This window comes from Enterococcus sp. AZ067 (genome assembly GCF_051715005.1).
Lineage (GTDB): Bacteria > Bacillota > Bacilli > Lactobacillales > Enterococcaceae > Enterococcus_D > Enterococcus_D casseliflavus.
The window spans coordinates 2,235,344-2,350,686 of the sequence record NZ_JBIOSY010000001.1 but is presented as its reverse complement, the minus strand read 5'-3'; the positions used below and the strand labels follow the sequence as shown (position 1 = coordinate 2,350,686).

Genomic DNA, 115,343 nt, shown 5'->3' with positions numbered 1-115,343 from the left:
GAACACAGGGAATATTGCATTTATTTTAATTTGTAGCGGCATGGTTTTTCTTATGACTCCAGCATTGGCATTTTTTTACGGAGGATTGGAACGTCGCAAAAACATCCTCAATACCATGATGATGGTGATTTGTACGATGGGCTTGGCGTCTGTGCTATGGGTCGCTTTAGGGTATACCTTATCTTTTAGCGGCACAGGCTCATTTATTGGGAATTTAGATAAAGTCTTTTTCAATCATGTCTCGATGACAGAAGGAGAAGGGATTCCTGAAGGGTTATTTGCGGCCTTTCAAATGATGTTTGCCTTGATCACAACGGCGATCATTACTGGATCTGTCGTGGGCAGAATGCGTTTCTCAGCTATTTTCCTATTTATCGGCTTCTGGCTAGTTCTCGTGTATTTTCCAATGGCACATATGGTATGGGGCGGCGGTTTCTTAGATGCGATCGGCTCGATCGATTTTGCAGGAGGCAATGTCGTTCATATCAGTTCGGGTATCAGTGGGTTAGTCTTAGCGGTCGTTGTCGGTAAGCGGCGAGAATTTCATCAAACCGAATATCGTCCTCATAATATTCCCTTTGTTGTACTAGGTGCTGGCCTTTTATGGTTTGGCTGGTTTGGCTTTAATGCTGGCTCTGCGTTAGCAGCTGATGGTCTAGCGATCCACGCCCTAATGACCACGAATACGGCAGCAGCCAGTGCGATGCTTTCTTGGATGCTGATCGAAAAAATCGTGTTGGGCAAACCGACGATCGTTGGTGCGTGTACTGGAGCCGTCGTGGGCTTAGTTGCCATCACACCAGGTGCGGGATTTGTCTCGCTTTGGTCTTCCTTTATCATTGGCGCTTTAGTCAGTCCGTTTTGCTACTTCTTTATTTCTGTCATCAAACATCGTCTAGGATTAGATGATGCGCTGGATGCCTTTGGTTGCCATGGCGTAGGCGGGATCTTTGGCGGTTTGATGACGGGGATCTTTGCGGATCCAGCAGTGGGTGGACGGTCAGGATTGCTCTATGGCGGCGTTGATCTTTTTCTCGTACAAGCCGAAAGTATCGTATTTACGATTCTATTTGCAGGTATCTTATCCTTTGTCATTATCACTTTGATCAAATGGGTGATGCCGATTCGCGTATCGCAACAAGAAGAAGCAGTGGGGATGGATCGGATCGAACATGACGAAACGGCCTATCCTACCTTTATGGGGTTAGATTCTTAAGAGTGGAGGAGCAGTCATGAAAAAAGTTGAAGCGATTATTCGCCAAGAAAAATTAGAAGAACTAAAGGCCGCATTAGACCAGTCTGATTTGATCAGCGGCATGACAGTCAGTCAAGTGCTGGGCTGCGGCAATCAAAAAGGCCTCAAAGAGTTTATTCGTGGCCAAGAAGTGATCACAACTCTTTTACCAAAAGTAAATGTCCGTTTTGTTTTAGCAGATGAAAAAGTCGATGCGGTGATTGAACTGATTGTATCGATCTGTCGGACAGATGAAGTCGGTGACGGCAAAATATTCGTCTACCCGTTGGAAGAAGCGATTCGGATTCGCACTAATGAACGAGGGGAAGCTGCCTTATAGTAGAACTTCTTGGACCATGAAGAGGGCCGCAAAAGCAGTGAATGTAGAAGGAAGGACCAATGAAGATTGGTCCTTTTTGCGTGCTTCCCACGATTCCTTGCTTGATAGGGAACTTCTGTTCGTTTATAATAAGAAGTGAGGTGAACAACGATGTCGGAACTACAATTTCCCTTAAAAAATGATACGAGCCGCAAAATTATTCATATTGATATGGATGCTTTTTTTGCTTCGGTGGAAGAACGGGATGATCCAGAGCTTGCCAAGCATCCCCTCGTCATTGCCCGTCACCCAAGTGATACTGGCGGACGAGGAGTGGTCACGACCGCCAATTATCTGGCACGACAATATGGCATCCACTCGGCAATGAGTGCGCAAAAAGCCTATGAGCTTTGTCCGCAAGCGATTTTTAAACCGGGAAATCATCAAAAGTATCGTGAAGTGTCCCAGCAAGTCAGAGAAATTTTTCATCGGTACACCGACATCATCGAACCAGTTTCTATTGATGAAGCGTATCTAGATGTCACAGTCAACAAGATCAATTGTCCTTCAGCAATTAAGATCGCTCGTTTGATTCAACGAGACATCTGGCAAGAGACTCATCTGACCTGTTCGGCAGGAGTCAGTTACAACAAATTCTTAGCAAAACTGTCTTCGGATTATCATAAACCACGAGGATTGACGGTGGTGATGCCAGATGAGGCAGTGGCATTTTTGCAACAATTACCCATTGATAAATTTCACGGGATCGGGAAGAAAACTGTTCCGCGGATGCATGAGTTAGGTATTTTTACAGGAGCTGATCTGTATGGCTGGAGTGAGATGGCGCTGATTCGTGAATTTGGCAAAATGGGGTATTCCTTGTATCGGAAAGTTAGAGGGATCCATGATTCCCCAGTTAGTGTGACGAGAGAACGGAAATCAGTTGGAAAAGAGCATACATACGGCAATCCATTAACCAGTGAAGAACAAGTATTGAGCCAGTTACGGGCTATCGCAGAAGAAGTCGAAAGATCACTGAAGCGCACACAAAAACATGGCAAGACGGTCGTGTTGAAAGTTCGTTACAGTGATTACTCTACGATCACCAAGCGAGTGACCTTGCCAACCTATGTTCATAAAAAAGAACAGCTATTTTCCGAAGCAAGTCTGATTTGGGAAGAAATTTTAGGTCTGGAAAAAGGCATCCGTCTTTTGGGGATCACCGTCACAAATCTTGATCCACTGACCTATGAAAATATCGTACTGCCCTTATGGCAACTATCTGACGAGCAGTAGTCAGAAGAGGAGGAGCAAAATGACACTCTATCAAGTATATGACACGATGGTGGGGTTGGCTGATCAGGAGCGAAGTGAAAAAATGGCCGCCTACATGCGGCATCAGTTTGATTTTTTAGGCATTCCTACGCCGTTGCGCCGCCAGCAGGAGAAAGCGACCTTCAAAGCAGCAAAACAAACGAAAACGGTTGATTGGGACTTTATCGATCATTGTTGGCAAAGCAGCTATCGTGAACACCAATACCTTGCGATTGATTATTTAGTGGTGATGGAGCCGTTTCTAGCGGCCATCGATCTGGCAAAAATTGAACAGCTAGTCATAACAAAAGCTTGGTGGGATAGCGTGGATGCCCTAAGTGAGGTTGTCAGAAAACTAGTTCGCCGACTGCCAGCGTTAAAAGCTGAAATGCTTCGCTGGAGTCTTGAGGAAAATCTTTGGTTGCGGCGAGTGGCAATACTCCATCAACTGCTGCAAAAAGAACGGATGGATCAACCACTGCTTGAAGAGGTCCTCGTCAATAATTTGGGGAGTTCTGAATTCTTTATCAACAAAGCTATTGGTTGGAGCTTGCGAGATTATGCCAAGACGAATCCTCAGTGGGTCCAAGACTTTCTTCTTCGCTATCAAACAAGTCTGGCGCCTTTGACGATTCGTGAAGCAAGTAAGTACCTGTAAAAAGCTTGGTCACTGAGTTGAGATAACATAAAAAAACACCGTGCATCATCTTTGAAGAAAGAGGAGGTGACCGCCAAAAGTTCGATTTTTTGGTCTAACTTTTGGGGTCACCTCAAGATGCACGGTGTTTTTAGTTTTTAAATTTGTTTTTTGATTTGTTCGTAACTTGCTTCAGCATCTTTGCACTTTGCCCAGATAACCGCTTTTCCTTGTTCCCGAGATGCAGCAAGATCAATGATTCGTTGATTGCTGCTGCCGCGAAACTGCAAGTTTAAATTTCGTTTGCTCAGTTCAAAACGACCGTCGACTAAAATATCGATTTTGGATAAAAGTTCCAATTTATCGGGTGTTTCCAAAAGCAATTCTTCATAGGTGTAGCCTGACCAGCTCCAAATATCTTTGCTGTGCCCAAATTCAGCACGAACCCGATCAACGACTTTCAGACAGACTGTTGTGTTCAAGAAAGGTTCGCCGCCTAGGAGGGTCAGCCCTTGGACATAATCATGCCGCAGATCTTCGATGATTCGATCCTCTAGTTCTTGCGTAAAAGGTGTACCATAGCGAAAGTTTTGGACCGCTTTGTTGAAACAGCCTTCACAAGCAAAGAGACAGCCGCTCACGTATAAACTATTTCGAATGCCTTCACCATCAACAAAGTTGAAGGCTTTGTAATCAGCAATATAATTTTGGCTATATTCTTTGGCTTGCCATTCTTTAGGTTTCGGATTTCTCATAAGAAAACTTCTTTCTATCATGAATTACAGGGATTGGTCTTCAAGAAAAGGAGTGTAGAAGAATTCTAGCACTCCTTTTTCGTTTATTCTTGCAAATGTTTGACCCGGGCAGAAATTTCTTTGTGCCGTCCATTGACCATTGGACGAGCTTGAGGATTTCCAAGATACCCACAGGTTCTTTTGACGACGTCACAACTTTTTGGGTCATGATTGCCGCATTGCGGGCATTCGAAGCCCCGTTCGGTTGGATTGAAATCTCCTTCATACCCACACTCATAACAGTGATCGATAGGGGTATTTGTTCCAAGATAGGCGACCCGATCATAAGCGTAATCCCAAACCGCTTCTAACGCTTTTGGATTTTGCTGCAAGACTGGGTATTCACAGTAATGAATAAACCCGCCAGAACAGTATTTTGGATATTCTTTTTCAAAATCAAGTTTTTCAAATGGTGTCGGATTTTTCCGCACATCATAGTGGAAGCTGTTGGTGTAGTATTCTTTGTCGGTAATGTTTTCAACTTCACCGAATTTTTCGGTATCCAAGCGGCAGAAACGATCAGTCAGGCTTTCACTAGGCGTCGAGTATACGCTGAAATGATAGCCGTATTCATCGCCCCAAGCATCTGCATGAGCTTTCAATTCTTTCACGATCGCTAGGGTAAAGGCTTTTGCTTCTGGATCTTGTTCCCATGTTCCACCATAAAAAGCCGAAGCAGCTTCATACAAACCGATATATCCAAGAGAAACAGTAGCACGTTTGTTTTTGAATAGTTCATTCACATTGTCTTTGCGATCCAAACGTTCACCGAAAGCCCCATACATATAAAGGATCGGCGCATTCGCAGGGCTGGCTTCTTTACAGCGCTCCACCCGATAGACAAGAGCATCCTTGACGATTTGCAGACGATCTTCCAGCAGCGTCCAGAATTTTTCTTGATCACCATTTGCTTCTAAAGCGATCCGAGGAATATTCAATGTTACGACGCCTAGATTCATCCGACCGACATTGACTTCTTCGCCACGTTCGTTTTTCCAGCCTTGCAAGAAAGAACGACAGCCCATCGGCACTTTAAAGCTGCCGGTCAATTCAACCAATTTATCATAATTCAAAATATCAGGATACATCCGTTTGGTGGCACACTCTAAAGCCAGTTCTTTAATATCATAGTTCGGATCGGTAGGGGCCAAGTTGACGCCACGGCGAATACTAAAGATCAATTTTGGAAAAATAGCGGTACGCTTTTCACTGCCTAACCCGTTGATGCGAATTTGGAGAATCGCTCGTTGGATTTCCCGTTCGAACCAGTTGGTTCCTAAACCAAAGCCAAGGGAAGTAAACGGCGTTTGTCCGTTTGAGGTGAATAACGTATTGATTTCGTATTCTAGACTTTGCATTGCATCGTAGATATCTTTGCGCGTTTTGCTCTTCGCATAAGCTTCCCGACGTTCAGGCGACTCGATCCATTCTTCGGCATCTTTTAGATGCTTTTGATAATTCAACTCAGCAAAAGGAGCCAATAATTCATCTGTTCGATCAGCAGAACAGCCGCCATATTGACTCGATGCTACGTTTGCAATGATTTGTGAGATTTGAGCGGTGGCCGTTTGGATCGATTTTGGCGATTCCACTTCGGCGTTCCCAATTTTAAACCCATTATTCAGCATGCCTTTAAAATCGATCAAGCAGCAGTTGGTCATTGGGGTGTAAGGATGATAATCCAAGTCATGGTAATGAATGTCGCCTTTTTGGTGAGCATTTGCCACGTGAGGAGGGAGCATTTTCAAACCGATCGATTTTCCTACGATCCCAGCGGTCAAATCACGTTGTGTATTGAACACATTGCTATCTTTATTGGCATTCTCATTGACGACCGATTGATCTTTATTCATCAATTTGTTGATCGTGAAGTTGATGTCTGTGGCTTTGCTGCGCTCGAAATCACGATGGGTCCGATAGTTGATATATTCTTCAGCCAAGGCATACTCGTTTTTTGCTAATAAGATATGCTCGACGATATTTTGGATCTCATAGATTTTTACATTCGTACGAAAACGTTCCGCGATCTCGTGATCGACACTGTCAACGATCTCGGTGATTTTTTCGTGGTCGATGGGAGAAAGCTCGCCGTTGATTTTTCTTAGGGCTTTCACTAACGCATCGTAAATTTTTTGATCATCAAAATCGACAAGCCGTCCATCACGTTTTACGATTTTTAACTGACGCAAAGCGGACTGTCTTTCCAACCCTTGCTCAGGATTTCTCTTAATGTTCATCATTTCTACCACTCCTTATCTTCCTCAATATAATAAAACAAATTGTAGAAATGAGCAACTATATATAGTAGTCGAAAAGGGTTTGTGTTTTGGATATACACAATATATGGTGTATATTCATTGAGGTGTTTTCGAGAAAACTTGATAAGATTAAGGATTTGGTTGTTCCATGTTTCACATAATGAATAAAAACTTTTTTAAATTTATTTTTTCTCTGTTTTGAAGCAGAAGTATTCAATGAGAAAGTATGCTACCATAAGGAGAGAATTTTTTTAAAGGAGGGTTCTGTGTGAAAAATATGATCGATGTGAAGCATCTGACAAAAAGTTACGGCACCCGTTTCAATCAAACCAAAGTATTAGATAACCTTTCTTTTGCAGTGGATCAAGGAGAATTTGTTGGGGTCATGGGGCCCAGCGGTGCTGGGAAAACGACCTTGATGAATCTTTTGTCTTCAATCATGCGACCTAGCTTAGGCTCGATCTATATCGATGGCAAAGACATTACCCGAATGTCGGAAAAAGCCCTCAGCGATTTTCGCCGTCAGCAGATTGGCTTCATCTTTCAAGATTTTAATCTTTTAGAGACATTGACAGCCAGAGACAATATTTTGCTTCCTTTAGCGATTGATCGCTTGCCCGTGAAGGAAACTCAAGTACGTATCGAGGAGACGGCCAATTTGTTAGGGATCGAACACTTGTTGGATCGCTACCCAGAAGAATTGTCTGTAGGGCAAAAACAAAGGGTCGCTGCTGCTCGGGCGATCATCAGTCGTCCGGCGGTCCTTTTTGCTGATGAACCCACGGGAGCCCTTGATTCAAAAGCGGCAACAGAATTGTTACGGTATTTAGCGCAGATCAATCAACAAGAAAAAACGACGATCTTGATGGTCACCCACGATCCTTTTACCGCCAGCTACTGCAATCGGATTCTGTTCATTCGCGATGGTGTCTTCTTTGCGGAAGTTGTCAAAAAAGGCAGCCGTCAGGAATTTTTCGAAAAAATCATCGATATGCAGGCTACGATTGGAGGCGGTCCGCGCCATGTTGTTTAAAATCGGCTGGCGGAGTTTTTTGCGGCAGTTTCGCAATTATATGGTGTATTTTATTTGTATGATGACCGCTGTGATGATTTTTTATTCCTTTAACGCCTTGATGAATGATCGTCTGCTGAATCAACGGGTCCAGCAAGATATCCGCATTGAAGGGGTTTTAGGATTCGGCAGCAGTGTGGTTGCCTTTGTCGTCTTGTTTTTTATGCTGAGTGCCAATCATTTTTTTCTTAGTCAGCGGCAAAAAGAAATCAGTGTTTACCAGCTTTTGGGGCTGCGGCAAGGTCGTCTGGCTTGGCTGTTGTTGCGGGAAACGTTTCTACTGAATTTTTTCTCTTTAGTGACCGGCATCTTTATGGGGATTATTTTTTCGAAATTTTTTTCTATGATTTTGATTCGAGCGATGGGTTTGAATTTAACGAGTCATTTCTTTAATTCACCCCAATCGATTTTTTCAACGGTTTTTGTCTTTATCGCGGCGATGATTATTTTGAGTATTCAAGTGATCCTTTTTGTTTGGCGTACCCCAATGAGTGAGCTGATCAAGACTGAATACCGCTTACCGATCAAGAAAATGAAAATGACCCCGTTTCGTTCATTAATGGGGGTTCTAGGTCTGATTCTACTGGGGTTAGGCTACTATTTGTCTTTGACCCTGCGGGAAACTTGGACCAACTATATCACGTACACACAAGATTTTTCAGCAATTTTATGGATTCCTTTATTGATTCTGTTTTGTTGTGTGACGGCAACCTATCTTTTTTTTGATTGCTCGTTGCCGGCATTGTTATATTTTTTGAGTAAGCCGAAAAAACGTCTTATCAAAGGGGCGAAACTGATTGCTTACAATAACGTGCGTGCTTACTTGCAAAGAACGTGGAAAAGCTATGCGCTTTTGACGATCATCACAGCGATCGCAATCTCCCTGATCGGGGGAACGATGGGGGTCATCTCATTAAACTATCAAGCAACGAACCGCATTTATCCAACGTCCTTTCAAGTGTCAGAAGAGCAGGCAGATACCTTGCGGGACCTTTTAGAAAAAGCCGATACACCGATTATTGCCGAACAATCGATTCCCTATAAAATGACCAATATGACGGTTCAAACCCGTTACCTTGGAGAGTTGCAAGACGAAAATATTGAAAATATCATGGTGAATCTGGTCGCTTTTTCTGATTATCAGCGTCTGCGAAAACTGGTTCCCGATGCCCCGGAGATTCAACTGAGTACCGATAAACAAGCGGTGCTTTTTGACAGTCAATACGATGTGACTCGTTCGTTTATCACCTATCGCGACGAGGTCAAAATCGGCAGTCAACATACGTTCAAACTCATTCAAGCAGAACAGGATTATTTTGGGGATTCTGCCTTGCGCTATTCCTTGCCGAATGTCCTTGTCATCCAAGATGATGCGTACCAGCAAGTTGAGGGCTTCACCTATAGCGTTGCTTATTTACAAACAGACAAGATGCAAACGGAGAGCTTGACTCAGCTGCTAGATGAAGAGCTGCCGATTGAGTGGACGCATCCTTTGACCTATGAGTTTAGCGATGACCAAAAAAGCGTGCGTTTTTATCCAGAGACTGCCCGAGATTCCACTAGTGAGAATAACCAGATGACCGCATATCGACTGACCTTAGCGAATCGTTTTACAACGATGCGCGGCGTGCGGCGGCAAGCAGGAATCGTTTTGTTTGTGTCATTATTTGTAGGTGTGATCGTTTTGATCACGACATCCAGCAGTTTGATCGTTCGGCAATTTTCAAATACCGAACGGGAGAAACACAATTACCGATTATTGACCAAACTAGGTTACACCCGAAAAGAAGTACGCAAACTCGTTTACTGGCAAAACATCTGGATTTTTATGCCAGGTACGCTACTGGCGATCTTGCATGCCGTCTTTGCCATCAATACCTTCACCCAAATCATCGACAGTCCTGGGTATTGGGTCGCTCATTTGTTTGCGGCTGTTGCAGCAGTCGTCTATCTATTTGCCTATTTGATTACCGTCAAGCTGTGTCTGCGAATAATTGAAACTTGATTGAATTCTTGATAAAACGATCCTTAGAATTGAAGCGAACCTTACAAGTTAGACCAAAAAATCTAATCTTGAGGATCACTACAAAACGAGGATCGTTTTTTCATTTAACCAATCTTTTTGTATTTCCCTCTGGCACCAGATTAAGAGAATGGTATAATCATAATCAATGAGACAAAGGAGGAAGCAAGATGGAGAAAAAAGAAGAACAGCTTTTAATAGACCTAACGACTGCACGTGGGGTTCCTGGTAATGAGGAGGAAGTGCGTGAAGTCTTTAAAGAATATGCCAAAGACTTTGCTGAAGATATCTTTTTTGATGGTTTAGGAAGTGTCATTGCCAAACATGTTGGTGATGGCGGTGGACCGAAAATTTTTATATCGGGACATATGGATGAAGTCGGCTTTATGGTAACTAAAATCACAGAAAAAGGCTTTATTGAATTCCAGACTCTTGGTGGTTGGTGGGGGCAAGTGATGCTGGCACAGCAAGTCGAGATCAAAACCAATGAAGGCAAATTGATACACGGTGTCGTCGGTTCAAAACCACCCCATGTCTTGAGTCCAGAGACTCGAAATAAACCGTATGATATCAAAGATATGTTCATTGATATCGGCGCTTCAAGTGAAGAAGAAGCCAAAGGCTGGGGGATCCGTCCGGGAGATATGATCACCCCTTATATCCAATACAAACGGATGAACGACAGCAAATTTTTATTAGCCAAAGCATGGGACAATCGAATCGGTACGGCGGTATCACTGCGGGTATTAGAAACCTTGGCAGCAGAAGGACATCCCAACTGCTTGTTTGCTGGCAGTGACGTGATGGAAGAAGTTGGCCTAAGAGGGGCGCGAACAAGCACTCACTTAGTGAATCCCGATATCGCGATCGCACTAGATACTGGTACCGCTGGGGACACACCTGGAATGACACCAAAAGAAGCGGATTCTGTGTTAGGCAAAGGCCCACAAGTCCTGATTTTTGATGCTTCCATGATTCCTCACAAGAAATTATTGAATTTTGTGATCGATGTCGCAGAAGAGATGGAAATTCCTTTCCAATATACCGTGATCACTGGTGGAGGAACCGATGCTGGTCAAATGCATTTGACTCGTGATGGGGTCCCTTCGATCGCTATTACCGTGCCAGTTCGTTACCTGCATTCTCATACTTCTGTCATTCATGAGGATGACTACTTCAATACAGTCAAGCTTGTAACGGAAGTGGTTCGCCGCTTAGACGATAAGACCGTTAAAGCATTGCGCAGTTATTAAGGTGAGTCTATGAGATCAAATACAATGATTCGAGAGACCGCCAAAAACGCCTTGCGCGGATTCTGGGGAACGTTCGTCTTAAGTATTTTAGCGACGGTTGCGGTACAAGCGGTGGTCAGCTCGCTTTTTAGTAGTATTGGGACTTCTTTTGGTGCAAACAATGCAGGGAGCTGGATCGATCTGATCTTGGACAATTTTGTCTTCTTTGCGTTTTCGGTAGCGTTGAGTATCATGGCACTCTATCTGGTTCGTGGCAGAGGAATCAACGTGGGGGATATTTTTCTAGTCTTTGATAAGCGTCTGTATGTACCGTTTTTGCTACTAAATTTAGTGAGCGCGCTTTTAAATTATCTTTTGAGTTTTGCGATTTTCTTACCGCAGTTTGTCTTATCAGGGCTCAATCAATATTTGGACTTGGTATTCAATTTTAATCGGGGAATCTCTATTGATTTGGCGATGTTTAATGGCTCCCTGGCTTTTGTACTCGGGACTTTTCTCGCCATCATTTTGTTCTTCTTTTTGTCACAAGTCGTTACTGGTGTGATCCAATTAGCGATCTATCTGCGCTATGATCAACCGGAATTAGGGGTTCTTCAGTCAATTAAAGTGGCCTTTGCGCTCTTGCGTCCACATCTGGGTCAATACATTTGGCTACAGTTATCATTGATTGGTTGGTTTATTCTCGGCTTTTTGGCACTGATGATCGGGATGCTATGGGCAAACGCCTACGCTTATGCAGTTAATGCAGTATTTTATGAGGAATTGATCCATGAACAACGAGCGATGATCAGATAAACAAAAAAGACGATGGCCCATTGGTCTGGCTCCCTGCAGATAGAGTAAAAAACTCATTCATAGGGTTCTACCAATAGCCATCGTTTTTTTCTCGTTTTCTCGATCTTTTTTTGCAAAAAAATGGTCGGATTTTAGTCAAATCAGCTGAGATGTGATAGCATAAAAGAAGTAGAAAACCAGCTTGAGCCAAAGAGGAGGAAACACAAGTGAAAATAACTGTCTTAGGTTGTTTAGGTGCCTATCCGTATAATGGTGAAGGGACTACTGGCTATTTAATTGAGTCGGAAGGCTTTCATTTGCTGCTTGATGCGGGAAGCACCACCTTGGTCCAACTAGAAAAAATCCTTGATCCCTTAGACTTAGATGCAGTGATTTTGACGCATTACCATCACGATCATATTGCGGATCTAGGGGTATTGCAATACTATTGGCAATTATATCCAGGAAACGAAGAACGCCAGGTTTTGCCAATCTACGGACATGGGGAGGACACAGTTCATTTTGAAAGCCTGACGATGCCTGGAGTGACTCAAGGAATTGATTACCTCCAAACGGAGTCATTGGAATTGGGCCCGTTTACCATTACCTTTATGAAAACGATCCATCCAGTCACTTGCTATGCCATGCGATTTGTTGAGAAAAGTACAGGCAAGGTTTTTGTTTTTACAGGCGATTCTGGCTACTTAGAATCTTTTGTTGCGTTTGCACAAGGAGCTGACCTGTTTTTGGCAGATACCTATCTTTTTGCAGGCAATGAGCGTCACAAGGCTCATTTTACGTCAAAAGAAGCAGGGGAGATCGCCCATGCGGCGCAGGTAAAAAAATTAATGTTGACGCATTTGCCGCAACACGGTGATTTAGAACAGTTACGAGAAGAGGCTGCACTAGCTGCCAATGGGATCCCCGTTGAATTGGCGGCTGTTCAAAAAATAATTGAAATCATCTAATTAGGAGGAACGAATAGTATGCTTTTTGTACCGAACGAACTGAATGACCCACGCATCAATTTAGCCATCGAGATTTTTCTTCTTCAAGAAATGAAAGTGGATGAACCCATCTTACTTTTTTACATTAATGAACCATCGATTATCATTGGACGCAATCAAAATACGATCGAAGAGATCAATAAGGAATATGTGGATGAACATGGGATCCATGTCGTTCGTCGTTTCAGCGGCGGCGGTGCAGTCTATCATGATTTCGGAAACTTGAATTTCAGCTTTATTATGCCTGACGATGGGAATTCTTTCAGAGATTTTGAAAAACTGACCAAACCAATCGTCCAAGCTTTACATGAGATGGGGGTTGAAGGGGCGCAACTAAAAGGCCGCAACGACCTTGTGATCAATGACATGAAGTTTTCTGGGAATGCGATGTACGCAACAAATGGCCGGATGTTTGCTCATGGCACGATCATGTTTGACAGTGATATCAATGAAGTAGTTAACGCCTTGAAAGTCCGTAAAGACAAAATCGAATCAAAAGGCATCAAATCGATCCGTTCAAGAGTGACCAACATCAAACCATTCTTGCCAAAAGAGAAGCAAGACATGACGACTGAAGAGTTCCGTCAAGAAATCTTATTGAAGATTTTTGGTGTCGATTCCGTGGAAGACGTCAAAACCTATGAACTAACAGAAGAGGATTGGGTCAAGATCAATGAGATTTCCGATAAGTATTATCGTAACTGGGATTGGAATTACGGCAAATCACCAGCCTTTGATATAGAACGTCGTCATCGATTCCCGATCGGCTCCATCGAAGTTCGTTTAAATGTGGCAGAAGGAAAAATCACAGATGCCAAAATCTTTGGCGACTTTTTCGGCCTAGGGGACATTGCAGATGTAGAACAAGCACTGATCGGTACTCGTTATGCCAAAGAAGATTTGGCACAAGTCATTGCCAACATTGATGTCAAAAAATATTTTGGCAACATCACGCCTGAAGATTTTCTTTCATTGATTTATTAATCAAAAAACGAAGCAGCCTTTTCAATCTGGCTGCTTCGTTTTTTATTAGTATGCGCGGGCGATCCAAACGGTGTGTTTGGCAGGTTTCCCGCTGACGATATCGACCGTTTTTTCCATTGGCGCTTCAAACGGAATGTTCCGAGTAGTAAAGCCAGTTTCTTCTTTGATTTTGGCTTCGGTTTCTTCCGAGCCGTCCCAACCGATCAAAACAAAACCAGTCACTTTGTCTTCTTGTTTGCACGTTTCGATATGGGCTTTTAGTTCATCCAATGTATCGATGTTGGTGTACTCATTATCTTTGTTACGTTCCTTCGCAGCTGCTAATAAACGTGGAGTCATTGCTTGTAATTCTTGATCAACAAACGCTTCTAATTCCTCAAGCGCCACCGTTTGCTTGTCAGGTAGGTCACGGACTTTGACCATGACTTTGCCAGCTTCTAAATCTCTTGGGCCACATTCGATTCGCAAGCAAGCGCCTTTTAGTTCCCATTCATTGAATTTATAGCCAGGTGAGTTATCAGAATCATCCAAACGAACACGAATGCCCTTGGCTTTAAAGTTGGCATACAGTTCTTCTAATTTTTCTAAGATGGCTGGATTCTTTTTCCAAGGACCGACTGGTAACAACACAACTTGGGTTGGTGCAATGGTTGGTGGGAAAACTAAACCATTTTCATCGCCATGGGTCATGATCAAGGCACCTAACAAGCGGGTAGAGACACCCCAAGAGGTTGTGTGGGCATGGGTATGCTTGTTTTCTTTCGTTAAATACGTAATATCAAATGCTTCAGCAAATTTTGTCCCCATGTAGTGGCTGGTTCCTGCTTGGACTGCTTTGCCGTCTTTCATCATCGCTTCGATCGAATACGTATCTACTGCCCCCGCAAAGCGCTCAGATGGGGTTTTTTGTCCACGATAAACAGGGATCGCTAGGAATTCTTCGCAAAGGCGGGCATATTCATCTAAGACTTTCATGGTGCGTTGACGAGCATCTTCTTCATTTTCATGAGCGGTATGACCTTCTTGCCATAAAAACTCTGAGGTACGCAAGAAAGGCAATGTTTTCTTTTCCCAACGAAAGACGTTTGCCCATTGATTGATTTCATAAGGCAGGTCACGGTAGGAGTTGATCCAATCAGAAAAGGCAGAGCCGATCATGGTTTCTGAGGTTGGACGCAAGGCCAAAGGTTCTTCCAGTTTTTCGTTGCCGACTTCTGTGACCCAAGGTAATTCAGGGGCAAAGCCTTCGATATGATCCGCTTCCTTCATAAAGAAATTTTGCGGAATCAGCATTGGGAAGTATGCATTGCGAATGCCTTCTTTTTTCAAGAAACGATTGAACTCCTCTTGAATATGCTCCCAAAGTTCGAAGCCGTCAGGACGGAAAATAATGGAACCTTTCACTGGGGAGTAAGCCATCAATTCGGCTTTTTGGATCGTTTGGATATACCATTCTGTAAAATCATTTTTTTGTGTCATTGTTTTTCCTCCTTAAAAAAATAAAAAAGCATCTCGTCCTAAAAAGGACGAAATGCTTGGATTTCGCGGTACCACCTTTGTTGATTATCCATCGGGATAATCCAACTCGTAAAGGATAAGGCCTTTCCACCGACCGTTTTGCGGTCATTGCCATTGGGTAGGTTCATTTTATCAGCGGGTGTCGATTTTTCAGCTGCCATCGACTCTCTAAGACCATCATAAAATTACTATTCCAATGCTTGTTGCTGTTCTTTATCATGCTAAAGCGAAAAAGCGAAAAAAGCAAGAGTTTTTTCGCTTTTTCTTAAAATAGACCGTTTAACGTATCGGAGAAAAGGCAGTCAGTCAAAAGACAGCAGATCCGCTTTAGCGGCAAGTGTCAAACGCAAAAAATGAAAACCATCTGAATCCTCGATACGCATACTTCCTTGATAGACAAGACATATTTGTTCCAGCATTTGCACATCGGTATGGATCGCCTGTCGTTTTGCTTCGTCAGTTTGCAGTTTTTCTGCCTCATCCTCTGTCAAAATCGGCATTTGACAGTCGATATGTAGCTGTTCTTTTGTGTCAGTCACTTTCAACGAAAGCCTGCGATTTTGAGGATCTGTGACCGAACAGGTGTAGCGGATGGCGTACTCTAAGCAATGGGCGATCAAGGACAGACGATCATTTTCTTCCAATCGTTCCAGTGGTTCCGTGAGGTCATCGCAGGTAAGCGTGATCCTTTTTTGAGCGGCAGTGTGTTGATAATCAGCAAGCAGCATCGTCGTGATCGATTCTTTTTCAACCGCAGGGATCGTTAGCTGCTGTTTGATTTCTTCTTCAATCTCGCAAAGACCTTCATACGCAGCCGCTAGTTGTTCATCTTCTAACATGTCTTTAATGGTATGGGTTCTCTTTTTGATGGTTTGTAAAACTTGCTGCCATTGTGCCGTTTGATCTGGACCGATCGCCTGCTGATTTTCATATAATCGCACTTTGATGTCTGCTGTGTCGATCTGCTTATTTTTGCCTTCACTGGCAAAAAAGAGTTCGAGGAACCCATAACAAGTAAAAATAAGTATCAGTAAGAAAAAGATGATCGAGCGCCAATTGATGTCAGATTGCGGGAGGACTAAAATATCCTGGATATACAAGAACCCATGACCGATTGCCGCGACAACGATCCAAGGTGCACAAAGGACATAAAATTGATTCTTTTTTAACGCCTCATAAATCGCCGCAAACGAAGTCACAAAGGTGCTGGTGATATTTAATAAAAACAGATAGTTCATGACGACTGGCAAACTTTGTTTTTGAAAAAGTGCCAAAAACATGGCAAAGATCCCGAAGGAGTAGTGAACAAACAACCATTTCTGATAATACTTACGTACGAAGTGCATGTTTGTGTAGTAAAACCCAATCAAAAACATGGGCGTAATAATCGAAAGAAAATTTAACATAAATGAATTCACGATGGGAGAAAAAAGCAGTCCACCCAGCAGATCCCCGAAGCCTGCTTCTAAACCTGCACTTAAGGAAAAGCCACTGAATAAAATGGAAGATACTTTCAGCTTTCTTTGGTTCATAAAAGAAACGAAGAGATAAAATAAATTAAGGATACAAATAAATCCGGTAAATAGGAGGATATAGATATTCAAAATTGATAGACTAAAAACATAACCGATCAATGCATTGGCAGGACCAAAAAAGACTTCGGCTGGAAAGCCAGAATAGGTGTCGAAAGGACTAGTCACGTAGATCTTCAACGTCTTTCCAACGTAATCCTCTGGCAATGTGATAAAAGATAAGGTTTTGCCAGGATGGTTGAAGGTCAATGAATGTTCGGCAGCTTCATTGGTATAAATTTCTTGATCATCCAAATAGACGGTCATGTGTTGATGATCGCCAATCAGCAGCATCGTTGGATATTTGTATTCATTGGTCATTTTTCGCTGCATGACAAATCGCTCATTGGCTTTTACGCTAGGTAAATATTTCACATAACGGCTAATAAAAGTAGAATCAGGATTGTCTTCCGCATAAAAAATCCAATCTTCCTTCTTCTCCACGGTATGGTTATCAGAAGTAGGAGATAGGAAGAGTATAAGAAAAAAACCGATGCTTCCTAGCAAAAATAGAACGAGTAGGATAAAGGGAATCCAACGTTTAAAAAAGAACTTGTTATTTAAAAAAAGCATACTTTTTCTCCTATGTTTTTTAATCGCCTTTAGCATAATATAAATAGTAAAATAAAGTCAATTAATAATCAGAAAAAATACGCATAAAAATTCAATGAATCGTTTTTAAATATTTGAAAAAAATTTAAATATGTTATAGAATCGAAAAAGAAACTGAGCCTTAGAAGGAGAAAAGAAAATGAAACTTTTGCCAAAACAAAGTATCATGCTCTCACTTTTTGTATTGTTGTTTATGCTGATTTCTGTTTTAGCGGTCGTGATTCCTCATGCGTTTGGTTTCACAATGGCCATCGTTAACAGCGATGCAATGGAACCTACATATTCCGAAGGGACATTACTTTTTGTTAAAAAGGCTTCAGAAGACAATTTGGTCGTTGGTAATGAAGTGACCTATTATGTCGATCACGGCAGACAGATGCGCACACGGCGAATCGTTGCAGTGGGAGAAAACCAATCGGTGCTTTATACGATCGGTGATAACCAAAGCCAGATGGAACCAAAAGAAATCGAAAAAAGCCAATTGATTGGGCAACCCATTTTTTATATCCCTAAAGTAGGGGCTTGGCTCAATCAAACGACGATCCAGCTTTTTAAAAACATGTATTTCCTTTTCGCAATGTATATTTTAGTGACCACCTTGTTTGTAACGCTCTATCAAATCAAATCTGGATCCATAAAAAAATCAATCATCTCTTAGCCATAAGAAGGAAAAAGCCAAAGAAACGGCAGTGTTTCTTTGGCTTTTTCTCTTTTTCCCCTTTATAAGAGCAGTGTTCCAGCGAGGCCGATTATCAGACAAAAAGATAGAAAGAGCATATCGGCAAAAGTGATGCGAAATGACTTGGCGTAGGTTCGCTTTGCCTCGCTGTCAAATCCTCTTGAAAGCATCGCAGTCGCCAAGAGCTCAGACCAACGAATCGATTTGACCAGTAAAGGGATCAGCATCTTGAATGAAAATAGATTGACGGGGATTCCTCTAGAACGCATGCTATTACGGATATTCTGATACTCGGCTGGAATGATGGGCGCAATTTGAAACGCAGCGAGCAGACCATAGGCAAAAACGGCGGGGAGTCGCAGCTGTTGCTGCAGCGAATAAATCAGCTCATTGATCGTGGTCGATACACTGAAAGAACTGCCCAACATACCAAAGCAATAGATACGGCTTGCCATGTCAAGTCCATAGCGCATAGCTGCTGCTGAGGAGGAGCCACCTTGGTTGTCCTGGTAGTAAAGGAGTCCGGTGAAAAAGACCCCCACAGCTGCCAAGGTCAATGCAGAAACAAGCAAAAGGCTTTTTTTCAAAGAGCGTTCGTTTACAGAAACAGCAAAGAATAGGACACAGAGTAGCAGATTCAATCTGAAATTATTTTGAAAAGAAACCAGTAAGGCGAGTCCTAAAATGGCGAATAACTTGACTGTCGGGTTGAGGGTGCGCATCTATGTCCTCCTTTTCATAATGATTAAAATCAATGATTTGTGAACAAAATGCTTCCAATAATAAGACATCGTGACTAACGATTAAAACCAAGGTGCCGCTTGCGGCTTTTTCGGCTAACAACTGCATGACCTGCCAAGCTTGCTTGACATCTTGGCCATAGGTCGGTTCATCCACCAACAGTAATTTGACTGGTCGCTGCAATAAAGCTGCTACTGCCAAGCGTCTTTGCTGGCCTTGGCTGAGTAGAAAAGGGGACTGAGTGCTCTTGTTTTGTAGTCGCAATTTTTCCAGCAGTTTGTCACTCTCGGTCGCTGCACGTCCTTGGCTAAGCTCCTGTGCCACTGTAGCAGCCAAAAACTGGTCCTGCGGATTTTGCATGATCCAGCTGATGGACCGAAAAGGGGAGGGATGCTTCTTGATTGGATCCCCGCACAGGCGAATGGTTCCTGAGTACGCCTGCTGCTGCAAGATCGCTTTTAAAAACGAAGATTTGCCGCTGCCGCTACGTCCGGTGAGCCCAATCATTGTCCCACTATCAAAGGTAAGATTCGGAAAAACAATCGCTTGGTTACGGATCGGCAGGCGAAAATCTTGAAAAGATAGCCGCTCTTTTGCAAAAAGTTTCTTAATCTCAACAGGCGGTAGTGACCTGCGCAGCTCCTGATCGAGTGTGCGCATCTTATTTTGATCGACGGATCTGAATCCTTCTTCAATCAGCAGCCACTCAGCTACCCAGTCAGCAGTTTCTTTGATTTGATGGTCGATCAGTAAGATGCCAATGGCATGTTGCTTTTGGAGCTGTCGCAGTTTTCGAATGATTTTTTGACTTGTGTCAGCGTCCAAATTGGCAAATGGTTCATCCAAAAGCAAGTAGCGACTCTTTAAAATCAGACAACAAGCCAATGCTACTAACTGTTTCTCACCGCCAGACAAGGTCGTAAAGGGCTGATCGGCAAGATGGCTGATCTCGCAAAACGTCAAGGCTTCCGCTACTTTTTTTGGCATGTCGGCTTGGGGAATACATTGATTTTCAAGACAAAACAGTAGTTCTTCTCGAGGCGTGGCCATACAAAATTGCATATCTGGATTTTGAAACAGTAAGCTGATCGATGTGCTTCTTTCTCGAATGGAAAGCTGGTTTAGCGTTCGGTCATCGATCGTATAGGTTCCTTCTTCAAACCCTTTCTCGTTAAGCCCCGCTAAGAGGTGGAAAAGAGTGCTTTTTCCTGTTCCTGAAGCACCATAGATTCCTTTTGTTTCTCCGGGGGCTAAAGACAGTGTCAGATCAAGCCGTTTTTGATCCACGAAAAAGCAGCCGTTTTTCACGAGCAGGCTCATGCCGCTTCTCGTTTGGCGCTAATGGTTTGGTCTTCAGCAATCGGGTAACTGTTGAGAACGCCCATGCGTGTCAGATGGTCACAGACGATCTTGACCAAAAAGGCGGAAAAGAATAAAGAAGAAAGCAAGCGAATAATAAAAATCACCACCAACAACTGCCATTGCAAGTCAACGAAATTTGACCGAATGATCCCCCAAAGAAAACTCGTGATCGTGGCGCCAATGGCACCAGTGATCAAAGGGAACCAGCCATAGCGACGGTAGTCACCTAATGCAAAGCCAGCTTCTGTTCCAATCCCTTGTACAAATCCGCTGATAAAAATAATCGGTCCATAAAAATTCCCCATAAACACTTCTAAAAGTGCGGCGATCATCTCAGTGATCGTCGCTGCGCCCGGTTTGCGCAGCACATAGCCAGCAAAAGCCGCTGCCATGAACCAAACCCCGAAAATAAACTCATTCGCTAAAACAGACAAACCAAAGGGTGTTAAAAGCGTACCTAACAACAGCCCAAAATGAACAGCGCCCAAATAGATCACGCCAAAAATCAACGAAGCGATCCCCACCATAATGACATCTTTTAAGACCCATTTAGTCATGCGACACCGCCTTCTTTTTGGAAGGACTGTTGACTGAGACCGTTGCTTCTAACACATAATGGGGAAGATGGTCATGGGCATACGCTAATGCCGCTTCAAAATACCCAAAGAGTTGGTTGGCCGTTCCCGTCAGCATCGTGACATAATGGGCGGAGCGAGGCGCCAAACCATAGGTTTCTGCCAGTTGGACGATGGTGGCGATCTCTTCCATATAATTGTTTTCCCCAAATACATAAAACGAGTATTTACAATCCACGTCAAACGTACCATTCATAAGATTGCTTGCTTTATTGGGTTGTGCCTGTTCTCCATTCAAAAACGCGTCACCTGCAGAATCGCCAGGACAGCCCTTAGAAAAAGTAAACTCACCCACGAGGTGTGTCTTGGATTCGTAAGCGTTGATAAATAGCCCTGCTGCCGCATCGACAACACTTGGGGCTTCCCCTCGGAAAAGGGTGCTGAACAGATCGGTTTGCTGCCAAACAGCTGTTGTATCCGTCCGCTCAATGCTCGCTACGATTTGTTGCGCAAAGTGGTCTTTCATGGGGTACAAACTTACTCGGCACCCAGTGATATCGATCCCGCCTGCGGCACAGGCGATTGGTTCATTTGTCATTTTCTCTTCTCCTCTCGATGGTTTTTCTGTCTACAAAAAAAGCGTTCCTCCTTTTTCTATCCACACGTAGACAGAAAAAATGGGAACGCGAAAAATCATGCGCTGCCACTTCCCTACGTTGGTACTAACCAAATCAGGTTCTAAGGGACCAGACTTACGTCTATCTCAGCATAAAGCGCCCCTAGTGGATAATCTTCTATTCAATTACCCCTCGAGTGTAGCACAGGACCCAGCAAAGGACAATAAAAAGAGATGTTCGACGATTGAAAAAAAATCAGCAGAGCAAGTCTTTCAAGGAAATTTCTTCACTGATATTTGTGGTGGTACATATGAAAGTTTTTACATATAAAAAAACATCTTGAAAAGCTGTTGACAAGGGGTAAATAGTTGTGTAAAGTAGAAAACCGATGGTAAAACGTAAACGTTACGTTTTGTTTTTGTAAATCGTAATTGATTTATCAGTGTTTTGCCGAGGAAAAGGAAATATGGAAAAATAAAAAGGAGTGTATTTTGAAAATGAAGAAGTTTTTTAAAATAACGATGTTATCAACAGTAGCCCTAGCTTTGGCGGCCTGTGGACAAGGAGGCTCTGATGCAACTGAACAATCAGGCAACGCTGCTTCTGATAATGAACAAATCCAGGTCATGGCTACGTTTTATCCGATGTATGATTTTACTCGTCAAGTTGTAGGGGATGAAGGGGAGGTTGAATTATTGATGCCCGCGGGCACTGATTCCCACGATTATGAACCTTCTGCAAAAGATATGGCAAAGATCCAAGATGCGGATGTTTTCGTCTACAACAACGAGAACATGGAAATGTGGGTTCCTTCGATTGAAGCCACGTTAAATGACGGGGATGTGACAGTGGTTAAAGCCACAGAAGGAATGGTCCTGTTACCCGGTGACGATGACCACGACCACGATCACGATCACGATCATGACCACGACGATGATGGTCATTCTCATGAATTAGATCCCCATGTCTGGTTAGCCCCAAGCTTAGCCATGAAACAAGTAGAGGCGATCCGTGACCAGCTGAGTGAGGCTTATCCAGCGAAAGCGACAGCCTTTGCAGAAAATGCTGCGAATTATTTAGCGAAGTTACAAGAGCTTCATGCGTCTTATGAAGAAGCGTTTAGCAATCCAGCGCAAAATCACTTCGTGACCCAGCACGCAGCTTTTGGTTATTTGGCATTGGAATACGGGTTGACCCAAGTACCGATCTCTGGTCTTTCACCAAGCGAGGAACCTTCCGCTTCACGAATCGCAGAACTAAAAGAGTTCGTTCAAGAAACAGGTATCCAAACGATTTACTTTGAAGAAAATGCCAAAGACAGCATTGCCCGGACGTTAGCTTCAGAAGCAGGTGTCGAACTGGCTGTCTTGAATCCATTAGAAGGCTTGACCCAAGAGCAAATGGATAACGGGGAAGACTATATTTCGATCATGGAACAAAACCGTGATGCCTTGAGAAAAACGACCGATGTAGCAAATGACAAAGAAATAGCGGAAGCCGAAAAAGAAAAAACGGTTTATAACGGCTATTTCGAGGATGCAGATGTACAAGATCGTCCCTTATCTGATTGGGCAGGAGAATGGCAATCCGTGTATCCATTTTTACAAGACGGAACATTAGACCAAGTGTTTGATTATAAAGCAAAAATGGACAAGAAAATGACGGCTGACGAATACAAAGAGTATTATACGACCGGTTATCAAACAGATGTTGCTCAGATCAAGATCACAGACAATACAATGACGTTTATCTTCGATGATGGCACAGAGAAAGAAGCCAATTATGTGTATACTGGCAAAGAGATTTTGAACTATTCCGCTGGTAATCGTGGCGTACGTTTCTTGTTTGAAAGCACTGACGAAGATGCGGCATTCAAATACATTCAATTCAGCGACCATATGATCGCACCAAGTGCGTCCCATCATTTCCATATCTACTTCGGCAATGATAGTCATGAAGCCTTATTAGAAGAAATGGATCATTGGCCAACCTATTACCCAACTGGGATGAGTGGATTAGAAATTGCACAGGAAATGCTTTCCCATTAAAAAAAAGATTGACAATCCTCGCTCTTTTCGTCAAAGTAAACTTGATAGGAAGGAGCGAGAATTTTTTTGGAAAAAACATTGAAGAAATTAGCGAAAGTGATTGACCGCATGATGGATCACGTTGATTTGTATGGCGGACCAAGTGTGGTTAGTGACGACGATCTTGAACACTACTTAGATCCTGTTTTTTACTTGATCTTTTGCGCGGAAACAGATGGTGGCATGACTAAATTAAAAGACAAAGTCTTTGTCGAATCGGTGTACACCGAAATGCTGCCTCAAGAAGTACCGTACAGTTTAAATTTTCTTCCGTTTGCCAAAACAGCCATTGAAGACTTTTATTACTGCATGTATAAAGAAAAGCATATCACCAAATCACAGTACCAAGAAATCGCCTTTGTATTGGCTGAAAAACAACCTATCTTTTTCGCAAGGATGTCCAAACCCCAGTTTTGGTCAGCTGAAAAGAAAGAAGCGATGTTAGCGATGATTCAAGACACCGATCCTGAAGAACATGAACTATTGCCCGTTGATGACCCGCGTATTGCTGCAATCTCGCCAAAAATCGTCCCATTTCCAACGAAACATACGGCCTTTGATGAAGCGGCGAATACACCAGTCGCCTATCAGGTCCGAATTGATTTAGAAGGATACCGTCCGCCAATTTGGCGTCGTTTGATCATTCCTGCAGGGCTGACCTATGAGCAGTTGCATATGTTGATTCAGATTGCCTTTGAGTGGATGAATCAACATTTGTACTTGTTTATTGCCGGTTCGAAATCGATCGGCTTAGGCAATTCCGTACCAACGGATGCTTCCGGTATTGACCAAGATTTTCAGTATTGCAAGTCCATGACCTACATTTATGATATGGGGGCAGATTGGACGCATAAGATCAAAATTGAAAAAGTGTTGACCGCAGAAGATCACCCAGATCCCGTCGTTCCAGTTTGTATCAAAGCTGTTGGCGATGTTCCAATCGAAGATGCGTTTGATGATGATTTCCGAGAACCACTGGATCGCGAGATCATCAATGAAGTGTTACTCGATTATTGGGAAACAGGAGAATATGTTTAGCGATCAGCTAGAAGACTGTACCGTAATTTTGCAAGACTAACAGTGACAACCACCAGACCTTAGCGGTTCTGGTGGTTTTTTAGTCTTCTGTCAAAGACGCTTTTTGATATATTCTGTCATCGGTTTTGTGTAGCTTAAGAAGTTTTTGGGTTGAGATCGTCCATCATTGATCCGATTGGCTAGGAGATAACCGATATATGGACCGGTCGTTAACCCAGAAGAACCAAGTCCACTGGCGGCGAACAAATTCGTTTCATCAGGCACTTCTCCAAAGAACGGTGCAAAATCAGAAGTATAGGCACGCGTGCCAACGCGCATGGTCATAGGCGATGCAAAGAGTGCTTCGGGGTCTTCAAGAAAAGCACCGATTCCTGTCATTAATTGCTGCTTGGCAGCTTCCGTTGGTGTTAAATCCCAACCCGCATCGTTTTCATGGGTGGCTCCTAATAAAATTTGCTCATCAGAGAAGGGAATCAAGTCACCCTCACCCTCTAGCATGGCGACCGGCCAACTGTTTGTCGGCAGGCTGGTGGCAAAAGAGAGCAACTGGCCTTTTTGCGGACGGATATCAACCTGATACCCTAAAGGTGATAACAAGTCTAGCAATCCCGGTCCAGCTGTCAGACAAAGAACCTCCGCCTCAAGGAGTTGATCCTTTGCTTTGATTTGCCAATGGCTGTCCTTTCTTAAAATCTCGGCTTTTTCTTCGATAAAAGTGACTTGCTGCTGTAAGGCAACTCCTTTTACGTGCGCAAGATAAGCACGACCATCTAAACGACCACCCCCTGAGATCCGTAATGAGGGCATTTCCTTCAATAATGGCAGTGCCTCTTTGGTTTGTGATCCTGTCAGTAACTCGATCTCGCCGATTTCTGGCGCTTCTTTGCGGCGACTTACAGCCAGATCTGCTAGCTCCTGAAGCGCGTTTTCGGGACGCACCACCAACGTGCCACAGGGGGCATAGATGGATTCATCTAATGCAAAATCCCGCACCAATTGTGGGAAAAACGCGGCACCGTCTTGTGCTAGCTGGTACCATTTTTTATTGCGGCGTTTGGAGAGCCAAGGGGAGATGATGCCAGCGCTAGCAGACGTTGCTTGCCCGATAAGGGAATCAATGACAGTCACGTCAAATTTGGTTTTATCAAGATAATTGGCGAGGGTCAAACCGATGATCCCACCGCCGATAATCACAACTTTTTTCATAGTAGAAGACTCCTTTGGTTGATTTCAATGAAAAGCGAATAAAAAGCGAAAGTTCTCTTAATGCCGTTTTCTTTGCGTACTTAATTGCGTATAATAAGGAAATGGAAAAGAGGGTATTATGCAAACTATTCAAACAGTCTTAAAAGAACATTTTGGCTATTCACAGTTTCGTGAAGGTCAAGAGACGATTATTCAATCTATTTTAACACAACAAAATGTTTTGGGAATCATGCCTACTGGTGGCGGGAAATCGATTTGTTATCAGTTGCCAGCGCTCTTGCTGGATGGGGTCACCTTGGTCATTTCACCTTTGATTTCTTTAATGAAAGATCAAGTAGACAGCCTCGTTGATATGGGGATCCCTGCTGCTTACATCAATTCTTCCTTGACAGGAGCACAGATCAATCAACGCTTGCAAGAAGCTCGCCAAGGGCGAATCAAACTGCTGTATGTTTCGCCAGAACGCTTAGACTCAGAATCTTTCCGCTACTCATTGCGGCAGATGCCGATCGCTTTGTTAGCCGTTGATGAGGCCCACTGTATTTCCCAATGGGGGCACGATTTTCGCCCGAGCTATCTGCGGCTCGCCGAAACGATCGACAATTGGGAACAAAAGCCAACGATCGTAGCCCTTACCGCAACAGCTACGCCTAAAGTTGCCGAAGATATCGAAAATTTACTTTCGATTCCAGCTGAAAATCAAGTCAAGACCGGCTTTGCGCGGGAAAATTTGGCTTTTCAAGTCGTCAAGGATCAAAAAGATACCTACATAACGACGTATTTGAAAATGAACCAAGGACAATCAGGTATTATTTACGCCAGCACCCGCAAAGAAGTGGAACGAATCTATCACCTGTTGAAGCATGAACGCGTGTCCGTCGGGTATTACCATGGCGGACTTTCAGAAGAAGAGCGCTCATTTTTCCAAGAAGAATTTCTTTATGACCGCCTGCAAGTGATGGTAGCCACTAATGCATTCGGGATGGGAATCAACAAAAGCAATGTCCGCTTCGTGATCCATGCCCAGATACCAGGTAATTTGGAGTCTTATTATCAAGAAGCAGGACGTGCTGGACGAGATGGGGAACCTAGTGATGCGATCTTACTTTATGCTCCGCAAGACATGCAGATCCAGCAATTCTTTATCGATCAATCCGAATCAGACATTCTTTATCGTCAAAACGAATACTTGAAGTTGCGGGAGATGAGCCAATACGGACATACCCAACTGTGTTTGCAGCGCTATATTTTGCGTTATTTCGGAGAAGATGGTCCCGATTGCGGTCGTTGCAGCAATTGTCTTGATGAAAGAGAACAAGTGGATATCACAGTGGATACACAAAAAGTGTTGTCATGTGTGAAACGAATGGGCGAACGCTTTGGGAAAGCCTTGGTGGGGAAAGTGCTAACTGGCTCAGGCGATCAAAAAGTCAAACAGTGGGGCTTTGAAAAGTTACCAACTTATGGATTAATGAAAGATTGGTCCCAAAAGGAAGTCAATCAGCTGATCGATTATTTAACAGCATCAGGGTATCTTTTGCCGTCTGAAGGGCAATACCCATTGTTAAGTGTGACCAATGCGGGGATTGATGTGTTGCTTGGAAAAGCAAAAGTTTATAGAAAACAAACCAAAGTCAAACAGTTAGTGGTGGACGATGAGCTATTCGATCAACTGCGCACCTTACGATTGAATCTCGCACAAGAACAAAATTTGCCGCCGTATGTGGTTTTTTCTGATAAAACACTGCGAGAGCTGGCAGAAGTCCAGCCAAAAACACCGATCGAGTTTTTACAGATCAAAGGAGTTGGCCAAAACAAGTTGGATAAGTATGGCGACGCCTTTTTAGCATTGCTTTCTGAATACGAAAAGACGGAAAGTGACTAAAACAGATCATTTTTCTAAGATAAGACAAAAAAGACAGCAGGAAGGGACGAAACATCAGTGATTACGATTCGACCGGCAGTAGCTGCAGATCAAGCATTTTGGTTTTCTTTGGATACTCACTTACCAACGGAAGTCTTCGCCAAAAAGATAATGGAAAAAACTGCTTATGTTGTAGTTGCAGACGACCAGCCAGTAGGGTTGCTACGCTACAATTTTTTCTGGGACACGATTCCTTTTTGTACCATGTTAGTGATCGCAGAAGCGCATCAAGGCAAGGGACTCGGGAAACAGTTGGTTACTTATTGGGAACAACGGCAAAAAGCAGCTGGCCACGCTCTTTGCTTGACTTCCACACAAGTCGACGAGCAGGCACAGCATTTCTATCGCAAACTCGGTTACCAAGATGCCGGTGGGTTACTTTTGACAAGTCCTGGATTTGAACAGCCGATGGAATTGTTCCTTGTCAAACAGTTGTGATGTTTCTGCCAGCTTATGGTACATTGATAGGAGAACAAAAAAATAGGAGCGTTTAACATGTCTTTTTTTGGAAAAATCGATTTCAATGAGTTATCAGAGACCGATCGTGCAATCTATCATTACATGTCCAGCCAAAGTGATAAAATTCCTTACATGCGTGTCCGGGAGATCGCGCTTGAATCCCACACTTCAGCTTCTTCGGTCATGCGCTTTATCCGTAAATTAGGGTATGAGAGCTTTACAGAATTTCGTACCCAGTTCAAAGCACCTGAGTTAGATGCTGTCAGTTTTTTTAGCAGTATGACCGTTTTGGATCCGGAACGCTTCCCGCGAGACATCGAAGGAAAAATCCGACGAATCGCTGAACGAATGCTGGAATGTGAGAATATTATTTTTTATGGCATCGGTGCGTCAGGTTCAATGTGTGAATATGCTGCCCGCCGTTTTGCCACGATCGGATTTAATAGTTATGCTTTGGTGGATAATACCTATCCAATCTTTGCGAAGCTGAAACATACTTCAGACAATATGATCGTGGTCCTTTCAATCACCGGAACGACCACCGAGATCATTGAAGTGGTCAATGGCTTTCGTAATAATCCTGACTTCACCACTGTAGCAATCACCAGTGACGCCAACAGCACACTGGGGCGAATGTCCGATTATGTCTTAGACTATTCAGTTGATGTGAAACGCATCAACAAGTATGAAGATTTGACGACGCAAATCCCTTGCCTTTTCTTAGTCGAAGCGTTGTCGGAGACGGTTCGTCAGTTTTCTTTATCCGCAGGGGAATAAGCTACATTTTTCCTTTAATAAATGAAAAAAACAAACAGGTTTAATGGATCAAGAGACTTTTCTTTTGATGACTTTTGGACCAGTTTGTTTTTTTGCATTTTAGCAAGCTAATTTCGGTTCAGTCTTGTTGATAGAAAATGAGAGGGACGCCTGACATGAAGCGTCGATTCAAGGTGTCGAGGATTAAAGGAATAACGTAATCTAAGATCATTGAGCTTTTTGTTGTATAAAAGGGAGATGGCAAGTTTCTAAAATAGTTGCAACAATAACATATGAATGAAACGTATGTTTTTTTTAACTTCATGCAGGATATTCATCGATCGAGGAATATCGTGAATTTTATTCTAAGTAGAACATCGATATAATTAGTATGACATGTTTGAAAACCATGGTTTTTGAGATATCAAGTACGACTACGATCAAGATAGAATGAATTCCATATAAACAGTACTATTTAGGCTTTTGTAAAGAGATTGGCTTTAATAAAATAACACGTCTCAAAAACGATCGTTTTCGAAATGAACAACTCACAAGGAGGAGGGAGAATGGATATCAACGGTGCATCTATTAGAGGAAGGGCTTTGAAAGTATGTTTGGTCTTATTGTTCGCTTTCGGGTTTACAAGAACGAGTTTTGGCGAGGAGAGACGTTCAACGGAAACGGAGGGGACAGTGGGGTTTACCGGGATTTATGAGCCTTTGGATCAACCAGAACCATCTCCACCAACCGGTCCTGTTCCGCGTCCACCGCAAGACACGGGTAAACCCGGCGGGCAGCTGCCCCAGACAAACTTCATTCAACGGTTGGATTGGGTGATTCTTGGAAGTCTCTTGCTGATCACCGCACTTAACATATACGTAGTAAAACAACTTATCAAAAAAGGGAAATCAACATTCCCTAAGTGGGGCTAGATCCCATGGGGAAAATAAGAGAAATGACATTTAGGAGTGAATGCGATGAACTCATTTTTTCGCAAAAAAAATAAGTGGTTGCTGGTTCTACTTGCCTTACTCCCACTGATTACAACATTAACAATCATGAATGCCGAGACGATTTTTTCGTGGACACCAGAGGAAGAACACGAGGAGAAGGCCGACGATGAAGTGAGTGGAGAAATCTCCTTTGCGGAGGAACTGATCCAAGGCGAGGTCGAGCACGTAATAGATTTTATTTTCTACTCAGAAGTTGCCCTCGAAACGGTGGACATCGCGTTGCCTCAGGAAATAATCATTGATCAGGAAGCTTTGAACGATGAACTAACGGTGGTAGCAACAGACCACGAAGGTGTGTGGCAGCTGAACAGCGAGACCCCACAAACGACTTTTTTCTTACCGATTCTTGTGGATACGATCGGAGAATATGAGATCATCGTTGCCGAGACTGCTACACAGCGCCTGCTGATCTTAGATCATACGGAGGCCGAAGACACTGATTCGACTGAAGAAGAGAATGACTCTGCGGAAGCAGATCAAGCAGATCAAGCAGATGAGGCTGCGGATGAAGTAGGAAGAGAGGCAGAAGTAGATGATAGAAGTGATACTACAGCTAAAATTCGAATTGAGCGAGCAGATTTCTTAGATCATTTTGATTTGCAAGGACACCCTATCGATGCTACTTATAACGAGCAAACAGGAGAAGTGCTGTTAACGCCCAATCTATCAGATCACGTTGGTAATGTTACTTTAAAAGAAAGGCTCAGTTTGGATCGTCCATTTACGCTAAAAGGCAAAGCAAATATCGGAACGAGATTAGACGGAGCCGATGGCATTGCTTTTGGCTTTCACAATTCGGCTACAGATGAAGTCGGGTATCCAGGAAATGCGTTTGGTATTGGCGGTTTGATCGATGGCTTTGGGTTTAAATTGGACAATAATTATAACACTACACCTAGTGTTTTTGAAGAATTCACGAATCGATTTGAGGTGATTAGAGATCCAATGTCTGTTGGCGGTGCGCCATTCGCTGGATTCATCTATCATACAGGTCCGCGAACGATGGCGACCTATACCGGCAATGATGCATTACCGCAAAGAGCTGGAAATCGCTTGGGACATGATTTGGATGTACTTATTCAATATCAGCCGGATGAAAATGGGAGATGGTTTCAAGTCGATTATGACAATCGGACATGGCGTAGAGATATTAGTGATTGGCAACCTGAGGATGTTTCTGCGATGGCTTTTCTTATTACTGGAAGTACAGGTGCAAGGAGTGATCGCCATACCTTTACTTTTGATTGGATGGAATATCACATTGGTACCGGAACCGTCCATGTGGATTATCGAGATCGAGAGACAGGGGAGGATATTCTACCAACTGAAACATTAGAACTACCATTACGTTTCCTTCATACCCTTGACCCCAAGAACCGAGAGAGCGATGAACCCTATCAGTTAGGGTATGACTATTACGGGGTTGAGTTTAACACAGAACACTTTGACCCAAGTACATTTGATATTATGCCGCAGCCTTTCCATCAGAATGTTACTTTTTTATTTGATCGCGTGCCATCGAACATCAAGATCAATCACATAGATGAAGAAGGGGTAGCATTGAGGGAACCAACCTATCAAGGAGAATTCGTAAATGAATCGGTCGATATCCTTCCTGAGGAGATTCCTTATTACCAATATCTTTACGAGCGGGACGGTCAGCCGCTGGAAACAAGAGTCACCCGAGATGAACAAGAATACTGGCTGGTTTATGGTTTGGAAAGTACTCCGCAACCAGTAGACCCTCTTGATCCCGATACGCAAGTAAATCCTGAGAATCCGCCTGAGATTGATGAAGAACAAGGGTTTGTCAGCTTGGATTTTGTTTCCCAATTCCAGTTTGGGACAGTTGGCATTCGGTCAGAAACGACGACCTACGATGCCCTGCCGCAAAAACTCCTTCAGCCGGCTGATCCAAATGATAATCTACGCCCTAATTATGTGCAGGTTTCAGATCGGAGGCGGGAAAATTCCGGTTGGACCCTCCGTGCAACCTTACGAGAGCCTTTTGAAAGTGATGAAGGGCATCAACTGACTGGTGCTAGAATTTTATTAGACAATATCGATGTAGTAACGACTCGAGAAAACGTGTCTGAGCCACCTACTCATAAACAGCAAGCAGCACTGACTGTTGGAAATGCGGAGATAATCGCACAAGCAGGTGCCAACCAAGGCAGAGGCACTTGGGTCCAGCGCTTTGGCGATCGAGACACAATGGATCAAAGTGTCAAACTTGAGGTGCCAATTAGTGCGACTCCTCAAGCCACGAGATATTCAGCAACCATTCTTTGGGAACTTTCATTTGTTCCTTAACAATAAACAAAAAGAAGCTGCAGCGAATTGCAGCTTCTTTTTTGCTCAAATGACTAGTGGTACTATTAGCTATTGGTTTTTCATGTACAACTAAAAGATTATATTCTTCTTTGTCTTATATCGACTCTTAGCCAAAAGATAATCACGTCATTTTTTTCATGGAGAGCTTGATCAACAGTGATAATGCATTTTTTAATGTACTTTGTCATGGATGAAACACATTCCAATCTTTGAAACGCATTGAATTGAAAACGTTTGCTATTCTATTAGTAACAAATGTTTCCTATAATGAACCTACAAATCAACTACAAAGGAGTTTCCTCAATGAAAGAAAAAGTGATGGATGCGATGCAGAAATTCTCCAAGGCAATGTTTGTGCCCGTTTTGATTTTGCCGATCGCAGGGATATTGATTGCCGTTGGGAATGTGTTTACAAATGTCCGCTTGCTTGAGCAGTTTCCCTTTTTGGATAATCCGATAACCACCGGTTTTGGTAGTATCTTATCCGCTTCCTTACTACCGATCTTAACCAATTTAGGCATTATTTTTTGTGTCGGGATCGCTTTAGGGTTAGCCAATAAGAAAAAGGCTGAAGCGGGATTTACCGCGTTGTTAGGTTATTTCGTCTTCTTAAATGCCATGAACAAATTCATGGAGCTTCGGGGGATGTTGGTTCCAGCCGATGCCCTTCAAGGTTCAGGACAAGCGATCGTTTTAGGAATCCAAGTGTTGGATATGGGGGTCTTTCTGGGTATCATTTTAGGGATCGTCGTAGCATTGATCCATAATCGTTTTATCGATACGAGCTTTACCAATGCCTTTCAAGTTTATGGCGGCGCGCGCTTCGTCTTTATTGTCTTGATTCCGGTCGTCGTGTTATTAGCCATCATTTCCACGTTTATATGGCCAGTAATACAAACTGGCATCGACGGTTTAGGCGGCATCATTCAACAAACGGGCAACTTTGGCATCTTCTTGTACGGGATGTTGGAACGCTTATTGATTCCAACTGGCTTGCATCACTTGATCTATACGCCGTTTTTGTATACTTCATTAGGCGGTGTCGCAGAAGTTGGCGGTCAAGTCTTTGAAGGGGCACGGAATATTTATTTTGCGGAAATTGCTGACCCAGCAGTCCGCGTATTATCGCAAAGTGTCATTTGGGACGCTCGCGGGATCTCAAAAATGTTTGGACTGATCGGTGCCTGTTTGGCGATGTATCAAACGGCAAAACCAGAAAATAAAGTCAAAGTCAAAGCCATTTTGATTCCCGCAGTTGTGACTTCCTTTATTGCAGGTGTGACTGAACCGATCGAATTTTCTTTTATGTTCGTGGCACCTGTTTTGTTCGTCATTCATTCTGCACTTAGCGGCTTGAGCATGGTGGCGTTAAATCTCTTTGGTTCTCGCGCCATCGGACCGAATGGCTTCATCGACTTTCTTTTGTACAACTTGCCCTTAGGGATCGAGAAAACTCGCTGGCCAGTGTACTTGATCGTCGGAGTCGTCTTCTTCTTTCTTTATTACTTCTTGTTCCGCTTTTTGATCACGAAACTGAATTTGAAAACGGTCGGTCGTGAAGAAGATGGGACAGAGACCAAACTGTATTCGAAGAAAGAGTACAAAGAAAAACAACTTGCTGGAGCAGGTGTCGGGGTCATGGCGAGTGACCAAGCCGCCCCTAGTCCAACTAGTGAAACAAGTATCTCAGCAATCATCACCAAAGCGCTAGGTGGCGATGACAATATCAAAACCATCGACAACTGCTATACCCGCTTACGTTTAAAACTAAAGGATCCTGAACTCGTGGATGAAGCACTTCTAAAAGACGAAACACAAGCCAAAGGCGTGATCAAAAACGGTGAAAATGTCCATGTCGTTTACGGGTTGACTGTGCCGAAAGTGCGGGAAGAATTAGAAAATTATCTTGGAAGAGAAGGAGAGATTGAATGATGAAAAATTTTTCAGTAGTGATCGCAGGGGGCGGCAGTACCTTTACCCCGGGAATCGTTATGATGCTACTTGACAATCAAGAACGCTTTCCTTTAAGAAAGCTGAAACTATACGACAATGATGAAGCACGCCAAGCGATCCTCGGCGAAGCCCTGGCGATTTTATTAAAAGAACAAGCACCGCAAATCGAATTTTCATTTACGACGGATCCTGAAGAAGCCTTCAGCGATGTCGATTTCTGTATGGCGCATATCCGAGTAGGAAAGTATGATATGCGGGAAAAAGATGAAAAAGTCCCCTTGCGTCATGGCGTCTTTGGTCAAGAAACCTGTGGTCCAGGAGGGATCGCTTATGGGATGCGCAGCATCACTGGTATGCTGGAGATCATTGATTACATGGAACAGTATTCCCCCGATTGTTGGATGCTGAATTATTCCAATCCAGCTGCAATCGTAGCTGAAGCGTGTCGGGTCTTGCGTCCGAAATCAAAGGTTCTGAATATCTGTGACATGCCCGTGGGCACGTTGCGTCGCATGTCGCAAATCATTGGCAAGCAGCCAGAAGAACTAGAAGTTCGCTACTTTGGCTTGAATCATTTTGGCTGGTGGACCAGCGTCAAAGACAAAGAAGGCACGGAGTACATTCAAACCATTCGTGACTACGTTGCAGAACACGGCTATTTGACGCAGATCGAAGTGGATACCCAACATACTGACCCAAGTTGGCAAGACACCCACAAAAAAGCCAAAGACCTCTTGGCGCTCACACCAGAATATTTGCCAAATACGTACTTGAAGTATTATTTATATCCAGATTACGTCTACGAACACATGAAAGAACATCCAGAGTATACGCGTTCCAATGAAGTGATGGAAGGACGGGAAAAACGAGTGTTCGATCATGCCAAAAAGATCACTGCACAAGGCTCTGCTGAAGGGATCGCCTTTGAGATTGATGCCCATGCAACCTTTATCGTTGATTTGGCACGCGCCATCGCTTTTAATACGCATGAGCGAATGGTCATGATTGTGGAAAACAACGGCGCGATTGCGAACTTCCCGGATGATGCCATGGTGGAAGTGCCATGTATCGTCGGTTCTGATGGACCAGAAGCTCTTGCTCAAGGAAAAATTCCTGCCTTCCAACAAGCGCTCATGTTTCAGCAGGTGACTGTGGAAAAATTAGTGGTCGAAGCATATGTGGAAAAGAGCTATCAAAAAATGTGGCAAGCGTTAAGCCTTTCCAAAACGATTCCTAGCGCAAAAGTAGCCAAAGAGTTGCTCGATGATTTGGTTTCGGAAAATGGTGATTACTGGCCAGGATTGTCTTGATTTGTTTCACATTTGCGAAACATTTGCTGGTTAGATAACTGAAAGAGGAAGATTCTCCAAGAATCTTTCTCTTTTTTGATTTTTGTTGTGGAAGGATAATTCTCTGAAGAAAATCACCACGAAACGTCTTATCAACAAAACGATCAGACAGGTATACTAGAATATGCCACTAACTATGGTAGAATAAAGCTAATTGAATCAGATGAGAGGGAGCAATGCGATGTTTTTAGGGATTGATATCGGCACGACAGCCATAAAATTTGGGGTCATTGAAGATCGGAAAATCATTTACTCACAGTCATTACCAATCAAAACCCATAGCCACGGGTTAAAACAGACCCAATCAGCGACCCAGATCAGTAGCCAATTGATCAGTGGTGTCACAACGATTCCCGCTCAATTAAAAGCGGCAATCACAGTGATCGGGTTCAGTACCGCCATGCACAGTTTGATGCCAGTGGAGGGTGAGACCGCAGAAGAGATTTACATTTGGTCAGACAATCAAGCGAGTCAAACGATGACGGCCTTTCGTCAAACGGATCTGGCGGCAACGTTTTATGAAGAGACAGGGACACCGATCCATGCGATGTCTCCCTTTGCGAAACTGGCTTATTTTCAAACAAATGGTTCATATTCCAAAGAGACGAAATGGTTTGGCTTAAAAGAACTAGCAATGGCGTTGTTTACCGGACAAGCACGGATCGATTATAGTACCGCATCAGCGACCGGTCTTTTTTCTTTGAAAGAAAAGCAATGGAGTCAAAAGATTCTCAATTATTTATCCCTTTCAAAAGCCCAGTTAGCGCCTTTATGTGCACCGACTGATCGTTTTTTGATTACCGAGGAGATGGCGCAGCGGTGTGGCTTGAAGCCTGAGGTAGAAGTGATGTGTGGGGCTAGCGATGGGTGTTTAGCAGCATATGCTGGCTATATTTCTACAGGGATCCGCAACAGCTTGACGATCGGAACCAGTGCCGCGGTTCGTAAAGTAAGTGAGACCACCGTCTTTGATCGCCAAAAACAAAATTTTTGCTACTATCTGCAAGATGACCTCTATGTCGTAGGGGCACCTTCGAATAATGGTGGCTGTGTCCTTGCTTGGGCAAAAGAGACCTTATCAGAAGATCCTGATGCGTTTTATCATTATCTGCCTCAAGTCATGGAGGAGTCGCCGATCGGCAGTAACGGCTTACGTTTTTTTCCCTATTTAAACGGGGAGCGGGCACCTTTTTGGACAAATGAGATCACAGGCGGCTTTTCTGGCTTGACCCTGAAACACAATCGCTCAGACATGTTGCGGGCAGTCATCGAAGGCATGCTGATGAACATCGATTTATTAAAGCAAATGGCGCAGTTGGAAGGGGCAGTCACTGTAAGTGGTGGTTTCTTTCAAACAAAACTTTTAGGTCAAATGACCGCGGATGTGTTGGGGCTGACCTGTTATCTTTCCGATGAAAACGAACCGATATTCGGCTTGTATGATTTATACAAAAGCTCTGTTGTGCGGCAAGATCAGCCAGATGAAAAATTTGTTCCTGATCCGCAGAACCAAGCGCTCTATCAAGAATTGGCAAAAACCTATTTTCAAGCATAAGCAAAAACCAGCAATCCACTAGGGTTGCTGGTTTTCTTTTTCAACACGCGTAAAAGCGTCGACGATATATTCCATCAATAAGAGCAGTTTACCAAAGAAGCTAGTGTACTGGATGTTTTGGGTGTCGTAGGGACGTTCATCGGTCACTTCAAAGGAAAAGGTCGCTAGTTGATTGGCGCGATGATCACCGTTCCCGCAAAACAAAACAGTTGGTATGTGATGCTCATTGGCTAACGCCATCTTCTCCAGTACTTTTTGTGTTTCGCCAGATTTAGAGATGGTGATCAACATACTGATGTTCTCGATGTTGTTACTAATGATCCCACCTGAGTCAGAAGCACTGACTAATAAGGTTTTGATGCCGTTGACAAGCATTTTTTTGTGTAGGTATTCTGCCACGATCCCCGAAAAACCTGTTGCATAAATCGTAATAAACTTGTTCTTGTTTCGTCCATAGATTTCTTTGATCGCTTCGATCGTATCTGCAATACTGGCAGCGTCAATTTGGTAATCGATGGCGGCTTCAGTGATCGTCTGATTTTTCAAGCGATTCTTTAAGAAGTAAAGCAGCTCTAGATAGCCAGAAAAACCTAGTTTTTGCGCAAGCCGCACGATGGTTGCGGGGGAAGTGTAGATCGTTTTAGCGATTTCTCTTAAGGGCAGTCCATCGATCGCAGCGGTATTTGCAAGCAAATAATCAAGAATTTGCAGCTCATTGTCAGTCAATTTTTTTCCTTTGATCAATACATTTAAGTCCATTGTTCGGCACTCCTTTGTCTTGTCTTCATCATACAATGAACAACGATAGAAAGTAAAATAGGAATCGCGTCATCCTTATATAGAGGAAAAAGATTGTGCATTTCCTAAAAAGATATTATAATTTCTTATATAGAAAATAAAGGTGGAGAAATGATGACACAAAAACCATATGGAACCGTACTACTAAAAGCAGCAACCATTTTAGATTATCTCGCAGAAGCGCCAAGTAAACCATTGCAAGAAATTTCAGAAGCAACGAAACTGACCCCATCCACAGCTTTGAAAATATTGGAAACGCTACAAATGATCGGTTATGTCAAACGGGACAAAGAGAAGAATTATCGCTTAGGGTCTAAGCTGATCAAGTATGCCAATCAGAACATTCAAGAGCTTGATTTAGTGGAAATCAGCTTGCCATACTTGGAAGCATTGCAGAAAACGGCGGATGAAACGATCCACTTAGGCGTCTTGACCGCCAATGAGATTCTTTATGTCAATAAATTGGAGCCTCAGAATCAAACGATCCGCATGTCTTCAAAAGTAGGAATCACAAGACCGTTGTATAGCTCTGCCATGGGGAAAGCCGTTTTAGCGGAGTTTGATGCCCCTCAAGTAGAGGAGTACTTGGCAGCAACGCCTTTAACCGCTTATACGGAAAACACCATTACGAATCAGTTGAAGTTGAAGAAAGAATTGGAACAGGCAAAAGAAAACCAAGTAGCGTTTGATGATGAAGAAATGGAACAAGAAATCTATTGTATCGGCGCCTCACTGATAAAGGATCAAGAGATCGTTGGGGCGTTTTCTATCAGCCTACCGAAATACCGCTTGACCCCAGAATACAAAACGACATTGATCGATGCGATTATTGCGACAAAACAACAAATTGAACAAGCATTATAAACTTTTTAGTGGAAAGCCCTTGCAAATAAAAACGAGAACGGTATAATAAACGTGTAAGTTTCTTTATAATAAATACCATTTTCCAAATAGGAAATAAATGGAGGGTCTCAATGAAAAAAGTAGCGAATTTAATGAAACTAAAAGAAAGCGGCGTGATCGCTGTTGTGCGTGGCGCTTCTAAAGAAGAAGCACTACAAGCAAGTAAAGCGATCGTTGCGGGGGGGATCACTGGCATTGAGTTGACTTTTACAGTGCCTCAAGCGGCAGATGTAATCGCTGAATTAGTAGCAACCTTCAAAGATAATCCAGAGGTAGTCGTTGGTGCGGGGACCGTTCTTGATGCAGTGACCGCTCGCTTAGCGATCATGGCAGGAGCACAATATGTGGTAAGCCCAACCTTTGATCAAGAAACGGCTGAATTATGTAATTTATATCAAATCCCGTATCTGCCTGGTTGCATGACCATTTCAGAAATGAAGGACGCCTTAAAAGCAGGCGCAGATATCATTAAACTATTCCCAGGTAGTGCGTATGGACCAAGTATCATCTCGGCCTTCAAAGCGCCATTGCCACAATTAAACATTATGCCGACCGGTGGTGTCAGCTTAGACAACATGCAAGAATGGTTTGCGGCGGGTGTCGTAGCCGTTGGTGTAGGGGGGAATTTGTTAGCGCCAGCAGCAAGTGGGGATTTTGACAAAGTAACAGAAGTAGCGAAACAATATGCGGCAAAATTAAAAGAGATTCGAGGAAAGTAAGATGGCAAACATTCTGACACTAGGAGAAATCATGTTGCGTCTATCGACAACGTTAGGCGACCGAATCGCCCATAGTTCGATGTTTGCTGCCCATTATGGCGGTGGGGAAGCCAATGTTGCGATCTCCTTGGCGAATTTTGGTCATCGCGTTTCTTTTGCTAGTAAAGTGCCTGAGAATGCTTTAGGAGATGCCGTTTTTCATCATTTACGAAGCTATGGCGTCGATTGTCGCCACTTGCTTCGTGGCGGTTCCCGACTAGGTACTTACTATATTGAAACCGGTATCGGGGAACGAGCAGCGCGAGTGGTTTATGATCGCGCAGCCTCTAGCTTTGCTCAAATGAAAGAAAATGAGTGGCAATCTGACCTTTTTGATGGGGTTGACATTGTTCACCTTTCAGGGATCACGCCCGCTCTTTCAACGACTTGGCAGACACTTTTACTGACGTTGATCAAAGAAGCGAAAGCAGCTGGTTGTAAAATCAGTTTCGATATCAATTATCGTGGAAAACTGTGGACGACCGCTGAAGCACGCGTCTTTTTGCAAGAAGTGCTCCCCTATGTCGATTATTGCTCGGCAGGACAGTTAGATGCCCAAGTCTTTATGGATGTATCAGCTCCAACAGAGGAAGTCGAAGATGACTACTATTATCAAGAAATGCATCGGAAATACCCAAATATCCAGCTCTTTTATTCAACTAGTCGTCAGGTGCTCTCAGCAAGTCACAATCAATTGACAGGAAGCCTATGGCACAACGGCAATTATGTCGTTTCTGCTACCCATGAGATCAATCCAATCGTTGATCGCGTCGGCGGCGGCGATGCCTTTTCAGCTGGTATCCTACATGGTCTTGTCACGAAGAAACAAGACCAAGAAATCATTGATTTTGCCACTGCAGCATCTGCTTTGAAACATACGATCCATGGCGACTGTAATCAGTTTAGCGCCAATGAGATACAAGAATTTATTGCAACAGGTTCAGGAAAAATTATCCGATAGGAGGAATAAAACATGCAACACATGGAAACACGCTATACCCATAGTCCACTTGATATTCGTCACTATAGTACCGAGGAATTACGCAGAGAATTTTTGGTAGAGAAAATTTTCACACCAGGACAAATCATGCTGACCTATACCCACAATGATCGGATGATCTTTGGCGGAGTGACACCGACAGAAGAAGCGTTAGAAGTGCAATTAAGCAGCGAATTAGGGGTGGAATACTTCTTAGAACGTCGCGAATTAGGCGTCATCAATATTGGAGGACCTGGTGCGATCACGATCGATGGCCAAAAAGAACCAATGAAAAAACAAGACGGCTACTATATCGGCAAGGAAACCAAACAAGTCTTGTTCCACTCAGATGATCCAGCAAATCCAGCGAAATTCTATCTATCTTGCGTGCCAGCACATAAGAAATACCCAAATGTAAAAATCAGTATCGATCAAGTCACACCAATGGAGACAGGCGAGGGCTTGACATTAAATGAACGGAAAATTTATCAATACATTCACCCAAATGTTTGTGAAAGCTGTCAATTACAAATGGGGTACACGATCTTAGAACCAGGCAGTGCTTGGAATACGATGCCAAGTCATACCCATGAACGTCGGATGGAAGCATATGTGTATTTTGATTTTGCCAACGAAGACACAAAAGTGTTCCATATGATGGGCAAACCAGATGAAACGAAGCATTTAGTCGTTAGTGAAGAACAAGCCGTTATTTCTCCAAGCTGGTCGATCCATTCGGGGGTTGGAACCAGTAACTACTCCTTTATCTGGGCAATGTGTGGCGAAAATATCACCTATACCGACATGGATATGGTGGCAATGGACGACTTAAAATAAAAAGAAAGAGGGTTTATCAATTATGGATTTTTCAATGGATCAATTTCGTTTAGATGGTAAGATCGCATTAGTAACAGGCGCTGTCTATGGGATCGGTTTTACGATCGCTCGTTCATTAGCAGCAGCAGGAGCAACGATCGTTTTTAACAACTTGGATCAAGAATCAGTGGATAAAGGATTAGCAAACTATCGTGAAGCAGGGATCGAAGCCCACGGATATGTCTGTGATGTAACGGATGAAAAAGCAGTCAACGAAATGGTCAAGCAGATCGAAGAAGAAGTTGGCGTGATCGATATCTTAGTCAATAATGCTGGGATCATCAAACGAATCCCGATGTTGGAGATGTCTGCTGAAGACTTCCGCCAAGTCGTTGACGTGGACTTGAACGCTCCATTTATCGTTTCAAAAGCAGTCTTACCGTCAATGATCAAAAAAGGACATGGAAAAATCATTAACATTTGCTCAATGATGAGTGAATTGGGAAGAGAAACGGTGGCTGGTTACGCAGCGGCTAAAGGCGGCTTGAAAATGTTGACGAAAAACATTTGTGCTGAATTTGGTTCAGCTAACATTCAATGTAATGGGATCGGGCCTGGTTATATTGCAACACCGCAAACCGCACCATTACGAGAGATCCAACCAGACGGTTCTCGTCACCCATTTGATCAATTTATCGTAGCGAAAACACCTGCTGCCCGTTGGGGTGAGCCAGAAGATTTAGCAGGACCAACGGTTTTCTTAGCTTCTGAGGCATCAAACTTTGTCAATGGCCATGTCTTATATGTAGACGGCGGTATCTTGGCGTATATCGGGAAACAACCTGAATAAAACAATCAGTAGTAAGGATGGGGACGATTGCAATCGTTCCCATTTTTATGGTCCAACACCCAAGAAATGCAGGGCTTTAAAAATAAATGGGTTGAAGCAAAGGAATGGCAAACAAATCTTTTAAAAAGAATCAAAAGCAAAACGCTGTGAAGGAAAATGTTCTTCGCAGCGTTTTGCTTGAGTAGCTCTTTTTCAAATCAGGTAGCGTATTTATGTTAGGGGAAGATTCAACACGAACAATGAGTTTCAATCTAACAAAACTTGTTGTGCAAGCGGTAAGGGAGCATTTGACAAACATTTGGCAACTAATTTGGCGACGGCTGTAGCACCTTGGTCATTCAAATGCGTGTTATCCGTAATGCCGGCTGGATAATTGGGGTGCTGGTTTTTTTCTAAATGAAGAAAATAGTTTTTCGCCTGTTGTGGTTCCAGTGCTGAAAAGAACCGTTGTGTTGCGACAAAAAGATCCAGACAGACCACATCCAAGGAGGTAGCCAAAGCACGCATTGCTTCTGGGTAAGGACCGACTGCCAAAGGATCAAGTTGCTGTTGGTCCACGTAATGCAAACGAGTGATCGAGGTCAATAGGATCGGTGTCGCTTGCTGCTGGCGTGCCGTTTGCACGAAGGTTGCTAAATTATGCTGATATTCTACAGGTGTCGTACCACGACTATCTGTTTTTTGATCGTTGTGTCCAAATTGAATCAAGAGATAATCACCAGCATATAGTTCTTTTTTTGCCTGCAACAAGCGTCCTTCTTCAATGAAGCTTTTGGAGGAACGCCCATTTTTTGCCAAGTTGACGATTTGATGCTGGGGGAGATAGCGTGAGATCTTTTCACCCCAGCCCGTTTCTGGACGAGCGCTAGGCTCTTTGATCGATGCGGTGGAATCACCGACGATGACGATTTTTTCCATTGTCTTTCTCCTAAAATTTGAAGTAGTTGTTGGCGTTTTGATAACAGACATTTTCTACTAATGGTTTTAGCTGACGAAGATCGGCAGGTGCTTCACCACGTACAACGATCTCAGCAAGCCATTCACAAAAGACGCGTCGGAAATATTCATGACGGGTGTAAGACAAAAAGCTTCTTGAATCCGTCAGCATGCCGACAAAGTTAAAGATCACACTGCCGTCTGCGAATTTCGTCAATTGGTGACGCATGCCTGCGCGGGTGTCGTTATACCACCAGCCAGATCCTAACTGCAATTTATTATTGCCTTCTTGCTGGAAGCACCCCATCAAAGCGACGAGTGCATCATAGTCATTGGGATTTAAGGAGTAGAGAATCGTTTGAGGCAAATGGTCCTGCGCATCAGCAGCGTTCAATAATTTCTGCAAGCTTTGAGTCAGTGGTTGATCATTGATGCCATCGTAGCCCGTATCTGGTCCCAAGCGCTCAAACATTCGTTGATTGCAGTTACGGTACGCATGGACATGCAGTTGCATCGTCCAACCATGTTCGTGATACAGCTTCATCAGTTCAACTAGAACATTGGTTTTGAAGAACGAGACTTCGTTTTCCTCCAAAGATTCTCCAGCTAATGCTTTGGCAAAAATTGCTTCAAGGGATAACTGTTCGTCTGCAGCATACACTAAAGTATCCAGCGCATGGTCAGACAAGCGGCAGTGATGCTGGTGAAAGTAGGTTACACGGTCCCGCAAGGCTCTCAAGAAAGCATCGTAGGTAGTGATCGCGTTTTCGACACTCTTTTCGAGTTTGGTAACATAGGTAAGAAAATTCGGATGGTCGATTTGTAACGCTTTGTCAGATCGAAAGGTCGGCAAGACCCGAAAACGTTGTTCTGTTTGGCTTAATTGGTGATGATAGTGAAGATCATCGACTGGATCATCTGTGGTGCAAACGATCTCGACGTTACTGCGAGTAATCAAAGCTCTTCGGGTAAAGTCTTTTTGCTGCAATTTTTCGTTGCATAGCCTCCACAAAGTTTCGGCGTTTTCTTCAGTAACGGGAAGATCGATCTCAAAAAATCGCTTTAATTCTAAATGGGTCCAACTGTAAAGGGGATTTCCCACCAATTTTGGCACTGTTTGACACCATGCCAAAAATTTTTCATAATCACTGGCATTGCCCGTAATCGCTTCTTCTGGTACGCCACAAGCGCGCATCAACCGCCACTTGTAATGATCGCCACTTAGCCATGCCTCGGTGATAGTTTTAAAGGGCCGATCCTCATAGATTTCTTTCGGGTCTAAGTGGCAGTGGTAATCAATGATCGGCAGATCTTTGGCATATTCATGGTAAAGTGTTTGAGCAATTTCATTTGGCAGTAAATAGTTTTCATTTAAAAACATGTCGGACCTCTTTTCTTTGATTATAGTGTCACACCATTTTTAAAGATGGCGATCTCACGAACGTTATTGGCTTCATTACGAGTCGGTTTTCCACTGGCAGTATCGATGATCGCTTGAATAAAGTCTTCCAGCACGACCTCCATCGGCTCTTCCAACAAGCGACCGGCGTTGAAATCCATCCAGTGGGGTTTCTTATGATAAATTTCTTGATTCGTGGCAACTTTCATGGTCGGCACATAGGCACCAAATGGCGTGCCGCGACCAGTGGTAAATAAGACGAGTTGGCAATCGGCAGAAGCCAGTGCAGAAGCGGCAACAAGGTCGTTTCCTGGACCTTCCAGCAGGCTCAAGCCTGGCTTACGGAGTTTTTCCCCATATTTTAAGACATCGACGACAGCGGAAGTCCCAGATTTTTGGGTACAGCCTAATGACTTATCTTCTAGCGTAGTGATACCGCCTGCCTTATTGCCAGGAGAAGGATTTTCATAGACTGGTTCACCGTAAGCAAGAAAATAATCTTTAAAGTCGTTGATTAGATGGAGAATTTTTTCAAAGGTTGCTTCATCTTGTGCACGCGCCATCAAGACTTGTTCAGCGCCAAACATTTCGGGTACTTCCGTCAAGACCGTACTGCCACCTTGAGAAACTAAAAAGTCAGAAAATGCCCCCAACAAAGGGTTGGCGGTGATCCCAGAAAACCCGTCGGAACCCCCACATTTTAACCCGATCTTTAGCTCACTCAAGGGAACGGCTTCTCGTTGATCCTCTTTTGCTGCTTCCAGTAATTCTTCTAATAAGCTTTCGCCGACCGCAATTTCATCGTCGCTTTCCTGTGCCACCATAAATTTGACGCGCTTTGGATCGTAGTCACCCAGGTTTTTCTTAAACTCGGGAACGGTGTTGTTCTCACAACCTAAGCCAAAGACCAAGACGCCACCGGCATTTGGATGATGCACCGCATCAATTAAAATTTGACGGGTGTTTTGATGATCTTGGCCTAACTGAGAGCAGCCGTAGGGATGTTTAAGGATCGTAATATGATCAAAAGTGCCAAGATCCGGATGATTCTTCTTGAAGTTTTCAACAATGATCTCTGCGATGCCATTGATACAACCAACTGTTGGCACGATCAGTAAATCATTACGAATCCCAACTTTGCCATTTGCCCGTCGATACCCTTGGAACGTCGCAGCCCTTTTTGGATAACGGACGGGATGCAAATCGGGGGCATAGGTGTATGCTAAGGTACCAGAAAGGTTGGTTTTGACATTGTGGGTATGCAACCATTGGCCAGTTTTCACGTCAGCTAAGAGATGTCCAATGGGATAGCCATATTTGATCACGTCTTGTGATTGTGCGAGGTCTTTGAGGGCGATTTTGTGTCCTCGTGGAATATCCTCAAAAAGGGTGATCGTTTGACCTTCAAATGCAAGGGTCGTTTTAGCAGCTAGTGGTTTTAATGCGACTGCGACATTGTCTTTAGGGTGCAATTTCAATAGTTGCGCGGGTGTTTCTGTTAATGTGCTGGACATAAAGATTCTCCTTTATTTCAAACTTGGCTCAGGGGTGTCAATCGACGCAAGTAACTGGCGGGGTCCGTCTTGTTTTAGACATGCGCACATTTCATTGATTGTCTCTGTCATAAAGCTCAGGTCTGCATGCCAAAGTTGCTCATTTTTTAATAGAGCTGCGATCTGTTCTTCTGCTGGTAATTGTTTCACTTGCTGAAATATGGTTGTCACTAGGTCATCATCTTGAAAAGGTCGAGTGAGATAGAAAGTCAGCAACCCTGCCAGTGCGGCAGTGATTCGTTTTGGTAACTGCTGGTTTTGTTGGACATAACGAGTTAAGACTGGTTGAAGACGCGCACGGAATTTTGAGACGCTGTTTAAAGCGATCGATTGCAGCTGATGCTTCACATAAGGATTTCTGAAGCGCTCTTTGATTTGGTCCGCATAAGCTGCAAGCTGCGCTTTAGGCAAATCAAGCATTGGAATCAACTCTTCCTGAAAAAGACCATCCAAAAAGGCTGCAAATTCACGGTCGTTCATTACTTCTTCAACGGTTTCTAAACCCGCTAAAAGACCGAGGGGAACCATCGCCGTATGAGGACCATTTAATAAATGTACTTTTTGTTCACGGTAAGGAGTCATATCTTCTGTCACGATCACATTCAACCCAGCTTCTTGCAAAGGGAGCTTTTCGGCTACGCCGTTTCCTTCGATTACCCATAGCATAAAGGGTTCCGCAGTAACCATTACGGCATCCTCATAGCCAAGAACCTCTTGGTATTGTGCCACTTTGTCGCGAGGATATCCTGGAACGATCCGATCGACTAAGCTGCAGCAGAAGGTGTTTTCTTTTTCTAACCAGTTGACGAAGTCTGATTCCAAAGACCATAATGCGGCATATTGTAAGACGATCTCTTTTAGTTTTTCCCCATTCCGATCGATCAATTCACAAGGAATGATCAAAAATCCCTTTTTTCGTAGTTGAAAACGACGATACAAAAGAGCGGTCAGTTTTGCGGGAAAACTTTGGGGAGGGGTATCGTGTAAGGTACCCTCTGGGTGAAACGCAATACCTGCTTCCGTCGTATTAGAAACGATGATCTCAAGTTGCTCGTCTTCGGCTAAAGCAAGATAGTCTTCCCATTGCTGATAAGGATTCAGCACTTGATCAATGGTGGAGACGACTTCAAATGTTTGAGATAAAGCGCCATCGACAAGTCCTTCTAAGATAACGGTGTAGAGATTTTCTTGTTGTGCCAACAGCTCTTTCAAGCCGTGATCAATCGGCTGTACCACAACGGCACTGCCGTTAAAAAGACCGTGCTTGTTCATTTGCTGCAGCTGCCAGTTAAAAAAGCCCCGCATAAAATTGCCTTCCCCGAATTGAATCACTCGGGCTGGATAGGTTTGATGGGGTTGTTCGGTAATTTTTTTCATAGAATCCTCCTTAAAAAATAGTTATGCACACGTTAACATTTTTTTGCGTAAGCGCTCTTGAAAACAAGAGGCTTACAACGATTGACGAATGATTAACGAGGTATCAAAGAAATGTTGTTTCTCAACTACTTGATTGGCAAATGCTTGCAACAGCAGGGTTGCTGCCAATTGACTCATTTCATAGACTGGTTTGCGGATCGTTGTTAATGGGGGATACGTATAGGGAGAAAAAGAACTATCATCAAAACCGATGATACCGATCTCCTCAGGGATCTTTCGTCCTGCTTGATGACAGGCATTGATCGCACCGATCGCCATGTCATCATTGGCGCAAAAAATCACTTCAGGTGGTTCAGGTAAAGCGAGTAGTTGCTGGGCACCCAGCTGACCGCTTTCCAACGAGTAGTCGCCAGCTACGAAGTATTCTTTCGGGCAGACAAGCTGCTTTTCTTGAATCGCTTTCATAAATCCTTTGCGGCGCTCTCTAGAGGAACCAAAGGAAGCGATCCCTTCGATCATGGCGATCTTTCGAAAGCCTTGTTCAAGCACATAGGTGATCATTTGATAGACCCCTTGGGCATCATTACTAGTGACATTCATCAAGGTTGCATCCTGCAATTGACGATTCAAAACGACGATGGGAATGTTTTTCTTTGAAAGAGCAGCGATAAAACCGTCATCACGATCGCTTTGACTCATCACGATCGCTCCATCGAGGCGATTCGGCTCTTCATCAAATGTATCGGATTGCAATAATTCATGAACCGCCAAAGTATATTCGGATGGTAGGGTATCACTGATTCCTTTGATCACTTCGACTAAAAAGCTATCGGAAGTACCAATGGATAGATGAGAAAAATAAAGACCAATGATATAGGATTTTTGATTCACCAGACTTTTGGCATTGACATTGGGCACATAGTGTAAAGATTCAGCTATGGCTGCGATCTTCTTTTTTGTTTCTGGCTTAATTAATGGGCTATCGTTTAGCGCACGAGAAACAGTTGTATGTGAAACACCAGCGACTTTGGCGATATCTTTGATCGTGACCATAGAAAACCTTCTTCCTTTTTGCTTGATTCAAGCATAGCTTGTTCCCACGAGAATGTCAATACACCAAGGATGCACACGTGAAACATTTTTCAAAATAACATAGGAACTTTTTCTGGGATGTGCTAGTATAAAAGAAGATAGTTAGGTAATGGGAGGGAGTCTATGAAATTCTTTTTAAGCTATCATCAAACGTCCAACTTGTTTTATAAAATATTTATTTTGATTTTTCTAATTGGTAGCGCTTTAATCATTGGGTTTAGTGGGGTCATTTATCATCGAACGTATCAAAACATTCAAGAAACATTTTTGCAAAGTCAACATAATTTGGTCAACCAAGTCAAAGAAAATCTGGATCAAAAAATTCAGATGGTGGAGTATGCCTTTTCTACATACAGTAGCACACAAAGCTTTTCCGATACGATGGAACAGCCGTTTTCCGTGACGAATTATCGACAAGTGCGAGAGATCAATTCACAACTGGCTTACATTGGTGTGATGGGGATTGAAAACGCCAGCTACCAATTGGTGAATTTGAATCAGCAGTGGAAAATCGAAGAAGGCTCCTTAAAACAGATCGATGATACTGAATTTGCTGCTTTTCAAGCGTTGATCGACAACCAACGCTACTTGTATTGGTTGCCAGAAGATGGCTATTTAAAAATGGTGATGACGCTGCCTGTGTTTCGACAGGAAACCACTGCTTTGGGGATTGCTGAAATCCAAGACCATACTATTGCGCAGTTGGTGGCAGATCATGACGATTCCTTTTTGAATATTTTTCATGCAGACGGACAACTGCTTTTCGATAATGGTGAAGTGATCGATTCTGCCTTACAAGAAACAATGATTGCAGCAGCCCACGGCGATGGCATCTTCACTGACAAAGAAAACAATAAGTATGTGGTCACACAATCGGATTACAATCAGTGGTATCATGTGATCCGCCTGGCGCCTGCTAGCGTTTCACAAGCAATCCGTGAATTAAGAAGCGGTTTGATCGTGATTGGCAGTCTTTTGATCATCCTCTTTTTATTAGTATCCTATCGCATTGCGATCGTGGCTACCTCACCCATCAATCGGATCGGTGAGCTTTTAAAGCCCAAAAAACAAGGTCAGAAATTAGAAGTAAATCAATTGATTTCCGATATCGACCAGGTCTTACATCAAAACCACGATCTCGCCGTCAAAGTCGAGCATCAAAAGCCCGAATTAGAATCCTTGTTTCTATTAAACTTGTTTCGCGGCTGTATCTCAGAAGAAGATATTCACTTAAAACTGTCACAATTTGGGTATGAAGTATCCAAAACAGAACACTTTGCCGTATTACTGATTCAAATCGATGATTTGTGTGGACGAGAAACAGCGACTATTGATATTTTCTTGCTTGCCATCGAGAATCTCGTTTCTGAGATCATTCCAGCAAATTTGCGTTTTCAACCAATCATCTCCAGTCAAGAAACCCAAGGAACGATTTTAAAGCTTCCTGAATCAGTTGACCAAAAACAAGTATTGACCTATTGTCAAAAGATCCATCAAGCGGCAAAAGATTACTTGAAAATCAAAATAAGTTGTGGGGTCTCACAATCCTGTGACCGCCTCGTAGAAACCAAATTAGCGGTTGATAACGCCAAAGAAGCCTTGCACTATCGAATGAATTTAGGGGAAGAAGTCATCATCTTTTTTGACGACATTGCGGCACAATTAGACAATAATGCGATCGTTCAATACCCTAGAGAAGCAGAAAGCACCTTTTTGGATGCGATGCGTAGTGGGGAACTAGCGACCATCAAAGCGAGTTACACGGAAGTCGTACGGGAAATCATTCATGAAAACAAAAATCCGTTGACGATTGAAAGTGCCTTGTTTAAGTTGATCAACAGTATCGTTCAGCTAGGGCAACTCTTAGGAGCGGATCATACCAGCTTGCAGAATAGTCGTAAAGTTTATCAATCCGTGCTCAACCAAACTAGTTTGTTCAAAGTTGAGCAAATCATCTATCATGAGTTAGTTTTACCTATCGTTGAAACGACACAAGCCAAAACAGATCGAGAAATTCGCTCCTTGTCTGAAAAGATGGTCTTGATCGTACACCAACAATACGATCAAGATCTCTCCTTAGATAGCATTGCTGAACAGCTGCATTATAATGCCAATTACTTAAGTAATGTGTTTAAAAAGGAATTATCCATCAATTTTGCCGATTACTTACAAAACTATCGGTTACAAATCGCCAAAAAATGGTTGCGGGAAACGGATATGACGATCAAGGAAATCGCAGCCAACCTTCAATATACCAACTCTCAAAACTTCATCCGCTTTTTCAAAAAGAAAGAACAGATGACCCCTGGAGAGTATCGCAAACGATCCAAAGACTAAAAGAAAAAAAGCGCTTTTTGATCGTTGATCAAAAGCGCTTTTTTCTTTGCTGCCTGTTGGTTACCCTTTGACGGAACCAACCATTGCACCTTTCACGAAATACTTCTGGACAAATGGATAGGCGATCAACATTGGCAGAGTCGCAACGACGATCACGGCCATTTTTACGGATTGTGCTGGGGGGACAACATCGACACTAGCGGCATCAGCGTTCATCCCGCTGGAGACGATCACGATTTGTCGAAGGAGCACTTGGATCGGCCATTTCGCTGAATCATTGATGTACAAGATCGCTGATTGATAAGTATTCCAATAACTAACAGCGTAAAACAAAGAGATCGTCGCAATCGATGGTAAGGAAAGGGGTAAGATGATACGGAAAAAGACGCCCCAATCAGAGCAACCATCCATTTTTGCGGATTCCTCTAAACTATCAGGAATCCCTTGGAAAAAGTTTCTCATAATGATCATATTATATGCACTGATGGCGCTCGGTAAGATCAATGCCCAGAGAGAATCGATCAAGCCGAGGCTTTGTACCAAAATAAAACTTGGGATCATCCCACCGCTAAACAACATGGTAAATACGACAATAAAGTTGAAGATGCCGCGTCCATGCAAATATTTTCTCGAAAGAGCATAGGCCATAAAAGAGGTCAAGATCATTGAAAGAACCGTTCCGACGATGGTCACGAAAAGGGAAACACCAATACTCGTAAAAATCGTGGGTGTCGAGAGAATATACCGGTAAGCATTTAAGCTAAATTCACGTGGGATAATGATAAATGTTCGTGTCGCGATCTCAGAAGAAGAAGCAAAGGAGCTTCCGAGAATGTTTAGAAAAGGTAAGAGACACGTTAAGGTGAAGAGTAGTAGAAAGCCAATAATAAATCCTTGAACGACCCGTTCACTTTTCGGGCGGTTCGTTTTTTTCAGGGTTTGTTGCATAGAAAAAACCTCCATCTTTTTTTACTTAAATAGGTACTTCCAACGTATCATGAGGCGGGGACAACGTATATAATCACTTTTACATGTTAAAAAATTCACAAAAGTGATAAACGTTGATAAATCAAGGGTTTTCCAATTCGATTGAGAAATAATCCTAAAAAATGTATGCCTTTTCAAAGCTGAGAAAATGATTATATACGTTATCTTTTTTTCACGCTACCATGGGACTATCAAATCAAAAAAATTTGGAGGAACAAGTATGGAAACAAAAGTTGATAATTACTTCTCACCACTTAATGAAGAAGAACAGCGGCTGCGGCTGAAAAAGAAAAAATGGGCGCAAATCAGAAAAAATCGTGCCCTCTATATTATGGTATTGCCGGGGATTTTATATTTTCTTATTTTCCGTTACATACCGATGGGCGGTTTGGTCATCGCTTTTCAAGACTACCAACCATTCTTGGGGATCCTAGGAAGCCCCTTTGTTGGCTTCACTCATTTTATTCGGCTCTTTACTGAAGATACCTTCGTGATGTTGATGCGCAATACACTGATCATGTTTTTCTTAAATATCACGATTTCTTTCCCTTTTCCTATATTATTGGCACTTATGCTAAATGAAGTAAACAATCGCCGTTTGAAAAAAGGGATTCAAACCATCATTTATTTGCCTCATTTTATGTCGTGGGTCATCGTTGTTTCCATCTTCTATGTTTTATTAACGACAGAAGGTGGTGTAATCAATAACATGATCGAAAGTCTTGGTGGCGAACGTATCCCGTTTCTAACAAGCCGCACGTGGTTGCGTCCAATGTACATTTTCCAAGATCTTTGGAAAGGTGCCGGTTGGGGGACGATCGTCTATCTAGCCGCTATTACCAATGTTGATGAACAGCTTTATGAAGCTGCGGATATGGATGGGGCTGGCAAGCTACGAAAAATGTGGCATATCACATTGCCTTGTATTCGTCCAACGATCGTAACCTTATTGATTTTAAAGATCGGTTCGATCTTAGATATGGGCTTTGAGCATATGTTCTTGTTGATGAACTCAATGAACCGTGAAGTTGCCCAAATCTTTGATACCTTTGTCTATACCGCCGGGATTCAAAATGGTCAATTGAGTTACTCGACAGCTGTTGGGCTGTTTAAAGGACTTGTTGGCTTGATCCTCGTTATCTTTGCGAATCGTTTGGCGAAAAAAATTGGCGAAGACGGGATTTATTAAGAAAGAAGGGATCACATGACGATCGAAAAGATCACGAAAATCAACGAAGGATTACTCGCATTTTTGACGCTGATCGCACTTCACTTTCTTTGGCTCAGTGTGACTCTCCTGGGAGGGGTCCTCTTTGGCATTGGTCCTGCGTCGTATGCCATGATGAAATATTATGATCGCTGGCTTCGTCTTCATGAACGACCACCTTTGATCAAAAGTTTTTTCTACTATAGTAAAGAACGGTTCCGACAATCGGTGCTGATCAGTTGGTTGTTTCTGATCATTGCAGCGATCGTGATCACCAACATATTTGCGCCATTTCCATGGTTTATCCAAGTAGCGAATGTCCTCTTTTTGATTGCGTTTCTCTTTTTATTCATGCACGTGTATACCGTCATGGCAGCCACCAACTTTGTGACCGTGTTTGAGATCCTGCGGGGGAGTGCGTTGTTAGGTTTAGGCTATCTGCATTATTCGATCATAAGTTGGACGATTTTGATCGTTGGCTATTTAGTCCTGGGCAGTTATTTCTTGATCGGCCTCTTTTTGATGGGTAGCAGCTTAGTTGGTGGTGTTTTTGCCCTTGCTGGTAAAAAAATTCTTCAAGATATCCACCCAATTGATACAGATCAGGTGGTTTCAAAAACGGCATCGACTACGGAGCAAACCGTTGCCAGTAAAGGAGATGAGGTCATTATCTAAAGAAAACGGCTCAAAGACTTTTACTAGTCCGTGAACAAAACGGTCACTAGAGAACACCTGGAAATAGCAAAACAAGCTGAACCCTCAAGAAATATAGCCAGTAAAACGAATTCATTGAAACAGCTCTATGAATTGAGGAGACTACAATAAAAGGAAGTATCGTACATGAAGAACTATTCGGAAATTGCTTTGAACACGTTATTTGAGCGCTATGACTACTTATGCAAAGAAAAAATTTATCATGGAAAATGGTCCTATGACATCGGGGTCGTTTTACAAGGCGTAAAAGAAGCCTATGAGCAAACTGGTGACAGACGCTATTTCGACTATATCCAAAATACGATGGATTTTTATATTGACGAAGACGGTTGTATCAAAAACTATCAGATGGATGCGATGAATATCGATTACATCAATAATGGCAAATGTTTATTCTTACTATACAAAGAAACAGGTGCTTCAAAATACAAGATCGCCTTGGACACGCTGTATCAACAATTACAGCAGATGCCAAGAACAAGCGAAGGCGGGTTCTGGCATAAAAAAATCTATCCTTATCAAATGTGGTTAGATGGCTTATATATGGGGGCCCCATTTCTAACAGAATACGCACTGACATTTGAGAAAGAAGAAGCATTGGAAGATGTAATCAAGCAATTCACCTTATGCTTTACTCATACCCTAGATCCAAAAACGGGTCTTTTGTATCACGCGTGGGATGAACAAAAAGTCCAGCCGTGGGCAGATCCTGAGACCGGTTGTTCAAAAAATTTCTGGGGACGATCAATGGGATGGTTCATGATGGCTCTCGCAGATACGATGGTGCTATTAGGGGAATCAGAGCAGAAGAATCCATTAGAAAAAATGTTTGTCTCTTGTCTAGAAGCTCTTGCTAAAGTAAGAGATCCCCAGAAAAAAGTGTGGTATCAAGTCTTAGATAAAGGCAGGGAGCGTGGGAATTATTTAGAAGCATCCGCTTCTTCAATGATTTGTTACGCAACAGCGAAAGCAGTCAAAGCAGGGATCATCGATCAAAAATGGCAAGTGTTTGCCCAAGAGACCTATCAAGGATTGCTTGATGAGTTTGTCTTTTTAACAAAAGAAGGCTGGTTGAATCTGATCAGAAACTGTGAAGTTGCTGGTCTTGGTGGACCAGATGATCGGGATGGTACGTTTGTTTACTATATCAGTGAACCCGTTATCACAAATGATTTCAAAGGATACGGTGCCTTTTTACAAGCGAGTTTACTGCTGCAACCACTAATGGAGGAAGGAAGCAAGAAATGAATATCCAATTGACTACAGCTGATTTACAAGAAAAAGAAGGTCTGTTGACAGAAGCGATTCAAGAAAAAATTGATGAATTGCATCAACAAGGAGGAGGCAGAATCACTTTTTCCGCAGGACGCTATCCGACAGGAGCGCTCTTTTTAAAAAGTAATATTGAACTGCACCTACTATTGGGGGCGACCCTAGTATTTTCTGATGATCCCAAAGACTATCCCGTCGTTGTGTCTCGCTGGGAAGGGGTCAAACGGGAAGTTTATGCCTCTTGTTTATATGCCGAGAATGCGGAAAATATCGCTGTCACAGGACTAGGAATGCTTGATGGACAAGGGCAAAGATGGTGGAACACCTTTCGGGAAAACCGTGAACAGCTTGCTTATCCACGACCAAAATTAATCAGTTTTGACTCTTGCCAGCAAATTACGTTGAAAGATATCCGTCTTGTCGATTCACCAAGTTGGACCGTCAATCCGATTCTTTGCCAAGATCTAACGATCGATAATCTTCGCATCAAAAATCCAGCGGATTCGCCAAATACGGATGGGATCGATCCTGAATCTTGTAAAAATGTCCGCATCAGTAACTGTCATATCGATGTTGGTGATGATTGTATCGCCATCAAATCAGGAACGGAGGACACCAAAGAACGGGTCGCTTGTGAGAATATCACGATCGTAAATTGCCATATGCTTCATGGGCATGGGGCAGTCGTTCTAGGTAGTGAGATGAGCGGCGATATTCGTAATGTCACCATCAGTAACTGTATTTTTCAAGATACCGATCGTGGGATTCGGTTGAAATCCCGTCGGGGACGTGGCGGAACGATCGAAGATATTCGAGTGAATAACATTTTGATGGATAATGTTATCTGTCCATTCACTTTAAATCTTTACTATTTCTGTGGACCGAAAGGCAAAGAAAAGTATGTTTGGGATAAAAATCCGTACCCGATCACCGAGGAAACCCCTCATTTTCGGAGAATCCATTTTGCAAATATCTCGGCTCGGAATGTTCATGCGGCCGCTGGGTTTGTTTATGGCTTGGCTGAACAATTTATTTCAGATATCACTTTCCAAGATATTGCTGTCTCTATGGCTGAACACCCAATTCCAGGAAAGCCTGCAATGATGACAGGTATTGAAGAGATGACAAAACAAGGCTTTTATATTGGCTGTGGAAGGAATATTCAGTTTGATCGTATCAATTTGGAAGGCGTAACTGAAGCGTTCCATATCGAGAATAGTCGGGAAATCACCGTCACACAATCATTTGAGAATCGTCAGCCTCTGGCATTTCAAGGAGATTTTTTGTGAGGGATCCTCAGTTACTACAGCTGCTAGGTCCTGATATGAAAGTTGCACCACAAGTGGTTCAGCAAACAAAAGAGCAAGTGCAAAATTATACCTTGGAACATTTACTTCTACGATTAAATCAAGAAGAGGATGTCCCTGCATACTTTGCTTATCCTAGCTCTCAGCAACCTGTTCCACTCGTTTTGTTCAATCATTCTCATGGCGGCGACTTCACGATGGGGAAAGAAGAACTACGACAAAGTCCGTGTTATATGCAAAAAGAAAGCCTATTCGCGACATTTATGAAGTTGGGCGTCGCCGTTGGGGTGATCGACATGTGGGGCTTTGGCGAACGAAAAAACGGTGAGAATGATAGCTACAAGCGGTTTCTGTTGCATGGCAAAACATTATGGGGACAACGAATCTATGACAACCAACAGTTTTTGACCTATCTTGCTTCCCGCAAAGAAGTGAAACATTCCGCTATCGCCACATTGGGACTTTCTATGGGCGGCTTGATGAGCTGGTGGTTGGCAGCGCTTGATGAACGGATATCAGTGGTGGTGGACATGGCAGCACAAGTGGACTATCAAGCATTGATCGAAGAGGACTGTATAAGCAAACATGGGTTTTACTATTATGTTCCTAATGTGTTGAAAGACTTTACGACTGTGGCGATCCAAAAACAGATCGCACCACGCCCGCGTTTGAGTTTGGTTGGCAAAGAGGATCGTGGCTGCCCCTCAAGCGGCGTCGCTCGTTTGGATCAGCAGATTGGGCAGCATTATGAAGCAATAGGCTACAAGGATAATTGGCAGGCGTGTTGCTTGCCAGGCGGTCATGAAGAAACCAAGGAGATGAGAGCGCAGTGGATCGAATTTCTAAAACAGCACCTCCTATCAAGCTAAAGGTTAGTAAAGAGCCGCAAAAGGGTGATTTTACGAGTATCCAAGCAGCCGTGCTGGCTGCTGAAGCCATAAACGTACCTTGTGAAATCACGATCGCCACTGGCGTGTATCAAGAACAGGTGAAAATCTATAAGAACCAGCTTACGTTGATTGCGGAACCTAACACGTTCTTATGCTACCACTTGGCTGCCGAGCAAACCGATGAAAATGGGCAAAAAAGAGGAACGTTTCAAACAGCGACGCTCTTTATCAATAGCCGAGAAGTCTTTGTAAAAAACCTGACCATCATCAATGACGCAGGGTATGGGCAAGCAGTCGGGCAAGCAGTTGCCGTCTATATCGAAGGGGATGACATTCGCTTCGAACGCTGTCATCTCGATGCTTTTCAAGATACCTTGTGCCTGGGTCCATTGCCAAAATATACCAAAGAAGGCGAACCAATGATCAGTCCTTGGCGAAAGACAATCTTTGACCAACAACAGAGTTTGTTTTTGCATTGCAGGATCAGTGGAACAGTCGATTTTATTTTTGGCGGTGGTTCCGCCACCTTTGAAGAGTGTCGCTTGCATTGTAAAAATACACCACAAACGAACTATGTTACTGCTGCCTCAACCAGCAAACAAGCAAGCGGGTTAACCTTCGATCGGTGCCGAGTGACAGGGGACAAAGCCTATTACTTAGGCCGTCCTTGGCGTAATGACGCCAAAGTCACCTTTTTATCCTGCTGCTTTGATCAACAGCTCGCCCCTTGCGGATGGTCTGATTGGGGAAAAACAGCAAGCCACCAAACGGTCACATTCACGGAGCGAATGTGTTGTTACCAAAGAAGTCCCCAACGTCCTGAATGGGTGACTCTTGAAGGAGTGATAGAAAAATGAGCAAGGCAAAATGGTCTGGCTGGATCGGGATGGTTCTCGCTCTGGTGTTTATGGGCGGCTTTTCCTTGGCGATCAATCAAATGACTGTCCAGCAGTTCGAAGAGATCTTTCAACGTGCGTTTCCCACTATACTGAATCAAATGACGGAAGAAGCAGCATTGGCGCAATTTCAAACACTCGGCGCTTGGTTTGGCTTCACGCTGTTGGCACTCCTGATATTGGTTTCAGTGGCGACGATGCTTGTTCGCTATCGTAATTATCGAAAGCAATCTTGTGCTATTTATTTTTTGACTGGTGTCGTGACATTGATTGGTAGTCAAATGATCGCTTTTCCGATTGCCTTTTGTTTCTTTTTAGCGGCGGGTTTTTGTTTTCTCCATCGCGATGACGGACACAAGAAAAAAACAACGGACGCAGTCAGCAAACAAGGAGGGGTTGCATGAAGGCAATAATCAATAATCCGATTTTAAGAGGGTTTCATCCTGATCCGAGTATTTTAAAAGTCGAGGATACTTATTATTTAGCGGTTTCTTCCTTTGAGTGGTTGCCAGGAATTAGGGTCTACTGTTCTCAAGATCTAGTCAATTGGTCCCATGAAACAGATATTCTGACCAATCAAGTGGATTTATTAGGCAACGCAGCAAATTGCAGCATTTGGGCACCGCAAATCAGTTACGCAAACGGACAATACTATTGTGTCTATACAAATGTTCGCAACACGACACGCCCCTTCAAAGACTGTCGAAACTATCTCATCACGGCTCCTACCATTCATGGGCCATGGAGTGAGCCCATTTACTTAAATGGTAGTGGCTTTGATCCGTCCTTGTTTCATGATCAAGAGGGGCGTATCTGGTTATTGAATGCGCTTTGGGATTATCGTAAGGATACACCAAATAAATCGGTGGGGATCGTGCTCCAAGAATACTCTGAAGCACAAGGGTGCTTGATCGGTGACAGAGTGCCAATTTTTTCTGGAACCCAGCTGGCGAAGACTGAAGCACCGCATCTTTATTACCACAATGAGTGTTATTACTTACTGACGGCAGAAGGAGGAACGGGTGCAGGTCATGCGGTAACAGTTTGTCGTAGTAAAACCATCACTGGACCTTATGAAGTAGATCCGCATTTTCCCATGATGCGTGCCTATCAGCGCGAAGATTCCCCTTTTCAATGTACAGGTCATGGCAGTTTGACGATTGCGCCATCAGGAGAATGGGTCATGAGCTATTTGATGACTCGGCCAGTAGAAGGGGCAGCGATCCTTGGACGAGAGACAGCACTCCAAACTGTCTATTGGGATCACGAAGGATGGCTGCGTCTTAGCAATAACGATACGATCCCAGATCAAACCATCAGGCTCGCTAGCGATGCTCAGAAGCAAAGGGCATCACCTGCTGTTTTTATTGATGACTTTAAAGGATCGTTGCAAAAAGCATGGAACGGTAGACGATTGCTGCCCAATGAAGAGTGGTGCAATCTGAGTGAGCGACCAGGGTATTTGCGATTGATCGGCGGAGAATCGATGCAATCGAACTTTCATAAGCACTTATTGGCGATTCGTCAACAAGACGTTTGTTTTGAAGCTGAAACAGTGATGGAATACCACCCCCAATCGTTCAATCAGATGGCTGGATTGTCGCTTTTCTTAAATGAAGAAAACTATTTGTTTTTCTACGTAACCTATGATGAAAAAGAAGACAAGGTCCTTCGGTTGCTGCGGTGTTGTGAAGGAGAATTTCACTTGTTCCCAGATAAATTGCCCCTCGCTGCTGCAAGTGAGCCGATTGGATTGAAAGTAGTCGGTTCTTATCTAGAAGCCCAATGGTTCTATCGGCAATCACAAACGTGGCATCCCTTTAAAAAGCAAAACATCCAGTTCTTGTCTGGTGGTTTTACGGGGAATTTCATTGGAATCAGTGCCCATGATTTAGATCACTTTGGCAAAAGCTATGCCGATTTTGAATATTTTACGTATCAAGGGAAAGATCCGCTCGATGATGGCTCCCTAAAAATAGAGAAAGAAGGTTAACAAATGAAAAAGTTGAAAGTTGCAAGTTTATTATTATGTGCTGGACTGTTTTTAGCAGGCTGCGGCGATGGTGGAGGTTCACCTGAAGGACCAGAAAGCGAAGGGAAATCAAGTATTTCTTGGATGGCGATGCTACATACTGCTTCCCCACCATCTGGAGATGTCACGCAAAAGCTAGAAGAATACACAGGGGTCGAGATCGACTTTACGTGGGTGCCAGATGCTTCAAAAACAGAACGCTTGAATGCAGCATTGGCGTCGAATTCTTTAGCAGATATCGTTAGCCTGACAGAAATCAATAACACAACCGTCCGCAGCTCACTCGCATCTGGAATGTTCTGGGATGTGGAACCCTATTTAGAAGAGTTCCCGAATTTGGCAGAAATTTCCGAAGATCGGTTAGAGTCTTCTCGAATTGATGGTCGAATCTACGGCGTTCCGTTTTTAAAACCGATCGCGCGTTATGGCGTCCTTGTCAGAAAAGATTGGTTGGATAATTTAGGCTTGGACGTGCCGTCGACATTAGAAGAATTAGCAGCTGTCGCCCAAGCCTTTACGGAAGATGATCCAGATGGAAACGGTGCGGATGATACGGTTGGTTTCGTAGAGCGTGATGAGTCCTTTAACGTTGGGTTCCGTTCACTTTCAGGTTACTTTGGTGCAGACAATTGGTTTACGATCACGGATGATGATGAAGTGATGCCATCCTTTATGCAACCAGAATACAAAGAAGCAATGGAATGGTTCCGTAATATCTATGATAACGGTTGGATGAATTCTGATTTTGCGGTAATGGCGAAAAATGATCAGAAGAATTATATCGTTCAAGGTCGTGGTGGGATCGTATTGAGTGGTTTGCAAGAAGTACGTAACTACATTGATGATGCAGCTGGTACTGATGAAGAGCATATGGAATGGGTCTTGATCAATGATATCGTCCATGAAAATGTGGAACGTCGCATCCTTTCTGATACCAATGGTGGAATGGGCGGCTGGTTAGCCATTCCGAAAAACAATGTTGAAACCGAAGAAGACTTACGTGTTGTTTTGAAATTTATCAATGATTTGATGGACGAAGAGCCGTTTACGTTGATGACGCAAGGGATCGAAGGGGTCCATTATGAAATTGATGATGAGGGTGTCTATGTCCGTTTAGATGATACGAAGTGGCAACAAGAAGTACAACCATTTTCTTCGTCTCGTCCATCAGAATTAGTAACAGTTTTCCCTTCAAGCAACCCATATGTCAACTTAGCCAATGAAAAGATTCGCGAAAATGAAGAGTTTGCGGTGATCAATCCTGCACAATCGCTGACCTCTGAAACCTATGATCGTTCATGGTCAAGCTTGATTGAAGGAATCTCAGACGCTTACTACCAATATATGACTGGGGAAATCGAGATCGATGGGTTTGATACAGCGATCGAAACCTTCTTAAGAAATGGTGGACAGCAAATCATTGACGAGTTCACGGAAGACTATCGTTCACAACAATAAAGGTCACAAAAGGTTCTGATCATCTATTGAGAAGAAATAGATGAAGTGAGGAGCCGCTACTGTTGAATGATTTGAAGACCAAGACCAGTTGAAGTGATTCGCTGCTTGGTCTTCTTTTTGCTTCAAAAGCAGTGAAGAAAGGAGAAGCTATGTTTCAACTAACTGTTCGGGGGCATGATTTAAAGAATTATGGGTCCCCAGAAGAATTAGCGCAAAAAATTGCCGCCCAAAACATTCATAACATTCAATTTGCATTAAATAAATCCTTCCCACAATGGGCAGAGCCAGAGCAATTAAGCCCTGGTTTAGGCCGCTTTTTCAAACGAGTTTTTGGTCAATCTCACGTTCAGGTCGCTTTATTAAGTTGTTATTGTAATCTGATCCATCCTGATCTGGAAAAACGGGAAGCGATTTTATCCAGATTCGAGACCTATCTCGCACATGCCAAATATTTTGATGCAGCTATGGTCGCAAGTGAAACTGGTTCGGTTTTGCCAAATATGGGGTATACCGAGGAAAATTTTAGTGACGTCGTTTTCGATGATTTGGTTCAGGTGATCAAGCGTTTGGTCCAAGTGGCTAAGAGACATCAAGTGATGCTAGGAATTGAAGCGGGCTTGAATCATCCACTATCATCGATCGACCGAATCCAAGAATTGCTGGAACGGGTACCCTCTGACTATTTAGGGATCATCTTTGATCCAACCAATCTGATTACTGCGAAGAACTATCAAGAGCAAGTCGCTTTGACAAGGGAAGCTTTTTCCCGCTTTGGCGATGCCATCGTTTGCTTGCACTTGAAAGACTATCAAGTAATCGATGGGAAAATCAAGGTAGTCCCATTGGGAGAAGGAATGATTGATTATCAACAACTATTGGCCATCACCGCTGAATACAAGCCATATTGTTATGTTGTGTTAGAAGGGACGACCGAAGAAGCGATGCAGCCAGCCATTTCACTGATTGAAGCACTGAAAAAGTGAGCGAGTTGTCTTTGATTGTGACTGATGAGGAAATGCTTTGTTTCTAGGAATCACGGAAGATCACGGAGTCCTTTCCTCAACAAGCAGATTTATTTACTTACTAAAAGTTAGTGTTATACTTAAAGGTACAAGTGAATTTAACTGTTTAGAAAAGAGGAAATAGCGATGAAAATGATTCAATCCACCTATCAAATCGATGCAGCAGCCGCAATTGGCAAAGTCGTTTTAAAAGTAGCAAACATAGAAAAAATGAGCCAGTTTTATTCGGACGTGATCGGCCTGACTTTATTGGAGCAAAGTGTAGATCACGCGCGATTAGGCGTGGGAGCGCAAGCGCTTTTAGTTCTAGAGAAGGTGAGTGATCCGTTGCCTTTGACACGGAAAACAGGCCTTTTCCATACGGCGTTTCTTTTGCCTAGCCGTAAAGACCTAGGAAATATGCTGATTCATTATTTGGAAGCCAAAGCTCCCCTGGATGGTGCCAGCGATCATGGATATAGTGAAGCGTTATACCTGAGCGATCCAGAAGGAAATGGGATCGAAGTGTATCGTGACAAACCGAAGAGTGAATGGGATATTCGAGCAGATGGTGAGATCGTAGGCGTTACGATCGAAATGGACGCGCAAGGCGTGCTGGGAGCCGCTGACCGATCTCAAACGACCTTTCCAGTTGGCACCACGGTGGGGCATGTCCATTTGAAAGTGGCGGACTTGGCAAAAACAGAAGAATTCTACACAGAAGTTTTAGGCATGCGTTTGACCTCAGATTTTGGTAGCCAAGCAAAGTTTTTTGCTGCTGGTTCGTATCATCACCATATCGGATCGAATATTTGGATGGGAAGAAATGTTCCAGCTATGGAAGAACTGGATCTAGGCTTAGCGTACTTTACGATCGTTTTGCCAGCTTTGGCTTTTTCTACGTTACGAAGTCATCTCAAGGCAAGAGGCGTTTCGTATGAGTTAGAAACAGACAGCCGCTTGCATTTGACTGATCCGAATGGGATCAATCTGATCATCGAAAGAAAGAATCAGCCTTAAGATGGAGGTTTTTTCATTCATGAAATGAGAGAATAACCTATAATCAAGTAAAAGGAGAGCAAGCATGAAAAAAAACGGGGCGGGACAATCACTATTTCTAGCATTATTGATCAGCATGGGCTTATTTTTCTTTGTCCAAGGGAAACAATTAATAGAAAGTGGGGCGTCTCCTGTGATTTTTATTGCTTTTTCGGCTTTTGCAGGAATTATCGGAGTTGGTGTCTATGGTCTTCAAGCAATAATGAAGCAGCATCGGCGCAAAGCCATGGTACCAATCAAAACCAAAAAATAAAGAAACCGACCAATCTTAAACAGGAAGATTGGTCGGTTTTTTGTTTAAGCTAAGACAAAATGGGAAATGGGGTCTCGTCCCCTACAGATTAATTTTCCATGTTTTCAATCGCAAATTCGATCTCATCAGGTGAGAAGCCGTTCCCTTCAAGATGAGCAGCCATATTTCTTTGACGGATCCCTAGCACCCGACGGGATTGATTGGCGCGTCCTAAAGCATGGCGATACCAATCTACATCTAGGGTTTCTAGTGCCCATTGTGTTTCCTCCGCAGTAAAACCTTCTGTTTCTAACAGTTCTGCCATCTCTTGTTTTGAATAAAAGCGACGATTTCCTTGCGCTCTAACGAGGAAAAAGGCTTCACGTTCTCGTTCTGTCGCATTGTTTTCGCGCTCATAGCGTGCTGCTACAGTCGGGGCGAGATGAAACCCTGCTAAAATCGTTTCCTCGGTCACTTCGTTATCAAACACGTAGGTTCTGAATTGAAAACGATTGTCGTTTTCCAGTTCAAGCCATAGTGATTCAACCAGAAATCGATAACCGACTGGAATCGTTTCATAAACAGCATCGGCAATTTCGTAAAAATAAGCGGAAACGGCTTCGTAAGGAGTCATTATCTCGGGAACGATTTCCGTCGTTTGTCCATTAAACAAAGTGATTGCGGAAGGGTAGGTCTCACCAGCATTCGTAAATGTGAGAATCCCCACTGGCTCATGTTTTGTTGAAAAGACATTCATGGTCACACCGTTCGCCAAATCAATAGCACTCTGCCACTTGATTTCTTGGTCATCGCTTTGTTGGTGTAAGTGTTCAAGTGTATCAGGTGTCAAACCAAGCTTTTCTCGTGTATCTTCATTAATTCCTTCTTCATCGGCAAGAGGATTGTTTGCTCCAGCGGTCACTAGTGCTAAATCCTCTTCGTATTCGTTGAATAATTCTTGCAATTTTGCTCGTCTACTGACGATGATCGGGCTCTCTTCATGGATGGCAAGTAAGGCTTCGATACGGCCATTGCGAGCGGCAACCCAACTCGGCATATCCAGATAGCGAGCTTCGATCGCTTCTTGAGCGAGTGCGATCATTGTTTCCGTGTTTTCAATGAATGCCGCCTTGTGTTTTGAGTTGCTATTGACCTGGTCTAGAAAGGCCAATTCTGCTTCTTTGCCTCGAATCATCAGTTCGAGATTTTCAATACTTAAATCATAAGTAAGATTTTCTGCATGATAGGTATGTTCCCAACCAGCATCTAAAGCTGCACCGATGCGCTCAGAAAGTTCCTCAGGGCTTGCTGAATTTATCGTCCCACATCCTGAAATCAGGGACAGTATTAGTAATAAAGGCAACAAAACTTGTTTTTTCATTTTTCTCCTCCTCGTGAGACTCTAGTAAACCTCGCCAATTTGTACGAATGAACGCATTAGATCGAGCTCTTTCTTGGGTATAAACATAGCCACAATACAAGGGACATCAACTGAGCCCCCAAAGTTAGACCAAAAAACCTAACTTTTTGAGGTCACTACAACAGCATATGGGCATCGCGAAACCCTTTTTTCGCTAGTTTTTAGTTACCTATGTTTGTCATCGCGTAGTCGATTTGTTCTTCTGAAAAGTCTTCAAAAGTCAATAACCGGCGAATGTTGTCTGGAGGAAGACTCATCAAGGAATGGTAACTATTTGCTTTCTTCAACGCCTGCTCGTTCCAATCAATCGTGAGCTGATCAACTGCCCATTGTGCATCATTATGGGTAAACCCTTCAAATTCTAATTGTTGTATCAATCGTGCACGTGAGAAAGCCATGAGGTTCGTATAGGATTCGGCACGAGCGATCGCTCGTCTTTGTTCTGAAGATCCTTCATTCTCGGTCTGAGTTTGTTCGTCCTTGTTTTGCTCTTGCTGCAAAGCCGTAGCTGCTTCTTGTTTGGCGTTTGCTTCTTGAAGCTGTTGATACACGGTAGTGATCATGTCTTGATCAATGTCATGATCAAAGCCATAGGTCATCACCGCCAGCTGATGTTCATCAGAAGATTGATCGAATCGATTCATAAACATCATTGATTCACGAGGAATATTTACGGCGAGCGCTCGTAAAATCGTTTCATAGAAAGCAGCTTTTTGCTCGTCGGCAGTTTCCCGATTCAGAACAGTAAACCCAGATGCGTACTCCTCATCGGGCATCGCAAAAACGAAGACGTCAACATTCGTTTCGCTTGTGTGGTAAACAGTGGCAGTGAGTCCATCGTCAAGTTCGATTGTGCGATGAAGAGTAAGCGCATCTTCTGTGAGCTGCTGAAGCTGCTCGATATCGTCTGCCAAAAGCCCCAGCTTTTCCCGCGGATCGGCTTCAGGAATCGTTTCGTTTGCTACCTCTAGTAGACTGTTGAGGTTGTCTTGATTACTGAGAATGATAGGGCTCCGTTCATGAATCGCAGCCAGAGCCTGGCTATAACCAATGCGAGCGGCAAACCAAGCAGGGACATCGATCCGACGCTCCACTAACGCTCGTTCAGCGGTTGCCATCAAATCAATCGTGTGGCTGATCAATTGCTGAAGGTCTTCGTCGGAAGAATCAAGTTCTTCCAAAATAGCCAGTTCGGCTTGGCTGCCTGCAATCAGCAATTCTAAGGTCGCTGGTTGATAATAGGCCCAACCCGTTCCAGACTGGTTTGTATATTCCAGTCGTGCGTCGATGCCAAGCGCAACGGTCTCTGACAGTTCTTCATCTGCCTTCGTGCAGCCGATAAGCAAAATAACGAATGACAATAGGGTGATCAGTATTCTTTTTTTCATTAGACTCCTTCTTTCTATCGAAAGTAACTGAGAAAACGGTCGGCAGAGGTTGGTTCATCTGGGGGAAGGAGGAGGGCAGGTGAATGGAAAAAATGTTGAAAAGATTTCCATCACAAGTTCATTCAAGCAATTGTTTCTGATACGCTAATAAGAAAAGACGGAACATTGAACTAAATTTTATGAATAGTCGTTATATTATTCATTTTATATGAAAAATATCACTAAATGCAACGATAAAAGGATTTTTATTGGATTTTTTATCTTTGGGGAAAGGAAGGTTACTCTCAACTTTTGAGGAGTAGGTACTCAAGATCAAAGCGATCGAGGGAATTCATTGAAGGATCACCAAGGGGGGATCTTTTGTGCAAACAAAAAAAAGCTTCCCACAATGGGGAAGCTGTAAGGATGCGGAAAATGGGATTTGAACCCACACGAGCGATTGCTCACAAGACCCTCAATCTTGCACGTCTGCCATTCCGTCATTTCCGCAAATACTATAGAAGGAAACGCAGGCTGAGGTAGTTCTGTCACGCCGCGTCTAGAAAATATCTTACCTGATTTTCAGCAGGTTTGTCAATAACTTTTCCAAATGCTATTTGAAAGAATTTTCAGACTTTAGATTGCATTTTTTTCTATAAAAGGTATGCTAAAAGAATGAATAATTATTTTTTTGAGAGGAGAGCAAATGAACTATTTTAAAAACCAACTGGCAAAAGCTGTTAAGCAGAAAACATTCATCTTCCTGCTCATTGGGGCCTTTAGTTTAGGCTGCTGTTTTTCCATTTATTTGAAACTAATGGAACCTGTCAACTTGCCCGCTACCATTACCGCAGAAAAAGCGGAGGCTTCACGGCTTGTTGATCGCTACCAAGCCAATCAATCTGGTTCACCGGATGAGCAAGAGGTATATCAGCTATTACTTGATAACAATACTCTGACCTCACGGCAGCTGTCCGACTTGATTATGGAGGAATATGAACGATTTAATCAAACGAGTATTCAAATGGCGGAGCTAAAAAAGCAGATTTGGGCGTCTTCAGTTGATGACAAAGCCTTTTTACCGCCGATGTGGTCGATCGAACAAGAGCAAACGGTCTATCAAGCCTTAGCCGAGCAAGAAAAAGATCCGGTTCTCACGGCTGCCAATACCCAGACGGCTGTCGCTTTGGCAATAACGTTTTTACTGAATTTTGGGTTCTTCTTCTGGGCTTTTTTTGCTAGTGACAATTTATTAGAAGAAAGAGAACACTTCTCCTTGATCCGCTCATACCCACAAATTTTTCCGATTCGGATGGTCAGTAAGGTTTTTGTCAAAACGATCACCAATTTAGGAATCTTGCTCGTGTTTTTCTTAGGCGTCTTTCTTTCAATGAGCCTTCTGGGGGAGTTCGGGGATTGGCAGTATCCAGTAGCCGTCTATCTCAGTGGGGATTGGGCAGCCTTACCTTTTTGGCAGAGCGTTTTATCTAGTATGGCTTCTTTTGCCTTGCTGATTGGTTTGATCGAATGCTTAGGTTTTGTCATGAACATGGTCGCAGCCAATCGATACGTCTCTTTCTTTTTACTGGTGCTTTTTTATGGATTCGGCTTGATTCCGATGCTGCAAAAGATCCCTATATTACCAGTTCATCTAGCTGCTCTGGAGAAATTTTATTCGGGTGCCTTTGCTTTGGGCTCTGGCACTTCTTGGGGCGTCTATGCCAGTTGGCTGCTGACGCTAGTGTGGATCTTCCTTTTTTTAAGCATCATGCTTGTTGCGGATAAACAGAATCGCTTGTTGAGAGGAGGTAAAGGATGAAAGACTATTTTTTCTTTGAATTACGCCAGCTGTTAAAAAGCAAGAAAACCATCGGCCTTTTTTGCTTGCTGCTGATCTACAGCGGCGTTTACAGTTTTTGGCAAAGAGACTTTCGCCCGATTGAACGAGTAGATAAAACAGAAATGCAACAACGCTATACCGTGCGACAAGATTTTCTTGATCAACAAGCAGCCAATCCCTCTGACCATTGGTCGGCATTCATGGCAGTCGAAATGTTTACCCCATGGAATGAAGCAGAAAAACAACGGCTCGACGCGCTAGCCGAGAAAGACTGGCAAGCATACGCACAAAGCACAAGTACTTGGTACCATCTCGCTTTGCAATTTACCGATGAACGAAATATTTTTTATACCCCTGATTATTACACGTTTCGAAATTACTATGCTGGGTATGACGGGCGCTTTGGCTATGCATCAACCGCAAAACTGATGGAAGCTTTTAGCCAGCTGCCCAATAGCAAACTCTCTCAAGCAGTCATGGAGCAAAAAACGGGGGTGCAAGCATTACAGCGAAGCTTTACTGAATATTTACCGATTCTATTAATTGCTGTTTCTTTATTTTTGGCGATCGATTGTTTACCAAAAGAACGAAGACATAAATCCCTGTTTCTTTCACTGCCATTATCGGCAGAAGAGATCCTTTGGAGTAAAACGGCAGCGTTGATGGTTGGTTCTGCAATCGCAACGCTAGGAACCATGTTCTTTATCTGGTTTGGCTCTGGTATTCAATTCGGCTTTGGTTCCTTGGAACTGCCAGTCACGATTTTATCATCGTCCTTTGATGCCCGCTACCCGATCACAGATTTCAATGCTTTTGAAACACAAGCCATCGGTCTTTTTTTAAGTCAATGTTTTCTTGCAACGCTTTTCTTGCAGTTTCTTTATTGTCGCGGCATCTTGCTGTTCAGTGCCCTGTTTCGCTCAGAGCTGATTAATCTGCTTGTGGCTGGTTTTTGTTTGCTTTCGCCCTTTCTTTTCCAACGGCGCTGGTTTAGTGCCTACCTTGATAAAACGCTGTATGTCTATCTGTATCAAAATGTGGGACAAGTCCTTTCAGGCTGGACACGCTTTTACTTTGGTTCTGCAGGATTTACGATGGAAAAAGGCTTACTTTTATTAGGCGGGGTTTGGCTTCTGATCGAATTGTGTTTCTTTTTGACGATCCAACGCAAAAAATTTCATTTGGCATAGGAGGAACGATATGTTAGAACTGAAAAATGTGACTGTCACGTATACGAGAAAAGTATTGGATCAACTTTCCGTTGCTTTTTCTCCCGGGGAGATCGTCGGGTTAGTCGCCCCTAACGGTACTGGGAAATCCACGCTACTGAATGTGGCGATGAATTTCATCCAGCCGAATGAAGGCGCAGTATTTTTAAACGGCAGTCAAGTATATGTGACCAAAAAATCAGAAGTGGCAGCGCATCAACAAATTTCATTTTTTCCTGACCAAAATGATTTGTACAATGATTTAAGCGGACTCGAGCATCTGAAACTGTATCAGCGAATGTGGCGTTCAGAGGAACGCTTGGTGGAAGAAACGATTGCTCGTTTGCGAATGAGCGATTATATCAAACGCCCAGTGGGAACCTATTCGCTGGGGATGCGGCAACGTCTGTGTTTTGCGATGCAGATCGTGACAGATACGCCATACATGCTGATGGATGAGGTGATGAATGGCTTAGATCCGACAAATGTCGAATTGATCTCTAATGTGTTGAAAGCCTTGCGGGAGCAAAAGAAAGCGATCGTGATCGCTTCGCATATTCTGACGAATTTAGATTCTTACGCGGATCGGGTCTTGTTTTTAAAAGACGGTAAGATCATTCACGAATACCTTGGCCGCAAGTCGTTGGGCAATGAACCGTTGTATGTAAAGACGGACTCGGCGGATTTCTTGGTGGCTTTTCCAGAGTTAACGACAGTGACTATCGATCTACAAGGGCGAATCTATCTAGTAGAAATCAGCGATCCGCAGCTGCCGCAACGTTTTATCGCAGCAGGAATCACTGATTTTTCGGTGGGGCATTTGGCGTTAAATGAATTGTACTTGAAGTATTTTCCTGAAAATTCCTGAATGAACCAAATTCAGTGGATGAACGCAGGGCAAGCCCTCTCGACCGAGAGGTGAAAAATTTTCGCCACAGTTAAAATTTTTTTGCTATAATAGGTTCAATCTGAAAAGAGATCAACGACGAGAACCAATAACCTGACGTTGACCTATGGTTAAAGGAGAAATGGAATATGAAGAAATTTTCAAAGTCGTCAAAACTTGAAGGGGTCAGTTATGATGTACGCGGCCCTGTTTTAGAAGAAGCTGATCGGATGCAAGAAGAAGGCATCAGTATCTTAAAATTAAATACTGGGAATCCCGCGCCCTTTGGCTTTGAAGCCCCAAATGAAATCGTTAGAGATTTAATCATGAATGTGCGAGAGTCGGAAGGCTATTCTGATTCAAAAGGGATTTTCTCGGCCCGTAAAGCGATCGAGCAATATTATCAATTACAAAAATTTCCTGATGTGACCATCAATGATATTTACACAGGTAATGGTGTTTCCGAGCTGATCACGATGTGTATGCAAGGGTTATGTAACAATGGGGACGAAGTGCTCGTGCCGATGCCAGACTATCCTTTGTGGACTGCTTCGATCTCATTAGCTGGCGGAAAACCCGTCCATTATATTTGTGATGAACAAGCAGATTGGAATCCTGATATCGAGGATATCAAAGCCAAAGTAACCAGCAAGACGAAGGCCATCGTCATTATTAATCCAAATAATCCCACTGGCGCCGTTTATCCGAAAGAAGTTTTGCAACAAATCGTCGAGGTTGCTCGTGAGCATGACTTGATCATTTTCTCCGATGAGATCTATGACCGTTTAGTCATGGATGATTATGTCCATGTACCGATTGCTACACTAGCACCAGATCGCTTCGTTGTGACGCTAGGCGGTTTGTCTAAGTCTCACCGAGTGGCAGGCTTCCGCGTTGGCTGGATGGTTCTCAGCGGGGATAAGTCCAATGTCAAAGACTATATCGAAGGCTTGAATATGTTGTCTTCGATGCGGCTGTGTTCCAATGTTTTATCGCAACAAATCGTCCAGACTGCATTAGGCGGCTATCAAAGCTCCGATGAGCTGCTGCTGCCAGGTGGTCGAATCTATGAACAAAGAGAGTTTATCTACAAGGCAATCAATGATATTCCTGGATTGTCAGCAGTGAAACCGAAAGCAGCCTTTTATATTTTTCCTAAAATTGATATTCAGCGCTTTAACATTACCAATGATGAACAATTTGTTCTCGACTTTTTACATGAACACCATATCTTGTTGGTGCACGGCGGTGGGTTCAATTGGCAACAGCCCGATCATTTCCGTATCGTCTACCTTCCTAATATGGAAGATTTAAAAACGACTGCTGAAAAAATGACAGAATTCTTGGCAGCGTATCGCCAGAAGTAAGTACATGAAAAAGCACCGCTCCTTCAGCGATCGTGAGGGAGCGGTGCTTATGTTTTTATTCGGTAACTGGTTGACAAATTTTTTTGCTGACAATCATCCGATTGGTAAACTTATCCAGCATTTCAGCACTAGGATCGGTCACTTGAACGAGGACCGAATTTTCATATTCCCGTTCGATGATCCCTTGGTATTTTTTGCCTTCCCATGTAAAAAAGATCGTACTGTCGATCGTCATCTTAACACCTCATTTGAAATTGTGGAAAAATAACAAGACATTCTTGAAATTGCTTTCCTTTTTGTCATTATGTGCTAAAATAAAGAAAATTAAAAATGCGAATTCGCATTTTTGACAAGAAACGTTCGATTTTTTTAGAATTCCCCCTGGAGGACGATTATGAAAAAAAGAGATGAATCTTTTGGTCAAAATATCCGTTCAATTCGGTTGAAACGAAAGATGACCCAGAAGATGTTAGCGGAAGATATTTGTTCGCAAAGTGTGTTAAGTCGTATCGAAAACAACGAAGAGCTGCCCAATGTCTGGGTGATGTATCAAATTTGCCAACGCTTAGGCGTCACCTTAGATCAAGTAATGATGCTTCATTCGGAAGAAATCAACAAAACCAATCAAATCTTTGCCGAAATCGAATCACATTTTGTCCATAAACAATTTCAAGAAATGCGGGAAAAAATGGAAGACAAGGCGATCAAGGATTATCTGTATCTGGATTCAGATATGCAAATGTATTACTACTATCTAGGCAGCTGTGATTATTTCCTCGATCAAAACTATGATGCCGCCCTTGAGGCGCTGAAAAAAGGACTGGCCTATTCCTATCAACAGGATAAGACCAATGTTTCGGTGATGGAAATTCGTATCCTGAGCTGCATGGGTCGTGTCTATAGTGATTTGCTGCAACTGGGTGAGGCGCGTTTTTACTTAGAAAAAGCCTACGATGCCATGCATGCCTTGCCGCCAGAGCGACTGTCCACAGCGCTGACCAAAATTTATTACAACTATGCGGTCTTTTTAAAAGAGCAACAAGAAGACTGCCGCGCGCTAAAAGTAACCAACGAAGGCATTGCTCTAGCGAGAGAGAAAAATAGCTTATATTTTCTAGAAGAATTGTTTGAACTAAAAGGACAATTGCTTCAAAGACTAAAAGAAGAAAAAGCAGCTGAAAAAAGTTTTCAACTGTATCGTGCCGTCATGGATATTCGCCAATCTGACAAAGTGGTGTAGACCTTTCTTGACTTCTGCTGCAAATAAGAGTACTTTTAAGGAAGAAAAGAAATAGAGGAGCGATCAAGATGAATAAATATATTTACGCAGACAAATTCTTTCTGAAATCAGCGGTTCATGGCCCTGGTTACTTGGAGGTCAAGGAGGGAAAATTCGGCGCGATCGTCGATGAAGTCCCTGCTGGTGCAGACGTAGAAGATTATTCAGGCAAATGGGTAGCACCGGGTCTTGTGGATACTCATATCCACGGGTTTATGAACCATGATGTGATGGATAACGATGCAGAAGGCATCAAAGCCATGTCAGAAGGTCTTTTGTCTTGTGGTGTGACATCTTTCTTACCGACAACTTTAACATCTAGCAAAGAACGGTTGCGGGATGTTGCTGAAACCGTTGGGAAAGTCAAAGACGAAGTTACAGGAGCGAAGATCCAAGGGATCTACTTTGAAGGACCGTTCTTTACTGAAGAACATAAAGGGGCACAAAATCCGATCTATTTTGGTGATCCTGATATTGATACCTTCCATGAATGGCAAGAAGCTTCTGGTGGAATTATCAAGAAAATCGCCTTGGCTCCTGAGCGCGAAGGTGTGAAGGAATTTGTTTCGCAAGTGACGGAAGAAGGCGTAGTGGTTGCACTAGGGCATAGTAACGGAACGTTACAAGAAGCGCAAACAGCAGTAGAAGCTGGTGCCAGTGTCTTTGTTCATGCCTTCAACGGAATGCGCGGATTAAACCATCGTGAACCTGGAATGGTTGGTGCCTTACTTTCATTAAAAGAAGTTTTTTCTGAGTTGATTTGTGATGGCCACCATGTACATCCTCAAGCAGCTGAGATTTTGATGGAAAAAGCTGGTCACGACCATGTGGCCTTGATCACCGACTGTATGATGGCTGGCGGTATGCCAGACGGTGATTACATTTTAGGTGAATTTCCAGTAGTTGTAAAAGATGGCACGGCTCGAATGGAAACAGGCAATCTTGCTGGCAGTATTTTGAAACTAAAAGAAGCTGTGAAAAATGTAGTAGACTGGGGAATCGCTACCCCTCAAGAAGCGGTCATGATGGCCAGCTTGATCCCAGCGATCAGCTGCAAGATCGACCACGCTTGCGGTATGATCAAACAAGGTCGTCCAGCTGACTTCATTGTTTTGGATCAAGAAATGAATTTAGCAGCCACGTATTTAGATGGTGTTTGCCGTTATCAAGCATAAAATGAAACAATCTGCTTCAAGAAACAAGAAGAGAGCTTCTCTTGATCTGTTTTTTGAGCAGATTTTTTTGTTTTCAGTTATGATGATAGAAAACGGTATTCTTAGAAGGGGAAGGTGGCAAATTGAAGACGATTTTAGTTACGGGTGCCAACGCTGGCATGGGCTTTGCAACAGCCAAACAATTGGCAGAATTGGGGATGCATGTGATTTTGTATTGCCGTTCTGCCGAACGAGGGCAAGCAGCACAGCAACGTTTGAAGGAAGAGACAGGCAATCCAAGCATCGATCTAGTGATCGGTGATTTGGGGTCGTTGGCTAGCGTATGCAAGTCAGCCGCTGAAATCAACGCCCGCTTTGAGAAATTGGATGTACTGATCAATAATGCGGGCATCGTCAATTTAAAAAAAGAGCGAACAGCCGATGGATTTGAACAAATGCTGGGCGTAAACTACGTGGGGCATTTTGAACTGACCCGTCAGTTATTGCCGTTAATAAAACGTGCGGATGCTGGTAGGATCGTTAATGTTGCTTCTGGTGCTTACAAATTTGTAAAGAAAAAGGATCAGCGCTTTTTCGATGTGGCGAATTTTTTGCCTTGGCGGGAATATGGCCGCTCAAAAAAAGCCCTGATTTTATTTACAGATGCGCTTGCGTTTCAACTGCGCAATACGACCGTTACTGCCAATGCATTGCATCCAGGAGCTGTGGCGACGAGCTTAGGGGTCAGCCGACAGACAGGATTTGGTCAATCTGTCTACAAAATGCTCACGCCTTTTTTCAAAACACCTGAGGAAGGGTCTGATACAGCGATATATTTGGCACTAAGCCCCGAGGTGGCTGGCATTAGCGGGCGCTACTTTGTCGATCGTCAGGCAGTGCCGACGGAGATCCTTGATGAGCGGCAGCAAGCGCAAAAACTTTGGGAAGAAACCCAGCGAAGAATTGCCGACCAAGCACAATGATTGGTTTTTGTTCTTTGTCAATCAAATTAGATGGAAGTGTAAAATCGATTCTGGGACAGAATGAGCATCATTTTGTCTCAGATTTTTTAATTTGATAAAATAAGCTGCTTTTTTGCTGTTTCTTTCGCAGGAATAAGTATGATACACTATTAAGCGAGAAAGCGCATGCGGCGCTGGAATTCTTGGAGGAACATAATGAGTTATATCGAAGTTGTGAAAGAAGTGAAGAAATACACAATGGGCGACACGGTCATTGCTGCTAATGATGGTGTTTCGTTTTCCGTAGAAAAAGGAGAGATCGCACTGATCCTTGGTCCTAGTGGCGCTGGTAAGTCCACCGTTTTGAACATATTAGGTGGAATGGATCAATGTGATAGTGGCAAAGTGATCGTTGATGGAACAGATATTGCTGGCTTTGATGCCAAACAATTGACGACCTATCGCCGCAAAGATGTCGGTTTTGTCTTTCAGTTTTATAATTTGGTCCCTAATTTGACAGCCAGAGAAAACGTTGAACTCTCAGCACAAATCGTGCCAGAGGCACTTGATGCAGCTGAGATCTTGACCCAAGTTGGGCTTGGTGATCGCTTGGATCACTTTCCAGCGCAATTGTCTGGTGGCGAGCAGCAGCGAGTCACGATCGCTCGTGCTATTGCGAAGAAGCCCAAATTGCTGCTTTGTGATGAACCAACTGGGGCACTTGACTATGAAACGGGGAAACAGATTCTAGCAATTCTAGAAAAAACGGCTCGCGAGACTGGGACGACCGTTTTGATCATCACACATAACAGCGCATTGGCTCCCATGGCTGATCGTGTGATCCATATCAATGATGCAAAGGTCCGCAAGATGGAAAAAAATACTCATCCGATTCCAATTGCCTCTATTTCTTGGTAAATGCCTATGAAAAAAACATTATTACGTTCCAGTTTACGTGAAATCAGGCAAGCACCCGGGCGGTTTTTGTCCATATTAGGCATTATCTTTTTAGGGGTCGCTTTTTTTGTGGGGATCAGTGCAACTGGTCCGAATATGGAACAAGCAGCTGAAGATTATTTTGCTCGCCAGAAATTAGCGGACTTTACGATTGCGTCAACATTAGGGTTGTCGACTGCCGATCGGGAAATCATTGAAGAAATGCCTGGTGTCACGTCTGTTGAAGCAGAGCAGATCGCCGATATCAATGCCGAAAATCACCGTGCCGTGATCCGTGTCTTTTCCCTTTCGAAAGAGCGGCAAGTCAATCAATATCAGGTGACTTCTGGTCGATTGCCACAAAAGTCAGGGGAAATTGCTTTGGATCAAGCGGCACAAAGCAGCGGTGGGTTTGCACTAGATGAAACTTTTGAACTGCCAGAAAGCGGTGAAAACCAGCTAGAAACGCACACTTATACGATCGTTGGCTTTGTCAATAGTCCCGAATTTATTGAGAATTTTCATCGAGGCAATAGTACCGTTGGGAATGGGACGGTTGATTACTTTGCAGTAATTCCAGAAGAAGATTTTAAAGAAACTGCGTATGCTAGATTGTTAGTTCGTTTTGATGAGCTATCGCAAGTGGCTAGCTATTCAGAAGCATATCAGACAAAAAGGGATCAAGTAAGTGATGAAGTAGAAGAACGGTTGGCTCCGCGGGCACAAGGTCGGCGGCAAGAGTTGATCGATGAAGCGCAACCAGCCATTGATGAGGCCAAAGAACAGATCCGTGATGGCGAAGAGGCATTGCAGCAAGCGCAAGCGGAACTTGACGACGCAACAGAGAAATTGGCGCAGGCGCATCAGGAGTTGACGGAACAAGAAGCAGCTTTTCAGACAGAGATTCAAACTGCCCAAGAGCAATTGAATGGAGAAGCGCAAAAATTAGCTGAGGGGAAACAGGCATTGATCGAAAATCAACGCCTGCTAGATCAAAATGAACAAGCATTGATTCAGCAAGAAGCCCAAGTACAGTCAGCCCAAGCTCAGTTGGCACCCGTTTTGGCACAAAGACCTGAACTACAAAAGGGCATCCAGCAGGTAGAGGAGCAACTGGCGCTGGCATACCAAGGCATGGATCAAATCAGAAGTGTGGGTCAACTTTCTGCAGAGGAGCAAATGGCCCAGCTGCCTACCGTCTATGCACAAGTAACCGCCGCTCTGGCACAGTTGAACCTGCCGACAGATGTCCTTGGTCCGATTCCTGATCTGGAGGAAATCGATGAAACGATGATTGCTACTATGCTGACGGCAGCTGAAGATACATTGCGTCCACTCATTGCCGAAGGTGAGCAACAACGTGCGCAATTACTTGGGCAAATGGCTGCGATCAATGACCAAGAAGCGCAACTTCAGCAGGCACAACAGCAAGTCAATGCTGGCTGGAGCCAAATCAGAGCTGGGCGCCCAGAATTGGCACAAGCGCAGACCCAGATCACCCAAGGAGAGACGCAGCTGAGCGACGCTCGTGAGACCTTAGCCTCTGAAAAAGCCAAGGGTCAGTCTTTATTAGCTGCTGGTTGGCAAGAATATCGAGAAAACGAAGCAACCCTTCAAGAAAAGCTTGACGAATTTAAAGAAAGAGCACCAAAAGAACGCGAAAAACTTGAAGATGCCAAAAAAGAAGTTGCTGAAAAAGAGCAGGAATTATTGGAGCTAAAACCGGCAGTTTATCGTGTCGCGAACCGCGATGCGAATCCTGGTTATTCAGAGTACCAAGACAATGCGGAACGGGTTTCTTCGTTAGCAACGATTTTCCCAGTTATCTTCTTTTTGATTGCAGCGTTAGTCAGTCTAACCACCATGACGCGGATGATCGATGAAAAACGTAGTGAGATCGGTACATTGAAAGCATTAGGCTATCGTAACTGGGAGATTGGACAGAAATTTTTGCTTTATTCCTCTGCAGCAGGCATCACAGGTGCTGTATTGGGTCTAGCAGTCGGCTTTTCCTTTTTTCCAGCAATCATCATTCAAGCTTATGGACCGCTTTACAATCTCACGGAGTATGACACCCCATGGTATTTGCGGCTTTCATTGATTGCTGTGGGAGTCAGCTTGCTTTGCACCATCGGTATCGCGTTGTTGGTTTTACGTTTTGATTTAAGACAGTCATCGGCTTCATTGTTACGACCAAAGGCACCCAAAACAGGAAAACGAATTCTCTTAGAAAGAATCACCGTTATATGGCGGCACTTAAGTTTTATTCAAAAAGTTACAATGCGAAACCTGTTTCGCTACAAGTCCAGAATGCTCATGACCATCTTAGGGATCGCGGGATGTACCTCCATGATCTTGACTGGATTTGGTCTAAGAGATTCTATCAGCAATATCATTCCTTTACAGTTTGAGAAAATCTGGCAGTATCAGGCGGTGATCACCTTTGATGATGAGGATTCGGAAGCAATGAGTGAAACAAAAGCCGCCGCAGAAGATATTGAAGGCTTTGAAGCAGGGTTATTCTTGCATACGGAAAGTCTGACGTTGGCTCAATCGGGGGTCACGCAGCAAGAAGTAACCGTCACCGTGCCAGAAGATCCTGCGGCTTTATCGAAATTTGTCCACTTGAATGATCGGGTTTCAGGAGAAGCTTACGAGCTAGAAGGAGAGGGTGCCATCATCAATGAAAAGCTTGCTAAGTTGTTTGGATTATCGGTGGGTGATACGATAACGTTGACGAATGAAAGCGGCGAAGCATTTGAACTGAATGTGGCTGCAATCGCAGAAAACTACACAGGGCATTTTGCTTATTTGACCCCAGATGCGTATCAAAAGATCTTTCAGGCCGCCCCTTCTTACAACAGTGAGTTATTGAAATTCAGTCAGCGTTTGACGAAATCGGAGGAAGAAGCGATCGCGGCTGATTTGATGGCACAAGACAATGTCATCAATGTTTCCTTCCTCTCAGCTTCAGCGGATGCCTTAGATGACACGACAGCAACCTTGAACATCGTCATCTGGATCTTGATCTCGTCTGCGGGGGCATTAGCCTTTATCGTGTTGTACAACTTGAACAACATCAATATAGCGGAACGCATTCGCGAGTTGTCGACCATCAAAGTATTGGGCTTTTATGATCGAGAAGTGACCATGTACGTCTTTCGTGAAAATATCTTTCTGACGATCTTCGGCATTGCATTTGGTTTATTATTAGGGGTGCTTCAGCATCAATTTGTCTTACAGACCATCGAAGTCGATATCGCCATGTTTTCACCGACAGTCGAACCAATGAGCTATGTGTATGCCGCTGGATTGACCTGCTTATTTTCAAGCGTGGTAGGGATCGCAATGTATTTCAAACTGAAACATGTCAATATGATCGATGCACTGAAAGCCAATGAGTAACAAAAACAGCCTTTTCTCAGAATGATTCTGGAAAAAGGCTGTTTTTATTTTTCTTGTTTTTCTTGTTCGGAAATCTCACCTTGGACTTCTTCTAGCATGGCTTTTAGTTCAAGCTCTTTTTGCCTCAGCACCACCAGATCTTCTTGGATTTCATCCTTTTTCTCTTCCTCAGGTGGTCGAATGACGAAATTGATCGATAGGGCAACTAACGTGCCGATAAAGGTGTCCAATACACGGTCTAAGGCGAAGATGATCGATTCCCCTTGAGGGACACTGGAAGTGATCAAAAGCATCGTCGCAATAGCAGAGATAATGCCAGAATTGTTATTGATGCCATCTGAAAAAACGATGACAAAAATGACTAGCGCTGGTAAGACAAACAATTCGATCAGAAAGTCATTTTGAAAATATTGCTTCGTCAAAAAGTAAAAAATGGCTGTACCGCCGCCGATCGTATTTCCTAATACCCGTGACTTACCAAAAGAGATCGTTGTGGTCAGGTCTTGTCGCAAAGAGAACACAGCCGACAAGGCAGCAATCAATGGTTGGCCACGATCAAGAAAATGAAAGAGCAGAATACAAAGCATGACAGCGATGGCTGTTTTTATCGTTCGCATACCTAAGCGAAAACGCCCCAGTTTCATGGTCAAATGCCCCCTTTACTTAATCATACCCAAAGCAGTTGAGAAATTCTAGTCTTATTCCTCACAATTTAGTATACTTTTCACAGGAGGTGACAAAAATGAAAATCGGAATGAGGACCGTGAAAACGGCGATTGCTGCTGGTTTATCAATGTTTCTGGCACAACAGATCGGTCTTTTGTATGCGCCAGCCGCAGGGATCATCGCCATTTTAAGCGTCGGTAATACAAAGAAAACGTCACTTTTTACGGGAATCGGGCGTTTGATCTCTTTGGCGATCGCAACGCTCTTAGCTTTTGTCAGCTTCCATTTATTAGGCTTTGGGCCGATAGGATTTGTTCTTTTTCTCTTTCTCTTTATCCCAACCGCTGTCTATTTCAATTTGACCGATGGGATCGTCGTCAATTCTGTCTTGGTGACCCATTATATGATGGAACGTTCGTTTGCTTGGCCACTGATTGGGAATGCTTTTTTATTGATGAGTATTGGCATTGGCTTTGCACTTTTGTTCAATTTATATATGCCAGATGGCGAACGAGCATTGAAAGAAAGACAGCAATTAGTGGAAGAATCGTTTAAAAGTCTTTTAAAAGACATGTCGATTGCCTTAACTGAAAAAGAAAAGGCGACGCTTCCCCAGGTCTGCCAAACGCTTTTGGGGGATATCAAGCAAGGCAAACAACAAGCAATGGTGCATAGTGAAAATCAATGGCGAGGAGAAGCCTCCTATTATGAAGAGTACTTTACCATGCGCCAAAGTCAGGCACGCTTACTCTTAGAAATGGTTGACTTATTGCAGTTGTTTTGGGTAGAAGAAGCCTATACAAATGCGTTTCAAGAGTTGCTATCCTTTACTGCCGAGTCCTTTCACGAAAATAACGATGGGAAAGAGATCTTGGCAAAAATTGCTGCGCTTTATGAAGATTATCGACAAAAGCCATTGCCCCAAACAAGAGCAGAGTTTGAAAATCGCGCTCAGCTGTTTCAGTTTCTGCAAACCTTTAAAAGTTTTATTGAAATCAAAGCCGACTTTTCTGATCAAATGCAAACAATGGTACGCTAAAAAAAGACTCCCAAAAAGGCAGCCGTAATATACCAATATAGGAAGCAGAACTTGAGCGCTTCATTGGCGGTAATATCCCAACAAGAGCATAGCAATGCGAAGAATCTACCTGCTCTTTTCGGTGCTTCTACAACCATCTTGCTAACAACATGGTTGAGAAGAGCAGGCATCAATTCGACCCGTTCAGAAAACTGCTTATACTTAGAGATAAATTCCTTCACCTGTATAGTCTGTTATTCCTGTTGATCTATTTCTTTTTCCAGCCTTGTAATCAGTTTTAGACATTCTTTTTGTTGAGTATCATACCCATTCGATAGCTGTAGGAAAAGTTTCTCAGTCAGCGAGCCAGTCACATGGTTTTCATACACCCATTGGAAAAGTAGCTACAATTTTTCGTTCAGCTTTATCGTGTGGTCACCCCAAAAGTTTGACTTTTATGGATTGAAGAAATTTGGAGTTGTCAATAAAAACTGGACACTTAGTTAAGAGAGTAAGTGGAATTTTTTTCAAAGACATTAGGAAATTGATAGCTCGGAGCAGAGTGGTTGAATTTTGTGTTTAGTAAGTTTCAAACTATTTAGATATCTCCATTTGAGCCTGATCAAATCCTCTAAATTGAGCGTCATTGATCAGCTCTCTTTTTTTCTTATAGACATCAATAAAAACAGATACATAAAGCGTTTCTTCCTTCAGAGGGATTTAGGTAATGTCCCCTAGCCAAATTTTATTTTTTACTGTTGACTTGATGCTGTTGGATAGCCACTTCCATTGCATGTTCTTCTTCCAATTCCATGTAATTAGATAGGATAACTCCCGAAGATCGGTTCCTCTTACAGATAAACATATTGATGGCGGGAGTTTCGTATGGTATAATTTTTTTAGTGACCACGTGGTCACTAAAATTTCGAAAACAAATGACCATGTGGTCACTGAACGGAGAACCTTATGCCTAAAAAGTTGTTTCATGAACTGCATGAAGATAAAAAGAAAAGAATCATTTCTGTTAGTATTTCAGAATTTGCAAAATACGGGTATGCAGATAGTTCCACCAACCGTATTGTAAAGGCCTCTGAAATTAGTAAAGGAAGTTTGTTTAAATACTTTGAAAACAAAGAAGATTTGTATTTTTATTTGCTTGATTTTGTCACAGGCGAGCTAAACGCAAACCTATATCAAAAATTAGGCACCCTTTCAACTAACTTGTTTGAGCGTATAATTCAATACTCGGAATTGGAATTTTTATGGTATATCCAAAACCCAGAAAAATATAAGCTTATTATCAAAGCATTTAGCAAAAATGATACAGAAATTTATCGAAAGGTTGAAGCAAGATTTAATTATGCTGGTCAGAATGTTTATTATAGCGTATTAGAAAACGTTGATACGAAATCGTTGAATTGGGATAAAAGAAAAGTTCTTGATGTGCTTAAATGGTTTTTACAAGGTTTTAATGCCGACTTTATCGAAAGAATAGAAGTGCAAAACGGAAATAAATCCGAAATTAACCAAATTAGGAATGAGTATGTAACCCACCTTACCGACTATATAGATATACTTAAAAAGGGGATTATAGACTAGAAGGAGTTGAAGATCTTGTTTTATGGTGCCAAAGGAAGTTCAGTAACTATCAATGGATCAAAAATGGATTATGTGGAATTTGGACTGGGGAAATCTCCATTGATAATTTTGCCAGGGTTATCAGATGGATTAAAAACTGTAGAGGGTCAAGCAATCAAATTGGCGTATTACTTTAGGGCTTTTTTGAACGATTTTAAGGTGTATGTGTTTAGTAGAAAAACAAATATTGAAAATGGGTACACCACCAGGGAGATGGCAAAAGACCTTAAAGCAGCACTTGACCAACTTGGAATAAAAAGTGCTTGCCTAATGGGTATATCACAGGGGGGGATGATAGCCCAGCACTTTGCTATCGACTATCCTATGATGGTAAAAAAGCTTATTCTTGCTGTTACCACTTCCCGTGCAAACGAAACTCTTCATCAAGCTGTCAACGGATGGGTAAATTATGCGGAAAATAATGATTATAAATCACTGATGATTGATACAATGGAGAAAACATACTCATCCCAAAAACTGAAAAAATATCGGCTGATGTATCCACTTCTATGTAGAGTTGGAAAGCCGAAAAGCTTTGAGAGGTTCATACTTCAGGCAAAAGCTGTATTGGCACACGATACTTTCAGTAAACTTGAAAACATAATTTGTCCTACCTTCATAATTGGCGGTGATAGCGATAAAATAGTTGGATCAAATTCTTCAGCGGAGATGGCTGATAAAATCCCAAACGATCGTTTGCTTCTCTATAAAGGGCTGGGACACGCGAGCTATGAAGAAGGCAAAGATTTCAATAAACATGTTAAAGATTTTCTTTTAAGTTAGTTCGAAGCCTCACATATGCAGATTAGTAAAAGCAGGAATTGTCTTTATGCTAAATTCAAACAATAGCCGCGAACGCACTGTAAAATAGCTATATATATGCAATTCGAACGCTACATTTTACCGCGTTAGCTGCCTACAGTGAACGGCTCCGACTTTGGAAAAGAAATACCTTTTTCCCAACTGCCTAGATCAGATGACGTAGGCACAAAGGTCCACATCAGCATACACCTGCTAAAAATCTTTACTGTCTTTGATTTCAAAATTGGCGTGCAAAATAAAGAACTAGCTGACACGCAAAGCCAGCTAACTGAACACCATCGGAATAGTTAACCTTCTCAAATCTTACTTAAAATGGACAGGAAAATTGCCGAAGCCACTTTAAGATTGTACACACGGTAATCTTCCACGGTTAGGGTGTAAAGTAATGGGCAGTTACGTTTTAAGAATTGGTGCTATTATCAGCTTTTTTACAGCCTATAGGTAGTGTTAAATCTTCTTATGACCGTATTTTCTTCTGCGTGTATTTTCGCCAAAACTGTGGTGGTTTGGAACAGAAAAAAGGTAGCAACGGAATTTCGCTTCCGTTGCTACCTTTTCTTTTGACAATCCTATTGGTGAATGATTAGGTATTATGTGTTTTGATTCCTGTTATATCTGGCATCAGCGTAAAGGAGTCTTTTTCATTTTACTGCTGTTCCCAAAAAGCTTGCATTTGATCAAGAACGTCAATGACATCGGTGGTCAAATGGATCGATCCTTCGATCTCGCCATCGATGGCTTTGATCATATTGGCAATTTCATAATTAAGGGCTTGACTGCTGTCGCCAGCTTCAATCACTTCATTTGTTCCATCTCGGAAATGGATCACGGCTTTGTCTGCACGAGGGTATTCATCTACGGTAATGTATCCTTCTTCGAAAGCGACGATACCGGTTTTAGGCATTTTCGCTTGAAAAGTCAGCGTGACACTAGCCATTTCATCGGCTGGATTTTGTAGGATCGTGACTGATTGTTCATCCACACCTGTAGAGAAGGGCTTCATGCTGCTAAACGTCACTTCTGGTGTATCCGTCATGAAAAAGCGGGCAAATGAAACAGCATACGTACCGATATCCAATAAAGCACCGCCGCCTAAATCTGGATTGAAGAAACGATTGCTTGGGTCTGGATCTTTGTAGCTGCCAAATGGTGCTTGGATCATTTTTAATTTTCCTAAGCGTCCGGCATCGATCTCTTCTTTCAACCGAGCATAAACCGGCATATTGAAAATCGTCATTGCTTCTTCTAAGATTAGGTTTTTTTCTTTGGCTAAGGCTAGTTCTTCCGCTAGCTCATCGGCACTGGTGGTGATGGCTTTTTCGCAGAGGACATGTTTTCCTGCCATCAGAGCTTTCATAATAAATTCATGATGAAGATCATTAGGTACTGCAATATAAACAATATCGATTTGCGGATCTTCTAACATGGCATCTGTGCTTTCATAGGCATGGGGAATAGAGTGTTTCTCAGCAAATGCTTGGACTTTAGGGAAACTCCGGGCACTGACCCCATATAGTTCACTTGCTTCATTAGAAAAGCCAGCAGCAAATTGCGTTGCGATATCTCCGAGGCCAATCATTCCCCAACGGTATTTTTTCATCATTGATCATCTCCTTCGTATTTAGTATAACAAAAGAAATCAATTCTTTAAAATAATCAAAAACAATCGCAAAAAGTTTCCATTACGGCTGACTTTCAGTAAAATGTAGAAGAGGAGGGATAACATATGCATAATGTATCAATTGCAATTATTTTAAATACCATCATCGAGCAATACGCATCAGAAAAACAGTTTTATGAAACACAATTAGGCATCACCGAGGAGCAATGGGAGGCATGGAAAAATGGCACAATGAGTCTGTCACCTGCTGAAAATCAGAAAGTGAAGCTGCTGTTTTCAGATTATGAATGGATGTTGATCCAAAAAATCATTCGGCAAACCGTCATTTATCCAGAAAAACGCAATCAAGCGGTCGTCGAGTTCAAAAAAATGAAGACTCAAATCGCCAGAACGTGGTTAGCAAGCGATTTAGCGAAAGTCGAATTGTTAACAGAATCTGAAGAAACAGCCCAATACCTTGATTTGAGAGTCAGTATTACGTATGATGAGTGGGGTTATGATGATATACTAAACTTCCGATTGCCCGCTTTTGTTCAGCAGCAAATTCGCAATGAAAAAATCGAACTGTTGGAGTGGGTCAAAGAAAATCTGGAAGAAACTTACAACTAAAGGTAGGATATTTTTTGAAAAAGTATTATGGAATGGCTGCGGCGGCGGGCTTCTTGTTTATGGTTCTTTTAACCATTCAAGTGAACCGAGTGACCGCAGTCACCCCAACAAAGAGTGCAAGTATCGCTCGTTCAACAGATCAAGCAACAACGGGTGAAACAACAGAAACAAATGAAAAAGAGCCAAATGGGAACACGCAAGAGTCACAAGAACAAGCAAGTGCTAGTGATGAAGTGAACGAAGAGGATTTTCCAACTGTTTCATTGGATGATTGGTCATTGGTTTTGGTAGGCCCAAACAATAAAATCAAAAGCGAAATTGCCCAAAAAGATTTAGGGAAATTGTCGAATGGCTATCTCGTCGATCAACGCATCGTTTCAGCTTATGAAAAGCTGGCAGATGCCGCAAAAGCTGCAGGACATCCTTTGGTGATGGTCTCTGCCTACCGTTCAGTAGCGTATCAAGAGGAGATATTCAATGCCAATGTCAACACCCTGATGAGTCAAGGTCATACAAAAGAAGAAGCAATTCGTATCACGAAACTGACCTTTACTGAGCCTGGCTATAGCGAACACCATACTGGGCTTGCTGTTGATGTTGTGGATCAGGATTGGTATCAAAATCATACTGGAGAACTGCTCAATGAGGGGTTCGGTGATACTGAGGGTGGAAAATGGCTACAAGCTCATGCAAGGGAGTATGGGTTTATCATCCGTTACCCGAAAGGAAAACATGCTATTACGCAAATCGATTATGAGCCTTGGCATCTACGATATGTAGGGGTCGAAGTGGCAACCTACATTGAGGAGCAGGAGTTGACCTTTGAAGAGTTTCTGGAAGAAGCAAAAGAACACATCGCTCGAAAAGAAGCAGAACTGTCCTCTCACGAATGGGAAGATCCTTTGGCAGAGGACTGGATCTATGAGGGGTCTCTTGCTAAAAGTCAGGAAAGCAGTGAGCTTACACAAGATGAGTTGTTGCTGAATGGAGGCAATTTGTTTTCTGAAAATGTGTTTAGTCAGACAAAGGAAGTGAAAAAATGAGCGCAAGACGAAAAAAACAGAAGACTCGTTTCCCATTAGTCTTTCTAGGGTTATTCTTGATTGGGATTGCTTTTATTTTTTCCTTAAATAGTTTGGCAGACCCCCTTCCCAAAGAGGAAGAAACAAACACGGAAGCCATCTCCCATGAAGAATTTATTGATCGCATCGCTCCTTACGCACAAGAACTGCAAAAGGGCTACGGGATTTTACCAAGTATCATTATTGGACAGGCAATCCTTGAATCAGATTGGGGTCAAAGTTCTCTAGCCAGTGAATACAATAATTTATTTGGAATTAAGTCGTTTGGCCATTCAAAAAAGGTGACATTAGATACCCAAGAGTTTTATAATGGAGAATGGGTCACGATTCAAGGAGATTTTCGTGTCTATGATACTTGGGAAGAATCAATGGATGATCATACGATGTTGTTTGTAAATGGTGTGGATTGGAATCCTGCACTTTATGTAAATGTCTTGACAGCAAACGACTACCGCAGTGCCGCACAAGCATTACAAGATGCAGGGTATGCAACGGATCCGGATTATGCCAGCAAAATCATTCAAGTAATTGAAACCTACCAATTGAATCGATTTGATCAATAAGAAAAGAGAGTTGGCTGCTTATGGAAGAAAAATATATGCCAAAAATCACCACCGATTTGCGTAAAGATATCGTGAAAGTGCCTAAAGTTATTCGAGAGGCTAGCGGTATTCAAATATTTGGAAAACAAATCCGCTCCATTATTTTCACAACGGATATTGCGATCATCCGCAATACAAATGCGGATGCTGTGATTGCGGTCTATCCCTTTACACCACACCCAGCAATTACGAAAGCAATCATCGAAGCAGCGGACATTCCAGTGTTTTCTGGTGTCGGCGGGGGCTTGACCCAAGGATTTCGCTCGTCTTATATGAGCATGTTTGCTGAAGCCCAAGGGTCGATCGGGGTCGTCTTAAACGGACCAACGCCACTGAAAACTGTGGAGCAGGTCTGTAAAGTTGTAGATATTCCCGTTATCAGTACCGTAACGAGTAAGTATACCGAAATTGATGCCAAGCTTGAAGCTGGTGTGAAAGTCATCAATATCAGTGCTGGCAAGGACACAGCAGATACCGTGGCTTTCTTCCGTAAAAAATATCCGAAGCTGCCGATCATCGCAACCGGTGGACCAACCGATGAAAGCATCTTAGAAACGATTGAAGCAGGCGCTAATGCCATCACCTACACGCCGCCGTCCAATGGGGAGCTTTTCAGTAAAAAGATGGAACACTATCGCGATATGGAGAAGCCAGAGTAGGAAATGATCCACAAATGAGAATATTTTTATTTATAAAGGGCATTCCATGCTTGTGTTTTTAATCAAAGACAGGCATAATCGAATCTATCATTTAAAAATTACTTGTATATCGTCGAAATATGGTCGACAGTCTCTACCCGATACCGTAAATATCGGACTATAAGTAAAAATCGTGCCTGTTAGACACTTTTTTTGCTTTGGCAAAAAGAGTGTCTTTTTTTTCAGGATGGAATAGAAAGGAACGAGGAGAGCTAGGATGGAAAAATTAGTTGAGCGTATCAAAACACATGGAAATGTGCTGGGCGAAGGGGTTCTTAAAGTGGACCAATTTTTGACCCACCAAGTGGATTATGAGTTGATGAAAGAAATCGGTGCAGTCTTCGCGGAACGGTTTCAAGGAAGCGGCATCACAAAAGTAGTGACCATCGAAGCTTCAGGGATCGCACCAGCCCTTTATACTGCAGAACAGTTACAAGTACCAATGATCTTTGCCCGTAAAGCAAAGAGTTTGACAATGGATGAAGAGCTGCTGACTGCATCTGTCTATTCCTTTACCAAGCAAGTGACCAGCCAAGTATCGATTTCCAAGAAATTTTTGTCTTCAGAGGATACAGTCTTGATTATTGATGATTTTTTAGCAAACGGACAAGCAGCAAAAGGCTTGATCGAACTGTGTCAACAAGCAGGAGCCAACGTCGTCGGTATCGGTATCGTGATTGAGAAATCATTCCAAAGTGGTCGACAATTACTTGAAGAAATGGGGATTCCTGTTGTTTCCTTAGCACGAATCGCCTCATTGTCGGAAGGCCAAGTTAGCTTTTTAGAAGGAGATGCCTAATGAAAGAAACGAATAGCCGTTCAGCAGTTTTAGGCTTGCAACATTTGCTAGCGATGTATGCAGGAGCTGTTGCCGTTCCTTTGTTGATTGGAACAGGTCTGGGCTTCAATGAAGCTCAGATGACGTATTTGATCTCGATCGATATTTTCATGTGCGGAATCGCTACGCTTTTGCAATTAGTTGTTACCCGCTTTTTCGGGATCGGCCTACCAGTCGTTTTAGGCTGTGCCATCCAAGCTGTCTCCCCATTGATTTTGATTGGCACCAAATCAGGGATCAGTGCGATTTACGGAGCGATCATTGCTGCTGGGATTTTCATTGTCTTGATCGCCGGCATTTTTTCGAAAATCAAAGTTTTGTTTCCCCCATTGGTGACGGGAACGGTGATTACCGTCATCGGTTTGACCTTGATTCCAGTCGCCATCACCAAAATCGGTGGAGGGGATGCCGCAGCTGCTAACTTTGGTGATCCAACGAATTTATTGTTAGGCTTTGTGACGATTGCCCTGATCATTGGCGTGCAAGTGTTTGGCAAAGGCTTTATTCGCTCGATTGCCGTACTGATCGGTTTGATCGGTGGGACTATTTTAGCAGCATTATTAGGCTTGGTTGATCTTTCTGCCATCACTCATGCACCTGTGTTTCATTTGCCTCAGCCTTTTTATTTCGGTTTACCAACCTTTGATCTGTGGTCGATCGTCTTGATGATCATTATTTCCATCGTTAGTTTGGTAGAATCCACAGGCGTTTATTTTGCACTGGGAGACATTACTGAAAAACCGATTACAGGCAATGACTTAAAGCGCGGCTATCGTGCGGAGGGCTTGGCGGTGATCCTTGGTGGGATCTTCAATACGTTTCCTTATACTGGATTTTCACAAAACGTAGGTTTGGTTCAACTTTCAGGCATTAAGACTCGCCGTCCGATTTTCTTTTCAGCAATCTTTTTGATCGTATTAGGGTTGTTTCCAAAAGTCGGTGCCATCGCACAGATCATTCCAGAGGCAGTGCTTGGCGGCGGCATGTTAGTGATGTTTGGCATGGTGGCTGTTCAAGGGATGAGAATGCTGAGCAAAGTTGATTTTATGAATGACAAGAACTTGTTAGTGATTGCAGTATCAATCGGTTTTGGTTTAGGGTTCAATATGATGCCCACTTTATTCAGTCAAATGCCTGAAACCGTTCAAATGTTTACAGGCAATGGGATCGTCATGAGTAGTTTGACTGCCATTGTTTTGAATCTGTTCTTTAATGGACTGCCGAAAGAAACAGACGAAGTGACGGAATTGAGCTTGCAACAGTAAGTTTATTTGATCCAGACGAGGATTCGTCTGGATTTTTTGTATTGTTCCTTTATTTGTCTTATTATCGGATATCTGACGTGTTGAATACATATCTTTGAGATAAAAGCGAACAATGGAAAGTAAAATTTGTTAATAGTTCGAAAATATTTTGACATTGCTCGGGCAACTCGTTACTATTTAGAGGTGAAAGTGAATGTTAGCAGAGCCATGTGACTTTGGGATATCTCAGACGTAGCTTCAAAAGGTTGCTAACAAAATGATTTTCGTAAGAAAAATACTTCTGAGGTTTATTCAGAAGAGAATCGTAAAAAATCAGTGGAGGGAAAATTGAATGAAACCAGCAGTTGCAGTGATTATGGGAAGTCAATCAGATTGGGAAACAATGAAGGAGTGCTGCTTGATTTTAGATGAGTTAGCGATACCTTATCAGAAAAAAGTCGTTTCGGCACATCGTACACCAGATTTGATGTTCGAATTTGCAGAAACAGCCCGAGAAAAAGGGATTAAAGTCATTGTTGCAGGAGCGGGTGGCGCTGCCCATTTGCCGGGAATGGTGGCAGCTAAAACAACATTGCCGGTCATTGGTGTTCCCGTCCAATCACGCGCATTAAACGGGTTGGATTCCCTTTTATCGATCGTGCAAATGCCGGGTGGTGTACCAGTAGCAACAACGGCGATCGGAAAAGCTGGCGCAACTAACGCAGGACTACTTGCAGCCCAGATGCTTTCCATGTATGATTTAGAGATAGCGGAGAAATTAGACGCACGAAGAAATACATTAAAAGAAATCGTATTGGAAAGTAGTGATCAACTTGATTAAACCTTTAATGCCCAACGCAACGATCGGAATCGTTGGCGGAGGACAGCTAGGTCGTATGATGGCAATGAGTGCCAAAGAAATGGGCTTTCGGGTTGGCGTTTTAGACCCTACTGCCAATTGTCCAACAGCCCAAGTCGCTGATTGGCATATTGTTGCTGCCTACGATGATGTGTTTGCTTTAGAAGAAATGGCTCGACGTGCCGACGTGATTACCTATGAATTCGAAAATGTCAGTGTCGAGGCATTGAATTCCATTTTGCCTTATTCCCATATCCCTCAAGGGACTGACCTGTTAGCAATCACTCAAGACCGTTTATTAGAAAAGTCATTTCTAGAGGCTAACAATATCGTGATTGCACCTTATGCCACGATCATCAGTCCAACGGATATCCAAGATGCCATCGACAGTATCGGTTATCCCTGTGTGTTAAAAACGACTAGAGGCGGTTATGACGGAAAAGGGCAGCACGTGTTATACAGTACCGCGGACTTAGCGCCTTCGATGAACTTACTGCGTGAAGGGACGTGCGAATTAGAAGCGTGGATTCCTTTTGAAAAAGAATTGTCGATTTTAGTTGCTGGTAATGGAGAAACCTTTACCACTTTCCCAGTGGTAGAAAACATCCACCGCAACAATATTTTGCATCAAACGATCGCTCCTGCGCGCATTGATCCAGAAGTTGCCGAAGAAGCCAAACGGATCGCTCATATTATTGCGAAGGCCTTGGATCTGCAAGGCGTTTTAGCCATCGAAATGTTCTTGACTAAAAGTGGCGGCTTGTATGTCAATGAGTTGGCACCGCGACCGCATAATTCTGGTCACTATTCGATCGAAGCTTGTTCCATGAGTCAGTTTGATGCCCATATCCGGGGGATCTGTGGCTGGCCATTACCAGAAGTGTCATTGCTTTCACCAGCAGTCATGGTCAATGTCTTAGGCGATGAATTGACAGAAACGTATGAGTTGATTGCCACAAAACCTGCTTGGCAATTCCATTACTATGGCAAAGAAGAAGCGAAAACCGGGCGTAAAATGGGTCATATCACTGTTTTGACGGAAGATATCGCAGAGACCACTGAAGAAATCTATCAAACCAATATTTGGGATTAAAGGAGATAATAACATGTTAGAGCGTTACACAAGACCAGAAATGGGTGCTATTTGGACCGATCAAAACCGTTACCAAGCGTGGTTAGAAGTAGAAATATTGGCGGATGAAGCTTGGGCGGAACTAGGGGAGATACCGAAAGAGGATGTTGCTTTGATTCGTGAAAAAGCAACCTTCGATATCGACCGTATCTTAGAGATCGAAGCGCAAACGCGACATGATGTGGTTGCTTTTACCCGAGCAGTCTCTGAATCTTTAGGTGATGAAAGTAAATGGGTCCACTACGGCTTGACGTCGACGGATGTTGTTGATACTGCGTATGGCTACTTGATGAAGCAAGCCAACGACTTGATTCGGGAAGATTTGAATCGTTTTGTGACAATCATTGGTGAAAAAGCCAAAGAATACAAACATACCGTAATGATGGGACGTACCCATGGTGTACATGCGGAACCAACGACCTTTGGCTTGAAATTAGCCTTATGGTATGCGGAAATGAAGCGCAATGTCGAGCGTTTTGAGCGGGCAGCAAAAGGGGTCGAAGCAGGAAAGATCAGCGGAGCAGTTGGAACCTTTGCAAATATTCCACCGTTTGTCGAAGAGTATGTCTGTGAAAAATTAGGGATTCGTGCGCAAGATATTTCCACACAAGTACTACCTCGTGACTTGCATGCAGAGTATTTCTCTGCAATGGCGTTGATCGCAACTAGCATTGAGAAATTTGCCACCGAAATCCGGGGCTTACAAAAATCAGAAACCCGAGAAGTTGAAGAATTCTTCGCCAAAGGACAAAAAGGTTCTTCTGCCATGCCCCATAAGCGTAATCCAATCGGTTCTGAAAATATGGCGGGACTTGCACGAGTCGTTCGCGGCCATATGGTGACAGCTTATGAAAATGTCTCACTGTGGCATGAACGGGATATCTCACATTCATCGGCAGAACGGATCATTATTCCGGATACGACGATTTTGATCGATTACATGCTGAATCGCTTTGGCAATATCGTCAAAAATCTGACTGTTTTCCCAGAGAATATGAAGCGCAATATGAATGCGACCTTTGGATTGATCTACAGCCAACGAGTGATGTTGAAATTGATCGATCACGGTATGACAAGAGAGCAAGCCTATGACTTGGTTCAGCCAAAAACAGCGCAAGCTTGGGATGAGCAAACGGATTTCCGTCCACTATTAGAAGCTGATCCAGCCATTACGGATGTGTTGACCAAAGCAGACTTAGACGATGCGTTTGATTACAACCATCACTTAAAACAAGTCGACACGATCTTTGAACGTGTCGGTTTAGCCGAATAAGAAAAAAGCCGCAACCTTCAGATAAGGATCTGAAGGTTGCAGCTTTTTTTAATAATGTTCAGCTAAGTAGGTCAATAGCTCAGGTGCTAAACCAGTTGCTGATTGGTTTTCCTGGCGATCTTCTAGCATGGAAACCATCAGGAATCCTTGGTCTTGCGAATCAAAGGCAAATAAGAAACTGTTTTCCTGGCCTTTTCATCTTGCTTTTCTTTGATTTCAGCTGTTCCTGTCTTAGCAGCCAATGGAATGTTTAATGCTGCCAAGGAATGTGCAGTTCCGTTTGGATCGGAAACAACGGCGGTCAAATCTTGATTGATTTGATCGATCGTTTCTGCTTTAAAGACTTCTTTGTCTTTTTGCTCTGCCTCTTTCACTAAACGGGGATAGACCAGCTTCCCTTGATTGGCAAAGACGGAGTAGATCGCCGCTTGCTGGATTGGATTCAATAGCAATTCTCCTTGGCCATAGCCGGTATCTGCCAGTAAAATGTCCGAATTGAAGGAGTCTTCATTTGAAATTTGAGCAGGATTCATCGCGATCGGTAAATCCAATGTTTCACCAAAAATCAACTTCGACAAGCCGTCACGAAAGGCATCTTCGCCCATAGATAAAGTTTGTTGCGCCATATAAATGTTATCAGAGTATACCAGTGCATCCTTGAGATTCACAGAAGCTACATCAGTAACTCTCGTCACAAAGTAGTCGCCCCACGAGCTATCTTTTTGCCATTTCAATCCATCGATTGCGATACTCTGCGTAGGATCGATCGTGCCATTTTCCAAGCCGATCGCACCAGTGATGGCCTTAAAGGTCGAACCAGGTGCATAGGCCGTAGCAAAGCGGCTGATGAAAGGCAGGTCTTCATTTTGTTCATACGCATCATAATCTTCTTGTGAGATCCCTTGGGTCATTTTATTGGGATCATAACTTGGCGAGCTGGCAAGTACCAACAGATCGCCAGTTTTGGGTTCGGTAACGACCGTTGCTCCTGCTTGGTTTTGTAAGGAGTCAAACGCCGTCTTTTGGGCTTGGGCATCAATAGTCAATTGGATATCCTTGCCATCTGCGCGTTCTTTTTCTAACAGGACGGCTTTCTCAGCACCATCTTCATCTGTGATGGCGATTTTTCCGCCGTTTTCTCCTCGCAGCTCTTTATCGAAGGCAGCTTCCAGACCACTACGACCAATTTGTCCGTTGCTTGCTAGTGTTTCATCTTTTTCGATATCTTCCGCTGTTACATTTCCTAAGTAACCAATCAGTTGGGCGGCAGCTTCCCCAAGTGGGTAAGTGCGTCCAGTCGTTTCTTTTAAACTTGTTCCAGTTGGCATCTCATCCGTTGGTTCGATGATCTTCAAGGGGACGAACAACTCATCTTGAACCCAAGATTGCCCCAATGCTTGCTCGATGGCTTCTTCTGTCAGGTCGAAACGTTCCGCGATCGCTTTGATATTGGCATTTTTTTCGTCTCCCGTGCCCAATTGCCCCGGAACGACGCCTAACTGATAAAGCGTGCCATTTTCTGCTAGTGGTTCGTTGTTTCGGTCGAGAATCTCACCGCGAGTGGCATTATCTACGGAAATACTGACTTTGTCTTGTCCCTCCATTCCTGGAAAGATCAACTGAGGGGACCAATCGATCTTGGCTTCGTTATCAGCTACAGTGATCGTGCCGCTATAAGAAAGCTCGGTTAATTCACCTAACGAGGTGGTCAAGGAACCGTTGTATTGGAAATTGAATTGATCGGAATCCTTGTCATTAGGAGTTACCTCAATCCCAGAGGCTTTAAATGATTCAGCACCGATACCAGTGAAGATCGCTTCGTATTTTGCAGAGACTTCGTCTGCGGTAAAGCCGGTTGATGCTAAACTGTCTTCAGACACGAAGGCAGGCAAGTCACTGTACTTCTGATCGGCCAAAGCGTCGATAAAGGAAGTGAGGGCTTTTTTAGCAGCGGCTTCTTCTTGCCGATCCTGATAGACGGTATAACCATAATAGCCGCCGCCTAGTACCAATAAGGCGGCAGGAAGTGCCAACCAGACGAAGCGCTTGGGCTTTTTCGCTGGCTTTTCGTTGCGAGAGCGCCGATTTTCTGACATATTATTGTTCCTCCTTCAAAGCCGTCATACGGGCATGATAAAGCGGCAACAGCGTTTGATAAACTGCTAAAATATCCGCCATCTCAACGTCTTCGATCATTTCTTTCGGAAAAATCTTTCCAATTTGAAGCTCGCTTTTTTTGACTTTCTTCAATCGTTCCAGATAGGTTGGCCACATGGCGATAGGGTGGTGGTCGTATTTTGTGTGATCAGGAGAAAGTGTAAAGTCAGCTGGTAATTGATCGAATAATTCTTTTTGGGCCAACCAGGATTCAGCGATCGTTGCCTGATTTTTCGGTTGATCGATCACGCTGAGCCAAACAAAGACATACGCTTGATTGATCCCAATTTGAAAGTGGGCATCCATTTTATAGCCTCGTTTGTTCGGACCGATCCCTGCCCAGGTTTCGGCAGGAGGGTAGACGGTTCTGCGTCGGTGCTGAGCAATATGCAAATAAAAAGGCTCTTGGCAGCTTTCTTCAATTAATGGGATCGCTGCCTCACCGATCGTTTGAAAAATCGGCTGAATCTCGGCACGGATTTTTTCCATTCGTTCGTCTAACGTTTCTAAAGAAAAAGCATCAAATGATTGTTTCGTAAATAGCATAATCGTATCCTTTCTGTTGTCTGAAAATAGTATAACAAAAAAAGCCCGATAAATTACGGGCTTTTGTTTATTTTACCTTTTTTTATTGAAGGATACTCAGTCAATTTGCCGCTGGACTCAATTTAAACGTTGGTGTCTGGCTTTGTTCCTTCAAAAGATGCAAAAGATCATCCAAGAAAGAAAAGTCCATTTCTTCTAAATTAAAATAAATCCGAAAAGAATACGTATGTTTAAATAAGCTTTGGCGATGGATTTGATGAATAATCAATTCGTCATTGCGTTCATTTTGAAATTGTAGAACACGCTTTTGTTCTTCGGCATAATGAGGGCGCGCCCCTTTTTTGAAGGGACTGAATAAATAGAAACTTGTTTGTTGGTTGATGGAAAGGATTTGCTGCACGGCCAATAATTCGTTATGGAGCTGTTGTTTTTCTTTGTCTGATAAATGAGCTAAAAAAAGTTCAGCACGATTCTTTAGCGACCACATATAGTACTCCTCCTTGAATGTAGCTACAATACGACCTAAATATAGCATGAAAAAAGAATGTTGTAAACGCTTTATAAATCCTTCGCTGCTTCTAAAGAGGAATCTGCTTTCACCCAATTGGGTAAAAAGCGAACATTCGTGTTTATTAATATGTAAATGTACAGATAATCGTTGACCCGCTTTTTCTGCGTTGTTAGAATAATAAGCAAATAAAGATGTGTGTCATCGCTATGTGAAAAATATTACTTAACTGAGGTGGATTATGGAATCAGAAGTGCTTCTTTATGAAGGAAAAGCCAAGAAATTGTTTAAAACCAACGAAGAGGATGTGTTGAAAGTCGTTTATTTGGATCAAGCTACTGCATTGAATGGTCAAAAGAAAGATGCCGTTGTAGGAAAGGGTGCCTTGAACAATCAGATCACTGCGCATCTTTTTCAGCGCCTAGCCGATAAAAACGTCCCAAGTCATTTTCTTCAATTAGTGTCTAAACACGAACAATTAATTCGAGCTGTTGCTATGATTCCTTTAGAAGTCGTTGTTCGCAACACGGCTGCTGGTAGTTTTTCAAAGCGCTTGGGCATCGAAGAAGGAACCGAACTGCCAAAGCCGATCGTAGAGTTTTACTACAAAGAAGATCGTTTGGATGATCCGTTTATCAATGATGATCATGTGTTTTATCTAGGGCTTGCCTCAGAAGAGGAGCTGGACCAGATCAAAACATTGGCGCTGCAAGTCAACGCTGCGTTACTGGAAATCTTTGCGAACATCAACATTCGCTTGATCGATTTTAAAATCGAGATCGGCAAAACCAAAAAGGGCGAGTTGCTCTTGGCTGATGAGATTTCACCAGATACTTGTCGTTTATGGGATATGGGGACAAATGAGCATCTAGATAAAGATGTCTATCGACGTGATTTAGGGGACATCGTTCCTGTTTATGAAGAAGTCTTAAATCGTTTAGAAAAGGAGAATTCAGCATGTATTTAGTCAAAGTTTATGTAACCTATAAGGAATCTGTTTTAGACCCTCAAGGAGAAGCTGTGAAAGGAGCGGTTCATCGCTTGGGGTATCAAGATGTCAGTGATATTCGGATCGGGAAATACTTTGAAATCAAAGTGACACCTTCAAACAATCAAACACAAGCAGCTGTAGCAGAAGAAATCGAAGCGATCTGCGACAAGCTTTTGGCAAACGTCAATATGGAAACCTACCGTTATGAAATGGTTCAAATGGAGGAAGCGGCCCTATGAAATTTGCAGTGATCGTTTTTCCTGGATCAAATTGTGATGTTGATTTGATGTGGGCAATCAAAGATATCATGGGGGCAGAAGCAGAATATGTGCGCCATGATGCAGACAGCTTAGCCGGTTTTGACGGTGTTTTGCTTCCAGGAGGATTTTCTTATGGTGATTACTTAAGATGCGGAGCGATTGCCCGTTTTTCTACGATCATGTCAGAGGTCATTCGTTTGGCAAATGAAGGCAAACCTGTCTTTGGTACCTGCAATGGGTTTCAAATTTTAACGGAAGCGGGCTTGTTACCAGGGGTTTTACAAAGAAATGAATCACTCCATTTTATTTGCAAACCGGTCCGTCTGCAAGTGAATAATCAAACAGCTTTTACTTCTGAATATGAAACGGATCAAGTCATTACGCTTCCTGTCGCTCATGGTGAGGGCAATTATTATTGTGATGAAACGACTTATCAGGAATTGGTTGCCAACAATCAAATCGTTTTCCGTTATGAAGATAACGTCAACGGCAGCCTACACAACATCGCTGGTATCTGTAATAAAGCTGGCAATGTTCTAGGCATGATGCCTCATCCAGAACGAGCGATGGAAAGCTTATTGGGCTCAGAAGATGGCAAGAAGTTTTTTGCTTCATTATTGAAAAATTTTGGGAAGGTGCCGGTAAATGGATAAAATGATCGTAAAAGAACCTACACCACAAGAAATCAAAGACACGAAATTATACGAGCAATGGGGATTGACCCAAGAAGAATATCGGATGATCTCAGAAGATATTTTGGGGCGTTTACCGAACTATACCGAAACTGGACTCTTTTCAGTGATGTGGAGTGAACATTGTTCTTACAAAAATTCCAAACCTGTTTTGCGGAAATTCCCGACAGAAGGGCCGCAAGTACTGCAAGGACCTGGCGAAGGTGCGGGTATCGTGGATATCGGCGATGATCTAGCCGTCGTTTTTAAAGCGGAAAGCCATAATCATCCTTCTGCGGTGGAACCTTATGAAGGAGCAGCAACTGGTGTTGGTGGGATCATCCGCGACATCTTCAGTATGGGTGCAAGACCGATTGCTGTTTTAGACTCCTTACGATTTGGTGAGTTAGATAATCCAAGAACGAAATATCTTTTGGAAGAAGTCGTTGCTGGGATCAGTGGCTATGGTAACTGTATTGGGATTCCGACCGTCGGTGGTGAAGTGGCATTTGATCCTTGTTATGAAGGCAATCCATTAGTCAATGCGATGTGTGTAGGGATCATTGCTCACAAGGATATTCAAAAAGGGCAGGCCAAAGGTGTTGGAAACACCATCATGTATGTCGGCGCAAAAACAGGACGCGACGGGATACATGGGGCGACTTTTGCATCGGAAGAATTTGTCGAAGGTGAAGAACAACAACGATCCGCCGTACAAGTCGGTGATCCTTTTATGGAAAAACTTTTGTTGGAAGCTTGTTTGGAATTGATCGTGGATCATTCGGACATTTTAGTCGGAATTCAAGATATGGGTGCTGCTGGATTGGTTTCTTCTAGTGCCGAGATGGCATCAAAAGCCGGATCAGGGTTGCGCTTAACGTTAGATGATGTTCCACAACGAGAAACCAATATGACGCCTTATGAAATGATGTTGTCAGAATCTCAAGAGCGGATGCTGATCTGTGTCAAAAAAGGACATGAAGCTGAAGTGGAAGCACTCTTTAAGAAATACGATCTAGAAGCCGTCGTGATCGGTGAAGTAACAGATGATGGCAACTATCGTTTGTTCCATCACGGACAGGAAGTCGCTAATTTGCCAGTAGATGCTTTAGCTGAAGATGCGCCGACTTACTACAAAGAGATGGCAGAACCGAAACGGATCAAAGTGTTTAAGGAAACACCAGACTTTGTTCCAGTGATTCACTCAGCAACGTCTGTATTTGCCGATCTACTGCAGCAGCCGACGATCGCTTCAAAACGCTCGATTTTTGAAACCTACGATTCGCAAGTTCGTACCAATACCGTGGTAGGACCCGGCAGTGATGCCGCTGTGTTACGAATCAAGGGAACCAATAAAGCCTTGGCGATGACGACTGACTGTAATGCTCGTTACCTGTACTTAGATCCAGAAGTCGGCGGACAGATCGCAGTTGCAGAAGCTGCTCGAAATATCGTCGCTTCCGGTGGGCGTCCATTGGCGATCACTGACTGCCTTAACTTCGGCTCGCCAGATAAACCAGAAGGATTCTGGGAGTTATCCACGGCTGCTGACGGGATCTCAGAAGCTTGTCGTGTGCTAGAGACACCAGTCATTTCTGGGAACGTCTCCTTATACAACGAAACGGACGGACAATCGGTCTATCCAACGCCGGTAATTGGGATGGTCGGATTGATCGAAGAGCTGGCGCATATCACGACGCAGCATTTCCAAGCAGCGGGGGATCTGATCTATGTCCTAGGGGAAACCCATGCTGACTTCAATGGGTCTGAATTGCAAAAACTGCAGACAGGAAAGATCGCTGGGCGTTTAATGTCCTTTGACCTTGAAACAGAAAAAATGAACCAACAATTGGTTACCGCAGCGATCCAAGCAGGTCTTGTTCAAAGTGCCCACGATTGTGCCGAAGGTGGTTTAGCGATCGCTTTAGCCGAATCCGCTTTTGACAAGGGCTTTGGTCTAAATGTGACCGTGTCATTGCCAGCAGCACAATTGTTTTCAGAAACCCAATCCCGATTTGTGCTTTCAGTCGCACCTGATAAGCAAGCAGCTTTTGAAGCGCTGGTAGGCGCTGCTGCAACAGCGATCGGGGAAGTGACTGCTGATGGCCAGATTCGCATGCAAGCACAAGATGATACGATCGAGATGCCCCTTACTGAGGCGAAATTGAAATGGGAGGAAGCCATTCCATGTTTAATGAAGTAAAGAGCCTCAACGAGGAATGTGGGGTTTTTGGTGTTTGGGGTCATCCAGATGCCGCTCGTGTCACCTACTTCGGACTACACAGTTTGCAACATCGCGGCCAAGAAGGTGCAGGGATTGTCACGAATGATGCGGGGAAACTCAATGGCCACCGTGATTTAGGGTTGCTAGCGGAAGTCTTTTCGGATGAACGTGTCCTCCAGCGTCTGACAGGAGATGCTGCCATTGGTCACGTTCGTTACGCAACTGCTGGTAATGGTAGCGTTGATAATATTCAACCATTTTTATTCAAATTTTTTGATCAGCAGATTGGCTTAGCTCATAACGGCAACTTGACGAATGCGAAAAGTCTACGGAAATCCTTAGAAAAGGCTGGTGCGATTTTCCACTCGAATTCCGATACAGAGATTCTCATGCACTTGATCCGTCGCAGCGAAGAACCGCTTTTTATGGATCGGGTCAAGGAGGCATTAAATCAAGTTAAAGGTGGATTTGCGTACCTTTTACTGACCGAAAATGCCATGATCGCAGCACTAGACCCCAATGGCTTTCGGCCATTGTCAATCGGGAAAATGGTCAATGGTGCTTATGTGGTGGCTTCAGAAACCTGTGCGTTGGAAGTCATCGGTGCGGAATTTATTCGTGATGTCCGACCAGGCGAAGTCGTGATCATTGATGATGCAGGCATTCAAATTGAACAGTATAGCCAAGAAGTACAACCCGCGATATGTTCGATGGAGTTTATCTATTTTGCCCGTCCTGATTCCAACATCGCTGGCGTCAACGTCCATCGTGCCCGTAAAAATATGGGCCGTCGCTTAGCACAAGAGGCGCCGATCGAAGCGGATATGGTCATTGGTGTACCGAATTCATCCTTATCTGCTGCCAGCGGGTATGCAGAAGCTTCAGGTATTCCCTATGAATTAGGCTTAGTAAAAAATCAATACATCGCACGAACGTTTATTCAACCGACGCAGGAGTTAAGGGAACAAGGTGTACGGATGAAGCTCTCAGCTGTTCGTGGCGTAGTCGAAGGCAAACGAGTGATTCTAGTCGACGATTCGATCGTCCGAGGAACCACCAGCCGCCGTATCGTGCAACTGCTAAAAGAAGCAGGTGCCAAAGAAGTTCATGTACGTATCGGTTCGCCGCCTTTGCGCTATCCGTGTTTTTACGGGATCGACATTCAAACGAGAAAAGAATTGATCGCAGCCAAATATACGGAAGCTGAGATTTGTGAAAAAATCGAAGCAGATTCTTTGGCCTTTTTAAGTGAAGACGGGTTGATCGAAGCGATCGGTTTAGATTTTGACGCACCTTACTCAGGATTGTGTATGGCCTATTTCAATGGCGATTATCCAACCCCTTTGTATGATTATGAAGAAAACTATCTCGCGTCTTTAGCTGAATAAATTGTAGGCAAAAATGGTTTTTCAAACGAAGCAGTGAAGGACCGCTGGTTTACTTGCGTTAACGACGAATGAGCTGAATGAAGAAAAGCGGATGAATGATTGAGGAGGAACGAACGTGGCAAATGCATATGCAAAAGCCGGTGTCGATGTCGAAGCCGGTTATGAAGTAGTCGAACGGATCAAAAAGCATGTGAAACGAACAGAACGTCTAGGCGTGATGGGGGCAATCGGGGGTTTTGGTGGCTGTTTTGACTTATCATCGTACCAATTGAAAGAACCAGTACTCGTTTCTGGGACAGATGGTGTAGGAACTAAGCTTTTATTGGCGATCCAGCAAGAACAGCATACAACGATCGGCATTGATTGCGTCGCAATGTGCGTGAATGATATCGTCGCTCAAGGGGCAGAACCTATCTACTTCCTTGACTATGTTGCAGTCGGTAAAAACGATCCTGCAAAGATCGAACAAATCATTGCTGGTGTCGCAGAGGGCTGTGTGCAAGCGGGTGCTGCCCTGATTGGTGGGGAAACCGCTGAAATGCCGGGAATGTACCAACCAGAAGAATATGATCTTGCTGGCTTTGCCGTAGGAATCGTCGAAAAAAGTCGCTTGATCACTGGAGAAACCATCAAAGAAGGCGATGAGCTGATTGGTTTGCCTTCATCAGGCATTCACTCGAATGGGTACTCTTTAGTCAGAAAAGTCTTTTTTGAACAGCATGGCTATACAGGAGCAGAAACATTTGCAGAACTTGGCAACCAAACACTTGCAGAAAGTTTATTGACGCCAACGAGAATTTACGTGGATGCATTGAAGCCTTTATTGACAGAAGGATTGCTAGCTGGAATTTCTCATATCACTGGTGGCGGATTTGTTGAAAATATCCCGCGGATGCTGCCTGAAGGACTTGCGGCAGAAATCTCCCTAGACACTTGGCCGCAGTTGCCGATATTTGATCTGATCGCTGCTCATGGCGCGATTCCTCACCAAGAAATGTTCGAGATTTTCAACATGGGGATCGGTATGGTCTTAGCCGTTGCGCCAGAAAATGTTGCGGCAGTAATGGCGCTTCTATCTGCCAATGAAGAACCAGCGTATCGGATCGGTAAAGTGACGAAACGTGACAACGAAGCTGTCTGCTTTAAAGAGGCAGTCCGATGAGGATCGCCGTCTTTGCTTCTGGAACGGGCAGCAATTTTACAGCGATCGCCGATGCGATCCAGGCTAATGAAATCAAAGGGGCGCAGATCGGATTGGTCTTTTCCGATAAACCTGCAGCGCCAGTGATAGAAAAAGCTCGCGCAAGAGACTATGAAACGCTTGTCTTGGAGCCAGCGGCTTTTGCGTCAAAAGCAGCCTTTGAAAGGAAATTGATCGAAGAATTGCAGTATCATGCCATCGATTTTATTGTTTTAGCTGGGTATATGCGGATCATCGGGAACACCCTATTATCCGCTTATGAAGGCAGAGTCATCAATATCCATCCCTCGTTGTTGCCGAGCTTCCCAGGCAAATCTGGGATTGCCGATGCCTTCGCTTATGGCGTGAAAGTGACGGGGGTTACGGTTCATTATGTCGATGCTGGCATTGATACAGGGCCAATCATTGCCCAAGAAATCGTTCGGATTGACACCGACGATACGTTAACAAGTGTGACAGAGAAAATTCATCAAGTGGAACACCAAATCTATCCAGCTGTTTTAGCTGAAATTGTGGAAAAGGGGCTATCAAATCGTGAATAAACGTGCATTAATCAGTGTGACTGACAAAGAGGGACTGGTACCATTTGTCCAAGAATTGACCAATTTAGGATTTGAGATCATTTCAACTGGCGGGACCAAAACCGTCTTGGAGGAAGCAGGGCTTCAACCGATCGGCATCGAAGCGATCACAGAATTTCCTGAAATGATGGACGGTAGGGTAAAAACGCTACATCCGCGGGTGCATGGTGGTCTGTTAGGGCGACGTGATCTGCCTTCTCATATGGAGGCAATGGCTGAGCACGGTATTTTACCGATCGACCTCGTTGTCGTCAATCTTTATCCATTTAAAGAAACGATCAGCAAGCCTGATGTCACAGAAGCCGACGCAATCGAAAATATCGACATCGGCGGACCAAGCATGCTGCGTTCTGCGGCGAAAAACCATGCCTCAGTAACTGTTGTCGTTGATCCCAAGGATTACGACTGGGTTTTAACTGAGCTGAAGGAAGGCAATACGACGTTGGCATCAAGAAAGAAATTAGCTGCCAAAGTCTTCCGTCATACCGCAGCCTACGATGCCTTGATTGGTGAATACTTGACCAAAGCGGTGGCCGAAACAGAAACGGAGAACTTGACGAAAACCTATGTTTTGAAACAAACATTGCGTTATGGTGAAAATAGTCATCAGAAAGCTTCCTTCTATCAAGACGCATTACCCGTGCCCTATTCGATTGCCAGCGCAAAACAAATCCACGGCAAAGAATTGTCTTACAACAACATTAAAGATGCTGACGCTGCCTTACGGATCGCAGAAGAATTTACAGAGCCAACTGCGGTAGCCCTAAAGCACATGAATCCATGTGGAATCGGAAGTGGAGAAACGATTGCTGAAGCTTTCCAAGAAGCTTACGAAGCAGACCCAGTGTCGATTTTTGGCGGGATTATCGTCTTAAATCGTCCAGTTGATGTGGCAACTGCGCAGCAGCTGCAGCGGATTTTTCTTGAGATCATTATTGCACCTGCATTTGAAGAAGGAGCACTTGAAATCCTAACGAAGAAAAAAAATCTGCGCTTGCTGGTTGTTGATTTCGAAAAAGCAGCCAAACAGCCAGAAGTTGTCTCTGTCCTTGGGGGCTTATTGGTGCAAGAACCAGACAATCAAATGGAGTCACCAGCAGATTGGACCGTGGTGACCAAAAGACAGCCGACACCAGAAGAAATCGCAGCCTTGGCATTTGCTTGGAAAGCGGTGAAACACGTGAAGTCCAATGCGATCGTTTTAGCCAATCAACAGCAAACCGTCGGGATCGGTGCTGGTCAGATGAACCGCGTTGGTTCAGTGAAAATCGCTGTGGAACAAGCCCGTGAAAACAATAAATTGGCTGGTTCAGTGCTGGCAAGCGATGCCTTTTTCCCGATGGATGACAGTGTCGAATATGCAGCACAACAAGGAATCAAAGCGATTATTCAACCTGGTGGTAGTATCAAAGATCAAGAATCGATCGACATGGCAGATAAGTACGGTGTGGCGATGGTCTTTACTGGTGTTCGTCATTTTAAACACTAAGAAATAGGAGAAGACGATGAAAATACTTGTTATTGGTAGTGGTGGCAGAGAACATGCCGTCGCAAAAAAGTTTCTGCAAGACCCTCAAGTTGAAACAGTCTTTTGTGCAAAGGGCAATCCTGGAATGCGAAAAGACGGGATCGTGACAGTCGCAATTGAAGAGTCCGATCATGAAGGTTTGATTGCTTTTGCTCAAGAGCAGGAGGTTGATTGGACCTTCGTTGGTCCAGAAGTTCCATTACTAAATGGCATCGTAGATGATTTTCAGGCGGCGGGCTTGGAAATATTTGGTCCCAATCGACAAGCAGCGATGATCGAAGGATCAAAAGAGTTTGCCAAAGAATTGATGCGTGCCAATCACATTCCAACAGCTGACTATCAAAGCTTTACAGATAGTGCGCAAGCAAAAGCATATATCCAACTTAAAGGTGCACCGATCGTTATCAAAGCGGATGGCTTAGCGGCAGGCAAAGGCGTAGTTGTTGCTGAAACCGTTGATGAGGCGAATGCAGCTGTCGAAGCGATGCTGGAGCAAAATGCTTTTGGTGAAAGTGGTGCAAAAGTGGTGATCGAAGAGTTTTTGGCTGGCGAAGAGTTTTCGCTCTTGGCGTTTGTTAAGGACGAAGCCGTCTATCCAATGGTCATTGCGCAAGACCATAAACGTGCGTTTGATGGCGATTTAGGGCCGAATACAGGAGGTATGGGGGCGTACACACCAGTACCGCAGATTCCGCAAGAAATGGTCGATCAAGCGGTCAAAGAAGTTTTACTTCCTGCAGCAAAAGGGATGATTCTTAATAAGACACCATTTACTGGTATTCTTTATGCAGGTCTGATTGCTACTAATGACGGACCGAAAGTCATTGAATTTAATGCTCGTTTTGGTGATCCAGAAACGCAAGTCGTGTTAAGTCGTTTAGATAGTAGCCTGGCACAGATCATTGATGATCTCTTGCAGGATCGAGAGCCCGCGATCCGCTGGAATCAAGCGGCTTCGATCGGTGTCGTGATTGCATCGCAAGGATATCCTGGCAAGTATCAGCAAGGAATGCCTGTTCCATCTCCTCAAGGAGAAGGAACACAATTCTTTTATGCAGGAGTGGAGGAGACTGCTGATCAAGGCGATTTGACGGCAGCTGGTGGTCGTGTTTTTCTTGTGGAAGCTTCAGCTGAGAATTTAGCTACTGCCCAAAAGAACGTCTATGAAGCAATCAATAAATTGCCTTTGTCGGGTTTGTTTTATCGAAATGACATTGGTGACAAAGCCTTACACTATAGCAACTCATCAAAGGCGATGAAGTAAAGAACGTTTCAATGCGTAATGCAAATTGAAAGTAAAGGATGACTGCCAGTAGAACCAATCGGTTGTGCTGGTGGTTTTCATTTTATAGGAGGTTTTTTTGACGTTGGTGTAGCGTTTTCATCTTGTTGTGCTAAAATAAGAATGTAGTTTAAATAAGGAGGAACTTTACGTGAAAAAAATTAAATTCGGTCCCACTGATTTAGAAGTATCTAGCGTGATTTTAGGTTTGATGCGAATCAACAATGCCAAAGACCCAGTGAAAGTATTGACGACAGCGATTGAAAATGACATTACCTTTTTTGACCATGCCGATATCTATGGGCGCGGGGAGTGTGAAACGATTTTTGCGGAAGCGTTAGCAAAAACGGATGCCAAAAGAGAAGAGTTGTTCATTCAATCAAAATGTGGCATCGTTCCAGGTGAAATGTTTGATTTTTCGAAAGAGCATATCATTTCTTCCGTGGAAGGTAGTTTACAGCGTTTGAAAACCGATCATTTGGATGCGCTACTATTGCATCGCCCTGACACTTTGTTTGAACCAGAAGAAGTGGCAGCTGCCTTTGATCAATTAGAAAAAGACGGCAAAGTGAAATACTTCGGTGTCAGCAATCAAAAACCTGGTCAAATCGAATTGTTGAAAAAATATGTTTCCCAACCTTTAGTAGCGAATCAGCTGCAATTCGGGATCATGCATACGGGAATGATCGATCAAGGAATTCATGTCAACATGACGGATGCTGGTAGTGTCGATCATGATGGAGAAATTCTTGAATATTCTCGCTTGCATGAGATGACGATCCAAGCTTGGTCTCCGTATCAATATGGTTTCTTCGAAGGTGTCTTTATCGGTAACGAGAAATTCCCAGAGTTGAACGAAAAATTGACCGAACTAGCGGACAAGTATCAAACGACACCAACAGGTATTGCTTCTGCGTGGATCTTACGTCACCCTGCAAACATGCAAGTGATTGCTGGAACGATGACCCCACATCGGATCGAAGAAATCGCGCAAGCATCTTCGATCGTATTGACCCGCCATGAATGGTATGAGGTGTATAAAGCAGCAGGAAACATCTTGCCGTAATTTATTAGTAAATCCCGTTTTTTTCAGTACTTATAAGGATGAATGTTCGCAAAAGACGAACATTCATCCTTTTTTTTTAAAAAGTATTTCTAAAAAGCTTGTATTTCACTTCTAGGTGGTTTAAATTGTTGTGGGCGTTAAAAATAGGCTGAGGCCATTTGATGCTTGCTTCACTCTTAGTAAGATTTGGAGGATATTTTTATGTTTGACATGAAAGTTTTTGATTACGAAGATATACAACTGATTCCTAACAAGTGTATCGTGAACAGCCGTTCAGAATGTGATACCACGGTGACATTAGGCGGACACTCTTTTAAGATGCCTGTCGTTCCTGCAAATATGCAAACGATTATTGATGATTCGATCGCAGAATTTTTAGCTGAAAATGGCTATTTTTATATTATGCACCGCTTTGATGAAGAAGCACGGATTCCATTTATCAAAAAAATGAAGAGCCGTGGCTTGATTGCTTCTATCAGCGTAGGTGTCAAAGAAAATGAATATGCCTTTGTGGAAGAACTAGCTGACAAAGAGCTTGTTCCTGATTTTATTACGATCGATATTGCTCATGGCCACTCAAACGCCGTGATCAATATGATCCAACACATCAAGAAGCATTTGCCAGCAACGTTTGTGATCGCTGGAAATGTTGGAACACCAGAAGCAGTTCGTGAATTGGAAAACGCTGGTGCAGATGCAACGAAAGTCGGCATTGGACCTGGGAAAGTGTGTATCACAAAAATCAAAACTGGTTTCGGAACTGGCGGCTGGCAGTTAGCAGCACTACGCTGGTGTGCCAAAGCTGCTCGCAAACCAATCATTGCAGATGGCGGCATTCGGACACACGGCGATATCGCTAAATCTGTCCGTTTCGGTGCAACAATGGTCATGATCGGTTCATTGTTTGCAGGTCATGAAGAATCACCTGGTGAAACGAAAGTAGAAAACGGCGTTGTGATGAAAGAATACTTTGGTTCTGCATCAGAATTTCAAAAAGGTGAAAAGAAAAACGTGGAAGGAAAGAAAATTTGGATTCAATACAAAGGTTCTTTGAAAGACACGTTAGTTGAAATGCAGCAAGACTTGCAGTCATCGATCTCTTATGCAGGTGGAAAAGATTTAGAATCGATTCGTAAAGTGGATTACGTAATCGTGAAAAATTCGATTTTTAATGGAGATACGATCTAAACAGGATACTAAAGAAGCGACCTTCTATTGGTCGTTTCTTTTTTTGTAAGAAGAACCATTTTGTTTTTCTGTTTTCTTCGTTATAATAGAAGCAACGAAGAGTAGAGGAGCGGGTGACCAAATGACAATCAAAGTGATGTCAGTGTTCGGTACCAGACCGGAAGCCATCAAAATGGCGCCACTAGTAAAGGAATTGGAAAACGACCCGCGTTTTGAATCGATCGTTGTGGTGACGGCGCAGCATCGAGAAATGTTGGATCAAGTATTAACGGTTTTTGAGATCACACCAGACTATGATCTGGATATTATGACTTTAGGGCAAACCTTGACAGGGATCACCACCAAAGTTTTACTGGATCTAGAACCGATCCTGCAAAAAGAAACTCCTGATATCGTGCTGGTTCATGGCGATACGACCACCGCTTATGCAGCCGCGACGGCCGCCTTTTATCAGCAAATTCCTGTGGGTCATGTGGAAGCCGGTTTGCGCACATGGAACAAAAAATCTCCTTATCCAGAGGAAGCCAATCGTCAGTTGATCGATGTCTTAGCTGATTTTTACTTTGCGCCAACTTCCCAAAGCAAAAAAAATCTGCTGGCTGAAAACCGCAATGAGGCTGCGATTTATGTAACAGGTAATACCGCCATTGATGCGATGCGTTATACGATCTCGGAGGAATACCAGCATCCAGAACTTTCCGCAGCAGATCAAACCATGATCCTACTAACAATGCATCGTCGAGAAAACTTAGGTGCTCCGATGCAGCAGGTCTTTCGTGCTTTAGCACAGATCGCAAAGGAGAAGCCAACGATCAAAGTGGTTTTCCCTATGCACAAGAATCCCCAAGTCCGAGGGATTGCTCAGGAGATTCTTGGGGAACTAGCAAATGTTACGTTGATTGAGCCTTTAGATGTCATTGATTTTCATAACGTTGCGAATCAAAGTACCTTGATTTTGACGGATTCCGGTGGTGTCCAAGAAGAAGCGCCGTCATTAGGCGTTCCTGTTTTGGTCTTGCGAGATACAACAGAGCGTCCCGAAGGTATTGCTGCAGGTACGTTAAAACTGATCGGTACGTCTGAAGCTGCGGTTTATCAAGAAACAAAGCGACTGCTAGAAGATCCAGAAGCTTACAATGCCATGGCACATGCAGAAAATCCATACGGCGATGGGAAAGCAAGCCAGCGAATCCTGCAAATTTTAGCCGATCATTTTTCGTGAGAGCTAGAGTGAATAATAATTCTCCCAGTATAGGTGAACATAGAGAAAGAGGCAGCTGTTTGTTAAATGGCTGTCTTTTTATATACATGAAACACGCGGGAACGCCGTTTCCATTTTTTCGTTGATTGTGACAAACGAAGAAGCTTGATTAAGTGTGAGTTTCGCTTTGAAAGGATTTCTGTTCATCTGCTCGTATATAAAGGTTTATCAAGTATAAAATCACATCAGTTCTTTAACGTTGTTATTTTATTGTAAGACCTTTCATTTGAAAACCTATGGAAAACTTTGAAAAAAGGGTACTTTTTTCCTTAGATGCTGTTGACATTGGTTAGGATAGCAGTTATTATGTGGGTAGTTGGAAGAAAGACTTCCGACGAACTGACATTTTATACAAATAATTGTTAGGTGAGGCTCCTATATGGACACAAGCTGCTGCCGCAAAAGCATCGAGAGATGCTTAGTTGGTAGGACAGGTCTAATCGTGAAGGTTAAACCCAAAGCAGCTGATAGCAAATTTGCTATCTACGCCCTATAGTGCTAAAGCTCTACAATGATCATGAGTTTTTTACGCATGCTTATTGGGAGCGTGCGTTTTTTTGTGTCTTTTGCGCGCGTTCCACAGTGACTTACCTAATAAAAAGAAAGGAAGATTCACATGGAATACCCCAGTCCCCAGATGAAACAGCGGAGTAGTTATCGAATCGCTAGGGGTGGCGTAAGCAACTCCTAAGTGCTAGGAGGAAAAAAAGATGTTAAAAAAACTATCGAAAGATCAAGAACTAAAATTACTTGCAAAATTGACCGAAAGAGAATTGTTGATGGAGATGCGGACCTCCTTTCAAGGGTTATCGGAAGAAGATGCTGCAGAGCGTTTAGCAGAGTATGGTCCAAACAAAGTCGACGCACAAAAACCAACACCCGCTTGGTTGATGATCTTAGGCGCTTTTAAAGATCCCTTTGTGTTAGTTTTAGCCCTATTAATGATTATTTCTTTTGTAACAGGCGATATTGAAGCAGTGATCGTGATGGGAATCATGATTTTAGCCAGTGTCATGATTACTTTCGTCCAAGAATACCGTTCCCAAAAAGCAAGCTTAGCGTTAAAAGAACTTATTGAAAATACTTGTTCCGTAACCAGAGATGGAATCACGAGAGAAATTCCAATGGATGAAGTCGTTCCTGGAGACATCGTCACCTTAGCAACTGGCGACATGATCCCTGCGGATGCGATCTTGATTTGGACCAAAGATTTATTTATCAATCAATCTTCATTAACAGGCGAATCAATGCCCGTTGAAAAATTTGTCGATGCTGGGATCAAAGAAAGCGATGAACAAATTTCTGCACTAGATATGCAAGATCTTGTTTTCATGGGTACCGATGTCTTAAGTGGTCAAGGAAAAGCCATTATTTTGAAAACCGGTCAAAGTACATTCTTTGGCGATATTGCTAAAAATGCGACCACGAAACGCGGCAAAACAACCTTTGAAGATGGCTTAACGAAAGTCAGCAAACTTTTGTTGCGAATGGTCATGGTTCTTTTCCCAATCGTTTTATTGATCAATGGATTAACCAAGGGTGATTGGGGCGAAGCGTTGTTCTTCGCGATTGCAGTAGCAGTTGGTTTGACGCCAGAAATGCTACCAATGATCGTTACCAGTAACTTAGCCAAAGGGGCGATCTCTTTGTCAAAAGAAAAAGTGATCGTCAAAGAATTGCCTTCGATTCAAAACTTAGGTGCAATGGATGTCCTATGTACCGATAAAACGGGTACGATCACCGAAGATCGTGTCGTGCTGGTACAACATTTAAACCCGTTTGGCGTAGAAGATAAACAAGTTCTTGATATGACCTATTTAAATTCTTACTATCAAACAGGGTGGAAAAACCTGATGGATATCGCAGTCCTAAACTACTATGAAGAAGAAGGTTTGGCAGCGCCATTTAACGATGTGACAAAAATCGATGAGATTCCTTTTGACTTTTCACGTCGCCGCTTGACGGTTGTTGTCAATGCGGATGGTCATCAACTGATGGTCACAAAAGGTGCAGCTGAAGAAATGGAACAAGTCTGCAAATACGTAGAAGTTGATGGCAAAGTGATGGAATTGACTCCTCAATTGAGAGAGCAATTACGTCAAGTGAACCTGCGCTTGAATAAACAAGGGATGCGTGTGTTGACAGTTGCCGTAAAACGCGATGCTCACGCAGATGCCGTTTATTCTGTAGCAGACGAACAAGACATGATCATGATTGGCTTTATGGGCTTCTTAGATCCAGCAAAAGAAACAGCCAAAACAGCGATTGCTTCTTTACACGGTCATGGCATCAATGTCAAAGTGTTGACTGGAGATAATGCGATCGTTGCGCAAAAAGTTTGCCGAGATGTTGGTATCGATGCAGATGAATACTTGTTGGGAACCGACATTGATCATCTGTCAGATGAAGAGTTAGCAGCGAAAGCTGCAAAAACCAATCTGTTTGCAAAATTAAACCCAATGCAAAAATCACGAATCATTGAAACCATTCAAGCAGCAGGCCATACAGTCGGCTTTATGGGAGATGGCATCAACGATGCGCCTGCTTTACGCACGGCAGATGTTGGCATCTCGGTTGATACAGCAGCAGATATCACCAAAGATGCCAGCTCGATCATTTTATTAGAAAAAAGTTTAAATGTCCTTGATAAAGGGGTCATCGAAGGGCGCAAAGTATTTACCAATATGATGAAGTACATCAAAATGACGTTGAGTTCGAACTTCGGGAATGTGTTCTCGATCTTAGTTGCTAGTGCCTTTTTACCTTTCTTACCAATGTTGTCCATTCAATTGTTGGTTCAAAACTTGGTGTACGATATGGCACAATTGACGATTCCATGGGATAACGTAGATAAAGCAGAGTTAGAAAAACCAGTCAAATGGCAAGTAGGCGGACTACTGAAGTTTACCGTCGGCATTGGACCGGTCAGCAGCATCTTTGATATTTTGACCTTCTTTGTGATGTGGCATGTCTTTAGTGCAAATACGATCCAAGAGCAAGCCTTGTTCCAAGCAGGATGGTTTATGATCGGCTTAACGACACAAACCTTAGTCGTTCACATGATCCGAACAAGAAAATTACCATTTATCAATAGTATTGCTTCACCGGCAGTCTTGATCTCCAGCGTCCTAGCAATTGCAGTTGGCTTCTTAGTTATCTTGACGCCATTGCACACCGTCTTCGATTTTGCGGCGTTGCCATCAAGCTACTGGCCATGGTTTATTGGTATCAATTTCGCTTATTTAGTAACAGTTGAATTTGCCAAACGCATTTACATTCATGTAACGAAAGAATGGATTTAAAAAAACAGGTCGGCGTTCTTCCTATGGAGGGGAGAATTGCCGATCTGTTTCTTTTTATCCAATCTCTGTATTATTTTTTTCTCATCTTAAGAAAATTCTTTTTGATTCAAGTCGAATCCTTCACAAGTAATAAAAGGAGGTTAATGGTGAATCTGTTTAGCCAAATGATGATTGCTGTACTATTCTTAAATAAAAAAAAGAATCTGAAAAGAAAAAATTGAAGAAAGCGATTGCTTTAATGTGATTAATTTCACTAATGTTTTCTTAAGAGTTGCTACAGTGGGAATTGTTTTATTAAAAAAAATACCCTTTTCACTTGTCATTTTCGAAGTTAAATGATAATTTATAAGAGTAAATGAAATTTCGATAGTACAGATTTAAACCCTGTTACATACGAAAGTGAATTTTTATATCAGAGAGGAAAGTGTGTCAAGATGGCAAAAAAACAAAAAGCACTTGATTTCCAAGCGATTTTGGAGCAAGTCAATGCAGATTTTCCAACTTACCAAGCTTTGGACAAAGACGGGAAAATTGTAAATCAAGAGTTAGTACCAGATTTAAGTGACGACGAATTAGTTGAATTGATGACTCGTATGGTATGGTCTCGTGTATTAGACCAACGCTCAACTGCGTTAAACCGTCAAGGTCGTCTAGGTTTCTTCGCGCCAACTGCTGGACAAGAAGCAAGCCAATTAGCAAGTCAATTTGCTTTTGAAAAAGAAGACGTTCTATTACCAGGTTACCGTGATGTACCACAGTTGATCCAACACGGTCTGCCATTGAAAGAAGCGTTCTTATGGTCACGTGGTCACGTTGCTGGGAACCTTTACCCAGAAGATTTAAAAGCATTGCCACCACAAATCATCATCGGTGCACAATACGTCCAAGCAGCCGGCGTTGCTTTAGGATTGAAAAAACGCAATAAGAAAAATGTTGTATTCACTTATACAGGTGATGGCGGTTCTTCACAAGGGGACTTCTATGAAGCAATCAACTTTGCAGGGGCATACCATGCAAACGCTGTATTCTACATCCAAAACAATGGTTTTGCGATCTCTACACCTCGTGAAGTACAAAGTGCGGCACCAACATTGGCACAAAAAGCAGCAGCAGCTGGGATCCCTGGTATCCAAGTTGACGGTATGGATCCATTGGCAGTGTACTATGTTTCTAAAGCAGCTCGTGAATGGGCAGCAAACGGCAACGGTCCTGTATTGATCGAAACCTTGACTTACCGTTACGGTCCACATACATTGTCTGGTGATGATCCAACCCGTTACCGTTCAAAAGACATGGACAGCGAATGGCAACAAAAAGATCCATTGGTACGTTTCCGTACTTACCTAACTGAAAAAGGACTTTGGTCTGAAGAAAAAGAAGAACAAGTCATTG

97 protein-coding genes, 1 tRNA gene, 1 pseudogene, 3 riboswitches and 1 other annotated feature (2 of these 103 running past the window's edge) are annotated in these 115,343 nt (G+C 43.2%); of the genes and pseudogenes, 74 read left to right on the top strand and 25 right to left on the bottom strand.

Features of this window, described 5'->3' with window-relative positions:
- The 4 genes from IGI82_RS11130 to IGI82_RS11115 all read left to right on the top strand — a co-directional run.
- Window positions 1-1,216, top strand: the 3' portion of a protein-coding gene (locus IGI82_RS11130; protein ID WP_087627661.1) for an ammonium transporter. The gene continues 2 nt to the left of window position 1, outside the view; the window shows 1,216 of its 1,218 coding nt (coding positions 3-1,218); the start codon is cut by the window's left edge — 1 of its three bases falls inside, at window position 1; its stop codon occupies window positions 1,214-1,216.
- A 16-nt stretch (window positions 1,217-1,232) separates the two neighbouring features.
- Complete coding sequence (locus IGI82_RS11125) at window positions 1,233-1,574, top strand: P-II family nitrogen regulator (RefSeq protein WP_005229830.1); 342 nt, start codon at window positions 1,233-1,235, stop codon at window positions 1,572-1,574.
- Between the two features lie 150 nt (window positions 1,575-1,724).
- Entirely contained in the window at window positions 1,725-2,849 is a 1,125-nt protein-coding gene (gene dinB / locus IGI82_RS11120) for a DNA polymerase IV (RefSeq protein WP_005229832.1), read from the top strand.
- Between the two features lie 19 nt (window positions 2,850-2,868).
- Entirely contained in the window at window positions 2,869-3,525 is a 657-nt protein-coding gene (locus tag IGI82_RS11115) for a DNA alkylation repair protein (protein WP_087627660.1), read from the top strand.
- 137 nt (window positions 3,526-3,662) lie between these two features.
- Here IGI82_RS11115 and nrdG read toward each other — a convergent pair whose 3' ends face one another.
- Window positions 3,663-4,259, bottom strand: coding sequence for an anaerobic ribonucleoside-triphosphate reductase activating protein (gene nrdG, locus IGI82_RS11110; RefSeq protein ID WP_005229836.1), 597 nt, complete (start codon window positions 4,257-4,259; stop codon window positions 3,663-3,665).
- 83 nt (window positions 4,260-4,342) lie between these two features.
- The gene (gene nrdD, locus IGI82_RS11105; protein WP_034869343.1) at window positions 4,343-6,538 is read right to left on the bottom strand and encodes an anaerobic ribonucleoside-triphosphate reductase; all 2,196 of its coding nucleotides are present in this window, start codon (window positions 6,536-6,538) and stop codon (window positions 4,343-4,345) included.
- 286 nt (window positions 6,539-6,824) lie between these two features.
- On the opposite strand from nrdD, the gene IGI82_RS11100 reads away from it, so the two are divergent.
- The 6 genes from IGI82_RS11100 (at window position 6,825) to IGI82_RS11075 (ending at window position 13,669) form a co-directional block, all read left to right on the top strand.
- Entirely contained in the window at window positions 6,825-7,589 is a 765-nt protein-coding gene (locus IGI82_RS11100) for an ABC transporter ATP-binding protein (protein ID WP_005236606.1), read from the top strand.
- Window positions 7,579-9,633, top strand: a complete 2,055-nt coding sequence (locus IGI82_RS11095) for an FtsX-like permease family protein (protein WP_438842227.1) — start codon at window positions 7,579-7,581, stop codon at window positions 9,631-9,633. Before IGI82_RS11100 ends, IGI82_RS11095 begins: the two co-directional genes overlap by 11 nt.
- Window positions 9,634-9,821: 188 nt before the next feature.
- Window positions 9,822-10,904, top strand: a complete 1,083-nt coding sequence (locus tag IGI82_RS11090) for a M42 family metallopeptidase (RefSeq protein WP_010749523.1) — start codon at window positions 9,822-9,824, stop codon at window positions 10,902-10,904.
- Between the two features lie 9 nt (window positions 10,905-10,913).
- Window positions 10,914-11,699 carry a DUF975 family protein gene (locus tag IGI82_RS11085; RefSeq protein ID WP_375819513.1) on the top strand — a complete coding sequence of 262 codons (786 nt, stop codon included), beginning with the start codon at window positions 10,914-10,916 and terminating at the stop codon, window positions 11,697-11,699.
- 206 nt (window positions 11,700-11,905) lie between these two features.
- Window positions 11,906-12,646, top strand: coding sequence for an MBL fold metallo-hydrolase (locus IGI82_RS11080; RefSeq protein ID WP_115232493.1), 741 nt, complete (start codon window positions 11,906-11,908; stop codon window positions 12,644-12,646).
- Window positions 12,647-12,664: 18 nt separating this feature from the next.
- Window positions 12,665-13,669: a lipoate--protein ligase gene (locus IGI82_RS11075; RefSeq protein ID WP_015509943.1), complete on the top strand. Its 1,005-nt coding sequence runs from the start codon at window positions 12,665-12,667 to the stop codon at window positions 13,667-13,669.
- A gap of 45 nt (window positions 13,670-13,714) precedes the next feature.
- Here IGI82_RS11075 and proS read toward each other — a convergent pair whose 3' ends face one another.
- Both proS and IGI82_RS11065 read right to left on the bottom strand, forming a co-directional pair.
- Complete coding sequence (gene proS, locus IGI82_RS11070; RefSeq protein ID WP_016610951.1) at window positions 13,715-15,148, bottom strand: proline--tRNA ligase; 1,434 nt, start codon at window positions 15,146-15,148, stop codon at window positions 13,715-13,717.
- Between the two features lie 40 nt (window positions 15,149-15,188).
- Window positions 15,189-15,393: a binding site (T-box leader), on the bottom strand.
- 96 nt (window positions 15,394-15,489) lie between these two features.
- Window positions 15,490-17,367, bottom strand: a complete 1,878-nt coding sequence (locus IGI82_RS11065) for a hypothetical protein (RefSeq protein WP_438842226.1) — start codon at window positions 17,365-17,367, stop codon at window positions 15,490-15,492.
- 142 nt (window positions 17,368-17,509) lie between these two features.
- Between IGI82_RS11065 and IGI82_RS11060 the strand changes: the two genes are divergently transcribed.
- Entirely contained in the window at window positions 17,510-18,028 is a 519-nt protein-coding gene (locus tag IGI82_RS11060) for a S24/S26 family peptidase (RefSeq protein ID WP_438842225.1), read from the top strand.
- 62 nt (window positions 18,029-18,090) lie between these two features.
- Here IGI82_RS11060 and IGI82_RS11055 read toward each other — a convergent pair whose 3' ends face one another.
- Genes IGI82_RS11055 through IGI82_RS11040 form a run of 4 tightly spaced genes read right to left on the bottom strand, consistent with a single transcriptional unit; the run spans window position 18,091 to window position 21,325 of the window.
- Complete coding sequence (locus IGI82_RS11055) at window positions 18,091-18,771, bottom strand: energy-coupling factor transporter transmembrane component T (protein WP_051095383.1); 681 nt, start codon at window positions 18,769-18,771, stop codon at window positions 18,091-18,093.
- Window positions 18,698-20,110 (bottom strand): ABC transporter ATP-binding protein, encoded by a 1,413-nt coding sequence (locus IGI82_RS11050; protein ID WP_438842224.1) that lies wholly within the window; start codon window positions 20,108-20,110, stop codon window positions 18,698-18,700. Before IGI82_RS11050 ends, IGI82_RS11055 begins: the two co-directional genes overlap by 74 nt.
- Window positions 20,107-20,709: an ECF transporter S component gene (locus tag IGI82_RS11045; protein ID WP_438842223.1), complete on the bottom strand. Its 603-nt coding sequence runs from the start codon at window positions 20,707-20,709 to the stop codon at window positions 20,107-20,109. The genes IGI82_RS11050 and IGI82_RS11045 overlap by 4 nt, the downstream gene beginning before the upstream one ends.
- A complete protein-coding gene (locus IGI82_RS11040; protein WP_087627653.1) occupies window positions 20,702-21,325 on the bottom strand; it encodes a YkoF family thiamine/hydroxymethylpyrimidine-binding protein in 624 nt (207 codons plus the stop codon). Before IGI82_RS11040 ends, IGI82_RS11045 begins: the two co-directional genes overlap by 8 nt.
- 93 nt (window positions 21,326-21,418) lie before the next feature.
- Window positions 21,419-21,518, bottom strand: a riboswitch (TPP riboswitch).
- A 323-nt stretch (window positions 21,519-21,841) separates the two neighbouring features.
- On the opposite strand from IGI82_RS11040, the gene IGI82_RS11035 reads away from it, so the two are divergent.
- Window positions 21,842-23,392, top strand: a complete 1,551-nt coding sequence (locus IGI82_RS11035; protein ID WP_438842222.1) for a metal ABC transporter solute-binding protein, Zn/Mn family — start codon at window positions 21,842-21,844, stop codon at window positions 23,390-23,392.
- Window positions 23,393-23,458: 66 nt separating this feature from the next.
- Window positions 23,459-24,469, top strand: coding sequence for a plasmid pRiA4b ORF-3 family protein (locus IGI82_RS11030; protein WP_438842221.1), 1,011 nt, complete (start codon window positions 23,459-23,461; stop codon window positions 24,467-24,469).
- Window positions 24,470-24,559: 90 nt separating this feature from the next.
- On the opposite strand, the gene IGI82_RS11025 is transcribed toward IGI82_RS11030, so the two are convergent.
- Complete coding sequence (locus IGI82_RS11025) at window positions 24,560-25,675, bottom strand: NAD(P)/FAD-dependent oxidoreductase (RefSeq protein ID WP_438842220.1); 1,116 nt, start codon at window positions 25,673-25,675, stop codon at window positions 24,560-24,562.
- A 118-nt stretch (window positions 25,676-25,793) separates the two neighbouring features.
- Here IGI82_RS11025 and recQ point away from each other — a divergent pair, with 118 nt between their 5' ends.
- The 8 genes from recQ to IGI82_RS10985 all read left to right on the top strand — a co-directional run bounded on the left by recQ (window position 25,794) and on the right by IGI82_RS10985 (window position 37,018).
- A complete protein-coding gene (recQ, locus tag IGI82_RS11020) occupies window positions 25,794-27,560 on the top strand; it encodes a DNA helicase RecQ (protein WP_438842219.1) in 1,767 nt (588 codons plus the stop codon).
- A 57-nt stretch (window positions 27,561-27,617) separates the two neighbouring features.
- Entirely contained in the window at window positions 27,618-28,037 is a 420-nt protein-coding gene (locus IGI82_RS11015) for a GNAT family N-acetyltransferase (protein WP_438842218.1), read from the top strand.
- Between the two features lie 57 nt (window positions 28,038-28,094).
- Complete coding sequence (locus IGI82_RS11010) at window positions 28,095-28,835, top strand: MurR/RpiR family transcriptional regulator (RefSeq protein WP_005236546.1); 741 nt, start codon at window positions 28,095-28,097, stop codon at window positions 28,833-28,835.
- A 545-nt stretch (window positions 28,836-29,380) separates the two neighbouring features.
- Window positions 29,381-29,746 (top strand): hypothetical protein, encoded by a 366-nt coding sequence (locus IGI82_RS11005; protein WP_008381556.1) that lies wholly within the window; start codon window positions 29,381-29,383, stop codon window positions 29,744-29,746.
- Window positions 29,747-29,791: 45 nt separating this feature from the next.
- Entirely contained in the window at window positions 29,792-32,140 is a 2,349-nt protein-coding gene (locus IGI82_RS11000; protein ID WP_438842217.1) for a lectin-like domain-containing protein, read from the top strand.
- Window positions 32,141-32,464: 324 nt separating this feature from the next.
- On the top strand, window positions 32,465-34,093 hold the full coding sequence (locus IGI82_RS10995; RefSeq protein WP_438842216.1) for a PTS transporter subunit EIIC: 1,629 nt from the start codon (window positions 32,465-32,467) through the stop codon (window positions 34,091-34,093).
- Window positions 34,093-35,424, top strand: a complete 1,332-nt coding sequence (locus IGI82_RS10990) for a 6-phospho-alpha-glucosidase (RefSeq protein ID WP_010749541.1) — start codon at window positions 34,093-34,095, stop codon at window positions 35,422-35,424. Before IGI82_RS10995 ends, IGI82_RS10990 begins: the two co-directional genes overlap by 1 nt.
- A 220-nt stretch (window positions 35,425-35,644) precedes the next feature.
- On the top strand, window positions 35,645-37,018 hold the full coding sequence (locus IGI82_RS10985) for a gluconokinase (protein ID WP_230319136.1): 1,374 nt from the start codon (window positions 35,645-35,647) through the stop codon (window positions 37,016-37,018).
- 18 nt (window positions 37,019-37,036) lie between these two features.
- Here the strand turns inward: IGI82_RS10985 and IGI82_RS10980 are convergent, their stop codons facing one another.
- Window positions 37,037-37,777, bottom strand: a complete 741-nt coding sequence (locus IGI82_RS10980; RefSeq protein WP_142424560.1) for a MurR/RpiR family transcriptional regulator — start codon at window positions 37,775-37,777, stop codon at window positions 37,037-37,039.
- Between the two features lie 150 nt (window positions 37,778-37,927).
- Between IGI82_RS10980 and IGI82_RS10975 the strand changes: the two genes are divergently transcribed.
- From IGI82_RS10975 to IGI82_RS10955, 5 genes are all read left to right on the top strand, one after another.
- Entirely contained in the window at window positions 37,928-38,680 is a 753-nt protein-coding gene (locus IGI82_RS10975; RefSeq protein WP_185932195.1) for an IclR family transcriptional regulator, read from the top strand.
- A 110-nt stretch (window positions 38,681-38,790) separates the two neighbouring features.
- On the top strand, window positions 38,791-39,438 hold the full coding sequence (locus IGI82_RS10970; RefSeq protein ID WP_005229908.1) for a bifunctional 4-hydroxy-2-oxoglutarate aldolase/2-dehydro-3-deoxy-phosphogluconate aldolase: 648 nt from the start codon (window positions 38,791-38,793) through the stop codon (window positions 39,436-39,438).
- 1 nt (window position 39,439) lies between these two features.
- Window positions 39,440-40,438 (top strand): sugar kinase, encoded by a 999-nt coding sequence (locus tag IGI82_RS10965; RefSeq protein ID WP_142424562.1) that lies wholly within the window; start codon window positions 39,440-39,442, stop codon window positions 40,436-40,438.
- A 12-nt stretch (window positions 40,439-40,450) separates the two neighbouring features.
- Complete coding sequence (gene kduI, locus IGI82_RS10960; RefSeq protein ID WP_005229915.1) at window positions 40,451-41,293, top strand: 5-dehydro-4-deoxy-D-glucuronate isomerase; 843 nt, start codon at window positions 40,451-40,453, stop codon at window positions 41,291-41,293.
- Between the two features lie 22 nt (window positions 41,294-41,315).
- The gene (locus IGI82_RS10955; protein WP_005229917.1) at window positions 41,316-42,122 is read left to right on the top strand and encodes a gluconate 5-dehydrogenase; all 807 of its coding nucleotides are present in this window, start codon (window positions 41,316-41,318) and stop codon (window positions 42,120-42,122) included.
- A gap of 246 nt (window positions 42,123-42,368) precedes the next feature.
- Here the strand turns inward: IGI82_RS10955 and IGI82_RS10950 are convergent, their stop codons facing one another.
- The 5 genes from IGI82_RS10950 to IGI82_RS10930 form a co-directional block, all read right to left on the bottom strand.
- Complete coding sequence (locus IGI82_RS10950) at window positions 42,369-43,040, bottom strand: rhamnogalacturonan acetylesterase (protein WP_142424563.1); 672 nt, start codon at window positions 43,038-43,040, stop codon at window positions 42,369-42,371.
- Between the two features lie 10 nt (window positions 43,041-43,050).
- A complete protein-coding gene (gene uxaC / locus IGI82_RS10945; RefSeq protein ID WP_438842215.1) occupies window positions 43,051-44,439 on the bottom strand; it encodes a glucuronate isomerase in 1,389 nt (462 codons plus the stop codon).
- Window positions 44,440-44,459: 20 nt separating this feature from the next.
- The gene (locus IGI82_RS10940; RefSeq protein ID WP_438842214.1) at window positions 44,460-45,971 is read right to left on the bottom strand and encodes a UxaA family hydrolase; all 1,512 of its coding nucleotides are present in this window, start codon (window positions 45,969-45,971) and stop codon (window positions 44,460-44,462) included.
- Between the two features lie 12 nt (window positions 45,972-45,983).
- Window positions 45,984-47,387: a tagaturonate reductase gene (locus tag IGI82_RS10935; RefSeq protein ID WP_438842213.1), complete on the bottom strand. Its 1,404-nt coding sequence runs from the start codon at window positions 47,385-47,387 to the stop codon at window positions 45,984-45,986.
- Between the two features lie 72 nt (window positions 47,388-47,459).
- Window positions 47,460-48,440 (bottom strand): LacI family DNA-binding transcriptional regulator, encoded by a 981-nt coding sequence (locus IGI82_RS10930; RefSeq protein WP_087627638.1) that lies wholly within the window; start codon window positions 48,438-48,440, stop codon window positions 47,460-47,462.
- A 162-nt stretch (window positions 48,441-48,602) separates the two neighbouring features.
- Here IGI82_RS10930 and IGI82_RS10925 point away from each other — a divergent pair, with 162 nt between their 5' ends.
- Window positions 48,603-50,816, top strand: a complete 2,214-nt coding sequence (locus tag IGI82_RS10925; RefSeq protein ID WP_438842212.1) for an AraC family transcriptional regulator — start codon at window positions 48,603-48,605, stop codon at window positions 50,814-50,816.
- Between the two features lie 60 nt (window positions 50,817-50,876).
- Here IGI82_RS10925 and IGI82_RS10920 read toward each other — a convergent pair whose 3' ends face one another.
- On the bottom strand, window positions 50,877-51,764 hold the full coding sequence (locus IGI82_RS10920) for a carbohydrate ABC transporter permease (RefSeq protein ID WP_015509917.1): 888 nt from the start codon (window positions 51,762-51,764) through the stop codon (window positions 50,877-50,879).
- A 259-nt stretch (window positions 51,765-52,023) separates the two neighbouring features.
- On the opposite strand from IGI82_RS10920, the gene IGI82_RS10915 reads away from it, so the two are divergent.
- From IGI82_RS10915 to IGI82_RS10860, 12 genes are all read left to right on the top strand, one after another.
- Window positions 52,024-52,992: an ABC transporter permease gene (locus IGI82_RS10915; protein WP_005229934.1), complete on the top strand. Its 969-nt coding sequence runs from the start codon at window positions 52,024-52,026 to the stop codon at window positions 52,990-52,992.
- A 15-nt stretch (window positions 52,993-53,007) separates the two neighbouring features.
- Entirely contained in the window at window positions 53,008-53,685 is a 678-nt protein-coding gene (locus tag IGI82_RS10910; RefSeq protein WP_087627636.1) for a YesL family protein, read from the top strand.
- A 165-nt stretch (window positions 53,686-53,850) separates the two neighbouring features.
- Window positions 53,851-54,972, top strand: a complete 1,122-nt coding sequence (locus IGI82_RS10905) for a glycoside hydrolase family 88/105 protein (RefSeq protein ID WP_438842211.1) — start codon at window positions 53,851-53,853, stop codon at window positions 54,970-54,972.
- Complete coding sequence (locus tag IGI82_RS10900; protein ID WP_438842210.1) at window positions 54,969-56,285, top strand: glycoside hydrolase family 28 protein; 1,317 nt, start codon at window positions 54,969-54,971, stop codon at window positions 56,283-56,285. Before IGI82_RS10905 ends, IGI82_RS10900 begins: the two co-directional genes overlap by 4 nt.
- Entirely contained in the window at window positions 56,282-57,172 is an 891-nt protein-coding gene (locus tag IGI82_RS10895) for a dienelactone hydrolase family protein (protein ID WP_438842209.1), read from the top strand. Before IGI82_RS10900 ends, IGI82_RS10895 begins: the two co-directional genes overlap by 4 nt.
- Window positions 57,133-58,050 carry a pectinesterase family protein gene (locus tag IGI82_RS10890; RefSeq protein ID WP_438842208.1) on the top strand — a complete coding sequence of 306 codons (918 nt, stop codon included), beginning with the start codon at window positions 57,133-57,135 and terminating at the stop codon, window positions 58,048-58,050. Before IGI82_RS10895 ends, IGI82_RS10890 begins: the two co-directional genes overlap by 40 nt.
- Window positions 58,047-58,493 carry a DUF4064 domain-containing protein gene (locus IGI82_RS10885; RefSeq protein ID WP_142424573.1) on the top strand — a complete coding sequence of 149 codons (447 nt, stop codon included), beginning with the start codon at window positions 58,047-58,049 and terminating at the stop codon, window positions 58,491-58,493. The genes IGI82_RS10890 and IGI82_RS10885 overlap by 4 nt, the downstream gene beginning before the upstream one ends.
- Window positions 58,490-60,082: a glycoside hydrolase family 43 protein gene (locus IGI82_RS10880; protein ID WP_087627632.1), complete on the top strand. Its 1,593-nt coding sequence runs from the start codon at window positions 58,490-58,492 to the stop codon at window positions 60,080-60,082. Before IGI82_RS10885 ends, IGI82_RS10880 begins: the two co-directional genes overlap by 4 nt.
- A 3-nt stretch (window positions 60,083-60,085) precedes the next feature.
- A complete protein-coding gene (locus IGI82_RS10875) occupies window positions 60,086-61,579 on the top strand; it encodes an extracellular solute-binding protein (RefSeq protein WP_015509909.1) in 1,494 nt (497 codons plus the stop codon).
- A 149-nt stretch (window positions 61,580-61,728) separates the two neighbouring features.
- Window positions 61,729-62,562: a sugar phosphate isomerase/epimerase family protein gene (locus IGI82_RS10870; protein ID WP_156235906.1), complete on the top strand. Its 834-nt coding sequence runs from the start codon at window positions 61,729-61,731 to the stop codon at window positions 62,560-62,562.
- Window positions 62,563-62,727: 165 nt separating this feature from the next.
- Window positions 62,728-63,600, top strand: a complete 873-nt coding sequence (locus IGI82_RS10865) for a VOC family protein (RefSeq protein ID WP_438842207.1) — start codon at window positions 62,728-62,730, stop codon at window positions 63,598-63,600.
- Window positions 63,601-63,664: 64 nt separating this feature from the next.
- Window positions 63,665-63,892 (top strand): hypothetical protein, encoded by a 228-nt coding sequence (locus tag IGI82_RS10860; protein ID WP_005229963.1) that lies wholly within the window; start codon window positions 63,665-63,667, stop codon window positions 63,890-63,892.
- An 88-nt stretch (window positions 63,893-63,980) separates the two neighbouring features.
- Here the strand turns inward: IGI82_RS10860 and IGI82_RS10855 are convergent, their stop codons facing one another.
- From IGI82_RS10855 to IGI82_RS10845, 3 genes are all read right to left on the bottom strand, one after another.
- Window positions 63,981-65,252, bottom strand: a complete 1,272-nt coding sequence (locus IGI82_RS10855; protein WP_438842206.1) for a hypothetical protein — start codon at window positions 65,250-65,252, stop codon at window positions 63,981-63,983.
- 200 nt (window positions 65,253-65,452) lie between these two features.
- Window positions 65,453-66,679 carry an Ltp family lipoprotein gene (locus IGI82_RS10850; RefSeq protein WP_438842205.1) on the bottom strand — a complete coding sequence of 409 codons (1,227 nt, stop codon included), beginning with the start codon at window positions 66,677-66,679 and terminating at the stop codon, window positions 65,453-65,455.
- Between the two features lie 406 nt (window positions 66,680-67,085).
- Window positions 67,086-67,168: transfer RNA gene (locus IGI82_RS10845), tRNA-Leu, on the bottom strand.
- Window positions 67,169-67,364: 196 nt separating this feature from the next.
- On the opposite strand from IGI82_RS10845, the gene IGI82_RS10840 reads away from it, so the two are divergent.
- The 4 genes from IGI82_RS10840 to IGI82_RS10825 all read left to right on the top strand — a co-directional run bounded on the left by IGI82_RS10840 (window position 67,365) and on the right by IGI82_RS10825 (window position 71,959).
- Window positions 67,365-68,477 (top strand): hypothetical protein, encoded by a 1,113-nt coding sequence (locus tag IGI82_RS10840; RefSeq protein WP_438842204.1) that lies wholly within the window; start codon window positions 67,365-67,367, stop codon window positions 68,475-68,477.
- Entirely contained in the window at window positions 68,474-69,688 is a 1,215-nt protein-coding gene (locus IGI82_RS10835; RefSeq protein WP_325845038.1) for an ABC transporter permease, read from the top strand. The genes IGI82_RS10840 and IGI82_RS10835 overlap by 4 nt, the downstream gene beginning before the upstream one ends.
- Before the next feature lie 10 nt (window positions 69,689-69,698).
- On the top strand, window positions 69,699-70,574 hold the full coding sequence (locus IGI82_RS10830; protein ID WP_438842203.1) for an ABC transporter ATP-binding protein: 876 nt from the start codon (window positions 69,699-69,701) through the stop codon (window positions 70,572-70,574).
- Window positions 70,575-70,741: 167 nt separating this feature from the next.
- Window positions 70,742-71,959: a pyridoxal phosphate-dependent aminotransferase gene (locus IGI82_RS10825; protein ID WP_005229975.1), complete on the top strand. Its 1,218-nt coding sequence runs from the start codon at window positions 70,742-70,744 to the stop codon at window positions 71,957-71,959.
- A gap of 55 nt (window positions 71,960-72,014) precedes the next feature.
- Here IGI82_RS10825 and IGI82_RS10820 read toward each other — a convergent pair whose 3' ends face one another.
- Window positions 72,015-72,194, bottom strand: a complete 180-nt coding sequence (locus IGI82_RS10820; RefSeq protein WP_005229977.1) for a hypothetical protein — start codon at window positions 72,192-72,194, stop codon at window positions 72,015-72,017.
- A 159-nt stretch (window positions 72,195-72,353) separates the two neighbouring features.
- Between IGI82_RS10820 and IGI82_RS10815 the strand changes: the two genes are divergently transcribed.
- The 5 genes from IGI82_RS10815 to IGI82_RS10795 all read left to right on the top strand — a co-directional run bounded on the left by IGI82_RS10815 (window position 72,354) and on the right by IGI82_RS10795 (window position 79,695).
- On the top strand, window positions 72,354-73,199 hold the full coding sequence (locus tag IGI82_RS10815; RefSeq protein ID WP_015509901.1) for a helix-turn-helix domain-containing protein: 846 nt from the start codon (window positions 72,354-72,356) through the stop codon (window positions 73,197-73,199).
- A gap of 68 nt (window positions 73,200-73,267) precedes the next feature.
- The gene (gene nagA, locus IGI82_RS10810) at window positions 73,268-74,413 is read left to right on the top strand and encodes an N-acetylglucosamine-6-phosphate deacetylase (protein WP_275854880.1); all 1,146 of its coding nucleotides are present in this window, start codon (window positions 73,268-73,270) and stop codon (window positions 74,411-74,413) included.
- A 122-nt stretch (window positions 74,414-74,535) separates the two neighbouring features.
- On the top strand, window positions 74,536-75,375 hold the full coding sequence (locus IGI82_RS10805; RefSeq protein ID WP_225001087.1) for an SDR family oxidoreductase: 840 nt from the start codon (window positions 74,536-74,538) through the stop codon (window positions 75,373-75,375).
- A gap of 195 nt (window positions 75,376-75,570) precedes the next feature.
- Window positions 75,571-76,272, top strand: a complete 702-nt coding sequence (locus IGI82_RS10800) for an ABC transporter ATP-binding protein (protein WP_015509898.1) — start codon at window positions 75,571-75,573, stop codon at window positions 76,270-76,272.
- On the top strand, window positions 76,273-79,695 hold the full coding sequence (locus IGI82_RS10795; RefSeq protein WP_438842202.1) for an FtsX-like permease family protein: 3,423 nt from the start codon (window positions 76,273-76,275) through the stop codon (window positions 79,693-79,695). It begins immediately after the preceding gene.
- A gap of 44 nt (window positions 79,696-79,739) precedes the next feature.
- Here the strand turns inward: IGI82_RS10795 and IGI82_RS10790 are convergent, their stop codons facing one another.
- Window positions 79,740-80,339 carry an FUSC family protein gene (locus IGI82_RS10790; protein ID WP_005231932.1) on the bottom strand — a complete coding sequence of 200 codons (600 nt, stop codon included), beginning with the start codon at window positions 80,337-80,339 and terminating at the stop codon, window positions 79,740-79,742.
- Between the two features lie 98 nt (window positions 80,340-80,437).
- Here IGI82_RS10790 and IGI82_RS10785 point away from each other — a divergent pair, with 98 nt between their 5' ends.
- From IGI82_RS10785 to IGI82_RS10775, 3 genes are all read left to right on the top strand, one after another.
- On the top strand, window positions 80,438-81,400 hold the full coding sequence (locus tag IGI82_RS10785) for an aromatic acid exporter family protein (RefSeq protein ID WP_438842201.1): 963 nt from the start codon (window positions 80,438-80,440) through the stop codon (window positions 81,398-81,400).
- Between the two features lie 945 nt (window positions 81,401-82,345).
- Window positions 82,346-82,978, top strand: a complete 633-nt coding sequence (locus IGI82_RS10780) for a TetR/AcrR family transcriptional regulator (protein WP_074932683.1) — start codon at window positions 82,346-82,348, stop codon at window positions 82,976-82,978.
- A 15-nt stretch (window positions 82,979-82,993) separates the two neighbouring features.
- Window positions 82,994-83,800 carry an alpha/beta fold hydrolase gene (locus tag IGI82_RS10775; protein WP_438842200.1) on the top strand — a complete coding sequence of 269 codons (807 nt, stop codon included), beginning with the start codon at window positions 82,994-82,996 and terminating at the stop codon, window positions 83,798-83,800.
- A gap of 685 nt (window positions 83,801-84,485) precedes the next feature.
- On the opposite strand, the gene IGI82_RS10770 is transcribed toward IGI82_RS10775, so the two are convergent.
- Window positions 84,486-85,442 (bottom strand): Gfo/Idh/MocA family protein, encoded by a 957-nt coding sequence (locus IGI82_RS10770; protein WP_005229991.1) that lies wholly within the window; start codon window positions 85,440-85,442, stop codon window positions 84,486-84,488.
- A 123-nt stretch (window positions 85,443-85,565) separates the two neighbouring features.
- Here IGI82_RS10770 and IGI82_RS10765 point away from each other — a divergent pair, with 123 nt between their 5' ends.
- The 9 genes from IGI82_RS10765 (at window position 85,566) to purB (ending at window position 93,797) form a co-directional block, all read left to right on the top strand.
- Complete coding sequence (locus tag IGI82_RS10765; protein WP_005229993.1) at window positions 85,566-86,069, top strand: hypothetical protein; 504 nt, start codon at window positions 85,566-85,568, stop codon at window positions 86,067-86,069.
- 32 nt (window positions 86,070-86,101) lie between these two features.
- Window positions 86,102-87,112, top strand: a complete 1,011-nt coding sequence (locus IGI82_RS10760; RefSeq protein ID WP_438842605.1) for a M15 family metallopeptidase — start codon at window positions 86,102-86,104, stop codon at window positions 87,110-87,112.
- On the top strand, window positions 87,109-87,714 hold the full coding sequence (locus IGI82_RS10755; protein WP_005229997.1) for a glycoside hydrolase family 73 protein: 606 nt from the start codon (window positions 87,109-87,111) through the stop codon (window positions 87,712-87,714). Before IGI82_RS10760 ends, IGI82_RS10755 begins: the two co-directional genes overlap by 4 nt.
- 20 nt (window positions 87,715-87,734) lie before the next feature.
- Window positions 87,735-88,412 (top strand): hypothetical protein, encoded by a 678-nt coding sequence (locus IGI82_RS10750; RefSeq protein WP_010749577.1) that lies wholly within the window; start codon window positions 87,735-87,737, stop codon window positions 88,410-88,412.
- 82 nt (window positions 88,413-88,494) lie between these two features.
- A riboswitch (purine riboswitch) is annotated at window positions 88,495-88,592 on the top strand.
- A 76-nt stretch (window positions 88,593-88,668) separates the two neighbouring features.
- Window positions 88,669-89,250 carry a xanthine phosphoribosyltransferase gene (locus tag IGI82_RS10745; protein ID WP_010749578.1) on the top strand — a complete coding sequence of 194 codons (582 nt, stop codon included), beginning with the start codon at window positions 88,669-88,671 and terminating at the stop codon, window positions 89,248-89,250.
- Window positions 89,250-90,554, top strand: a complete 1,305-nt coding sequence (locus tag IGI82_RS10740; protein WP_008381472.1) for a nucleobase:cation symporter-2 family protein — start codon at window positions 89,250-89,252, stop codon at window positions 90,552-90,554. Before IGI82_RS10745 ends, IGI82_RS10740 begins: the two co-directional genes overlap by 1 nt.
- A gap of 331 nt (window positions 90,555-90,885) precedes the next feature.
- On the top strand, window positions 90,886-91,374 hold the full coding sequence (purE, locus tag IGI82_RS10735) for a 5-(carboxyamino)imidazole ribonucleotide mutase (protein ID WP_005236418.1): 489 nt from the start codon (window positions 90,886-90,888) through the stop codon (window positions 91,372-91,374).
- Window positions 91,358-92,485 carry a 5-(carboxyamino)imidazole ribonucleotide synthase gene (gene purK / locus IGI82_RS10730; RefSeq protein ID WP_015509893.1) on the top strand — a complete coding sequence of 376 codons (1,128 nt, stop codon included), beginning with the start codon at window positions 91,358-91,360 and terminating at the stop codon, window positions 92,483-92,485. The genes purE and purK overlap by 17 nt, the downstream gene beginning before the upstream one ends.
- A 13-nt stretch (window positions 92,486-92,498) precedes the next feature.
- Window positions 92,499-93,797: an adenylosuccinate lyase gene (gene purB / locus IGI82_RS10725; RefSeq protein WP_077453800.1), complete on the top strand. Its 1,299-nt coding sequence runs from the start codon at window positions 92,499-92,501 to the stop codon at window positions 93,795-93,797.
- A gap of 48 nt (window positions 93,798-93,845) precedes the next feature.
- Here purB and pbp4 read toward each other — a convergent pair.
- From pbp4 to IGI82_RS10710, 3 genes and pseudogenes are all read right to left on the bottom strand, one after another.
- A pseudogene (gene pbp4, locus IGI82_RS10720) lies at window positions 93,846-95,893 on the bottom strand (penicillin-binding protein PBP4(5)).
- Window position 95,894: 1 nt separating this feature from the next.
- Window positions 95,895-96,500, bottom strand: coding sequence for a DUF1054 domain-containing protein (locus IGI82_RS10715; protein ID WP_016611021.1), 606 nt, complete (start codon window positions 96,498-96,500; stop codon window positions 95,895-95,897).
- A gap of 100 nt (window positions 96,501-96,600) precedes the next feature.
- Window positions 96,601-97,035: a hypothetical protein gene (locus IGI82_RS10710; RefSeq protein ID WP_016611022.1), complete on the bottom strand. Its 435-nt coding sequence runs from the start codon at window positions 97,033-97,035 to the stop codon at window positions 96,601-96,603.
- 214 nt (window positions 97,036-97,249) lie between these two features.
- Between IGI82_RS10710 and purC the strand changes: the two genes are divergently transcribed.
- The 14 genes from purC to pdhA form a co-directional block, all read left to right on the top strand.
- Window positions 97,250-97,975 (top strand): phosphoribosylaminoimidazolesuccinocarboxamide synthase, encoded by a 726-nt coding sequence (purC, locus tag IGI82_RS10705; protein WP_438842199.1) that lies wholly within the window; start codon window positions 97,250-97,252, stop codon window positions 97,973-97,975.
- Window positions 97,966-98,238, top strand: a complete 273-nt coding sequence (gene purS / locus IGI82_RS10700; protein WP_010749587.1) for a phosphoribosylformylglycinamidine synthase subunit PurS — start codon at window positions 97,966-97,968, stop codon at window positions 98,236-98,238. Before purC ends, purS begins: the two co-directional genes overlap by 10 nt.
- The gene (gene purQ, locus IGI82_RS10695; protein WP_010749588.1) at window positions 98,235-98,912 is read left to right on the top strand and encodes a phosphoribosylformylglycinamidine synthase subunit PurQ; all 678 of its coding nucleotides are present in this window, start codon (window positions 98,235-98,237) and stop codon (window positions 98,910-98,912) included. The genes purS and purQ overlap by 4 nt, the downstream gene beginning before the upstream one ends.
- Complete coding sequence (gene purL, locus IGI82_RS10690) at window positions 98,905-101,133, top strand: phosphoribosylformylglycinamidine synthase subunit PurL (RefSeq protein ID WP_170927531.1); 2,229 nt, start codon at window positions 98,905-98,907, stop codon at window positions 101,131-101,133. Before purQ ends, purL begins: the two co-directional genes overlap by 8 nt.
- Window positions 101,118-102,542, top strand: a complete 1,425-nt coding sequence (gene purF / locus IGI82_RS10685) for an amidophosphoribosyltransferase (RefSeq protein WP_438842198.1) — start codon at window positions 101,118-101,120, stop codon at window positions 102,540-102,542. The genes purL and purF overlap by 16 nt, the downstream gene beginning before the upstream one ends.
- 115 nt (window positions 102,543-102,657) lie before the next feature.
- Window positions 102,658-103,704: a phosphoribosylformylglycinamidine cyclo-ligase gene (gene purM, locus IGI82_RS10680; protein ID WP_015509886.1), complete on the top strand. Its 1,047-nt coding sequence runs from the start codon at window positions 102,658-102,660 to the stop codon at window positions 103,702-103,704.
- Window positions 103,701-104,285 carry a phosphoribosylglycinamide formyltransferase gene (gene purN / locus IGI82_RS10675; RefSeq protein ID WP_010749592.1) on the top strand — a complete coding sequence of 195 codons (585 nt, stop codon included), beginning with the start codon at window positions 103,701-103,703 and terminating at the stop codon, window positions 104,283-104,285. The genes purM and purN overlap by 4 nt, the downstream gene beginning before the upstream one ends.
- Window positions 104,278-105,813 (top strand): bifunctional phosphoribosylaminoimidazolecarboxamide formyltransferase/IMP cyclohydrolase, encoded by a 1,536-nt coding sequence (purH, locus tag IGI82_RS10670; protein WP_438842197.1) that lies wholly within the window; start codon window positions 104,278-104,280, stop codon window positions 105,811-105,813. The genes purN and purH overlap by 8 nt, the downstream gene beginning before the upstream one ends.
- 16 nt (window positions 105,814-105,829) lie before the next feature.
- Complete coding sequence (gene purD, locus IGI82_RS10665; protein ID WP_087627616.1) at window positions 105,830-107,116, top strand: phosphoribosylamine--glycine ligase; 1,287 nt, start codon at window positions 105,830-105,832, stop codon at window positions 107,114-107,116.
- A gap of 169 nt (window positions 107,117-107,285) precedes the next feature.
- On the top strand, window positions 107,286-108,200 hold the full coding sequence (locus IGI82_RS10660; RefSeq protein ID WP_016611032.1) for an aldo/keto reductase: 915 nt from the start codon (window positions 107,286-107,288) through the stop codon (window positions 108,198-108,200).
- Window positions 108,201-108,410: 210 nt separating this feature from the next.
- Complete coding sequence (guaC, locus tag IGI82_RS10655) at window positions 108,411-109,388, top strand: GMP reductase (protein ID WP_005230038.1); 978 nt, start codon at window positions 108,411-108,413, stop codon at window positions 109,386-109,388.
- 121 nt (window positions 109,389-109,509) lie between these two features.
- On the top strand, window positions 109,510-110,610 hold the full coding sequence (gene wecB / locus IGI82_RS10650) for a non-hydrolyzing UDP-N-acetylglucosamine 2-epimerase (RefSeq protein WP_010749597.1): 1,101 nt from the start codon (window positions 109,510-109,512) through the stop codon (window positions 110,608-110,610).
- A gap of 390 nt (window positions 110,611-111,000) precedes the next feature.
- Window positions 111,001-111,172, top strand: a riboswitch (M-box (ykoK) riboswitch).
- A 187-nt stretch (window positions 111,173-111,359) separates the two neighbouring features.
- A complete protein-coding gene (mgtA, locus tag IGI82_RS10645) occupies window positions 111,360-113,951 on the top strand; it encodes a magnesium-translocating P-type ATPase (RefSeq protein ID WP_010749598.1) in 2,592 nt (863 codons plus the stop codon).
- A 434-nt stretch (window positions 113,952-114,385) separates the two neighbouring features.
- Window positions 114,386-115,343, top strand: partial view of a pyruvate dehydrogenase (acetyl-transferring) E1 component subunit alpha gene (pdhA, locus tag IGI82_RS10640; RefSeq protein ID WP_005231936.1) — the 5' portion only. The gene runs 152 nt beyond the window's last position; the window shows 958 of its 1,110 coding nt (coding positions 1-958); the start codon lies at window positions 114,386-114,388; its stop codon lies off the right edge, out of view.

What these genes read in the sequence shown, in the direction of transcription:
- IGI82_RS11125 (WP_005229830.1), top strand. Translation starts at nt 1,233, where the DNA reads ATGAAAAAAGTTGAAGCGATTATTCGCCAAGAAAAATTAGAAGAACTA.
- dinB (WP_005229832.1), top strand. Translation starts at nt 1,725, where the DNA reads ATGTCGGAACTACAATTTCCCTTAAAAAATGATACGAGCCGCAAAATT.
- IGI82_RS11115 (WP_087627660.1), top strand. Translation starts at nt 2,869, where the DNA reads ATGACACTCTATCAAGTATATGACACGATGGTGGGGTTGGCTGATCAG.
- nrdG (WP_005229836.1), bottom strand. Translation starts at nt 4,259, where the DNA reads ATGAGAAATCCGAAACCTAAAGAATGGCAAGCCAAAGAATATAGCCAA.
- nrdD (WP_034869343.1), bottom strand. Translation starts at nt 6,538, where the DNA reads ATGATGAACATTAAGAGAAATCCTGAGCAAGGGTTGGAAAGACAGTCC.
- IGI82_RS11095 (WP_438842227.1), top strand. Translation starts at nt 7,579, where the DNA reads ATGTTGTTTAAAATCGGCTGGCGGAGTTTTTTGCGGCAGTTTCGCAAT.
- IGI82_RS11090 (WP_010749523.1), top strand. Translation starts at nt 9,822, where the DNA reads ATGGAGAAAAAAGAAGAACAGCTTTTAATAGACCTAACGACTGCACGT.
- IGI82_RS11085 (WP_375819513.1), top strand. Translation starts at nt 10,914, where the DNA reads ATGAGATCAAATACAATGATTCGAGAGACCGCCAAAAACGCCTTGCGC.
- IGI82_RS11075 (WP_015509943.1), top strand. Translation starts at nt 12,665, where the DNA reads ATGCTTTTTGTACCGAACGAACTGAATGACCCACGCATCAATTTAGCC.
- proS (WP_016610951.1), bottom strand. Translation starts at nt 15,148, where the DNA reads ATGACACAAAAAAATGATTTTACAGAATGGTATATCCAAACGATCCAA.
- IGI82_RS11065 (WP_438842226.1), bottom strand. Translation starts at nt 17,367, where the DNA reads ATGCTAAAGGCGATTAAAAAACATAGGAGAAAAAGTATGCTTTTTTTA.
- IGI82_RS11060 (WP_438842225.1), top strand. Translation starts at nt 17,510, where the DNA reads ATGAAACTTTTGCCAAAACAAAGTATCATGCTCTCACTTTTTGTATTG.
- IGI82_RS11055 (WP_051095383.1), bottom strand. Translation starts at nt 18,771, where the DNA reads ATGCGCACCCTCAACCCGACAGTCAAGTTATTCGCCATTTTAGGACTC.
- IGI82_RS11050 (WP_438842224.1), bottom strand. Translation starts at nt 20,110, where the DNA reads ATGAGCCTGCTCGTGAAAAACGGCTGCTTTTTCGTGGATCAAAAACGG.
- IGI82_RS11045 (WP_438842223.1), bottom strand. Translation starts at nt 20,709, where the DNA reads ATGACTAAATGGGTCTTAAAAGATGTCATTATGGTGGGGATCGCTTCG.
- IGI82_RS11040 (WP_087627653.1), bottom strand. Translation starts at nt 21,325, where the DNA reads ATGACAAATGAACCAATCGCCTGTGCCGCAGGCGGGATCGATATCACT.
- IGI82_RS11035 (WP_438842222.1), top strand. Translation starts at nt 21,842, where the DNA reads ATGAAGAAGTTTTTTAAAATAACGATGTTATCAACAGTAGCCCTAGCT.
- IGI82_RS11025 (WP_438842220.1), bottom strand. Translation starts at nt 25,675, where the DNA reads ATGAAAAAAGTTGTGATTATCGGCGGTGGGATCATCGGTTTGACCCTC.
- recQ (WP_438842219.1), top strand. Translation starts at nt 25,794, where the DNA reads ATGCAAACTATTCAAACAGTCTTAAAAGAACATTTTGGCTATTCACAG.
- IGI82_RS11010 (WP_005236546.1), top strand. Translation starts at nt 28,095, where the DNA reads ATGTCTTTTTTTGGAAAAATCGATTTCAATGAGTTATCAGAGACCGAT.
- IGI82_RS11005 (WP_008381556.1), top strand. Translation starts at nt 29,381, where the DNA reads ATGGATATCAACGGTGCATCTATTAGAGGAAGGGCTTTGAAAGTATGT.
- IGI82_RS11000 (WP_438842217.1), top strand. Translation starts at nt 29,792, where the DNA reads ATGAACTCATTTTTTCGCAAAAAAAATAAGTGGTTGCTGGTTCTACTT.
- IGI82_RS10995 (WP_438842216.1), top strand. Translation starts at nt 32,465, where the DNA reads ATGAAAGAAAAAGTGATGGATGCGATGCAGAAATTCTCCAAGGCAATG.
- IGI82_RS10990 (WP_010749541.1), top strand. Translation starts at nt 34,093, where the DNA reads ATGAAAAATTTTTCAGTAGTGATCGCAGGGGGCGGCAGTACCTTTACC.
- IGI82_RS10985 (WP_230319136.1), top strand. Translation starts at nt 35,645, where the DNA reads ATGTTTTTAGGGATTGATATCGGCACGACAGCCATAAAATTTGGGGTC.
- IGI82_RS10980 (WP_142424560.1), bottom strand. Translation starts at nt 37,777, where the DNA reads ATGGACTTAAATGTATTGATCAAAGGAAAAAAATTGACTGACAATGAG.
- IGI82_RS10975 (WP_185932195.1), top strand. Translation starts at nt 37,928, where the DNA reads ATGATGACACAAAAACCATATGGAACCGTACTACTAAAAGCAGCAACC.
- IGI82_RS10970 (WP_005229908.1), top strand. Translation starts at nt 38,791, where the DNA reads ATGAAAAAAGTAGCGAATTTAATGAAACTAAAAGAAAGCGGCGTGATC.
- IGI82_RS10965 (WP_142424562.1), top strand. Translation starts at nt 39,440, where the DNA reads ATGGCAAACATTCTGACACTAGGAGAAATCATGTTGCGTCTATCGACA.
- kduI (WP_005229915.1), top strand. Translation starts at nt 40,451, where the DNA reads ATGCAACACATGGAAACACGCTATACCCATAGTCCACTTGATATTCGT.
- IGI82_RS10955 (WP_005229917.1), top strand. Translation starts at nt 41,316, where the DNA reads ATGGATTTTTCAATGGATCAATTTCGTTTAGATGGTAAGATCGCATTA.
- IGI82_RS10950 (WP_142424563.1), bottom strand. Translation starts at nt 43,040, where the DNA reads ATGGAAAAAATCGTCATCGTCGGTGATTCCACCGCATCGATCAAAGAG.
- uxaC (WP_438842215.1), bottom strand. Translation starts at nt 44,439, where the DNA reads ATGTTTTTAAATGAAAACTATTTACTGCCAAATGAAATTGCTCAAACA.
- IGI82_RS10940 (WP_438842214.1), bottom strand. Translation starts at nt 45,971, where the DNA reads ATGTCCAGCACATTAACAGAAACACCCGCGCAACTATTGAAATTGCAC.
- IGI82_RS10935 (WP_438842213.1), bottom strand. Translation starts at nt 47,387, where the DNA reads ATGAAAAAAATTACCGAACAACCCCATCAAACCTATCCAGCCCGAGTG.
- IGI82_RS10930 (WP_087627638.1), bottom strand. Translation starts at nt 48,440, where the DNA reads ATGGTCACGATCAAAGATATCGCCAAAGTCGCTGGTGTTTCACATACA.
- IGI82_RS10925 (WP_438842212.1), top strand. Translation starts at nt 48,603, where the DNA reads ATGAAATTCTTTTTAAGCTATCATCAAACGTCCAACTTGTTTTATAAA.
- IGI82_RS10920 (WP_015509917.1), bottom strand. Translation starts at nt 51,764, where the DNA reads ATGCAACAAACCCTGAAAAAAACGAACCGCCCGAAAAGTGAACGGGTC.
- IGI82_RS10915 (WP_005229934.1), top strand. Translation starts at nt 52,024, where the DNA reads ATGGAAACAAAAGTTGATAATTACTTCTCACCACTTAATGAAGAAGAA.
- IGI82_RS10910 (WP_087627636.1), top strand. Translation starts at nt 53,008, where the DNA reads ATGACGATCGAAAAGATCACGAAAATCAACGAAGGATTACTCGCATTT.
- IGI82_RS10905 (WP_438842211.1), top strand. Translation starts at nt 53,851, where the DNA reads ATGAAGAACTATTCGGAAATTGCTTTGAACACGTTATTTGAGCGCTAT.
- IGI82_RS10900 (WP_438842210.1), top strand. Translation starts at nt 54,969, where the DNA reads ATGAATATCCAATTGACTACAGCTGATTTACAAGAAAAAGAAGGTCTG.
- IGI82_RS10885 (WP_142424573.1), top strand. Translation starts at nt 58,047, where the DNA reads ATGAGCAAGGCAAAATGGTCTGGCTGGATCGGGATGGTTCTCGCTCTG.
- IGI82_RS10880 (WP_087627632.1), top strand. Translation starts at nt 58,490, where the DNA reads ATGAAGGCAATAATCAATAATCCGATTTTAAGAGGGTTTCATCCTGAT.
- IGI82_RS10875 (WP_015509909.1), top strand. Translation starts at nt 60,086, where the DNA reads ATGAAAAAGTTGAAAGTTGCAAGTTTATTATTATGTGCTGGACTGTTT.
- IGI82_RS10870 (WP_156235906.1), top strand. Translation starts at nt 61,729, where the DNA reads ATGTTTCAACTAACTGTTCGGGGGCATGATTTAAAGAATTATGGGTCC.
- IGI82_RS10865 (WP_438842207.1), top strand. Translation starts at nt 62,728, where the DNA reads ATGAAAATGATTCAATCCACCTATCAAATCGATGCAGCAGCCGCAATT.
- IGI82_RS10860 (WP_005229963.1), top strand. Translation starts at nt 63,665, where the DNA reads ATGAAAAAAAACGGGGCGGGACAATCACTATTTCTAGCATTATTGATC.
- IGI82_RS10855 (WP_438842206.1), bottom strand. Translation starts at nt 65,252, where the DNA reads ATGAAAAAACAAGTTTTGTTGCCTTTATTACTAATACTGTCCCTGATT.
- IGI82_RS10850 (WP_438842205.1), bottom strand. Translation starts at nt 66,679, where the DNA reads ATGAAAAAAAGAATACTGATCACCCTATTGTCATTCGTTATTTTGCTT.
- IGI82_RS10840 (WP_438842204.1), top strand. Translation starts at nt 67,365, where the DNA reads ATGAACTATTTTAAAAACCAACTGGCAAAAGCTGTTAAGCAGAAAACA.
- IGI82_RS10835 (WP_325845038.1), top strand. Translation starts at nt 68,474, where the DNA reads ATGAAAGACTATTTTTTCTTTGAATTACGCCAGCTGTTAAAAAGCAAG.
- IGI82_RS10830 (WP_438842203.1), top strand. Translation starts at nt 69,699, where the DNA reads ATGTTAGAACTGAAAAATGTGACTGTCACGTATACGAGAAAAGTATTG.
- IGI82_RS10825 (WP_005229975.1), top strand. Translation starts at nt 70,742, where the DNA reads ATGAAGAAATTTTCAAAGTCGTCAAAACTTGAAGGGGTCAGTTATGAT.
- IGI82_RS10820 (WP_005229977.1), bottom strand. Translation starts at nt 72,194, where the DNA reads ATGACGATCGACAGTACGATCTTTTTTACATGGGAAGGCAAAAAATAC.
- IGI82_RS10815 (WP_015509901.1), top strand. Translation starts at nt 72,354, where the DNA reads ATGAAAAAAAGAGATGAATCTTTTGGTCAAAATATCCGTTCAATTCGG.
- nagA (WP_275854880.1), top strand. Translation starts at nt 73,268, where the DNA reads ATGAATAAATATATTTACGCAGACAAATTCTTTCTGAAATCAGCGGTT.
- IGI82_RS10800 (WP_015509898.1), top strand. Translation starts at nt 75,571, where the DNA reads ATGAGTTATATCGAAGTTGTGAAAGAAGTGAAGAAATACACAATGGGC.
- IGI82_RS10795 (WP_438842202.1), top strand. Translation starts at nt 76,273, where the DNA reads ATGCCTATGAAAAAAACATTATTACGTTCCAGTTTACGTGAAATCAGG.
- IGI82_RS10790 (WP_005231932.1), bottom strand. Translation starts at nt 80,339, where the DNA reads ATGAAACTGGGGCGTTTTCGCTTAGGTATGCGAACGATAAAAACAGCC.
- IGI82_RS10785 (WP_438842201.1), top strand. Translation starts at nt 80,438, where the DNA reads ATGAAAATCGGAATGAGGACCGTGAAAACGGCGATTGCTGCTGGTTTA.
- IGI82_RS10780 (WP_074932683.1), top strand. Translation starts at nt 82,346, where the DNA reads ATGCCTAAAAAGTTGTTTCATGAACTGCATGAAGATAAAAAGAAAAGA.
- IGI82_RS10770 (WP_005229991.1), bottom strand. Translation starts at nt 85,442, where the DNA reads ATGATGAAAAAATACCGTTGGGGAATGATTGGCCTCGGAGATATCGCA.
- IGI82_RS10765 (WP_005229993.1), top strand. Translation starts at nt 85,566, where the DNA reads ATGCATAATGTATCAATTGCAATTATTTTAAATACCATCATCGAGCAA.
- IGI82_RS10760 (WP_438842605.1), top strand. Translation starts at nt 86,102, where the DNA reads ATGGCTGCGGCGGCGGGCTTCTTGTTTATGGTTCTTTTAACCATTCAA.
- IGI82_RS10755 (WP_005229997.1), top strand. Translation starts at nt 87,109, where the DNA reads ATGAGCGCAAGACGAAAAAAACAGAAGACTCGTTTCCCATTAGTCTTT.
- IGI82_RS10750 (WP_010749577.1), top strand. Translation starts at nt 87,735, where the DNA reads ATGGAAGAAAAATATATGCCAAAAATCACCACCGATTTGCGTAAAGAT.
- IGI82_RS10745 (WP_010749578.1), top strand. Translation starts at nt 88,669, where the DNA reads ATGGAAAAATTAGTTGAGCGTATCAAAACACATGGAAATGTGCTGGGC.
- IGI82_RS10740 (WP_008381472.1), top strand. Translation starts at nt 89,250, where the DNA reads ATGAAAGAAACGAATAGCCGTTCAGCAGTTTTAGGCTTGCAACATTTG.
- purE (WP_005236418.1), top strand. Translation starts at nt 90,886, where the DNA reads ATGAAACCAGCAGTTGCAGTGATTATGGGAAGTCAATCAGATTGGGAA.
- purB (WP_077453800.1), top strand. Translation starts at nt 92,499, where the DNA reads ATGTTAGAGCGTTACACAAGACCAGAAATGGGTGCTATTTGGACCGAT.
- IGI82_RS10715 (WP_016611021.1), bottom strand. Translation starts at nt 96,500, where the DNA reads ATGCTATTTACGAAACAATCATTTGATGCTTTTTCTTTAGAAACGTTA.
- IGI82_RS10710 (WP_016611022.1), bottom strand. Translation starts at nt 97,035, where the DNA reads ATGCTATATTTAGGTCGTATTGTAGCTACATTCAAGGAGGAGTACTAT.
- purC (WP_438842199.1), top strand. Translation starts at nt 97,250, where the DNA reads ATGGAATCAGAAGTGCTTCTTTATGAAGGAAAAGCCAAGAAATTGTTT.
- purS (WP_010749587.1), top strand. Translation starts at nt 97,966, where the DNA reads ATGTATTTAGTCAAAGTTTATGTAACCTATAAGGAATCTGTTTTAGAC.
- purQ (WP_010749588.1), top strand. Translation starts at nt 98,235, where the DNA reads ATGAAATTTGCAGTGATCGTTTTTCCTGGATCAAATTGTGATGTTGAT.
- purL (WP_170927531.1), top strand. Translation starts at nt 98,905, where the DNA reads ATGGATAAAATGATCGTAAAAGAACCTACACCACAAGAAATCAAAGAC.
- purF (WP_438842198.1), top strand. Translation starts at nt 101,118, where the DNA reads ATGTTTAATGAAGTAAAGAGCCTCAACGAGGAATGTGGGGTTTTTGGT.
- purN (WP_010749592.1), top strand. Translation starts at nt 103,701, where the DNA reads ATGAGGATCGCCGTCTTTGCTTCTGGAACGGGCAGCAATTTTACAGCG.
- purD (WP_087627616.1), top strand. Translation starts at nt 105,830, where the DNA reads ATGAAAATACTTGTTATTGGTAGTGGTGGCAGAGAACATGCCGTCGCA.
- guaC (WP_005230038.1), top strand. Translation starts at nt 108,411, where the DNA reads ATGAAAGTTTTTGATTACGAAGATATACAACTGATTCCTAACAAGTGT.
- wecB (WP_010749597.1), top strand. Translation starts at nt 109,510, where the DNA reads ATGACAATCAAAGTGATGTCAGTGTTCGGTACCAGACCGGAAGCCATC.
- mgtA (WP_010749598.1), top strand. Translation starts at nt 111,360, where the DNA reads ATGTTAAAAAAACTATCGAAAGATCAAGAACTAAAATTACTTGCAAAA.